The 112,450-nt window shown below is 60.5% G+C and carries 106 protein-coding genes, 4 tRNA genes and 2 pseudogenes (1 of these 112 cut by a window edge); 63 read left to right on the forward strand and 49 right to left on the reverse strand.

Annotation, left to right across the window (positions count from 1 at the left end; translation table 11 throughout):
* Positions 1-279 precede the first annotated feature (279 nt).
* A pseudogene (locus HMPREF2967_RS13185) lies at positions 280-697 on the forward strand (transposase family protein); the annotation flags it as partial.
* Positions 698-941: 244 nt separating this feature from the next.
* On the opposite strand, the gene HMPREF2967_RS00500 reads toward HMPREF2967_RS13185, so the two are convergent.
* A tRNA-Leu gene (locus tag HMPREF2967_RS00500) sits at positions 942-1,026 on the reverse strand.
* 190 nt (positions 1,027-1,216) lie between these two features.
* Between HMPREF2967_RS00500 and HMPREF2967_RS00505 the strand changes: the two genes are divergently transcribed.
* The 15 genes from HMPREF2967_RS00505 to HMPREF2967_RS00575 all read left to right on the forward strand — a co-directional run bounded on the left by HMPREF2967_RS00505 (position 1,217) and on the right by HMPREF2967_RS00575 (position 15,744).
* Complete coding sequence (locus tag HMPREF2967_RS00505) at positions 1,217-2,041, forward strand: DUF3662 and FHA domain-containing protein (protein WP_070444456.1); 825 nt, start codon at positions 1,217-1,219, stop codon at positions 2,039-2,041.
* A gap of 45 nt (positions 2,042-2,086) precedes the next feature.
* Positions 2,087-2,539, forward strand: coding sequence for an FHA domain-containing protein FhaB/FipA (locus HMPREF2967_RS00510; RefSeq protein WP_070444458.1), 453 nt, complete (start codon positions 2,087-2,089; stop codon positions 2,537-2,539).
* Positions 2,536-3,870, forward strand: coding sequence for a PP2C family protein-serine/threonine phosphatase (locus HMPREF2967_RS00515; protein ID WP_070684511.1), 1,335 nt, complete (start codon positions 2,536-2,538; stop codon positions 3,868-3,870). The genes HMPREF2967_RS00510 and HMPREF2967_RS00515 overlap by 4 nt, the downstream gene beginning before the upstream one ends.
* Complete coding sequence (locus tag HMPREF2967_RS00520; protein ID WP_070684512.1) at positions 3,871-5,223, forward strand: FtsW/RodA/SpoVE family cell cycle protein; 1,353 nt, start codon at positions 3,871-3,873, stop codon at positions 5,221-5,223.
* Positions 5,220-6,650 (forward strand): penicillin-binding transpeptidase domain-containing protein, encoded by a 1,431-nt coding sequence (locus HMPREF2967_RS00525; RefSeq protein WP_070523242.1) that lies wholly within the window; start codon positions 5,220-5,222, stop codon positions 6,648-6,650. Before HMPREF2967_RS00520 ends, HMPREF2967_RS00525 begins: the two co-directional genes overlap by 4 nt.
* On the forward strand, positions 6,650-8,062 hold the full coding sequence (locus tag HMPREF2967_RS00530) for a serine/threonine-protein kinase (protein ID WP_070523245.1): 1,413 nt from the start codon (positions 6,650-6,652) through the stop codon (positions 8,060-8,062). Before HMPREF2967_RS00525 ends, HMPREF2967_RS00530 begins: the two co-directional genes overlap by 1 nt.
* A gap of 6 nt (positions 8,063-8,068) precedes the next feature.
* Positions 8,069-10,009 (forward strand): Stk1 family PASTA domain-containing Ser/Thr kinase, encoded by a 1,941-nt coding sequence (gene pknB, locus HMPREF2967_RS00535; protein ID WP_070523248.1) that lies wholly within the window; start codon positions 8,069-8,071, stop codon positions 10,007-10,009.
* A gap of 68 nt (positions 10,010-10,077) precedes the next feature.
* Entirely contained in the window at positions 10,078-10,353 is a 276-nt protein-coding gene (gene crgA / locus HMPREF2967_RS00540) for a cell division protein CrgA (protein WP_070523252.1), read from the forward strand.
* Between the two features lie 15 nt (positions 10,354-10,368).
* Entirely contained in the window at positions 10,369-11,445 is a 1,077-nt protein-coding gene (locus HMPREF2967_RS00545) for a sensor histidine kinase (RefSeq protein ID WP_070684513.1), read from the forward strand.
* A gap of 48 nt (positions 11,446-11,493) precedes the next feature.
* Positions 11,494-11,703: a hypothetical protein gene (locus tag HMPREF2967_RS00550; protein ID WP_070683179.1), complete on the forward strand. Its 210-nt coding sequence runs from the start codon at positions 11,494-11,496 to the stop codon at positions 11,701-11,703.
* Between the two features lie 9 nt (positions 11,704-11,712).
* On the forward strand, positions 11,713-12,366 hold the full coding sequence (locus HMPREF2967_RS00555; protein ID WP_070533551.1) for a response regulator transcription factor: 654 nt from the start codon (positions 11,713-11,715) through the stop codon (positions 12,364-12,366).
* 109 nt (positions 12,367-12,475) lie between these two features.
* Positions 12,476-13,135 carry an ABC transporter ATP-binding protein gene (locus HMPREF2967_RS00560; RefSeq protein WP_070523305.1) on the forward strand — a complete coding sequence of 220 codons (660 nt, stop codon included), beginning with the start codon at positions 12,476-12,478 and terminating at the stop codon, positions 13,133-13,135.
* Positions 13,136-13,137: 2 nt separating this feature from the next.
* Positions 13,138-13,965, forward strand: coding sequence for a hypothetical protein (locus HMPREF2967_RS00565; protein ID WP_070684514.1), 828 nt, complete (start codon positions 13,138-13,140; stop codon positions 13,963-13,965).
* Between the two features lie 10 nt (positions 13,966-13,975).
* Positions 13,976-15,109: a sensor histidine kinase gene (locus HMPREF2967_RS00570; RefSeq protein ID WP_158014662.1), complete on the forward strand. Its 1,134-nt coding sequence runs from the start codon at positions 13,976-13,978 to the stop codon at positions 15,107-15,109.
* Positions 15,106-15,744 carry a response regulator transcription factor gene (locus tag HMPREF2967_RS00575; RefSeq protein WP_070523273.1) on the forward strand — a complete coding sequence of 213 codons (639 nt, stop codon included), beginning with the start codon at positions 15,106-15,108 and terminating at the stop codon, positions 15,742-15,744. Before HMPREF2967_RS00570 ends, HMPREF2967_RS00575 begins: the two co-directional genes overlap by 4 nt.
* 310 nt (positions 15,745-16,054) lie before the next feature.
* Here HMPREF2967_RS00575 and HMPREF2967_RS00580 read toward each other — a convergent pair whose 3' ends face one another.
* Together HMPREF2967_RS00580 and HMPREF2967_RS00585 are read right to left on the reverse strand one after the other, a co-directional pair.
* Complete coding sequence (locus HMPREF2967_RS00580; RefSeq protein WP_070684516.1) at positions 16,055-16,699, reverse strand: rhomboid family intramembrane serine protease; 645 nt, start codon at positions 16,697-16,699, stop codon at positions 16,055-16,057.
* 71 nt (positions 16,700-16,770) lie between these two features.
* Positions 16,771-17,301 carry a peptidylprolyl isomerase gene (locus HMPREF2967_RS00585; RefSeq protein WP_039672975.1) on the reverse strand — a complete coding sequence of 177 codons (531 nt, stop codon included), beginning with the start codon at positions 17,299-17,301 and terminating at the stop codon, positions 16,771-16,773.
* A gap of 69 nt (positions 17,302-17,370) precedes the next feature.
* Between HMPREF2967_RS00585 and HMPREF2967_RS00590 the strand changes: the two genes are divergently transcribed.
* The gene (locus HMPREF2967_RS00590; protein WP_070684517.1) at positions 17,371-18,021 is read left to right on the forward strand and encodes an HAD family hydrolase; all 651 of its coding nucleotides are present in this window, start codon (positions 17,371-17,373) and stop codon (positions 18,019-18,021) included.
* Positions 18,022-18,025: 4 nt separating this feature from the next.
* On the opposite strand, the gene metE is transcribed toward HMPREF2967_RS00590, so the two are convergent.
* Together metE and HMPREF2967_RS00600 are read right to left on the reverse strand one after the other, a co-directional pair.
* A complete protein-coding gene (metE, locus tag HMPREF2967_RS00595; protein ID WP_070684518.1) occupies positions 18,026-20,290 on the reverse strand; it encodes a 5-methyltetrahydropteroyltriglutamate--homocysteine S-methyltransferase in 2,265 nt (754 codons plus the stop codon).
* On the reverse strand, positions 20,287-21,210 hold the full coding sequence (locus HMPREF2967_RS00600) for a methylenetetrahydrofolate reductase (protein WP_070684519.1): 924 nt from the start codon (positions 21,208-21,210) through the stop codon (positions 20,287-20,289). The genes metE and HMPREF2967_RS00600 overlap by 4 nt, the downstream gene beginning before the upstream one ends.
* 374 nt (positions 21,211-21,584) lie before the next feature.
* On the opposite strand from HMPREF2967_RS00600, the gene HMPREF2967_RS00605 reads away from it, so the two are divergent.
* The 5 genes from HMPREF2967_RS00605 (at position 21,585) to HMPREF2967_RS00625 (ending at position 26,783) form a co-directional block, all read left to right on the forward strand.
* On the forward strand, positions 21,585-22,460 hold the full coding sequence (locus tag HMPREF2967_RS00605) for a hypothetical protein (protein ID WP_070562156.1): 876 nt from the start codon (positions 21,585-21,587) through the stop codon (positions 22,458-22,460).
* A 169-nt stretch (positions 22,461-22,629) separates the two neighbouring features.
* On the forward strand, positions 22,630-22,833 hold the full coding sequence (locus HMPREF2967_RS00610; protein WP_070523292.1) for a hypothetical protein: 204 nt from the start codon (positions 22,630-22,632) through the stop codon (positions 22,831-22,833).
* 71 nt (positions 22,834-22,904) lie between these two features.
* Positions 22,905-24,479 (forward strand): ABC transporter transmembrane domain-containing protein, encoded by a 1,575-nt coding sequence (locus HMPREF2967_RS00615; protein WP_070684520.1) that lies wholly within the window; start codon positions 22,905-22,907, stop codon positions 24,477-24,479.
* Complete coding sequence (locus HMPREF2967_RS00620) at positions 24,476-26,269, forward strand: ABC transporter ATP-binding protein (protein ID WP_070684521.1); 1,794 nt, start codon at positions 24,476-24,478, stop codon at positions 26,267-26,269. Before HMPREF2967_RS00615 ends, HMPREF2967_RS00620 begins: the two co-directional genes overlap by 4 nt.
* A 22-nt stretch (positions 26,270-26,291) precedes the next feature.
* Positions 26,292-26,783 (forward strand): GNAT family N-acetyltransferase, encoded by a 492-nt coding sequence (locus tag HMPREF2967_RS00625; protein ID WP_070684522.1) that lies wholly within the window; start codon positions 26,292-26,294, stop codon positions 26,781-26,783.
* 43 nt (positions 26,784-26,826) lie between these two features.
* Here the strand turns inward: HMPREF2967_RS00625 and HMPREF2967_RS00630 are convergent.
* Positions 26,827-26,899: transfer RNA gene (locus HMPREF2967_RS00630), tRNA-Ala, on the reverse strand.
* Between the two features lie 171 nt (positions 26,900-27,070).
* Here HMPREF2967_RS00630 and HMPREF2967_RS00635 point away from each other — a divergent pair.
* Positions 27,071-27,949: a polysaccharide deacetylase family protein gene (locus tag HMPREF2967_RS00635; RefSeq protein WP_070562169.1), complete on the forward strand. Its 879-nt coding sequence runs from the start codon at positions 27,071-27,073 to the stop codon at positions 27,947-27,949.
* A gap of 194 nt (positions 27,950-28,143) precedes the next feature.
* Here the strand turns inward: HMPREF2967_RS00635 and HMPREF2967_RS00640 are convergent.
* From HMPREF2967_RS00640 to gyrA, 4 genes are all read right to left on the reverse strand, one after another.
* Positions 28,144-28,216 (reverse strand) — tRNA-Ala (locus HMPREF2967_RS00640).
* Between the two features lie 9 nt (positions 28,217-28,225).
* Positions 28,226-28,302: transfer RNA gene (locus HMPREF2967_RS00645), tRNA-Ile, on the reverse strand.
* 87 nt (positions 28,303-28,389) lie between these two features.
* On the reverse strand, positions 28,390-28,737 hold the full coding sequence (locus tag HMPREF2967_RS00650; protein ID WP_070521969.1) for a DUF3566 domain-containing protein: 348 nt from the start codon (positions 28,735-28,737) through the stop codon (positions 28,390-28,392).
* Positions 28,738-28,740: 3 nt separating this feature from the next.
* On the reverse strand, positions 28,741-31,329 hold the full coding sequence (gene gyrA, locus HMPREF2967_RS00655) for a DNA gyrase subunit A (protein WP_070684524.1): 2,589 nt from the start codon (positions 31,327-31,329) through the stop codon (positions 28,741-28,743).
* 79 nt (positions 31,330-31,408) lie between these two features.
* On the opposite strand from gyrA, the gene HMPREF2967_RS00660 reads away from it, so the two are divergent.
* From HMPREF2967_RS00660 to HMPREF2967_RS00675, 4 genes are read left to right on the forward strand one after another with little or no spacing between them, the layout of a single operon-like run.
* Positions 31,409-31,630, forward strand: a complete 222-nt coding sequence (locus tag HMPREF2967_RS00660) for a CopG family transcriptional regulator (protein ID WP_070533755.1) — start codon at positions 31,409-31,411, stop codon at positions 31,628-31,630.
* Positions 31,627-31,887, forward strand: coding sequence for a cell filamentation protein Fic (locus HMPREF2967_RS00665; protein WP_070563712.1), 261 nt, complete (start codon positions 31,627-31,629; stop codon positions 31,885-31,887). The genes HMPREF2967_RS00660 and HMPREF2967_RS00665 overlap by 4 nt, the downstream gene beginning before the upstream one ends.
* Positions 31,888-31,937: 50 nt before the next feature.
* Entirely contained in the window at positions 31,938-32,384 is a 447-nt protein-coding gene (locus tag HMPREF2967_RS00670) for a hypothetical protein (protein ID WP_070524948.1), read from the forward strand.
* Positions 32,385-32,394: 10 nt separating this feature from the next.
* Complete coding sequence (locus HMPREF2967_RS00675; RefSeq protein WP_070533582.1) at positions 32,395-32,841, forward strand: DUF6918 family protein; 447 nt, start codon at positions 32,395-32,397, stop codon at positions 32,839-32,841.
* Between the two features lie 73 nt (positions 32,842-32,914).
* Here the strand turns inward: HMPREF2967_RS00675 and gyrB are convergent, their stop codons facing one another.
* From gyrB to dnaA, 5 genes are all read right to left on the reverse strand, one after another.
* Complete coding sequence (gene gyrB, locus HMPREF2967_RS00680) at positions 32,915-34,966, reverse strand: DNA topoisomerase (ATP-hydrolyzing) subunit B (protein ID WP_070521954.1); 2,052 nt, start codon at positions 34,964-34,966, stop codon at positions 32,915-32,917.
* Between the two features lie 130 nt (positions 34,967-35,096).
* The gene (locus HMPREF2967_RS00685; RefSeq protein WP_070563706.1) at positions 35,097-35,639 is read right to left on the reverse strand and encodes a DciA family protein; all 543 of its coding nucleotides are present in this window, start codon (positions 35,637-35,639) and stop codon (positions 35,097-35,099) included.
* The gene (gene recF / locus HMPREF2967_RS00690) at positions 35,632-36,810 is read right to left on the reverse strand and encodes a DNA replication/repair protein RecF (RefSeq protein WP_070533584.1); all 1,179 of its coding nucleotides are present in this window, start codon (positions 36,808-36,810) and stop codon (positions 35,632-35,634) included. Before recF ends, HMPREF2967_RS00685 begins: the two co-directional genes overlap by 8 nt.
* Before the next feature lie 5 nt (positions 36,811-36,815).
* Positions 36,816-37,997, reverse strand: coding sequence for a DNA polymerase III subunit beta (gene dnaN, locus HMPREF2967_RS00695; protein WP_070533586.1), 1,182 nt, complete (start codon positions 37,995-37,997; stop codon positions 36,816-36,818).
* Positions 37,998-38,572: 575 nt separating this feature from the next.
* Positions 38,573-40,204 carry a chromosomal replication initiator protein DnaA gene (dnaA, locus tag HMPREF2967_RS00700; protein WP_070533588.1) on the reverse strand — a complete coding sequence of 544 codons (1,632 nt, stop codon included), beginning with the start codon at positions 40,202-40,204 and terminating at the stop codon, positions 38,573-38,575.
* Between the two features lie 799 nt (positions 40,205-41,003).
* Here dnaA and rpmH point away from each other — a divergent pair.
* Genes rpmH through HMPREF2967_RS00735 form a run of 8 tightly spaced genes read left to right on the forward strand, consistent with a single transcriptional unit; the run spans position 41,004 to position 45,937 of the window.
* Positions 41,004-41,147: a 50S ribosomal protein L34 gene (gene rpmH / locus HMPREF2967_RS00705; RefSeq protein WP_003847033.1), complete on the forward strand. Its 144-nt coding sequence runs from the start codon at positions 41,004-41,006 to the stop codon at positions 41,145-41,147.
* A 3-nt stretch (positions 41,148-41,150) separates the two neighbouring features.
* Positions 41,151-41,519, forward strand: a complete 369-nt coding sequence (gene rnpA, locus HMPREF2967_RS00710) for a ribonuclease P protein component (protein ID WP_070533590.1) — start codon at positions 41,151-41,153, stop codon at positions 41,517-41,519.
* Entirely contained in the window at positions 41,507-41,785 is a 279-nt protein-coding gene (gene yidD, locus HMPREF2967_RS12645; RefSeq protein ID WP_070444526.1) for a membrane protein insertion efficiency factor YidD, read from the forward strand. The genes rnpA and yidD overlap by 13 nt, the downstream gene beginning before the upstream one ends.
* A gap of 9 nt (positions 41,786-41,794) precedes the next feature.
* Positions 41,795-42,781, forward strand: a complete 987-nt coding sequence (gene yidC / locus HMPREF2967_RS00715) for a membrane protein insertase YidC (protein WP_070533594.1) — start codon at positions 41,795-41,797, stop codon at positions 42,779-42,781.
* A gap of 23 nt (positions 42,782-42,804) precedes the next feature.
* Positions 42,805-43,434, forward strand: coding sequence for a 16S rRNA (guanine(527)-N(7))-methyltransferase RsmG (gene rsmG / locus HMPREF2967_RS00720; protein ID WP_070684526.1), 630 nt, complete (start codon positions 42,805-42,807; stop codon positions 43,432-43,434).
* 10 nt (positions 43,435-43,444) lie between these two features.
* Positions 43,445-44,293 carry a ParA family protein gene (locus HMPREF2967_RS00725; RefSeq protein WP_070684528.1) on the forward strand — a complete coding sequence of 283 codons (849 nt, stop codon included), beginning with the start codon at positions 43,445-43,447 and terminating at the stop codon, positions 44,291-44,293.
* A 6-nt stretch (positions 44,294-44,299) separates the two neighbouring features.
* Positions 44,300-45,355 (forward strand): ParB/RepB/Spo0J family partition protein, encoded by a 1,056-nt coding sequence (locus HMPREF2967_RS00730; RefSeq protein WP_070521924.1) that lies wholly within the window; start codon positions 44,300-44,302, stop codon positions 45,353-45,355.
* Between the two features lie 6 nt (positions 45,356-45,361).
* Entirely contained in the window at positions 45,362-45,937 is a 576-nt protein-coding gene (locus tag HMPREF2967_RS00735; RefSeq protein WP_070521920.1) for a hypothetical protein, read from the forward strand.
* Between the two features lie 5 nt (positions 45,938-45,942).
* Here the strand turns inward: HMPREF2967_RS00735 and HMPREF2967_RS00740 are convergent, their stop codons facing one another.
* The 5 genes from HMPREF2967_RS00740 to pepN form a co-directional block, all read right to left on the reverse strand.
* Positions 45,943-47,127: an N-acetylmuramoyl-L-alanine amidase gene (locus HMPREF2967_RS00740; protein ID WP_070684530.1), complete on the reverse strand. Its 1,185-nt coding sequence runs from the start codon at positions 47,125-47,127 to the stop codon at positions 45,943-45,945.
* Positions 47,128-47,192: 65 nt separating this feature from the next.
* The gene (trxA, locus tag HMPREF2967_RS00745; protein WP_070533604.1) at positions 47,193-47,516 is read right to left on the reverse strand and encodes a thioredoxin; all 324 of its coding nucleotides are present in this window, start codon (positions 47,514-47,516) and stop codon (positions 47,193-47,195) included.
* Positions 47,517-47,523: 7 nt separating this feature from the next.
* Positions 47,524-48,450, reverse strand: coding sequence for a thioredoxin-disulfide reductase (gene trxB, locus HMPREF2967_RS00750; RefSeq protein ID WP_070521911.1), 927 nt, complete (start codon positions 48,448-48,450; stop codon positions 47,524-47,526).
* A gap of 88 nt (positions 48,451-48,538) precedes the next feature.
* Positions 48,539-49,081: an RNA polymerase sigma factor gene (locus tag HMPREF2967_RS00755; RefSeq protein WP_070533756.1), complete on the reverse strand. Its 543-nt coding sequence runs from the start codon at positions 49,079-49,081 to the stop codon at positions 48,539-48,541.
* 138 nt (positions 49,082-49,219) lie between these two features.
* A complete protein-coding gene (gene pepN, locus HMPREF2967_RS00760; protein WP_070684532.1) occupies positions 49,220-51,730 on the reverse strand; it encodes an aminopeptidase N in 2,511 nt (836 codons plus the stop codon).
* On the opposite strand from pepN, the gene HMPREF2967_RS13330 reads away from it, so the two are divergent.
* Positions 51,729-51,938, forward strand: a complete 210-nt coding sequence (locus HMPREF2967_RS13330) for a hypothetical protein (RefSeq protein WP_232770541.1) — start codon at positions 51,729-51,731, stop codon at positions 51,936-51,938. The two genes, pepN and HMPREF2967_RS13330, sit on opposite strands and share 2 nt — an antisense overlap.
* Before the next feature lie 92 nt (positions 51,939-52,030).
* On the opposite strand, the gene HMPREF2967_RS00765 is transcribed toward HMPREF2967_RS13330, so the two are convergent.
* From HMPREF2967_RS00765 to HMPREF2967_RS00780, 4 genes are all read right to left on the reverse strand, one after another.
* Positions 52,031-52,564 (reverse strand): YceI family protein, encoded by a 534-nt coding sequence (locus HMPREF2967_RS00765; RefSeq protein WP_070684534.1) that lies wholly within the window; start codon positions 52,562-52,564, stop codon positions 52,031-52,033.
* A gap of 220 nt (positions 52,565-52,784) precedes the next feature.
* Positions 52,785-56,027, reverse strand: a complete 3,243-nt coding sequence (gene murJ, locus HMPREF2967_RS00770; RefSeq protein WP_070684536.1) for a murein biosynthesis integral membrane protein MurJ — start codon at positions 56,025-56,027, stop codon at positions 52,785-52,787.
* Between the two features lie 8 nt (positions 56,028-56,035).
* The gene (locus HMPREF2967_RS00775) at positions 56,036-58,189 is read right to left on the reverse strand and encodes a hypothetical protein (RefSeq protein WP_070684538.1); all 2,154 of its coding nucleotides are present in this window, start codon (positions 58,187-58,189) and stop codon (positions 56,036-56,038) included.
* A complete protein-coding gene (locus HMPREF2967_RS00780; protein ID WP_010188049.1) occupies positions 58,186-58,788 on the reverse strand; it encodes an NUDIX hydrolase in 603 nt (200 codons plus the stop codon). Before HMPREF2967_RS00780 ends, HMPREF2967_RS00775 begins: the two co-directional genes overlap by 4 nt.
* A gap of 28 nt (positions 58,789-58,816) precedes the next feature.
* Here HMPREF2967_RS00780 and HMPREF2967_RS00785 point away from each other — a divergent pair, with 28 nt between their 5' ends.
* From HMPREF2967_RS00785 to HMPREF2967_RS00800, 4 genes are read left to right on the forward strand one after another with little or no spacing between them, the layout of a single operon-like run.
* On the forward strand, positions 58,817-60,250 hold the full coding sequence (locus HMPREF2967_RS00785; RefSeq protein WP_070684540.1) for a CCA tRNA nucleotidyltransferase: 1,434 nt from the start codon (positions 58,817-58,819) through the stop codon (positions 60,248-60,250).
* A 2-nt stretch (positions 60,251-60,252) separates the two neighbouring features.
* Positions 60,253-60,852, forward strand: coding sequence for a YqgE/AlgH family protein (locus HMPREF2967_RS00790; RefSeq protein WP_070563666.1), 600 nt, complete (start codon positions 60,253-60,255; stop codon positions 60,850-60,852).
* A 35-nt stretch (positions 60,853-60,887) separates the two neighbouring features.
* Positions 60,888-61,589 carry an AzlC family ABC transporter permease gene (locus tag HMPREF2967_RS00795; RefSeq protein WP_070684541.1) on the forward strand — a complete coding sequence of 234 codons (702 nt, stop codon included), beginning with the start codon at positions 60,888-60,890 and terminating at the stop codon, positions 61,587-61,589.
* Entirely contained in the window at positions 61,589-61,921 is a 333-nt protein-coding gene (locus HMPREF2967_RS00800; protein WP_070563660.1) for a branched-chain amino acid transporter permease, read from the forward strand. Before HMPREF2967_RS00795 ends, HMPREF2967_RS00800 begins: the two co-directional genes overlap by 1 nt.
* Here HMPREF2967_RS00800 and HMPREF2967_RS00805 read toward each other — a convergent pair.
* From HMPREF2967_RS00805 to HMPREF2967_RS00825, 5 genes are all read right to left on the reverse strand, one after another.
* Positions 61,918-62,226, reverse strand: a complete 309-nt coding sequence (locus tag HMPREF2967_RS00805) for a hypothetical protein (RefSeq protein ID WP_070521880.1) — start codon at positions 62,224-62,226, stop codon at positions 61,918-61,920. The two genes, HMPREF2967_RS00800 and HMPREF2967_RS00805, sit on opposite strands and share 4 nt — an antisense overlap.
* Positions 62,227-62,232: 6 nt before the next feature.
* On the reverse strand, positions 62,233-63,192 hold the full coding sequence (locus HMPREF2967_RS00810; RefSeq protein WP_070684543.1) for a bile acid:sodium symporter family protein: 960 nt from the start codon (positions 63,190-63,192) through the stop codon (positions 62,233-62,235).
* Between the two features lie 78 nt (positions 63,193-63,270).
* On the reverse strand, positions 63,271-63,642 hold the full coding sequence (locus HMPREF2967_RS00815; RefSeq protein WP_070521874.1) for a Rieske (2Fe-2S) protein: 372 nt from the start codon (positions 63,640-63,642) through the stop codon (positions 63,271-63,273).
* A gap of 52 nt (positions 63,643-63,694) precedes the next feature.
* Positions 63,695-63,919: a hypothetical protein gene (locus HMPREF2967_RS00820; RefSeq protein WP_070563654.1), complete on the reverse strand. Its 225-nt coding sequence runs from the start codon at positions 63,917-63,919 to the stop codon at positions 63,695-63,697.
* A gap of 223 nt (positions 63,920-64,142) precedes the next feature.
* Positions 64,143-64,607: an SdpI family protein gene (locus tag HMPREF2967_RS00825; RefSeq protein WP_070563651.1), complete on the reverse strand. Its 465-nt coding sequence runs from the start codon at positions 64,605-64,607 to the stop codon at positions 64,143-64,145.
* Positions 64,608-64,764: 157 nt separating this feature from the next.
* Between HMPREF2967_RS00825 and HMPREF2967_RS00830 the strand changes: the two genes are divergently transcribed.
* Both HMPREF2967_RS00830 and HMPREF2967_RS00835 read left to right on the forward strand, forming a co-directional pair.
* On the forward strand, positions 64,765-66,000 hold the full coding sequence (locus HMPREF2967_RS00830) for a dicarboxylate/amino acid:cation symporter (protein WP_070563648.1): 1,236 nt from the start codon (positions 64,765-64,767) through the stop codon (positions 65,998-66,000).
* A 286-nt stretch (positions 66,001-66,286) separates the two neighbouring features.
* Complete coding sequence (locus tag HMPREF2967_RS00835) at positions 66,287-67,570, forward strand: HNH endonuclease signature motif containing protein (protein WP_118854820.1); 1,284 nt, start codon at positions 66,287-66,289, stop codon at positions 67,568-67,570.
* Positions 67,571-67,795: 225 nt separating this feature from the next.
* On the opposite strand, the gene trpA is transcribed toward HMPREF2967_RS00835, so the two are convergent.
* From trpA to HMPREF2967_RS00875, 8 genes are all read right to left on the reverse strand, one after another.
* Positions 67,796-68,626: a tryptophan synthase subunit alpha gene (trpA, locus tag HMPREF2967_RS00840; RefSeq protein WP_070563645.1), complete on the reverse strand. Its 831-nt coding sequence runs from the start codon at positions 68,624-68,626 to the stop codon at positions 67,796-67,798.
* On the reverse strand, positions 68,626-69,840 hold the full coding sequence (gene trpB / locus HMPREF2967_RS00845) for a tryptophan synthase subunit beta (RefSeq protein ID WP_070563641.1): 1,215 nt from the start codon (positions 69,838-69,840) through the stop codon (positions 68,626-68,628). Before trpB ends, trpA begins: the two co-directional genes overlap by 1 nt.
* Positions 69,841-69,872: 32 nt before the next feature.
* Positions 69,873-71,255: a bifunctional indole-3-glycerol-phosphate synthase TrpC/phosphoribosylanthranilate isomerase TrpF gene (gene trpCF, locus HMPREF2967_RS00850; protein ID WP_070563638.1), complete on the reverse strand. Its 1,383-nt coding sequence runs from the start codon at positions 71,253-71,255 to the stop codon at positions 69,873-69,875.
* Positions 71,233-72,270, reverse strand: a complete 1,038-nt coding sequence (gene trpD, locus HMPREF2967_RS00855) for an anthranilate phosphoribosyltransferase (protein ID WP_070563635.1) — start codon at positions 72,268-72,270, stop codon at positions 71,233-71,235. The genes trpCF and trpD overlap by 23 nt, the downstream gene beginning before the upstream one ends.
* A complete protein-coding gene (locus HMPREF2967_RS00860; protein WP_070563632.1) occupies positions 72,270-72,914 on the reverse strand; it encodes an anthranilate synthase component II in 645 nt (214 codons plus the stop codon). Before HMPREF2967_RS00860 ends, trpD begins: the two co-directional genes overlap by 1 nt.
* On the reverse strand, positions 72,911-74,410 hold the full coding sequence (locus tag HMPREF2967_RS00865) for an anthranilate synthase component 1 (RefSeq protein ID WP_070563629.1): 1,500 nt from the start codon (positions 74,408-74,410) through the stop codon (positions 72,911-72,913). The genes HMPREF2967_RS00860 and HMPREF2967_RS00865 overlap by 4 nt, the downstream gene beginning before the upstream one ends.
* A 397-nt stretch (positions 74,411-74,807) precedes the next feature.
* On the reverse strand, positions 74,808-76,658 hold the full coding sequence (locus tag HMPREF2967_RS00870) for an FAD-binding monooxygenase (RefSeq protein ID WP_070563626.1): 1,851 nt from the start codon (positions 76,656-76,658) through the stop codon (positions 74,808-74,810).
* Positions 76,659-76,880: 222 nt separating this feature from the next.
* Positions 76,881-78,245: an MFS transporter gene (locus tag HMPREF2967_RS00875; RefSeq protein ID WP_070563623.1), complete on the reverse strand. Its 1,365-nt coding sequence runs from the start codon at positions 78,243-78,245 to the stop codon at positions 76,881-76,883.
* A gap of 124 nt (positions 78,246-78,369) precedes the next feature.
* Between HMPREF2967_RS00875 and HMPREF2967_RS00880 the strand changes: the two genes are divergently transcribed.
* The 9 genes from HMPREF2967_RS00880 (at position 78,370) to HMPREF2967_RS00920 (ending at position 89,474) form a co-directional block, all read left to right on the forward strand.
* Positions 78,370-79,845, forward strand: coding sequence for a fumarylacetoacetate hydrolase family protein (locus HMPREF2967_RS00880; protein ID WP_070684544.1), 1,476 nt, complete (start codon positions 78,370-78,372; stop codon positions 79,843-79,845).
* Positions 79,842-80,504 carry a GntR family transcriptional regulator gene (locus HMPREF2967_RS00885; protein WP_070684546.1) on the forward strand — a complete coding sequence of 221 codons (663 nt, stop codon included), beginning with the start codon at positions 79,842-79,844 and terminating at the stop codon, positions 80,502-80,504. The genes HMPREF2967_RS00880 and HMPREF2967_RS00885 overlap by 4 nt, the downstream gene beginning before the upstream one ends.
* Before the next feature lie 16 nt (positions 80,505-80,520).
* Positions 80,521-82,035, forward strand: coding sequence for a 5-carboxymethyl-2-hydroxymuconate semialdehyde dehydrogenase (hpaE, locus tag HMPREF2967_RS00890; protein ID WP_070533651.1), 1,515 nt, complete (start codon positions 80,521-80,523; stop codon positions 82,033-82,035).
* Between the two features lie 47 nt (positions 82,036-82,082).
* On the forward strand, positions 82,083-83,159 hold the full coding sequence (gene hpaD / locus HMPREF2967_RS00895) for a 3,4-dihydroxyphenylacetate 2,3-dioxygenase (protein ID WP_070521828.1): 1,077 nt from the start codon (positions 82,083-82,085) through the stop codon (positions 83,157-83,159).
* A gap of 160 nt (positions 83,160-83,319) precedes the next feature.
* Positions 83,320-84,105: a 2-oxo-hept-4-ene-1,7-dioate hydratase gene (gene hpaH / locus HMPREF2967_RS00900; RefSeq protein ID WP_070684548.1), complete on the forward strand. Its 786-nt coding sequence runs from the start codon at positions 83,320-83,322 to the stop codon at positions 84,103-84,105.
* On the forward strand, positions 84,090-84,875 hold the full coding sequence (locus HMPREF2967_RS00905) for an HpcH/HpaI aldolase family protein (RefSeq protein ID WP_070684550.1): 786 nt from the start codon (positions 84,090-84,092) through the stop codon (positions 84,873-84,875). Before hpaH ends, HMPREF2967_RS00905 begins: the two co-directional genes overlap by 16 nt.
* A 9-nt stretch (positions 84,876-84,884) precedes the next feature.
* Positions 84,885-86,372 (forward strand): NAD-dependent succinate-semialdehyde dehydrogenase, encoded by a 1,488-nt coding sequence (locus HMPREF2967_RS00910; RefSeq protein ID WP_070684552.1) that lies wholly within the window; start codon positions 84,885-84,887, stop codon positions 86,370-86,372.
* 264 nt (positions 86,373-86,636) lie between these two features.
* The gene (locus HMPREF2967_RS00915; protein ID WP_232770563.1) at positions 86,637-88,124 is read left to right on the forward strand and encodes an APC family permease; all 1,488 of its coding nucleotides are present in this window, start codon (positions 86,637-86,639) and stop codon (positions 88,122-88,124) included.
* Between the two features lie 18 nt (positions 88,125-88,142).
* A complete protein-coding gene (locus tag HMPREF2967_RS00920) occupies positions 88,143-89,474 on the forward strand; it encodes an NAD(P)/FAD-dependent oxidoreductase (RefSeq protein WP_070684553.1) in 1,332 nt (443 codons plus the stop codon).
* On the opposite strand, the gene HMPREF2967_RS00925 is transcribed toward HMPREF2967_RS00920, so the two are convergent.
* Positions 89,471-90,391: an AraC-like ligand-binding domain-containing protein gene (locus tag HMPREF2967_RS00925; RefSeq protein ID WP_070684555.1), complete on the reverse strand. Its 921-nt coding sequence runs from the start codon at positions 90,389-90,391 to the stop codon at positions 89,471-89,473. The two genes, HMPREF2967_RS00920 and HMPREF2967_RS00925, sit on opposite strands and share 4 nt — an antisense overlap.
* A gap of 151 nt (positions 90,392-90,542) precedes the next feature.
* On the opposite strand from HMPREF2967_RS00925, the gene HMPREF2967_RS00930 reads away from it, so the two are divergent.
* Genes HMPREF2967_RS00930 through HMPREF2967_RS00940 form a run of 3 tightly spaced genes read left to right on the forward strand, consistent with a single transcriptional unit; the run spans position 90,543 to position 93,038 of the window.
* The gene (locus tag HMPREF2967_RS00930; RefSeq protein ID WP_070684557.1) at positions 90,543-91,952 is read left to right on the forward strand and encodes an aldehyde dehydrogenase family protein; all 1,410 of its coding nucleotides are present in this window, start codon (positions 90,543-90,545) and stop codon (positions 91,950-91,952) included.
* Between the two features lie 30 nt (positions 91,953-91,982).
* Entirely contained in the window at positions 91,983-92,246 is a 264-nt protein-coding gene (locus tag HMPREF2967_RS00935; RefSeq protein WP_070444618.1) for a hypothetical protein, read from the forward strand.
* 3 nt (positions 92,247-92,249) lie between these two features.
* Positions 92,250-93,038 (forward strand): zeta toxin family protein, encoded by a 789-nt coding sequence (locus HMPREF2967_RS00940; protein ID WP_070684559.1) that lies wholly within the window; start codon positions 92,250-92,252, stop codon positions 93,036-93,038.
* Between the two features lie 152 nt (positions 93,039-93,190).
* Here HMPREF2967_RS00940 and HMPREF2967_RS00945 read toward each other — a convergent pair whose 3' ends face one another.
* Together HMPREF2967_RS00945 and HMPREF2967_RS00950 are read right to left on the reverse strand one after the other, a co-directional pair.
* Positions 93,191-95,083, reverse strand: coding sequence for a heavy metal translocating P-type ATPase (locus tag HMPREF2967_RS00945; RefSeq protein ID WP_070684561.1), 1,893 nt, complete (start codon positions 95,081-95,083; stop codon positions 93,191-93,193).
* A complete protein-coding gene (locus HMPREF2967_RS00950; protein WP_005530797.1) occupies positions 95,080-95,439 on the reverse strand; it encodes a Cd(II)/Pb(II)-sensing metalloregulatory transcriptional regulator CmtR in 360 nt (119 codons plus the stop codon). Before HMPREF2967_RS00950 ends, HMPREF2967_RS00945 begins: the two co-directional genes overlap by 4 nt.
* A gap of 199 nt (positions 95,440-95,638) precedes the next feature.
* On the opposite strand from HMPREF2967_RS00950, the pseudogene HMPREF2967_RS00955 reads away from it, so the two are divergent.
* Together HMPREF2967_RS00955 and HMPREF2967_RS00960 are read left to right on the forward strand one after the other, a co-directional pair.
* A pseudogene (locus HMPREF2967_RS00955) lies at positions 95,639-95,833 on the forward strand (type II toxin-antitoxin system RelE/ParE family toxin).
* A 34-nt stretch (positions 95,834-95,867) separates the two neighbouring features.
* Entirely contained in the window at positions 95,868-96,128 is a 261-nt protein-coding gene (locus HMPREF2967_RS00960; RefSeq protein ID WP_070645240.1) for a HigA family addiction module antitoxin, read from the forward strand.
* 54 nt (positions 96,129-96,182) lie between these two features.
* Here the strand turns inward: HMPREF2967_RS00960 and arfB are convergent, their stop codons facing one another.
* From arfB to HMPREF2967_RS13340, 4 genes are read right to left on the reverse strand one after another with little or no spacing between them, the layout of a single operon-like run.
* Positions 96,183-96,626: an alternative ribosome rescue aminoacyl-tRNA hydrolase ArfB gene (gene arfB / locus HMPREF2967_RS00965; RefSeq protein WP_070684563.1), complete on the reverse strand. Its 444-nt coding sequence runs from the start codon at positions 96,624-96,626 to the stop codon at positions 96,183-96,185.
* 31 nt (positions 96,627-96,657) lie between these two features.
* Positions 96,658-97,248 carry a putative glycolipid-binding domain-containing protein gene (locus HMPREF2967_RS00970; protein WP_198530977.1) on the reverse strand — a complete coding sequence of 197 codons (591 nt, stop codon included), beginning with the start codon at positions 97,246-97,248 and terminating at the stop codon, positions 96,658-96,660.
* Positions 97,176-97,631 carry a Fic family protein gene (locus tag HMPREF2967_RS13335; RefSeq protein WP_083312556.1) on the reverse strand — a complete coding sequence of 152 codons (456 nt, stop codon included), beginning with the start codon at positions 97,629-97,631 and terminating at the stop codon, positions 97,176-97,178. The genes HMPREF2967_RS00970 and HMPREF2967_RS13335 overlap by 73 nt, the downstream gene beginning before the upstream one ends.
* The gene (locus tag HMPREF2967_RS13340) at positions 97,631-97,963 is read right to left on the reverse strand and encodes a Fic/DOC family N-terminal domain-containing protein (protein WP_005530810.1); all 333 of its coding nucleotides are present in this window, start codon (positions 97,961-97,963) and stop codon (positions 97,631-97,633) included. Before HMPREF2967_RS13340 ends, HMPREF2967_RS13335 begins: the two co-directional genes overlap by 1 nt.
* Positions 97,964-98,317: 354 nt before the next feature.
* On the opposite strand from HMPREF2967_RS13340, the gene HMPREF2967_RS00980 reads away from it, so the two are divergent.
* Positions 98,318-99,877, forward strand: coding sequence for an ATP-binding protein (locus tag HMPREF2967_RS00980; protein ID WP_070524147.1), 1,560 nt, complete (start codon positions 98,318-98,320; stop codon positions 99,875-99,877).
* Here the strand turns inward: HMPREF2967_RS00980 and HMPREF2967_RS00985 are convergent.
* A complete protein-coding gene (locus tag HMPREF2967_RS00985) occupies positions 99,852-100,502 on the reverse strand; it encodes an MOSC domain-containing protein (protein ID WP_070524149.1) in 651 nt (216 codons plus the stop codon). The genes HMPREF2967_RS00980 and HMPREF2967_RS00985 overlap by 26 nt on opposite strands.
* 29 nt (positions 100,503-100,531) lie before the next feature.
* Positions 100,532-103,063: a hypothetical protein gene (locus HMPREF2967_RS00990; RefSeq protein WP_232770553.1), complete on the reverse strand. Its 2,532-nt coding sequence runs from the start codon at positions 103,061-103,063 to the stop codon at positions 100,532-100,534.
* A 115-nt stretch (positions 103,064-103,178) separates the two neighbouring features.
* Between HMPREF2967_RS00990 and HMPREF2967_RS00995 the strand changes: the two genes are divergently transcribed.
* Positions 103,179-103,895 carry a helix-turn-helix domain-containing protein gene (locus tag HMPREF2967_RS00995; protein WP_070684568.1) on the forward strand — a complete coding sequence of 239 codons (717 nt, stop codon included), beginning with the start codon at positions 103,179-103,181 and terminating at the stop codon, positions 103,893-103,895.
* A gap of 3 nt (positions 103,896-103,898) precedes the next feature.
* Complete coding sequence (locus tag HMPREF2967_RS01000; RefSeq protein ID WP_070684569.1) at positions 103,899-104,633, forward strand: Fic family protein; 735 nt, start codon at positions 103,899-103,901, stop codon at positions 104,631-104,633.
* Between the two features lie 103 nt (positions 104,634-104,736).
* Here the strand turns inward: HMPREF2967_RS01000 and HMPREF2967_RS01005 are convergent, their stop codons facing one another.
* Complete coding sequence (locus HMPREF2967_RS01005; RefSeq protein ID WP_083312557.1) at positions 104,737-106,284, reverse strand: alkaline phosphatase; 1,548 nt, start codon at positions 106,282-106,284, stop codon at positions 104,737-104,739.
* 236 nt (positions 106,285-106,520) lie between these two features.
* Positions 106,521-107,129: a CueP family metal-binding protein gene (locus HMPREF2967_RS01010; RefSeq protein ID WP_070684571.1), complete on the reverse strand. Its 609-nt coding sequence runs from the start codon at positions 107,127-107,129 to the stop codon at positions 106,521-106,523.
* Positions 107,130-107,244: 115 nt separating this feature from the next.
* On the opposite strand from HMPREF2967_RS01010, the gene HMPREF2967_RS01015 reads away from it, so the two are divergent.
* From HMPREF2967_RS01015 to HMPREF2967_RS01025, 4 genes are all read left to right on the forward strand, one after another.
* Complete coding sequence (locus tag HMPREF2967_RS01015; protein WP_070684573.1) at positions 107,245-107,625, forward strand: zinc ribbon domain-containing protein YjdM; 381 nt, start codon at positions 107,245-107,247, stop codon at positions 107,623-107,625.
* 91 nt (positions 107,626-107,716) lie between these two features.
* On the forward strand, positions 107,717-109,288 hold the full coding sequence (locus HMPREF2967_RS01020) for a type I restriction-modification system subunit M (protein ID WP_070684575.1): 1,572 nt from the start codon (positions 107,717-107,719) through the stop codon (positions 109,286-109,288).
* A 1-nt stretch (position 109,289) separates the two neighbouring features.
* Positions 109,290-110,468 carry a restriction endonuclease subunit S gene (locus HMPREF2967_RS12655; protein WP_083312558.1) on the forward strand — a complete coding sequence of 393 codons (1,179 nt, stop codon included), beginning with the start codon at positions 109,290-109,292 and terminating at the stop codon, positions 110,466-110,468.
* Positions 110,468-111,409 carry a restriction endonuclease gene (locus HMPREF2967_RS01025; RefSeq protein WP_070684578.1) on the forward strand — a complete coding sequence of 314 codons (942 nt, stop codon included), beginning with the start codon at positions 110,468-110,470 and terminating at the stop codon, positions 111,407-111,409. Before HMPREF2967_RS12655 ends, HMPREF2967_RS01025 begins: the two co-directional genes overlap by 1 nt.
* Positions 111,410-111,587: 178 nt before the next feature.
* On the opposite strand, the gene HMPREF2967_RS01030 is transcribed toward HMPREF2967_RS01025, so the two are convergent.
* On the reverse strand, positions 111,588-112,450 hold the 3' portion of the coding sequence (locus HMPREF2967_RS01030) for a hypothetical protein (protein WP_070684579.1). It continues 316 nt past the right edge of the window; 863 of the gene's 1,179 nt are visible here — the last part of the coding sequence; its start codon lies off the right edge, out of view — the gene reads right to left on this strand; its stop codon occupies positions 111,588-111,590.

A 112,450-nucleotide genomic window follows, 5' to 3' on the forward strand; every position in this document is an offset into this window, starting at 1 on the left:
CTGGATCGATCTCTTCCAGGTGACTGGTTCCTCTCTACCTCACCATCGACCCATTTCACCATCGGGAAGTAGTCAACGACCTCCTCAACGGAAAAACCGAAGCCGGCGGCGTTAATCCCCACCAAAACCGAAATCCACCAGTAGTACTAAAAGGGCTCTTCCGGTTTTAGAGTGCATTGATTAGTTCGCCGGGGGTTCGGGCGTGGCACAAGATATTGGGGTCCTTGGCTTTGTAGGAAAAAGGTATCTAATCCATCCGTACAAAACTAAGGACCTACTGTGCAGCCTAACGGAAATGTCATCGTCGATACCATCTGCCGCACCGCAAAACTAGGAACTACTATCACCGGTGCCACAGAAAACGGTGACGTCACTGTTATTGAAGCCGAACCCGTCGAGCCGATCAATGAATGCCCTACCTGCGGGCAGCCTGGAGTATTCCGCGACCACGTCATCCGCAGCCTGGTCGATCTGCCCATCGTCGGCCACCCAACAACTTCATGTACGCCTTCCACGCTACCGGTGCACCAACAAGCGTTGCTTGCAGAAGATCTTCCGTGCTGGCCTTGCCTGCGCGCCCGACAATTCAAAGACCACGGACCAGGTGACCCACTGGATCCTGCAACGACTCTGCCTAAATCGGATGAGCGTTGCCGCTGCACCCAAGTCATTAGGCCTGGGGTGGGATATGAAGTGTCCCAGGTTTTGTTCCGTTTGATGAAACCCGTTTTTGAAACAACGTACGGAGCACAACGCACGCCGATGCCAAAGCTTCCGCAACATCGACTACCTCATCAAACCCACGACAGTGGGATTCACACCCTCAATCCCCACGCGTGCAATCTTCGCACCTCAAAGATTGAAAAATGAAAGAAACCGGAGGTCACGAACCCTTTCGAGTTTGTTACCTCCGGTGTCGCAGTTTGTTCAACTGCTCAGCGTGCCCGGGGCGGGACTTGAACCCGCACGTCCTATAAGGACACTGGCACCTGAAGCCAGCGCGTCTGCCAATTCCGCCACCCGGGCAGGGTATTGATGTCTTGGCGACTAGCTAACTTTAGCACGCAGCCCCAGCGAATCTACAAATCCGCTGGCAAACCTGAACTTTCCAGGGAACTTTGCCGCGCGCGTCTACGTTAAGTCAAGGAAAGCACCCTATACTGATCGCTGCTATATCTCTCCCTGAATACATCCCGAAAGGAGGACGGCCCTTCCAATGGCATTGCTAGATAAGCTCGCCAAGCTGGATTCTTCCCTGCAACGCGGACTGGACAACGGCATGGCCTTTGTCTTCGGCGGCAAGGTCGTCCCCGCTGAGATTGAGGAGCTTCTCAAGCAGGAGGCGCAGGACAATTTGTCCCGCGGTGATGATGGCAAGCTGTATAGCCCCAACGTCATGACCGTCGGCGTATCCTCCAAAGATATCGAGAACCTCTCCCAAGACCGGGGTGTTCCCAAGGATCTAGCTGATCAGCTCACCCGCTTCATCCGTAACAGTGGCTGGTCCCTCGCTGGGCCGGTCATCGTACGCATCGCGGAGGAGTCGGGGCTGCGGACTGGGCAGTTGCGCGTGTCCTCCTTTTTGGATCACGAGCCCACCGAAGAAACCGGATTTGATGCGATTTTCCACCACGACCATGGTCAGGAGGACTCTATGACCCAGCCGCACAACGCCGACGAGGCCGCAACCACAGCCTTTATGGCGCCCACCCCGAACCAGCCGGCGCCGCAGGGGCCCGCGGTGACGCTTATGCTGCAGGACGGCTCCTCCCGCGTCTACCACGTGCAAGAGGGCTCCAACATCCTGGGCCGCAGCAACGACGCGGACCTGCGCCTGCCCGATACCGGTGTATCCCGCCAGCACGCGGAGATCACCTGGAACGGCCAGGACGCCGTGCTGGTGGACTTGCAATCCACGAACGGCACCACCGTGAACGACACCCCGATTGAGAACTGGCTGCTTGCCGACGGTGACGTGATCACCCTCGGCCACTCCCACATCGAGGTGCGCATCACCGGCCTTGAAAACCAAGGCTACTAAGCCGCCTCAGCAACTTTCCCAGATTTTTTAGCGTAAGGACTTTCCATGGATTCGATCGTGCTGCTCTCGCTGCGCATCGGCCTGCTGGTGTTGCTGTGGCTGTTCATCTTGGCCGCACTCAACGCCATGCGTCGCGATGCCAATAAGGCCGCCGGCGTCTACCAGGCATCGTCCCCGGTGAAGGGGGCCCAGAGGCGTCGCGAAGCGCCGCGTGAAATCACCATCGTGGACGGGCCGCTGCGCGGTTCCCACATGGAGCTAGGCACTCTTGAGGACTGTACGATGGGCCGCGCACAGGACTGTGACTTTGTCACTGGTGATGATTTCTCCTCCGGTCACCACGCCCGTTTGTTCCGCCGGGGCAGCGAGTGGTTCGTGGAGGACCTCGAATCCCGCAACGGCACCTTCGTTGGTGGCGTTCGCATTGACCAGCCAGAACGAGTCGGAGTCGGCTCCGATATCAAACTTGGCCGAACGACCGTGAGGTTGATGGCATGACTTTAAGCCTGACTTTTACTGCAGTGACGGACCGCGGACTGGTCCGCGAAAATAACGAGGATTCCGCCCACGCGGGCCCGCACCTGCTGATGTTGGCCGACGGCATGGGAGGCCACGCAGCCGGCGAGGTTGCTTCCACCACCATGGTGGAGCACATGGCCTCCCTCGAGCGCGATCCAGGCGATAATGACATGCTGGCGCTCCTTGGGGCCGCAGCGGAGGACGCCAATGCGGCGATCCGCGAGCACGTGGACGAGCACCCGGAGACCGAGGGCATGGGCACCACGCTGACCGCCCTGCTCTTTAACGGCTCCGAATTCGGCGTGTGCCACGTGGGTGATTCCCGCGGCTACCGGCTGCGTGAGGGCAAGCTGACTCAGATCACCAAGGATGACACCTACGTGCAGTCCCTCGTCGATGAGGGAAAGCTCGATCCTGAGGATGTGTCCTCCCACCCGCAGAAGTCGTTGATCCTCAAGGCCTATACCGGCCGGCCCGTGGAGCCGACGCTCTTTACGCTCGATGCTGAACCGGGCGACCGCCTCCTGCTGTGTTCGGACGGCCTGTCGGATCCGGTGACGGCCTCTACCATCGAGCAGGCTCTGAAGCAGGGCACGGTCGAAGAGGCCGCCACCACCCTGCGGGATCTAGCGCTGCGCTCCGGCGGTCCGGACAACGTCACCATCGTGGTGGCGGAGGTCGTGGACGGTGAGGGCGATGACGTAGCCCCAATCACCGTCGGTGCCGTCCAAGGCGTCGTCCCGGAACCAACGCACCCCGATTCTTCCGCGAGCCGCGCCGCGAAGCTTATCTCGCCCCCAAAAGCGCAAGCCGCTGAGGAGAAGCCCCAGGACGAACCACAGCGGCGGCCACAGCGAAGCCGGATTGGGTGGAAGGTCATTGCGTGCCTTGCCATCATCATCGTGCTGGTCATCAGCGGCGGCCTCTGGATGAAAAGCTACCTGGGCAGCAACTACTACGTGACCGCCGATGAAGAAGGCGTCCTCACCATCCAAGAAGGCGCGGACTATGAGATCTTCGGCCGCCCGCTGCACCACACGTATCAGAATGCGTGCCTGAGCAAGGACAACGCGCTCAAGCTGGGGTACGGCGCCTGCGACGGTGATTTCGCACCGTTCGCACTGAAGGATTTGCCCGAATCCGAACGCGCTGCCGTGGGCAATCTGCCCTCCGGCTCCTATGACGAGGTGCAAACGCAGCTTTCGCAGCTTTCGGACAAGGCGCTCAAGCCCTGCCCGAAGGCGTCGAAGGACGAGAAAAACAAAGATGCCAAAAGCGAATCCAAAGGAAACTGCCGGGAGGTGAAGTAGATGAGTAAGTTCTTTTCCCGCGGCACCGAGTTCGGCCTGCTCGTGCTCGCCACCGTGGTCTTCGCCATCACCCTGGTCAGCCTCGAGTTATCGCAGGGCAACGTGCTGACCCTCGATGTCCTCTACCTCATCGGCGGTTTCATCGGCGTCTTCGCCGTCGCTCACTTGGTGCTCTGCTTCCTCGCGCCCTACGCGGATCAGCTCATGCTTCCCATCGTCGCGGTGCTTAACGGCACCGGGCTCATTCTGTTGAAGCGCCTCGACCTGGCGAATGGCGGCGGGCTGGCGGTGCGGCAGGTGATGTGGACCATCGTCGGCCTCATCCTCTTCGCGCTGGTGCTCATTCTCCTACGCGATCACCGCTCGCTGACCAGGTACTCCTATATCTTGGGCGCGCTCGGCCTGATCCTTCTCGCCTTGCCCCTCGTGTGGCCGCAACCGCCGGGCGTGGATGCCCGCATCTGGCTGTGGCTGGGGCCGTTTTCTATCCAGCCGGGCGAGTTCTCCAAGATCTTGCTGATCCTGTTCTTCGCCATGCTGCTTACCCAGAAGCGCTCGCTGTTCACGGTGGCCGGCTACAAGTTCCTCGGCATTTCTCTGCCACGCCTGCGAGATCTGGCTCCCATCCTGGTGATCTGGGGCATCGCGATTATCATCATGGGCATTTCCAATGACTTTGGTCCCGCCCTGCTGCTGTTTAGCACCGTGCTCGGCATGCTCTTTATGGCTACCAACCGCGTGAGCTGGTTGCTCATCGGCGTCATCCTCGTGGGTATCGGCGGCTTCAGCATCTACCAGGTGTCGGACAAGATCCAGCAGCGCTTCTCCAACTTCTTGGATCCGCTGGGCAATTACGACACCACCGGTTACCAGCTTTCCCAAGCGCTGTTCGGTATGTCCTCCGGCGGCATTACCGGATCCGGCTTGGGCCAGGGCCACCCGGACATGGTTCCGGTAGCGCACTCGGACTTCATCCTGGCCGGGATTGGTGAGGAATTCGGGCTCGTCGGCCTCGCCGCCGTGCTCATTCTCTTTGCCATGCTGGTCTCGCGCGGATTCCGTACCGCACTGACCTGCCGCGATACTTATGGCAAACTGGTTGCCTCTGGCCTCGCGCTCACCTTGGCCGTGCAAGTCTTCGTCGTCACCGGCGGCATCTCCGCGCTGCTGCCCATGACGGGCCTGACCACGCCGTTCATGTCTGCGGGTGGTTCTTCGCTCATGGCCAACTACATGCTGCTGGCCATCCTGCTGCGTATCTCGAACGCGGCCCGCCGCCCGGCGCGTGAGCTGAGCTCAAACGCACCCACTGACACGTCCATGTTCCCCGCCGTCCAGGAGGCCACCCGATGAATAGATCGATCCGCCTCGTTTCCCTCTTTGCCCTGATCCTTACCGCCGTCCTCCTGGTGAACCTCACGGTGGTGCAGGCGTTTTCGACGGATAAATACGCCCACAACCCCAAGAATGTTCGCGGCTACCTGGAGATGCGCACTACCCCGCGCGGCCAGATCTTCGCCGGCGATACGGTCTTGGCGCAGTCCACCGCGGATGAGAACGGCAATTACTCGCGTTCCTACCCCACCGATTCCCCGGCCTTCGCTGATATCACCGGCTACCTTTCGGAGCGCTTCGGCGCCTCCCAGCTGGAGGCATCCCAGAATGACATCCTCAACGGCAAGGATGATTCGCTGCTGGCGCGCAATTGGCTCGACACGCTCTCCGGAAAACCCCAGATGGGAGCGAACGTCGAGGTCACCATCGATCCCGCACTGCAGCAAGCCGCCTACGACCAGCTAGCCGGGCCCGGCTATAACGGCGCGGCCGTGGCCATCCAGCCCTCGACGGGCAAGATTCTGGCCATGGCCTCCACCCCTAGTTTCAACGTCTCCGACCTGCTCGGTGACAACGCCAGCGAACGGTGGGAGCAGTTGCAGAACCAAGAAGGCACGCCGCTGGTTAACCACGCCGCGCAGGACACCCTGCCCCCGGGCTCGATTTTTAAGATCATCACCACCGCCGCCGGCCTCAATAACGGTTTCAACCCGAACTCCACGTTGACCGGCGCCGCCTCCATCACGCTGCCCGATTCCGTCACGGAGCTGACCAACGACGGCAACCGAGCCTGCGGCGGCGCAGAGAGCGTCACCCTACATACGGCCTTCGCGCTGTCCTGCAACACGGCTTTTGCGCAGATGTCAGAGAGCATCGGCGCCGATGAGCTGCGCAAGTATGCGGAGGGCTTCGGCGTGGGTGAGAAGTACTCGCTCGGTGTGGAGACTTCCGCTGGTGCGCTGGGCGAGCTTGGCGACGGCGCCCAAGTCGCCCAATCCGCCATCGGTCAGCGCGACGTCACCATGTCCGCGCTCCAGGCGGCTATCATGGCCGGCACCATTGCCAACAAAGGCAAGCGCATGGAGCCCTACTTGGTCAACCGCATCACCGATGCCCAGATGAAGGAGCTGCGCTCCACCGAGCCACGCCAGGCTGCCGAGGCCGTCAGTGAAGAGACGGCCAATACCATCAAGGACCTCATGTTTGCCTCCGAGCACAGCACCTATGGCTATGACGGAAACGGTTTTGCCTCGAAGACCGGTACCGCCGAGCACGGCGAGGGCCTTGCTCCGCACGCGTGGTACGTGGCTTTCGACCCGGACAAGGACATCGCGGTGGGCGTCGTGGTCAAGGACGGCGGGCACCTTGGCCAGAATGCCTACGGCGGCCAGGTCTCCGCGCCCATCGGCCGCGCCATCCTGCGCGCATACGGAGGACAGCAATAGTGAGTAGTGCAGATAACAAGGAACACCTCCAAGCGCTGATCGGTGAGGACTATCAGCTGCAGTGGATCGTCGGCCACGGTGGCATGTCCACGGTGTGGCTGGCGGACGACGTCCGCAATGACCGCGAGGTCGCCCTCAAGGTCCTGCGCCCAGAGTTCTCCGATAACAACGAGTTCCTCTCGCGCTTCCGCAACGAGGCCAAGGCCGCAGAATCCATCGATTCCGAAAACGTCGTAGCTACGTACGACTACCGGGAGCTTGAGGACAACGGCCGCATCTTCTGCTACATGGCCTTGGAATACATTCGCGGAGAATCCCTGGCGGATCTCTTAGCCCGCGAAGGTGCACTGCCGGAAACGCTGGCCCTCGACGTCATGGAGCAGGCCTCCCACGGCCTCTCCGTGATCCACCACATGGGCCTCGTGCACCGCGATATCAAGCCCGGCAACCTCATGATTACCCAAAATGGGCAGGTCAAGATCACCGATTTTGGTATCGCCAAGGCCGCTGCCGCAGTGCCGCTGACCCGCACGGGAATGGTCGTCGGCACCGCCCAATACGTCTCCCCCGAGCAGGCCCAGGGATATGAGGTTGGCCCGTCCTCCGACGTCTATTCACTCGGCGTCGTGGGCTATGAAATGCTGGCTGGTAAGCGCCCCTTCAGCGGCGATTCCTCAGTATCGGTGGCGCTGGCGCACATCAGTCAGGCGCCGGAGCCCTTGTCGACGTCGATTAGCGCGCCCACCCGTGAGCTGATCGGCATGGCCCTGCGCAAGGACCCGGGCACCCGCTTCGCCGACGGCAACGAGTTCACCAACGCGATTGCTGCCGTGCGCCAAGGCCAGCGCCCGCCGCAGCCGAAGTCCGCGGCACTCGCGCCTATCGCAGCCGAACCCTCGCCTTCCGCCTCCACGGAGATGCTGGCCAACATGGCGCACCCCACCACGGTGCGTCCGGCCGTTTCCACACCGCAGTCTGAAGAGCGCCCTGCCAAGCAGGGGGGCTTCGGCACTGGGCTGCTCATCGCCGTGGCCATCGCCGCCCTCGTGGCTATTGGCTTCATGGCCTATAGGCTGTGGGGCAACACCTCTCCAACTCCGCCGCCTCCGCCCACCGAGGTCATCGTGACCGAAACGGTAGAGCCAGAGACGACGGTGGAAGAGGAACCGGAAAGCCCCGAGACCGTCGAGATCACCACCGTGGAAGAGGAACCTACTCAAGTCACCGTCACAACGACGCACTCTGTCATCCCCTCCCCTTCCATGACCACACACCACACGACCCATGAGGAACTGCCCACCCTCCCCGTGGAGGAGACGCAGCCACAGGTCAATGACAGCCCAACGCTCGAGCCCGAACTAGACTCACAGAACAACCCCACCGAAGAATCCGCACTACAGGGAGGCCAGTAACCCACCATGGTCAGTGATCGGTACCACCTCCGCCAGTCCATCGGCACCGGCGGTATGTCCGAGGTCTACGAGGCCGAGGACACCGTCTTGGGGCGCACCGTTGCCATCAAGATGCTGCGCCCCGACATGGCGCGCGATGTTAATTTCCGTGAGCGCTTCCGCCGCGAGGCCCAGAACTCCGGCAAGCTCAACCACCCGAACATCGTCGCTGTCTTCGACACGGGTGAAAAAGACATCGACGGTCTGATGGTGCCCTACATCGTCATGGAATACGTGCAGGGGCGCACCCTGCGCGACATTGTCCGTGAGGATGGCCCCATGCCGGTGGAAGAAGCCGCGCGCGTGCTGAAGCCGGTAGCGGATGCCCTTCAGTCTTCCCACGAGGCAGGCATCATCCACCGCGACATCAAGCCGGCCAACATCATGCTCACCAACACCGGCCAGGTGAAGGTCATGGACTTCGGCATCGCCCGCGCGCTGGATGATTCCACGTCCGCGATGACGCAGACCTCCGCCGTCATCGGCACCGCGCAATATCTTTCCCCGGAACAAGCGCGGGGCAAGCCTGCCGACGCCCGCTCCGACGTCTACGCCCTGGGCTGCGTCATGTATGAAACGGTCACCGGGCGCACTCCCTTTGAAGGTGAGACACCGTTTGCGGTGGCCTATCAGCACGTGCAAGAGGAACCAACACCGCCGTCGGATTTCATCACTGCGGACCTCACGGAACGGCAGCGGCTCGGCGTTGATGCCGTCGTGCTCACGGCGATGGCCAAGCACCCAGCGGACCGCTACCAGTCCGCGTGGGAGATGGGCGATGACCTCGAACGCTTATCCCAGGGCCAGCTGCCCGAAGCGGCGCGCTCTCACGTCAACGACGAGGATCACCCCACCACGATGGTGGCACCCGTGTCCGCGCAACACCGCGCGCCGGTGGCCTCCACCCGCCCGTCGGAGGATGAGGAATCTGGCTCCGGTCTCAAGTGGCTGGCGGCGTTGCTCGCCGCCTCCCTCGTGGCCATCATTGGCTATTTTGCCTGGGATTTCTGGGATAGCTCCCGCCAGGAGGCCCGCGAGCGCGAACAGGCGCAGCACGAGGCGGCCAAGCGCTCTGACATGGTCACGATCCCGAAGGTGGCCAACCGCCCACGCAATGAAGTGGTGGCGGAGCTGGAGAAGCTTGGCTTGTTAGTGACCGTCAACGAAGAGCCCAGCCCCGACGTGCCGCGTGGCAAGGTTATCCGGGTCAACCCGGCGGAAGGTTCGGAGCTGCAGAAGAATTCTTCAGTCACGTTGACTGTGTCTTCCGGCAAGGAAGTCACTGAGGTCCCGGATCTCACCGGCATGAAACTGGATGAAGCCACCACCGCGCTGGAGGAAGCCGGCCTGGAGCTGAATACCGACGTGGAGCAGGTCAATGACGAAGCCCCCACCGGCCAGATCATTTCCCAGAACCCGGCGGGCGGCACGCAGCTGTCCAAGGGCTCGAAGGTACATATCACGGTGTCTAAGGGCCAGAAGGAAGTCAGCGTGCCGGACGTCAGCGGCATGGATCGTGACCGCGCGGTTGAGATGCTGTCCTCCATGGACTTTGATGTCACCGTGAATTCGGTGGATTCTGAGCTGCCGGAAAACCAGGTGCTCAAGGTCGTCGAGAAGGGCCAAAAGCTTCCGAAGGGCAGCCCTGTTACGCTGGAGGTCTCTAACGCGATGCTCATCCAGGCACCGGAGCTTGTGCACTCCACGCAGCAGGAAGCTGAATCCGCGCTGCGCGCCAAGGGCTGGTCTGGTTCCATCGAGGTAGGCGAACGTATTCCGACCTCGAACCCGATCGACAGCAACAAGATTGGGTGGGCGTCGGCAAGCCGCGGCGATGTCATCCGCAAGGATCAGACCATCCAAGTCCGTTTCTGGGAGTTTGACCCGGCAGCACTGCTGCCGCAGTAGCTCTCAGTACCGCAGCTGCTAAGGTATCCCACAGATTAACCACCCCTATTCTTCGTGAAGGTGTAATAATGCCAAAGTCCAAGATCACGACGGAGGGCTCCGCACTCCCGCAGTCCTCCAGCTCTGCTACTAACCGCACCCCGGTCAAGATCAACTCTGAGGGCACCCCGAAGTGGTACATCGCCATCATGCTGGGCCTCATGCTCATCGGCCTGCTCTGGCTCGTGGTGAACTACCTGGCGGGCGAGTCCATTCCGTTCATGCAGGAACTGGGGCCGTGGAATTACGGCATCGGCTTCGGCCTGGCCATCATCGGTCTGTTAATGACGATGGGCTGGCGTTAGCTTTCAGCGCCGCCGATGAACTCCTCGAAGTTCTATAGCATCGCCGGCGTCGGCTGCATCATTTTGGTGATGCTCACCGTCACGGTGGATAAAAACTTCCTCACCCCCGGCGCACTCGTCCTCGCCGGCCTCGGCGTCACCCTAACACCGCTGGCCGTCCGCTACCCACGCGTGGCGGCCTGCGGGTACGGTGCGCTTTTTGCACTGGCGATGTGGTTTTCCGATTGGCGGTCTTTCCTGCTCTTGGCGTGGAGCCCCGTCATCGTGGGCATCGTGGCGTTTCGCACGCGCTGGCTGTGGGCGGTTCCCCCAGCGGTGGCGTACACATACCTGATCACGACGGATCCTTCGATTAATTATCTTCCTGATTTTGATCCGTTGAACCTGTCGACGCCGCTCATCTTATATGCGGTGGCCATCGTCATTGGGGCCGCGCTGCGCAAAACCCGGGACCAGCGTCTTGCCGCTGAGCAACGCGCCGCAGAAGAGCGCGAGGCGCTTATGACAGCTCTCCATGATTCGGTCGCCGCGACCTTAACCTCCGTGGTCATGCGTTCTGAGACCCTAGCGCTGACCCAAACGGATCCCTCAGCGGCCGACTCCGCAGAGGCAATTGCTGACGACGCCCGCCGCGCCATGGGCGAGGTGCGCGATCTATTGCGCGTGATGAAGAACGAAAGCGTGACGAAGGGGGTCAAATCACTGGAGGAAGACCTCGACACTATGGTCAGCTTCCTGAGCAGTCATGGTTTTCAGTGTGAGCCGCAGATAACAGTGGACAAGAATGGCCAGCTTGCACTGCCGGAAAAGCTCTCCCTCGTGTTCTCCGAACTCGCCGTGAACATCCTCAAGTACGCCCGCCCTGAATCCCGTGTAAGCATCGAGGCGACGAGCACCTCCAAGACCATCGACGTGGTGATCACTTCCGTGATTGCGGCTCAGCAATCACGCCAATACATGACGACGAATCTGGGCTTGGGTGAAATCGCCCGCCGCGTTCGCCGAATGCACGGCAGCTTCGGCAGCGGCAAAGAAGGCGAGCACTGGGTCACGCGCCTTTCCCTTCCCACCGCCAGCCTCAGAAAAATATAGTAAGCTTTCCCGGTAGTCCGCCATTTCTTAAATTTAAAAAGGTTTGACATGCGTACTTCCCTCGCCGTTGCCGCCGCAGCTCTCGCGCTGTTTTCCGCGCCAATCGCCAGCGCCGCTGAGGCTCCTGCTGAAACCACCGTTGACACCGCTACTGAGAACACTGAGTCCACCGGATTCACCTTCTACAAGTCTTTCGCGGGCGAATTCACCGACCACTTCCGTTGCTCCAACAACCCCCAGCTCTGGTGGTGCGGCTAAACTGTTGCCATGAGCATTCGGGTTTTCCTCGTTGATGATGATGAGCTCGTTCGCTCGACGCTCCGCGTCTACTTCCAGACCACCGAGGACATCACGGTGGTCGGTGAGGCAACCAACGGCGCCGATTGCTTAGACCAGCTTGAAGAAGCCAAGCCGGACCTCGTCCTCGCCGATATTCACATGCCGCACATGGACGGCATTACGCTGCTCAAGCACCTTAACTCCGCGCCGAATCCCCCGACGTTTTTGGCCGTCACCGCCTTCGACTCGGATGACACGATGCTGAAGATCCTGCGGGCGGGCGGCGCGGGCTATATCTTGAAGAACCAGCGCCCGCGCTCCATCATCGAGGCGGTCCGCGCCGCCGTGGAGGGCGGCACCGTCGTGGCACCCGCCGCCATGCACCGTTTGGTGGACTACATTGGGGAACCCGCCACCCCACGCGATCCCGTCGCCGCCGCTATTGAGAGCCACGAGCTTCACGACGCCGAAATTGCCGTCCTCAAACTCCTCCTCGCCGGCAACTCCAATTCTGAGATCGCCGCCGCCACCCACTATTCCGAGTCCGCCGTGAAGAAACATGTCTCACGCCTTATCACCATCTTCGGCGCCAGCACGCGCCTGAACCTGGTGGCCAAGATTCTGGGCGGCGCTGGCTCTTAAGCCCGACCCAACTCTGCTCGGTTAACGGGCTTCTCCCCCAAATGGCGGAGGCTAAAGATTGCCTGCTTAGGCGATGTTTCTCATGCCCCTGATCAATATCGTCAGAGGTATGAACACCGTATTCACTGCTCGAGACATCACCGTCTCCTTCGCCGGACATGAGGTTGTCCACGGCGCGAACCTCACGGCATCGCCCGGACGGATCACCGCTTTGCTTGGTCCAAACGGCGCCGGCAAATCCACCACGCTCCGGGCTGCCCTCGGCTTGGTGAAAGCCACCGGAACGAAGCACATCAATGGCACCATCGGGCTGCTCCTCGACGATGGCGGCCTCGTTACCAGTCTCACCGGGCGTCAGCATCTCCACGCAATGGCGAGGCTATATGGCGTCGATAAGTATCGGGTACAAGAGGTTTTAGAGCTTGTCGATATGTCGCACCGCTGCGACCGGCAGCTCAAAACTTACTCGTTAGGCATGAAACGGCGTATAGCGCTAGCGGGAGCTCTGTTACAAGATCCCGACATCATCATCTTGGACGAGCCGTCCTCTGGTCTTGATCCTGACGGCATTCGTTGGCTGGGCGAAGTCTTGTGTGCGGAAGCTTCCCGTGGGAAGGCAATTATCATGGCAACCCATCATCTGGCTGAAGCGGCCGCAGTCGCCCACGACGTAGTCATCATTTCTCGTGGTCACACCACATTCACAGGCGTTCTCAGTGAAATCCCTGACCTTGAAGCCGCCTACTTCGCCCACGCTACGAAAGGCTAGACATGAAATCCGAGCTTTATACCCTTCGTCACCTCCCGAACGTGCTGATCGTCGCGATACTCGCAGTTATGATGGCGGGCATCAGCGCTGTCCTGCAGTGGGCACTTCCGTTCCTTTTGAAAATTGACCCGCCACAAGTCGGTGACAGTCCAACAGGCCAACAGGTGCAGGCGCTTATCGACGGCTCCGACCCCACGACGTCCAGTTTCCAATTGGCCGCCCTCGATATCACAGGTTCTGGCCAGTCCACAGGCATTTCAATCTTCCTCATCGCCATTGTTGCACTCACAGTCACTGCAGCTAGCTACCCATTTTCCAGTGGTGCAGTGGTGTGGAAGGTGGTTGGCGCTGGTTCGCGTATGAAATGGGTGCGTTCTTTGATCGCGGCTGTACTTAGTACCGTCCTCCTAGTATGCGTGGCAGCGTGCGTTCTTAACTCACTGATCGCACTGGTTGCGGCTCCGATGAATGATGTTTCTCTGGTTGCTTCTGCTTCTAATGTCGCTGTCGTGTGGCTGCGAGGCAGCTTGGCCGTGCTACTACTGACCCTCGCGATCATCGGTGTCGTATTAGCCATACGGAGGATCGGTCCAGCCATCGGCGTTATTGTCGCAGTGTTGATGGCAGGAGTGATCTTAGGAACTATCGGCGTCATGGCCGGGTGGGAACCGTATCTTTACAGTTGGCTTCCTTCTTCTGCTGTGTCAATTGCTGGTGGACAGGGGGCAACGCAAACTATGAATCCATGGGTAGGTATTGCTGTACTTGCCGGCTGGTCGGTTGTGAGCATGGGACTTGGGCTCACCCGCTTTTACCGGGCAAATCTTTAACATGGACTTCATGAATCGCCTTTCAGCCAGAGACATCGCTCTCGCTGTCATCGTTCTATCCCTTGACCTCGTTGGGTTCCTAGTGGCTAGCTCGATGGAACCAACCCCCTTCAATACCGCATTGTCTCCAGCGCAGTTCTGGCTGATTCTTGTTGCCATCATTGCCAAAGGCATCCTCCTGCTTTGGCGCCGTAAATTTCCCTTAAGCGTCCTACTCGGGATTTCTGCTACTGAGCTTCTGTGGTCCCTCTACTGTCTCGTCACCGCAGACCACAGCCTCGGCTACAACGGTATCGCCGCCTCGGTGGCTGCGTTTTCGATAGCGCTGCACACGAAGTCAAAAACTCGCGACTCTATTTCCCTCATTATCTCGGGTCTCATTGTCGGCGTCCTCCGCGCCATTGCCATGCCACCGCTGGGAGGAATCGAGCCTCCACTTTTTACTCTGCTCACAGCCTTGGGCTGGCTGCTCCCCCTCATAGTGTTCTTTGCTATTGGACTCGCTGTCCGCAATAGCCGTGAGCTCACCGCATCCCTCGCCCGCCAAGCAGAACTCGCTGAGGAAAACGCCATTGTCGAGGAGCGCGCCCGCATTGCGCGGGAGCTTCACGACACCACCGCCCATCACCTCTCAGCCATCGCCATCCAAGCTCAAGCCGCACAGGCATGCATCGATGTCAACCCCACCGCTGCCAAAGAACATCTCCAACACGTGACCTCGTCGACGACGAAAGCACTCCAGGATGTCCGCGCGACCGTTGGCAAACTTTCGGTTTCCGATGCCGAAATACACCGCATCCCTCAGCCGACAAATTTGTCTGCGCTAATTTCGGAGGTTCGCGCTCTAGGGCAGGCAGTAACGTTTTCGGACACCTCCCACTTGTCGGAGGGCGAGTTGATCGCGGCTTATCGAATCACCCAAGAAGCTCTGACAAATGCCCGCAAGCATGCAACAGGCGCGCCTGTTGATGTCATGCTGAGCGATGATGAACTGCGGATAATCACCCGCGGCACTTTCACACATAGCCCCACGGGCCGTGGCACCATCAGCATCCAAGAGCGCGCCCGAGCTGTCGGTGCAACCGCTTTAAATGAACCTACCGAAGATGGTTGGCTGGTGCTCATTACCTGGAGGAAGCCATGATTCGAGTCTTGTTAGTTGATGACCAACCTCTGATCAGACAGGGATTAAAGGCAATCTTCGAGGCCACCGGTGAGATCAAAGTTGTGGCTGAGGCAGCTTCCGGGAATGAGGCGATAGCAGCTGCAAAGGCTCGCGACATTGATGTGGTGTGCCTCGATATCCGCATGCCTGACGGGGACGGGATCTACGCAACCACGGAGATTAACAAGCAAGACAATCCCCCAGCTGTCATCATTATCACCACCTTTGACCTGGACGAATACGTCTTTGGTGCCCTCGAAGCCGGTGCCTGTGGCGTCATGCTGAAAGACTCCCCAATGACCGACCTCATCCAAGGAGTCAAACACGCGGCCTCAGGTGAAGGCATGGTCGACGCTGCGGTTACTAAAAGGGTGATTGCGGAATTTGGTCGGCGGAAAGCGCGGGCCACGGTAGATTCAGCCCTACTCACGCCGCGCGAACTCGAGTGCGTACGGGCCCTGGGCAAAGGATTGACCAACATCGAAATCGGGCGCGAGCTGTATTTGGAGCCCTCTACGGTCAAGACTCATTTGTCATCTGCGATGGCCAAAGTGGGAGCTAGTTCGCGAGTACAGCTCGTGATCTGGGCCTTTCGCGCAGGAGTGGTGAGCTAACTAGGGGGCGCAGTTCCCAACACCACCTCGCAACCGGAGCACTGTTAACACCTTGGGTACAAAGTTATCCACAGGGTGGGGATAACTCTGTGGAGAACGAATTCCACAGTCTTTCTCCACACCCTGTGGATAAGTGTTTTCACGCTTCCCACAGCCCGCACAAAAACTTCGAACACAATCTAATACGCTGCTGATCTGCGGTTATCTTGGCCCACACGTTCGGTAAATTACAAAAATGTAGTTATCCACAATGTGGATAACTTATGTGGAATTCTTTCGCACAGAGGTTTTGGTGGATAACACGCCCAAGTTATCCCCAAAGCCCAGCTCGCAGCGCCGCTGCAACAGCAGCTATCACCCCGATAAGCCATATCCCCAGCCAACGCAGCCACGCACGTTGGCGAAAGAGGAATGGCGCCAACAACAGTCCTGTGAGCAAACCGCCCAAGTGCCCCCACACGGAGACGTTCTCCGCCACAAAACTGTAGGCAACGTTTGCTACGACCAAGACGATGGGCGCGCGCAGGTCTAAACCGCGGCTGCGGTACACGCCGATGAGTAGTCCCATGAGCGCAAAGAGGGCACCGGAGGCGCCCACCGTGGGTGTGCCGAAATCCATCCACAGCACTGCGGCGGAAGAGCCCACAATGGAGATGAGATAGGCCGCCGCGTACAGCGCGCTGCCCAGGGCGCGTTCTACTTCCCTACCCACAAAGAACAGCATCACCATGTTGACCAAGAGGTGCCCGGCGTCGAGGTGCATAAAGCCCGCGGTAATGACAGTTGTGGGGTGCTCAGACACTTCAGGGCCCCACAGCGTCCAGTCTTGGGCCAGCATGCTGCGATAGTAAGGCGTAGAGAGGGTCTTGGCCTGGATGGACGTGACCAACCATGCCCCAATGCACAACACCATGAGCACCACGGTGACTGGCGCCGAACGAAGATGATTTTTCACGCAGACTCCTAAAACAACGAGCCCGCCACCACATCACGTGGCAGCGGGCTCAGATGAAAAGCTAAGAACGCTTAGGCGATCTCGATGGACTCGATGACAACGTCCTCAGCCGGACGGTCCATGCGGTCGGTGGAGACCTTCGCAATCTTGGACACGACTTCCTGGGAAGCCGCATCGGTGACCTCACCGAAGATGGTGTGGTGGTTGTTCAGGTGCGGGGTCGGCGCCACGGTGATGAAGAACTGGGAGCCGTTGGTGCCCGGGCCGGCATTCGCCATGGCCAGCAGGAACGGGCGGTCAAACTGCAGCTCCGGGTGGAACTCATCCTGGAACTGGTAGCCGGGGCCGCCACGGCCGGTGCCGGTCGGGTCGCCGCCCTGGATCATGAACTGGTCGATGACGCGGTGGAAAATAGCGCCATCGTAGAACGGGCCGGACTGCTCGCCCTTGGCGTTCTGGGTGGTGTAGTCCTTCTCGCCCTTAGCCAGGCCGATGAAGTTCTCAACGGTTACCGGTGCGTGGTTACCGAACAGGTCGATAACAATGTCACCGTAGTTGGTGTGCATCGTTGCAGTTGCGGTCTTCTGAGTCATGCCAGCCATTGTATGGAAATTTCCACCATTTCGTTGTTCCGCCGCGACGCTGTCAGCGATCTGCGTAGGGTTGCAAGCATGATTCGCGCCGTTCTCTTCGATCTCGATGACACCCTCATGGACCACACCGCCGCGATGCATGCGGCCGTCGAGGAGTGGCTGCCGGGCGGGCACTACGAGCGCTTCGCGGAGATCGAGCGCAAGTGGTTCGCCGCTTACGAGCGCGGCGAGGTCACCCACCAGGGCCAGCGTGTGGAGCGCTGCCGCGAGTTCCTAGGCCGCCCAGAGATGACGGAGCAGGAGGCGCTGGCGGAATATGCCAAGTATCTGGCCGCGTATGAAAAGCATTGGCAGGCGCTTGGCGACGCCCTCCCCGCCCTCCAGCACGTCCTGTCCCGCGGCCTCAAAGTGGGCATTTTGACGAACGGAGCTCGCGAGATGCAAGAGGGCAAGCTAAAGGCGGGCGGGCTCGACCTGCCAGGCGTTGAGCTCTTTCCCACCGTGGAAATGGCTAAGCCAAAACCGCACCGAGAGGCCTACCTCGAGGCTTGTCGGCGCCTAGAGGTAGAGCCTGGCTCCACACTCATGATTGGTGATTCGGTGGCCAATGATGTCGAAGGCGCCCGGGCCGCAGGGCTCAAGGCGCTGCACTTCGATAGGGCCGGAAACGGAGACATCGCCGCGCTCAGTGAGCTGACGGCGATGAACGGTTTAAATCTTTGGATTTAAACCCCTAAAGGTTAGAGCGGACCTCGTCGCGAGCGAGGACCAGGTTGCGCAGGGAGGCCTCGGTCTCCTCGTAGCCGCGAGTCTTCAGGCCGCAGTCCGGGTTGACCCACAGGCGCTCGACCGGCACGTTCTTGAGCGCCGCGCGGATGAGCTCGGCCATCTCCGCCACGGACGGGATGCGCGGGGAGTGGATGTCGTAGATGCCCGGGCCGATTTCGGAGTGGAACTTCTCATCGATATCCTCGAGCAGCTCCATGCGGGAGCGGGCGGCCTCGATGGAGGTGACATCGGCATCCAAGCCAGCGACGGCGTCGATGATCTGGCCAAACTCCGAGTAGCAGAGGTGCGTGTGGATCTGGGTTTCAGGCTTCGCCTGCAAGGAAACCACTCGGAAGGAGCGCACGGCCCAGTCGAGGTAAGCCTTGCGGTCCTTCTCGCGCAGCGGCAACAGCTCACGCAGGGCGGGCTCATCGATCTGGATGATGTCGATGCCGGCCTCTTCGAGGTCACGGACTTCGTCGGCCAGCGCCACGCCGAGCTGGTCGGCGGAGACGGACTGGTGGACGTCATCGCGCACGAAGGACCAGGCCAGAATGGTCACCGGACCGGTGAGCATGCCCTTGACGTGCTTCTCGGACAGGGACTGCGCAAACTTCGCCCACTCGGTGGTCATGGCCTTCGGGCGGGAGATGTCACCAACCACGATTGGCGGACGGGTGCAGCGGGAGCCGTAGGACTGGACCCAACCGTTCTCGGTGACGACAAAGCCGTCGAGAAGCTCGGCGAAGTACTGCACCATGTCGTTGCGCTCCGGCTCGCCGTGGACCAGGACGTCGAGGCCCAAGCGCTCCTGCAGCTCGATGACGGACTTCACCTCGTTGCGCAGGGCCTCGGTGTAGTCGGCGTCGGAGAGCTCGCCCTTGCGGTGCGCGGCGCGGGCAGCGCGGATCTCAGAGGTCTGCGGGAAGGAACCGATGGTGGTGGTCGGCAGCTGCGGCAGGCCGAGGGCCTCCTGTGCCTTGTTGCGCTCCGCGAACTCCGGCTGGCGCTGGACCTGGCCCTCCGGCAGCTGCGCGGTGCGCTCCTGCACGGCCTGGTTGTGGATGCGGGAGGACTCGGCGCGGGTGCGCACGGCGCGGTCGGCCTGCGCGTATGCCTCCGGGGCGTCGAGCGGGCCGGCGGCGAGTGCTACGACCTCGCGGATCTTCTCGTCGGCGAAGGCGAACCAGGTGGCAACGTCGACCGGCAGGGAGGTTTCCGCCTCGACGGTGTGCGGGACGTGCTGCAGGGAGACGGAGGTGGTTACGGTAACACCCTCACCCAGGGTTTCGAGCTTCTCGCGCAGGTCGCGCAGGTTGGCGGCCCAGACGTTGCGGCCGTCGATGAGACCGGCGGAGAGGTGGGTGGCTTCGGCAAGCTTGGCGACGCGCTCGAGGTAGGAGTTGTCCAGCGCCAAGGTGCCCACTGAGAGATCCACCTGGACAGCTTCCGGCTTGAGCTCAGCGATGACGTCAAGGCCAGCATTGAGGGAACCATAGGGCGTGGTCAGGTAGACCTGCGGGCGCTTCTCCGCGCTAAGGATGCGGCCATAAGCGCTCTTGAGCGCGGCGGCGAGGGTGGCGTCGTCAGCCGCGGCGAGGTCAGCGACCAGGGCCGGCTCAACGAGCTGGAGCCACTCCACGTTGGCGTCGGCAAGCTGCTCCAGCACGGTGAGGTAGGAGTCCACGAGCTCATCGAGGCGGTCGAGCGGCTGTTTGGTAGCGCCCTCGGCCTGCTTGGACAGGGCCAGCAGGGTCACGGGGCCAACGAGGACCGGGCGCACGGTGTGGCCGGCGGCGCGAGCCTCCTCGACGATCTTGAGCACGCGCTGCGGGCGGGCACTAAAAGCCTGGTCATCGGTGATTTCAGGGACGATGTAGTGGTAGTTGGTGTCGAACCACTTGGTCATCTCCAGCGGCGCGGTGTCCTTGTTGCCGCGGGCCAAGGTGAACTCGTCATCGAGGCTCTCGCCCTGGGCAGCGCCCACGGTCAGCGCTGTCTCGAGGACATGGTCGTAGTAGGCGACGTCCGCCGGGATGGCGTAATCCTCAGTGAGACCCAGCTCCTTGAGGCGGGCGTAGGTATCAAGGCGCAGGGAATGCGCGGCGGACTCGAAGGTCTCGGCGTCGATCTTGCCGGACCAGTAGGACTCCAGCGCGCGCTTAAGCTCACGATGGGCGCCTACGCGGGGATAGCCCTCGATCGTTGCCTTGGGGAATGGTGCGGTCATGGGGTAACTCCAATTCGATGTAGCAGGTCAGTCGTAATGTCTGGATTGTTATGCGTGTAGATGTGCAGTCCGTCGGCGCCGGCGTTCATCACCGATTTCGCCAGGGAGGCCGTAAGCTGCATCCCGATTTCTTTCTCTTCCTCGGGGGAGGTCGCTGCCGCGAGCTGATCGAGCACGTGCGGTGGCCCGTCCAGCCCGGACAGCTGGCACATTCGCTCCACCCGAGCACGGCTAGTCATCGGCATGATCCCGGGGATGAGCGGAATGCGCACGCCCGCCAGCCGGGCGCGCTGGGCGAAGCGGACGTACTCCTCCGCGTCGAAGAAGAGCTGGGTGATGGCGAAGTCAGCGCCGAGGCGCTGCTTGGCCAGGAGAACGTCGATGTCCTCGTCCGCCGTGGCGGACTCGGCGTGACCGTTGGGGTAGCAAGCCACGCCCACGGCCAAGCGCCCAGCGGCCAAGCGCGCCACGCGGGCGGATTCCCAGCGGCGGATGAGCCGGACGAGGGAGTCGGCGTGCGGCAAGTGGCCTTCGGGCATCCCGCCCTCGGGCAGGTCGCCGCGAAGCGCGAGGAGGCCGCGCACGCCGGCGTCGACGAGCGTGTCGATCCAGCCAACGAGCTCTTCCTCCGTGCCGGCAGTACAAGCCAGGTGCGCCAGGGGACGCATCGCGGTATCGCGCGAAATCTTCTCAATGAAGGCCGCGGTTCCCTCCAGCCACCCGGAGCGCTGGGAGCTGGTGACGGCGATGTAATCGGGGTTATATGCGGCAAGCGTGTCGAGCAAGCGGTCAATCTTTTTGGCGTCCGCATCGTGGCGCGGTGGGATCACCTCGAAGGAGAGAGCGGTGCGCTGTGGGCGCTTAGGCGTATCTTCGCTGATTTGGTCTAGTGGCGCGGATGCGGAGAGTCGCGGGGACATGCTCACCTCCTCTGCAGGTTATCGTGGTCGGTCATCTGTGCTGTTGGTGGAAAACGTACCAAGCTGTCCATTTTGAGCGAAAGCATTTAGTCAATGGTCATACCTTTCCAACCCGGCCAGCTGCACCGTTACCCAAACCTGTACTGAATAAAAAGGCCACTGTTCCGTACAAAGCTGTCTATTTTCTTTGAACCGCTCCCTCCTTGCGGCCCGTGGTGGCAGGACGTGGCTGCCGCCACTACGCTGAAAGGGAGTATCCAGCGCTAACGCGGACACACATGTGCAGTGTCCCGTCCGGCGCAGACAACCACTCCATAAACAGTTACCCACCGAGCAATCGCCTCAAGCATTGACGTAAAGGAGCATCTCTCCCGATGAACCCCACCGCACTGTCCACAGCAATTAGCGCCACCTCCGCCCTGGTGGAGCGCCTCAAGGAACGCCGCGATGAAAAGGCCCGCGAGGCCTACTCCGTCCTGGAGACCGCCGCCGCCCGCATGGAAGAGCGCGATGACGAGTGGTTCCCGGAGGCACGCCGCGAAGCCGGTGCCGTGACCAAGGCCGCGCATGCCCGCCTCGAGCGCACCCTCGAACAGCTCAAGGAGCGCAGCGAGGAAGCAACCGAGAAGCTCTCCGCTGCCGCCGCAGACGCCCAGGACAAGGCCACCAAGAAGTGGGAGAAGACCCAGAGGCAGGCTGAAAAGAAGGCCACCAAGGCCCGCAAGCAGGCCAAGAAGAAGGCTTCCAAGGCTGAGAAGAAGGCACAGAAGCAAAGCGCCCAGCTGCAGAAGAAGGCCCGCGCCATCAGCGGCAAGGATAAGAAGAAGGGCTCGAAGATCTGGCTGATCTCCGCGCTGGTTGCCGCCATTGCTGCCATCGGCGGTGGCATCTACTACTTCTTCACCCAGAAGAAGGAGAAGGAATCCGCCGTCCCGCCGCGCGTTGAGGACTTCTCTTCCCCGTCCGCACCGCAGGGTTCCACCTTGGTCTACACCTCCACCACCGAGGATGACGCCAAGAAGGAGTCCGACTTGGCCGAGGAAGGCGTCGTCGAGCGCGATGAAGAGCTGCTGGGTTCCCTCGATGAGCAGCTGGCCAAGCACCGCGAGGAAGAAACCGCCATCCAGGACGCCGTCGAGACCGAGATCGAGGTCAGCAACGCCGACAAGAAGGATGCCGACACCTCCCGCATCACCGATGATCACGAGTCCGAGGGCAAGCACCGCCTCCAGACCGAGGACGAGAACTAACCCCCCCCAACCTTGGGGGTGCGCATTTCGTTGCCTTGATCTCACTGCGTTGCCCCCGCGCGCCCGACCTGCTTGAATTGAAGGCTAATCGGCATCGATCCTCAAAGATCGGTGCCCGCGCGCTGTTTTGCGCGGGAAGCCCTATCAACAGCAGGCAAGGAGATCAGGCATGAGCTTTGAGTCGCTCGTAGTCAAGCTCAAGAGCGGGGAGACCTTTTATTTCCCCGCAGGTGCCGTGAGCGGCGATCCGTCCACCCGCGTGGATAACCTGCGCTTTGCCATTGAAAACGGCACGCAGTTTAACTCCGTCGATGATTATGGAGTCGACCGCGAGTTCAACGGCTATGACGTGGAGAATTACCACCTGGCTTAATTCCCCACAGTGAGTCACCGATCGTAATCTGAATCACTCATCCATCCTTTTGCGCTATAGGATGAGTCTTTATGACTCACTATCCACGTATGCGGACGTGGTCGTGGTATCTCCCCGATGAGCCACCTACCGGCGAGGTTTCCCTCACCGAGACCACCAACTTCTCCCGCCCAGCTAAAGCCACGTGGCGTCTGCTCGGCGCCCAGCGCACCGGCGTTATCGGCATCTTCGTTGCCACCCTCATCAACGCGCCGCTGGGCGCGTTGGTCTCCGTCATCATCGGCCAGACCACGCAGTATGCCTTCTCCGAGCCTTCCTGGCGCACCGTAGCGCTGCCGCTTGCGGCCACGGCGATCCTCCTCTTCATCGCCTATATCTGCGAGGCCACGGCGGATGCTTTCACAGACTTATCCCAAGCCCGCACCACCCATACGCTGCGCCTTAACCTGCTGGATAAGTTGCTGAGCGCTTCCACTGCAGGCATTAGCCCCGGCCGGCTGCTCAACACGATGGATGAGGATTCGCACTACATCGGCCAACTCAAGCAGATCCTCAACTTCCCACTGGTCATGGTGGGCTACCTCTTGGGCGCGGTGGTCAGCCTGGCCCCGATTTCCTGGCAGGTCTCAGCTGTGCTACTGGTTGGCGCACTCGCCACCGCGCTGGCCTCCTGGGCCACCACGAAGCCGCTGACGAGGATCGCCGCGCGCCGCCGCCAGTTGGAGAACACCGCGCTTTCACTCGCCACGGACTTCGCTCAAGGCTCCCGGGTCATCAAAGGCCTCGGCGCCAAGGACATCGCGCGCCAACGTTTTTCCGACGCCGCCCAGAACTCCTTGGGTGCCATGCTCCGCGAGGCCAAGCTGTCCTCCCTCATGGCCTGGCTGCGCCAGATGGTTCCCGCGTCCTTTGCCGTGGGCATTCTTGCCTGGACCTCCTGGGAAACCTTCGAGGGCCGCATCGCCCCCGGCGGAATGATGGCGATCACCATGCTCGTCCCGCCCGCGCTCACAGCATTAGGTGTCTCCCTAGGCCTGCTCACGGAGAACTGGGCGCGGGCGCGTGCCTCCGTGGAGCGCGTCGGCGAGCTGCTCGGCCAGCTTTCTTCCAACACCACCGAGGCCGCCGGCACGCCGATTAACCTCTCCCCCGGCTTGCACGTGTGGATGCCTATCAGCACAAAGGGGCGCAGCACCGTGGACTCTTGGGTGCGCTACCTCCATGAGCACGGCGCCTTGTGCCCGCCACACCGCATCTCCGTGTTGGAGGGCACCCTGCAGGACAACGTCGATCCGCTGCGAAGTGCTAGCGCTACGCAGCTTCACGACGCCCTCCACGCCTCCGCCTGCGAGGATATTGTTATCCGCCTCGGTGGGCTTGGTCCCAACGGCGAGCTACCCACCGCGCCCATCGGTGAGGCCGGCCTCAACCTCTCCGGTGGCCAGCGCCAGCGCGTCGCGCTTGCCCGCGCGCTCGCCCTCGACCCCGATGTCCTCGTGCTGGACAACCCCACGACGGGACTGGATTCGTTGACCCTGGCGGACGTCGCCAAGCGCGTGCGTGAACTGCGCGCCGGCAAGACCACCGTGATCATTACATCCGCCTCCACGTGGGCCGCCAACGCCGATGAGGTGGTGGAGCTATGAGCCAGCAGAATCGCGCGGATGCCCTTGCACCTGCCTCCCCGCGGGAGTGCCTCCGTTTTCTGAAGACCCTGCCCAGTGCGCCCAGCCGGCTTGGCATCGCCCTTTTCTTCGGCCTGTTTACCATTACGGTCATCATGATGAACCTGGTCTCCCAGGTGCTTGGCCGCGTCGTGGACATCATCCGGGGCGTGGAGATCCCCATCCTTGGCACGGGGCGCGCAGCCATGGTGGGCGCGCTCGTTGTTATCGCGGTGGGCTTCCTCGTGGAGGTCACCGGCCGCACCGTGGGCCGCTTGTTGGTCACCTCCACCACCCGCCGGCTCTCGGTGGATCTGCGCACCTCAGCGCTGGATTCCACCCTCGGCGCCCCCGTGCCCGCCGTGATGGAATTGGGCACCGGTAACATCATCACGCGCCTATCCAAGGACATCGACACCGTGGTCATGACCATCTCCATGATGGGTGACCGCCTCGTGCTCACGCTCTTCATGCTGCCGCTGACCGCGCTCATGATGATCTTCATTCACCCCGCTTATGCGCTGCTCTTCATAGCGGTGAGTTGTCTGCTCTACCCCTTCATCCGCGGCACCATGCGGGATATCCCCGCCGTGGCCAACGAGGTGTCCTCGGTGGAGGCCTACCGCAACAACGTGCTGCTGGACACCATTCGCGCCCTGGAGACCCTCCGCCAGTTCTCCCTGAAAGACTGGGCGCATGCACGCATGGAGCGCTATTCCTGGGACACGGTACAGGCCTGGGGCGACAAGGTGCCGCTCATCAACCGCATCCTGGGCCAAGGCGCCCTGGCCTTCGCGGTGTTGCTCTTGGGATCGGTCCTCATGTCCGTGCCGATGGTGATGTGGGAATGGTTGACACCTGGCGAGGCCACCGCCGCCGTGCTGCTGGTCATGCGGTTGGAGATCCACGTGTTCAACATCCTCTTCTTCGCCGGCGAAATCCAGCATTCCGTGACGTCTCTCGGCCGCGCGGTGGCCCTTGCCACCCTGGAGAGCAGCGCTGGTACGAAGGAGCTCAAGGACACTCCCCGGCTACACGACGCCCCCACCATCACCATCGACCACCTTTCCTACGCCTACCCCGGCGGGGCACGCGTGCTTGACGACGTCTCCCTGACCCTCACCGCCGGCACCACCACCGCCCTGGTGGGTACCTCCGGTGCGGGTAAATCCACGCTCGCCGCCCTCGTGGCGGGCCTGCAGTACCCATCGGCGGGGAGCATCAGCCTCGATGGCATTGATACCGCCACCGTGCCAAACACGTGGATTACAGAGCACGTCGCGCTCATTACCCAAGAAGTCCATCTCTTCTCCGGAACCTTGCGCGAGGACCTGCTCCTGGCCAAACCTGACGCCAGCGATGAGGATCTATGGCAGGCGCTTAACACCGTGGGCTTGGATAAACATTCGCGGTGGCTGCCCCAGGGCCTCGATACGCTCATTGGTGCGGGCAACGAAGAGATCGGTGCGGAGGCCGAGCAACAGCTTTCCCTGGCTCGCATGATCCTGCGCCAGCCGCCGGTGCTCATTATGGATGAGGCCACCTCCGAAGCCGGCTCCGAGCACGCCAAGGTACTCGAAAGCGCCGCCAAGGCAGTCACCAAGGGGCGCACCGCGCTCGTCGTTGCCCACCGCCTGGACCAGGCCCGCGAGGCCGACCGCATCATCGTGATGGAACAGGGTCAGATCGTTGAGGATGGCACCCACGCCGAGCTGATGGACCTGGGCGGGCGCTATGCCTCGGCTTATTCCCAATGGGAGCACGGCTCATAGGTGGTGCACGCCGCGTCCTACCATGGAAGCTATGCATCTTCTTTCCCTCACCGAAGCTGACCGCACCTACCTCGCCCGTATTAACTTTCTTGCCGATACCTTCGGCGATGAGCACAAGGAACTCCCCGCGGGCTTCGAGGAAGGTTTTGATTATTACCTCGGCGGTTGGGAGCCTTCCCGCGGAGGTTTCATCGCCTGGGAGGGCCACGTCCCTGCCGGTGGCGTGTGGCTAAATTGGGGCACAGCTGAGCGCCATGGTTTCGGCCACGTTATTGAAGGCATCCCAGAGCTTGCTCTAGCTGTGGAACCTCGCTTCCGCAGCCAGGGAGTGGGCACCATGCTTATCGACGCCGCCACCGAACTCGCCCGCGAGATGGGCGCCCCAGGTATCTCGCTGTCAGTGGCTAAAGACAACGACCGCGCCCACCGCCTTTACCTGCACCTTGGCTTTGAGCCGGTGAGCGAGAGAAGCGGGCACATCGTCCTGGTCAAGCGCTTCAAGGATGTCGACTAAGTTAAGCGAAAAGCTAAAGGGCGCTCACTGTGTGAGCGCCCTGTGGAGCATAGGGGAATCGAACCCCTGACCTTTGCATTGCGAACGCAACGCTCTACCAACTGAGCTAATGCCCCAATACCTGTAGAGCGTACTCCTCTCGGTAAAAGCAACGAAATCACCCCTATTACGGGCCTAGCGAAACCTCAGGAGTTAACTTCTTTCACTCTAGTTGCGTGTCACTAGGGATAATCCACCTTCACCGGACAGACAATAAAGCGTCTTAAGAAAGTCTGTGGAAGGTTGTCATGCGCCGAAAAAGTGTTCTTGTCCGCTCCCTCATCGCCCTTGCAGCAGCCACGGCCCTGCCTGGCGCCGCTGCTGCCGTGGAGCTTCCCCAGCCGGTGATTCAACAGCCGACGTTGCCACAGCTCCCCGACGTCCAGAAGGACATCCAACAACTAGAGCACGACGCCTACGATGCTCTTCCCAAGGAGCTTCAAAATAGTCCTGTCTTTGCCGGCTCCTCGCGGCCGGCTGCGAAGCCCGCGCCGACCGGCAAACAGCAGTCGCAGTCGGTTGCTGATGCCACCTGCTCCAACTGCGTGGCCATCACCTATGACGATGGCCCCGGCGAGTTGACCGCTCAGCTCCTCGACACCCTGAAGGCCAAGGACGCCCACGCCAGCTTCATGGTCTTGGCTCCCAGTGCCACCGCGCACCCGGATCTGCTGCGCCGTATGAAGGCTGAGGGCCACACCGTGGGAAACCACACCGCATCCCACCGCGAGCTCAACAAGCTCTCCCCCAGCGACGTGGACGGCGAGATCAAGGCCGGGGCCGCGGCAATCAAGGCAGCAACGGGTGAGAACCCGCGGTGGATGCGTCCCCCGTACGGTGCCACCAACGGCACCGTGGACGCCGCTGCGAAGGCTAATGGCCAGGCACAGGCCCTGTGGTCCGTCGACACCGTGGATTGGAAGGACCGCAATTCCGAGCACGTCTGTGAGGCCGCAGTCAGCGGGGCGCAGCCCGGCTCCATCGTCCTCATGCACGACATTCACGCCACAACCGTAGGGGCCGCAGACTGCGTCATCGACGGCCTGCGCGCGAAGGGCCTGGAACCGGTGAGCCTCGACCGCCTCATCCCCAATCCGCAGGCGGGAAAGCAATACCTCACCCGCTAGCGCACAGCAGCCTGTTCTGGGACCAAACTAAAGGCACCTTATGCAGATTTCCATATCCATCTACCTGGTGTTTTCGGGTCGGAGGTCTCCATATGGTGCCTTTAGTTTGGTCCTTTAACCCGCCCCTGTGTGACCAGTTTGGCCGAACGCGAAAAGCGCCCAGCGTTTCCGCCGGGCGCCTTCCACTTATGCTGTGGAGCATAGGAGAATCGAACTCCTGACCTTCTGCTTGCAAAGCAGATGCTCTACCAATTGAGCTAATGCCCCATTGTTCCGTGGTGGGCCTAGCTGGAATCGAACCAGCGACCTCATCGTTATCAGCGATGCGCTCTAACCGACTGAGCTATAGGCCCTTGACCGGAACGAGTAGTTACTCTACATAGGACCGGCGATCTATTACAAATCGCCTGGTCATATGTAGTTTTTCTCGGTGATATTCGCTAGTTATGCGGTTCGTCTTGGAGGCGAATCTTGAATCCACCGAAGACGTCCACGATGGCGTTGTAGATCACCGCCAGAAGCGGCGCCAGGATGGTCATCAGCACAGCGATGATGGCACCAAACAGTGCGGCCGCGGAGACGACCAACCCGAAGGAGACCTCAAAGCCGCCGCCAACACCGCCGACGAGGCTATTGAAGGAATCCCAGATGCCCGCCTGGTCAAGGCCGAGATACAACAGGCACACGGCGATGATCCAGGCGACGAGGCCGACGAGGGACATGGCCAAGCCAACGCGGAACGCCGACATGGGCGAAATCCGGGCTAGGTGAAGCTCTCGTCCAATCATGGGTTACTCCTCGTCCTTATCGGCATCCTTGCTTTCAGCTTCGTCCTGCTTGGAGTCTTCCCCAAGCTTGAGGTGCTCAGGCTTGACGTCCTCCACGGACTTCTCACCCTTGGCCACTGCCTGGGCATTCTCCTCGCCGTCGTCCTCCACGTTGCGGTCGATGGCCAGCAGTTCGACGTCGTCAGCCAGGTTAACCAAACGCACGCCCATGGTGGCGCGGGAGCTCGGGCGAATCTGGTTGACCTCAGTGCGCACCACGCCGCCGGCGGAGGTGATGGCGAAGATCTCGTCATCCTCGTCCACGGCGATAGCCGCAATGAGCTTGCCGCGCTTCGGGGTGTACTTGAAGGTCATCACGCCCAGGCCGCCGCGGCCCTGCGGGGTGTACTCTTCGATGGCCGTGCGCTTGCCGTAGCCGCCGGAGGTGGCAACCAGGAGGAACTGACCGTCGTTGACCACAGACATGGACAGCAGCTGGTCATCGCCGCGGAAGCGCATACCCTTCACACCAGCGGTAGCGCGGCCCATTGGGCGGAGCTGGTCGTCGTCGGCAGTAAAGCGGATGGCCTGGCCCTGCTCAGAGGTGAGCAGGATGTCATCGCCCTCGTTGACCAGCTGGGCACCGATCAGCGCATCGCCCTCGTTGAGGTTGATGGCGATGAGCCCAGCGGAGCGTGCGGATTCGTAGTCGGTGAGGCGGGACTTCTTCACGCGGCCCTGCTGGGTAGCAAGGACGAGGTAAGGAGCGTCCTCATAGGACTGAATCTGGATGACCTGGGCGATCTTCTCCTCCGGCTGGAACTCCAGCAGGTTGGCCACGTGCTGGCCGCGGGCGGTGCGGCCTGCCTCCGGAAGCTCGTAGGCCTTGAGGCGGTAGACGCGGCCGAAGTTGGTGAAGAACAGGATCCAGTCGTGCGTGGAGCAGACGAAGAAGTTCTTGACAATATCGTCCTGCTTGAGCTCCGCGCCGCGCACGCCCTTACCACCGCGCTTCTGTGCCTTGTAGGCATCCACCTTGGTGCGCTTGGCGTAACCGGTAGCGGTGATGGTGACAACGACATTCTCGCGGGCAATGAGGTCTTCATCGGACACGTCACCGGAAGCGGCGACGATCTGGGTACGGCGCTCATCGCCGTACTTTTCGACGATCTCCTCCAGCTCATCGTGGACGATCTGACGCTGGCGCTCCTCGCGGGCCAGGATGTCCTTGAGGTCCGCGATGATCTCCTCGATCTCCGCCAACTCATCAATGATCTTTTGACGTTCCAGGGCAGCCAGGCGGCGCAAACGCATGGCCAGGATGGCATCGGCCTGGATCTCGTCGACGCCGAGAAGCTGCATCAGGCCGTCACGTGCCTCCTCCACCGTCGGGGAACGGCGGATCAGCGCGATGACCTCATCGAGCATGTCGAGCGCCTTAACCAAGCCGCGCAAGATGTGGGCGCGCTTCTCCGCCTCATCCAGGCGGAACTGGGTACGGCGGACGATGACCTCGATCTGGTGAGCAACGTAGTAGCCCAGCATCTGATCGAGGCGCAGGGTGCGCGGCACGCCATCGACGATGGAGAGCATGTTCGCGCCGAAGGAGGTCTGCAGCTGAGAGTGCTTGTACAGGTTATTGAGCACCACGCGAGCCACGGCGTCACGCTTGAGGGTGACCACGATGCGCATACCCACGCGGTCAGAGGACTCGTCCTCGATCTTGGCGATTCCGGCGATCTTGCCGTTGACCACGGACTCCGCGATGTTGGAGATCATGTTATCCGGGTTGACCTGGTAGGGCAGCTCAGTGATCACGATGGTCTGACGGTTGCCCACCTCCTCAATGGAGGTCACACCACGCATACGGATGGAGCCGCGGCCGGTGGTGTAGGCATCCTTGATGCCTTGGTCGCCCACAATGAGGCCCGCAGTCGGGAAATCTGGACCCTTGACGCGCTCCATGCACGCAGCCAAGGCTTCTTCCTCAGAAGCATTCGGGTTATCCAGCAGCCAATAAATAGCCTCCGCCAACTCGTTGAGGTTGTGCGGCGGGATATTGGTGGCCATACCGACGGCGATACCGCCGGAGCCGTTCATCAGCAGGTTCGGAACGCGGGAGGGCAGGATAGTCGGCTCCTGCGTCTTGCCGTCATAGTTCGGCGCAAAGTCGACGGTGTTTTCGCGGATATCACGCACCATCTCCATGGCCAGCGGCGTCATACGGCACTCGGTATAACGCATAGCTGCCGGGCCGTCATTACCGCGGGAGCCGAAGTTACCCTGGCCGTCGACCAGCGGGTAGCGCATGTTCCACGGCTGGGCTAGGCGCACGAGGGTGTCGTAGATAGCGGAGTCACCGTGCGGGTGGAACTGGCCCATCGTGTCCGAGACCGGGCGGGCGGACTTTACGTAGCCGCGATCCGGGCGGTAGCCGGAGTCATACATGGCGTAGAGGATGCGGCGGTGGACAGGCTTAAGACCGTCACGCACCTCTGGCAGGGCGCGGCCGACAATGACGGACATGGCGTAGTCGATGTAGCTCGACTCCATCTCCTCATTGATGTCAATTGGTTGGATGCGATCGAAAAGATCACCGTTATTGTCGCTCATAACGCCCTATCCTACCTTCTAGGGCCGTATAAGGCCGTTTGTGGCACAGCTGTGGTATCACCGTGATACCATGTCCTCTATGGCTATGACGCTGCGCCTGACCCCGGACCAAGACCATGCGCTGACCTTGTTGGCTTCCGCGCAAGGAACCTCCAAGCACGAGGCGGTGGTCCGCGCCGTTGTTGCGGCGGCTGCGCGAACCCTCACCGATGCCGCCGTACAGGACACCGCGCGCCGGCTGCTGCCTGGGCGTTCAGAATTAGAAGCGGAGATCCGCCAGGCCCGAGGCGCACGCCAGTGAACGTGGAACAACTGCTCCTCATCGCCCGTGAGTTTTGTCGAGCCCATCGGGTACGGATTAGTAATTTCGCCGCACTAGCCGCCGCGGCCGCCGCGAGCACGGCCACCATTGAGGGAATTGCCGTTCATGGCAACCGCGATGCGGCGGCGGAATCACTGGAGACAGTCTTGCGTTCTGTCCCCGCGCTCAGCGGAAAGAATGAAGAATTCGCGCGATTTTGCGCCGAGGTCTATCTTTCTGTTGCAGAAGTTATGTAAGTTAAACATGATATAGAAGTCTCTATTCCCTTGCAGGAAGGAATCCCCCTATGCCCTCGAAGTCTTTGAAGAAGTTCCTCGCCGCCGGTGTCGTGGCTACCACCCTCGCCACCGCCGCAACGCCGGCTGCGAGCGCTAAGACCGCCGACAATGACTGGCAGAACAACCTCAACCCCGACTTCGAGCAGGGCGAAGCCGGCTCCTCCCTCACCGGCTCCACCCCGATCGACATGACGCTCATCATCGGCGGTAGCATCGCCGCCGCAGCGGCACTGCTCAAGCTAGTAGTGGATAACGTCCCGGCACTGCGCGCCCAGGTAGACGAGTTTGCCGCCCAGATCGGGATGGCCGGCTCCTCCGGTTCTTCTGAGAACAGCCGCCTCTACGAAGGTGGCCTCGACTTCGACCTCGAGCGCCTGGCCCGCACCAATGGCTTCCCGGAGATTGCTGACCAGCTCGCCGCGCTCAAGGCGGGATCCACCGCACCGGCACAGTAAGCTCGCCTGTATGACAAACCTCACCCAGCTTCTCCAATCCCCTACCCGCAACGCCGTAGTGGCGGACTTGGCCACGGCCGCCGATGACACCGTCTCTTCGCTCTCCGGCATTTCCGGAATGGCCTTCAAAGGCGCTTTAGGCGCTGCCAAGAAGGCAGATTCTAAGGTCTTGTCCAAGGGAATCAACCACATGCTTCCGGAACTACTCAATAGCCTGGATTCCTACTGGAAGGAATTCGAAGGCTCTGAGCAGTCCGACTTCGGCACCTACCTGGAAGGGCGCAGCGCTGAGATTACCGCCGCCATCATGGCAACCGCGGACAAGGCCGCGGAGAATGTGAACGCGCCTGGCATCGCCCGCACCTACAAGTCCCTGCGTGGCAAGGCCTCCTCGATTCTGGAGCCCAACGTCGCGACCATCGGCAGCGTTCTGCAGCGCCATATGACTACTGTTTAAGCGCCTGCTTAACGACGAAATAAGACCAGCACCTCATATGAGGTGCTGGTCTTTGCGGGTTTTGACCTAGCGTTTAGACGTCGAGGAAGCGTACGTCCTTCGCGCGGCGGGTAATGAAGGAGCGGCGAGCAGACACGTCATCACCCATGAGGATGGAGAAGAGCTCGTCGGCGCGCTGGGCGTCCTCCAAATCCACACGGCGAAGCACGCGGGTGGTCGGATCCAGGGTGGTCTCCCACAACTCGGAGGCGTTCATCTCACCCAGACCCTTGTAGCGCTGGATGCCGTCATCCTTGTTGATCTTGCGTCCCTGCTCCAGGCCCTCAGCAAGCAGCTTGTCACGCTCGGCGTCGGAGAAGGCGTAGCCCGGCTGGCCCTTGCCCCACTTCAGCTTGTACAGCGGCGGGTTAGCCAGGAAGACGTGGCCATCCTCAACCAGCTGCGGCATGAAACGGAAGAGCAGGGTCAGCAGCAGCGTAGCGATGTGTTGGCCGTCCACGTCAGCATCGGCCATGAGCACGATCTTGTCATAGCGCAGCTTGGAAATGTCGAATTCTTCGTGGATGCCGGTGCCCAGGGCCGTGATGATGGCCTGAACCTCAGCGTTCTTGAGCACCTTGTCCATGCGGGCCTTTTCCACGTTGAGGATCTTGCCGCGCAGCGGCAGGATGGCCTGGAACATGGAATCGCGGCCGCCCTTGGCGGAACCACCTGCGGAGTCACCCTCCACGATGTAGAGCTCAGAAAGCTTCGAGTCCTTGGAACGGCAATCCGCCAACTTACCCGGAAGGCCACCGAGGTCACCGGCGGACTTACGGCGTACCAATTCGCGCGCCTTTCGCGCCGCCACGCGGGCGTGCGCAGAGGACACGGCCTTGTTGATGATGACCTTGGCCTCAGCCGGGTTGGCATCGAACCAATCGTTGAGGTGCTCGTTAACGGAACGCTGGACAAATCCTCGAATCTCCGAGTTACCCAGCTTCGTCTTGGTCTGGCCTTCGAACTGCGGATCCCCAACCTTGACGGAAATGACGGCGGCAAGGCCTTCGCGGCAATCTTCGCCGGAAAGGTTGCCATCCTTTTCCTTGAGGAGCTTGTGCTCCTTGGCATAGCGGTTCATCAGGGAGGTCAGCGCCGCGCGGAAGCCTTCCTCGTGCGTTCCGCCTTCGTGAGTATTAATGGTGTTGGCGAAGGTGTGGACGGACTGCTTGTAGCCCTGGTTCCACTGCAGCGCGATTTCCACCTCATGGTCCTCACCCTTAACGTCGAAGGCAACGATGGTGGGGTGGATGGCGGTCTTGTTCTTGTTGAGGTGCTCAACATAGTCCTGCAGACCGTTTGGGTAGTGGTAGGTGACTTCCTTCTTCTTTTTCTTGGACGCCTGGTCTTCGTCACCGTCGGCAGCCTCAGTGGACTCCCCCTTCTCATCCAAGCTGCTCAGGCTCACTGGGGCATCGCCAGCCTCGGCGATCTCCTCCAGTTCGGCCTGTTCCTTAGAGATGGCGCGCTCATCGCGCAGCACGATGGTCAGGCCCTTGTTCAGGAAGGCCATCTCCTGCAGGCGGCGAGCGATCGTGTCGTAATTAAACTCGACGGTCTCAAAGATCTCCGGATCCGGCCAGAAACGGATGGTGGTACCAGTACCGCGAGCATTATCGCCTTCCACGAGTTCATCCGGGATGGCGTTGTTGAAGTTCTGGTACCAGTGCTTGCCGTCGCGCTTGATGTCTGCCTCGACGCGAGTGGACAAAGCGTTGACCACAGAGATACCCACGCCGTGGAGGCCGCCGGAAACGGCATAGGATTCGGAGTCGAACTTACCGCCGGCATGCAGCTGGGTCATGACCACCTGGACGGTGGGAACGCCAGAGGCGTGCATCTCCACCGGGATACCACGGCCGTTATCGATAACTTCGATGCCGCCGTCTTCGCGGAGGGTGACGATGACCTTGTCGGCAAAGCCCGCCATCGCCTCATCGACGGAGTTGTCAACGATCTCCCAGATCAGGTGGTGCAGGCCACGGGCACCGGTAGAACCGATGTACATGCCGGGGCGCTTACGGACGGCTTCGAGGCCCTCCAGAATTGTGATTGACCCCGCATCATATGCGTGTTGTTCAGCCACGGATTCGTGTTCTCCTTTTGGCTAGAGCTAAATCTAAGACTCTAGCCATTCTACACTGTGTCCCCCCACGCAAGGGCACTGCACGCCCGTGAGAGCCCCAAATTTGCGTGAATTTCGCGGTCACCCAAAATCAGCCATACGTATCTTGCGAACCTTGCGGCTTGACCCATTGGCGGCCCTCATAGTTGCGGTGCTGCTTGGGGCCCTGAATGTGCAGCTTAACCACCACGTCCGGGCCGAGGCGATCAGCAATCTTCTGCAAAATGGGGCGCTGCAAGTAACGCAGCTCGGTGGCCCAGCTGGAGGAATCACACGCCACGTAGACAACCTGGTCCTTGATGGTGAGCGGCTGCGTATGCGCGGCGATGCGCTCGCCGACAAGGTTTTCCCAATTGCCCATGACCCAACCATGAGCCAATTCGTGTTCCCAGCCGCGTTTGCCAATCTCTCGTTGAATCTGTGCGCCGAGGCTAGGGATCTCGAGGCTGCGGCGCCGGCGGCGGCCATCGGGTCCGCTCGGCCGGCCACGCCGATACGGCGTTGGCTGTTGCTCCGAAGGAGTCGGCGTCAGGTTCATCTTGGGAGCCGGCTTGTTGAGCTTCGGCGGGTTCTTGGAATTACTTCGCGTGCGCTCGAAGAGCGCCTTGACCGGATCGAAGTCCTGCTCAGTCATCCTCGTCACCGCCCGCCGTATACGGAGTGATCTCGGAGATTCGGCCCTCGTCGGTGTCGCGCACTGTGACCGTAAAGCGTTCAATGGGCTGCAAATTTCCAGGCAAATCCTCATCCACCGCCGCAGTAATGAGCACCTGCTCCGCACCCGCGGCGAGGTGAACGAGCTTTTCGCGCCTTTTCGCATCGAGCTCGGCGAAGACATCATCAAGGATGAGAATCGGATCAGTGCCGTCTTGGCGCAGCAGGTTGAACTCCGCCAGCCGCAAGGAGATGGCATAGGACCAGGTCTCGCCGTGGCTGGCAAAGCCCTTGGCGGGGCTCGTGCCAAGGTTGAGCACCAGATCGTCGCGGTGCGGGCCAACGAGCGAGATGCCGCGTTCGATCTCTCGTTGACGCTTCGTGGCAAGCTCGGTGAGCATCATGGCCTCGATAACCTCGCGGTCTGAGATGTCCACGGTGGATTTGTAGTCAATGGCGGCCGGTCGCGACTCCGGGGCGAGCCCGGCATAAGCGGCGGGAATGTGCTCGCGGAGTTCGTCGACAAGCGCTAGGCGTGCCTGAATCACCTGCGCGCCGAGGGAAGACAGCTGCGTATCCCACACGTCGAGAGTGGCCAGCGCCGAGGCACCGTCACTGTCGCTGTAGCCCCGGCGCAAGCTTGGCGACGCCGACTTCAACAAGGCATTGCGCTGCTTCAGGACCTTGTCATAATCAGCTTTCACTCCCGCCAGGCGTGGCGTGCGGGAGGCAATGATGTCATCCAAATACTGGCGGCGTGCTGCAGGTTCGCCGCGCACGAGGGACAAATCCTCCGGGGAAAACAACACGGTTTTCACCACGCCAAGTAACTCGCGCGGGGACTTCAGGCGCGTGCGGTTGATCTGCGCCTGGTTGGCCGCGTGGGGTTTGATGAGCAAGTGCGCGGTGAGCTCTCTGCCCTGGTTCACCGCGGTGGCGGAGATGCGGGCATTGTGCGCGCCGTGGCGCACGAGGGGGGCATCGTGGGCCACACGGTGCGAAGAAAGATGCGCGGTATACCCGATGGCCTCGACGATATTGGTCTTGCCGAAACCGTTGCGGCCGACAAACAGGGTGATCCCCGGTTTCAGCCTGAGGGTGAGCTCGGGCCAGGAGCGGAAGTCCCTGACATCGAGATCGCGAATGTACATACGGCCTAGCCTGGCAAGCGCACTGGCATCAGCAGGTAGGTGAAATGAGTCTCCGGAGTCGGGAACGAGCCGTCCTCGTTGGCCGCTGGTAGCTCCTCCGGCTCCGGAATCATGATCGCAGGCCGCGAAGGCTCGGTAAAGCCAAAGACCACGCGGTCCGTGTGGACCACGGCCAATCCATCCTTGAGGTAGGACGGGTTGAAGGCGATGACGAAGTCCTCACGGCCGTTGAAAGCACAAGGCAAGGACTCGCTGGCGCGGCCGGAATCAGCACCGGCTGCCAAGGTCACCTCGCCCTCGCGGAATTCCATGCGGATCTGCGCATTGCGATCCGTCAACAACGAGACGCGGCGAATGGCTTCCTGGAGCGGAGCAACCTCAATGCTGGCCATAGCGCTGTGGGTCTTGGGCAGCAAGGGTGCAACGTTGGGGAAATCCGCGTCCAGCATGCGGGTGGTGGTCTCGCGGTTATCCGCATGCAGGCCGAACAGGCCTTCCGCAGCGATGTTCTCACCAGTGCCCACGGCGATTTCAACCGGGATGTTGAGGTGCGTGTCCAAGGAACGGCCGGTCTCCTGCAACGTCTTGGCCGGGACGAGGAGCTTGGCCTGGACGTCAGGAGATACCGGCTCCCACTCGAAGGTGCGCATGGCCAGGCGGAAGCGGTCCGTTGCCGTCATTTCCACGTGAGAACCATTGATGTCAATGTGCACGCCGGTGAGCATCGGCAGCGTGTCATCCTTGCCGGCCGCGGCAACGACCTGGCTGATGGCTTCGACGAAGAGCTGCGGGTTAATGGTGCCGGTGACCTCCGGCAGGACAGGGAGTTGGGGGTAATCATCCAGCGGGATGAGCGGCAGCTCGAAGCGCGAAGAACCACAGGTCAACAGAACCTTGTTATCCTCCTGCGTCATCTCGATTTCCTTGTTGGGCAAGGAAGCAACGATGTCAGAGAGCAACTTACCGGCCACTGCGATGCGTCCCGGCTCATCCACCATGCCGGCGATGCGCACGCGGGTGGAAACCTCGTAGTCGAAGCCGGTGAATTCCAAACCATTGTCATCCGCGGTGATCAGCATGGCGCGCAGTACTGGTTGGGTGACCTTCGAAGGAAGGCTGCGCGCGACCCACGCTACGGCGTTAGCGAGATCATCTTTGGCAACGCGAAATGACACGGACTGCTCCATGATGGTGAGACGCTCCTCTAGTTGCGGATGGAAGATTCTTGCAAGCTCACTCCAACTTACAGGATCGGTGCCGAAGCACAGGATTTTGTCATTCACCTTCCGTGCTTTGCGATTCAAGCGCGCGACCGTGCAGGGCGCCGACGAATCACACACATCCTTTTTCTTCTTGGTTAGGGAGAAAACAAAATAGGAGTAGTAATAAGCGCTGTGGGATCTGTGGACAACCCGCTAAAAGCCAAGCTCTTCACGGTGAAACGATCTGTGAGTCAGGGTGTGGGATCACTGTGATCAAATGACAAGAAATGTGAGTAACTGGGTCGGGTCAAAGTTATCCACAATTCATCCCCAGATCTGTCTGCGCTGATCACAGAGTTAATCACAAGGGCGATGACCCTTCTGATCTGCTGTGGAAGAAGAAAACGTGATAAGGATCTACAAATTACAACAATGAAATTACACAGCTGTGAATAACGGTGTGGATAACTTTTGGGTGGATAGCAAAGACGCCCCTACCCACGCCCGCGGGGAGGAAATTGCGGGAGGTGGGCAGGGGCGTCGCCAAGCGCTGCGTGGTGCTAGCGCTGGTTGTGGTTCTTCACGCGTTGGGTTAGGGCCTGGATCTCGTCGTACGTGTTGCGGTTCTCAGTCATCTCCTTACGGATCTTGCGGTCCGCATAGATGACGGTGGTGTGGTCCTTGCCGCCGAATTGATCACCAATCTTCGGCAGGGAAAGCTCTGTGAGCTCGCGGCACAGATACATGGCCAGCTGGCGGGCGTGGGCGACGGCGCGCTTCTTACCAGAACCGCGCAGGGTATCCACGTCGATGTCGAAGTAATCCGCTGTGACCTCGATGATGGCCGCCGCGGTGATCTGGCGATCCGCAGAGTCCGGGGCTAGATCATGCAGGGCAATCTCCGCCATCTCCAAACTGATCGGTTCATTGACCAGGGAAGAATACGCAGAAACACGGATGAGCGCGCCCTCCAGCTCGCGGATCGAGGATTCGAAGCGAGAGGCGATGAGCTCGAGGACCGAGCGATCGACGTCGGTGCCGTCCGCGGAGGCCTTCTTCATGAGGATGGCGATGCGCGTTTCCAGGTCTGGCGGCTGAATATCCGTAATCAGTCCTCCCTCGAAGCGTGTGCGCAGGCGATCCTCCAGCGTGGTCAGCTGTTTCGGAGGGCGATCGGAGGACAAAATGATCTGTTTATTGGCCTGGTGCAGCGCATTGAAGGTGTGGAAGAACTCCTCCTGCGTGGACTCCTTACCTTCGAGGAACTGGATGTCATCGACCATGAGGATGTCCAGGTTGCGGTAGCGGCGCTTGAAGGATTCCTGGCGGTCATCACGCAGGGAATTGATGTAGTCGTTGGTGAATTCCTCCGAGGAAACGTACTTCACGCGCAGACCCGGATGCAGGACCTGGGCGTAATTACCGGCCGCGTGCAAAAGGTGGGTTTTGCCCAAGCCGGAGCCGCCCCAAATGAAGAGAGGGTTATAGGCGCGGGCGGGGTTTTCGGCCACGGCCACGGCGGCGCCGTTGGCAAAACGGTTGGAGGACCCGATGACGAAGTTTTCAAAAGTGTGCTTCGGGTTGAGGGACTTTTCGCGGTTCGGGTTGTGCGCCGGTTCCTCGCGCGGGATGCGCGGCCCGGTTGCCTCGGGGTAGCCACTCGGAACGCTGCTTTGCTGATCGCTGTAGTGCTGTGCCAACTCATCCAAGCTGGCCGGAGAATGCGCAGTGTCCCAGGAGCGCGGTTGATGGTGGCTTGGCGTCTCTGGCTGAGTAGGTGGCGTGGGCGGCATGGGCTGCTGGAAACCCTGTGCCTGGTGCCCCATGCCGTGCTCGGGCGCCTCGGTTTGGATGGGGCGCTGGGGTGCGGGCGCTTCAGGCGTTTCCTCGTGAGCCGGCTGTGGCGGAGCCGCAATAGTCACGGCCAAAGAACAAGGGCGCCCCATATGCTGCGACAAGGTGCGGGTGATGTACTCCCCCAGCTCGGCCTCGATGACATTCTTGGCGTTCTCGTGCGGGGCGGCGATCAGCGCGTAGCCATCACCGATCATGATGGGTTCTACAAGTTGAAGATTGAGGCGCTGGCTATGGGAGAAATTGGGTACGTCCGAACTTGGTTGTTCGGACTGAGCCAGTAAATCACTGACCACAGCTTTCCAGCTGGCCCGGAGGGCTGCTTGCGGATCAGACAAAACGCCTACCTTCTGTGTAGTTACAGTTCACGCGGTGTCATCGGCCGGGGCCGGCCACACCTACTCGGTTCCCTGAAGAAGAGGCTTTGGGAGCTGAGTATTTACTGCGTGACTGTGGGTTGGGGATCGGGGATGGACGGATGGATGAGGAGAGATACAGGATGAGAAATCACATGAAGTTGTAATTTCCACCGAAGATTCCACACGATGTTTTGGTGTGTAACCTCGGAATCCACAAAGTTATCCACAAGTGTGGATAGGTGGTTTATCCACAGCCTATCTCATAGCTGTGGATAACTGTACATCGGCTCCTCAATGCAGTTAACCTGCATAAACAGCAAAAGTCTCAAGTCTTCATTGAGAGTTATCCACACCCTGTGGGTGACTGTGGAATTCGATTCCTCAGTTGTACCGCGTTATGGGGGCGCTGTCTAACGCACTTTTATGCGCGCTCGGCACGGTGGCGCCAAGCGCGGCGCAAGAACGGCGAGAGGGGGCGCTTGCCGCGCAGCATGTGGGCAAAAAGTGGCGTTCTAGCTGCGGATAAAAACATCTTTGTAATTTCGGGGACACCCAGTGTGTCGATTTGTTTCGCGCACTATCTGTCACGTAACCTGTGATGGTCTATCGCAACAGTGCATGGTGCACATGTTGCATGTGGGAATGCCTCGCCACGCCTCACGGCGCTTCACGTGCGAAGCCACATCCCCACGTACACCATTCATCAGTGGATGTTTATGCCCACCGCCCTCACCGGCGTGTGGCTGTGCCATCCACCAACAACTTCAAGGAGTTAATCGTGGCAAAGGGTAAGCGTACCTTCCAGCCGAACAACCGTCGTCGCGCTCGTAAGCACGGCTTCCGTACCCGCATGAGCACCCGCGCCGGCCGCGCCATCGTCGCCGCTCGTCGCAAGAAGGGTCGCGCTAAGCTCACCGCTTAATTCATGCTTCCAGCCCAGCACAAGCTCACGTCCCCGAGGCAATTTCGGAGGACCATCAAGGGCGGGCGCCGGGCGGGCACGCGCACTGTCGTCGTGCATTTGCGCTTTAACGACGGTGAAGACGACATCGCGGCCACTGGGCCGCGGTTCGGCCTCATCGTGTCGAAGGCCGTCGGGAATGCCGTGGTTCGCCACCGCACCTCCCGGCGGCTTCGTCATGTGTGCATGTCCCTCATGCGCGAAGGCGTCAACGGGACAGTATTGCCTGCCAATGTTGACATTGTTATCCGCGCCTTGCCCGCTAGCGGTAGTGCCACCAGTGAGCGCCTTGAGCGTGATATCCGCAAAGCGCTAAGCACATGGGATATCTGAACTCTCAAGGAGAGGAAATTCCTGAAGCCCGCGGGTTCGGGAGAGTCCTAGTTCACGGGGTGCGCTTCTACCAAAAGCACTTGTCAGGCCTTAAGATGGTCTCCACCTGTCGTTTTGAACCGACGTGCAGTGCCTATGCCCTCGAAGCCATCTCCATCCATGGAGCCTTTAAGGGGACGGGCATGGCCCTCGCCAGGTTATGCAAGTGCGGTCCCTGGCACCCGGGCGGGTTTGATCCGGTACCGACCAAACAACAACTGAGGTAAACAACTCTCGTGCTTAATTTCATTTATTGGCCAATTTCAGCCGTCTTGTGGTTCTGGCATTGGCTCTTGAGCTTCGTCCTTGATTCCGCATGGGGCGGAACCTGGATCATCGCCATCGTTCTTCTGACGTGGACGCTCAAGGCCATCATGGTCAAGCCGACCATCACGCAGCTGCGCTCTTCACGCAAGATGCAGGAGATCCAGCCGCAAATTCAGGAACTGCGCACCAAGTACGCCAATGACCAGACCAAGGCTGCCCAAGAGATGCAGCGCATCTACAAGGAAGCCGGCGTTCGTCCGGTGGCGGGCTGCCTGCCGATGTTCGCGCAGATCCCCATGTTCATTGGTCTGTTCCACGTGCTGCGCTCCTTTGACCGCACTGTTGCCGTCGCCGGTGGCATCGGGCACCCGGCGGGTGAAGCAATGTCGGAGGAGATGAACGCCTCCATTGCGAACTACATCTTCAAACCTGAGCTGGTGAAGCAGTTCGTAGACGCCAAGATCTTCGGTGTCCCGCTTGTGGCGAACCTGCGCCTCAACTCCGGTCTGGAGATTGTTAAGGAAACCACCACCGCACAGGCGGCCTTCATCATCGTGCCGCTCATCGCCATCATTGCGACGTTGACGCACTTCAACGCCCGCATGACGCTGAACCGCCAGGAGGCGCGCCGCGCGGCCGGCAAGACCGCTACCCCGCAGGGTCAGAACGCGGAGATGATGCAGCAGCAGATGGCCATGATGAACAAGATGATGCTGTGGTTTATGCCGGCAATGCTGGTGTTCTCTGGCTTCATCTGGCCCATCGGCCTGCTCTTCTACATGCTGGCCAACACCGTGTGGACCTTCTTCCAAACCCGCATTGTCTACGCCAAGATGGACCGGGAGGAAGAAGAAGAGGCAGCCGCCAAGGCTGAGCTCAAGCGCACTTCTGCCCCGAAGCCGGGCGCACGCAAGAAGGATCACCGCTCTAAGAAGCAGCGCCGCAAGAACAACTAGAACGTATCCCAGGAGTTTTCACAGTGACTGAATCTGTGTCCGACACTGTGCCACTGGACCCGTCTGACGTCTTCGGATCGCGTCTGCCGCTCGCGCAGAAATACCACGATTCGCTGGCTACGGACGGGTCCACCCGTGGTTTTATAGGCCCCCGCGAGGTCCCGCGCCTGTGGGAGCGCCACCTCATTAACTGCGCCGTGGTCGCGGAGGTAATGCCGCAGGGCGCCACGCTTATCGACGTCGGTAGTGGCGCCGGCCTGCCCGGCATCCCGCTCGTCATCGCACGCCCTGATCTGACAATCACCCTCATCGAGCCGCTGCTGAAGCGCTCGACCTACCTCAACGAGGTCGTCGATCTGCTGGGGCTGGATAACGTCACCGTCATCCGCGGCCGCGCCGAGGAAGGCCCGGTGAAGAAGGCCGTCAAGGGCGCGGACATCGTGACCTCCCGCGCGGTGGCCCCGTTGGGCAAGCTGGCCAAGTGGTCCCTGCCGCTGGTTCGCAAGGGCGGAGAGATGATCGCTCTCAAGGGTTCCTCGGTGCACGAGGAGCTGGAGCGCGACGCAGCCGACATCAAGCGCGCCGGTGGCGGAAAAGCCGAGGTCATGACCATCCACGGCACCACCATTATCCGTGTCCCGCGCGTGAACTAAAGTAGACGGCATGACTCATCCTCGTCTTATCACCATCGCGAACCAGAAGGGTGGCGTGGGTAAAACCACCTCCGCCGTCAACCTTGCCGCCGCGCTCGCTGAGGCCGGCAAGAAGGTCCTGGTGATCGACTTGGACCCGCAGGGCAATGCCTCCACCGCGGTGGGCGCGGAGCACACCTCCGGCACCAAATCTAGCTATGAGGTTTTGTTGGGTGACTGCAGCGCGGAGGATGCGATGCAGCACTCTCCCGACGATGAAAACCTCTACTGCATTCCAGCCACCATCGACCTCGCCGGCGCGGAGATTGAAATGGTCTCCCTGGTTCGTCGCGAGTTTCGCCTCTATGACGCCCTACACAACGGCTTCCTCGAAGAGCTTGGCTTTGAGTACGTTTTTATCGACTGCCCGCCTTCCCTGGGCCTGCTCACCATCAATGCGATGACGTGCGCAGAAGAAGTCATTATCCCCATCCAGTGCGAGTACTACGCCCTGGAGGGCGTGGGCCAGCTGCTGGGAAATATCTCCATGATCCGTGAGCACCTCAACGAGGATCTGCACATCTCCGGCGTGCTGCTCACCATGTTCGACGCCCGCACCAAGCTGGCAGAGCAGGTGGCCAATGAAGTGCGCGAGCAGTTCGGCGCCGTCGTCTTAGGCAACGTCATCCCGCGCTCCGTTCGCGTTTCGGAGGCGCCGGGTTATGGTAAGACGGTTATCGCTTATGACCCGTCGTCGACAGGCGCCCGCGCCTACGCCGCCGCCGCACGCGAGTTGGATAAGCGCGGGGACTACACGCCGCACCCCACCACGGGTGCCATTGGCGTGAGCCCAGAGATTTTCGCGGAATTGGAAGGATAGGACACCGTGGCAGATAAGAAGGCAGACCACAAGCCGGAGCAGCGCCAGGGCGGTTTGGGCAAGGGCTTGGCCGCGCTCATCCCGTCCGGCCCGGGTGCGCCCTCCCGCAAGCCACGCTTGGGAGATTCCGCCGCAGATATCATTCTCGGTGCGTCCACCGGCGCTCCTAAGGATGCCGGCACGAAAAGGGTGCAGGGTGCGCCCACTATCCAGCAATCCTCGGGTTCGAAGAAGCGTCAGGCCAAGCCTTCGGTGATTGGTGCGACTTACCGCGAGATTTCCGTCGGTGACATCATGCCCAACCCGAAGCAGCCGCGTACTGTCTTCGACGAGGATGACCTGGCCGAGCTGGTCCACTCCATCAAGGAATTCGGTCTGTTGCAGCCGGTCGTGGTCCGGCCTTCCGAGGAGGGCGGCTTCGAGCTCATCATGGGTGAGCGCCGCTGGCGCGCCTCTTCCAAGGCGGGCCTGGCCACCATCCCGGCTATCGTCCGCGATACCAAGGATGATGACCTCCTGCGGGACGCTCTGCTGGAGAATATCCACCGCGTGCAGCTCAACCCGTTGGAAGAAGCACACGCCTATCAGCAGCTTCTTGAAGAATTTGGGGTTACCCAAAATGAGTTGGCTGACCGCATTGGTCGCTCGCGCCCGCAGGTGACCAACATGATCCGCCTGCTCAAGCTGCCGGTGGACGTGCAGAAGCGCGTTGCCGCGGGTACGTTATCGGGCGGTCACGCCCGCGCGTTGCTGGGTTTGCCGGATGCAGAGGCCATGGAGCTCATTGCCAATCGCGTCGTGGCCGAGGGCCTTTCTGTGCGAGCCACCGAGGAAGCCGTCACCCTGTACAAGCGCGATGGCAAGCCAGCCGAGCCAACCAAGAAGCCCGCTGCCCCGCAGCCGCAGTTCTTTACGGACTCCGCCGAGCGCTTGGCTGATCGCTTCGACACCAAGGTCACCGTCACCATGGGCAAGCGCAAGGGCAAGATGGTCGTCGAATTCGGTGACCAGGAGGATTTCGAGCGCATCCTAGCGCTCATTGAGGGCAAAGAAGGCAGCTAGCTCGCCATGCTCGTTCAGGCCGTCAAGGAAGGTGTTGCTATCAACCCCTTGGCGGCCCGATCCATTTTTTGGGAGCTGAAAACCACGGTCGCTGACCCTGCATTTGAAAAGGAGGCATGGATCAGCGCCACCCTGCTGCGCTGCGGCGAGTGCGGTTTTACCGTGGGCGATGAGGCCACGCTCCTCTTCTGTCCGCCTGAGCTTGCCCCCGGTGTGGCCAAGCTGCCCACTTCCCCCGTCTCGGAGGATGCGGTCCTGGTGACTTCGCTATTTGTAAAGCCGCACCGCGCGGCGAAGGGCTTGGAAGCAGTGCTTCTCGACGCCACCATCATGCACCTCACCTCACGCGAGGCTAGCGCCGTTGAGGCCTTTGGCTTTCGTGATGCCCGCCAGGCCGAAGAGCTCCTCCGCGAGAAACCCGCTCGCATAGGCCTATTACCTGTGGAGACGCTGGAGTCCGCCGGTTTCATGGTGGTGCGCGATCACCCTATTACCCCACGCCTGCGCCTCGAGCTTCCACCAGCTTTCGACCTGCTGACCGCAGCCGCGGTGGAGGACCTCCTCGCCCGCGCTTTGGCCTAAGCCCTTTAGGAAGAGCGCTCGGCGCGCAGCAGCTCGTCGAAGCGATAGGTGCCAGTCACGGCGGTATCCTCGTCCAAGAGGTAGAGGCGCTTGACGGAGACGACGATGGCCTCGGCGATGTCATCGCGGCGGTCCGGGTTGGTCAGGATTGCCACGTCCTTGGGGCTGGTCAGGTAACCCAGCACGACCTGCACCACCGGCATTTGCGTCAGGCGCAACAACGCCCACGTGCGGCCGTGGTTGCGGCAGTTACCCAGCTCGGTCCGGGCAACGATCTCACGCTGGATGAAGCCGGAGAGCGTCTCACCGATGAGGGAAGAGTTGCCGGATTCCGACCCAAAGTAGAAGGTGGCTACGCCGTTGGCTTTCTCCGTGGGGTATTCATCGCACGCCAGTGAAATAACCAGGTCGGCGTCGAATGCATTGGCCATGTCCGCGCGGTCACGAATCGATGGGTCATCGTTGCGCGGGCGGGAGATGATGGTCTCCATGCCGGCGGCGATCATGCGCCCGGCAACACGCTCGGCCAAGTCCCAGAGGATCTCCTCTTCCGTGATGTTGCCAAAGCGTCCCCTGACCGTGCGGCCCTTGTTGAGGCCACCCAGGCTGGGGTCGATCACAACGCGCTTGCCGGCCAGCTTCGGCCCGGCATTGCGCACGCGCTCGCGTTCCTGGATATTGTGCGCCGAGCCGCCAGTGATACGCCGACCCAGCAGGTTGAGGGCGTTAATGGTGGCAGGGCCACAGATCCCGTCACTGCGCAGGCCAGAGTTGAGTTGGTATTCCGCCAGCGCCGCGTAGGTGCGGGCACCGAAATGGCCATCGATGCGTTCTTGGTAGAAGCCAAGCTCCTGCAGTTGTTCTTGGAGCTGTGCTACGTCATCGCCCACCTGCACGTTGCCCGGTTCATAGGCCAGAACGCGGGCGCCCAGCGTGTAGGAAGCCTGGCGTAGCTCGCGCAGAGTGAGGTCATCAATATCGCCGCTAGGCACGATGCCGCGGGATTGCTGGAAGGCCTTGAGGACCTCAGCTAAATCGCTATCAAAGTGCTTATCGGCTTCGGAGTACTTTTGCTTCTTCCAGTCGGACAACGTCCCCTGGTAGTCAGTCATCAGGCCGAGGCGGGCAAGGGTTGCGCGTGCTTCGGCGACCCGAACGCTCTGGTCACCTACACGTAAAACGCGGTTCACACCTACCCCTTTCGTGATCAAGGAGGCGCACCGCAGTGCGCCATCAACGAGTTAAAGAATACCAGTTAGAGCTGTTTCTTTATCTGCGCCACGATGTCGGCCTTGGAACGCAGGCCGACGAACTCATCGACCTTCTCACCATTCTTGAAAATCAGCACGGATGGGATGGACATGATCTGGAACATGGCACCCAGGGTGCGCTCCTCGTCCACGTTGACCTTGACTACGGAGACGTCGTCACCGAGTTCTTCGGCCACCTCTTCGAGGATCGGGGACAACTTCTTGCACGGCCCACACCATTCAGCCCAGAAGTCCACGACGACGGGCTTGCCTGCCTCCACGACGTCCGCGCGGAAGGAATCAGTAGTGACGTTCTTAATGTTGCTCATGTGACTATTAACGGTTATCGGCGAGGAAATGTTCCGCATCAATGGCCGCGCGGCAGCCGGAGCCAGCCGCGGTGATGGCCTGCTGGTAGTGGTCATCCACCAAGTCGCCGCAGGCGAAGACACCGGGCAGCGAGGTCTTAGTCGAAGGCTGCTCCACGACAACGTAGCCAGCCTCATTGGTGGCCACCTGGCCCTCGAGGAAGCCGGAGCGCGGGTCATGGCCAATCGCCACAAACATGGCGGTGACATCGAGTTCGCTGGTTTCGCCGGTTAGGGCGTTCTTGACCTCCAGGCCGCCAACCTTGCCGTCCTTATCCAGGACGCGCTCAACGGTGGTATTGGTCAGCCACTTGATCTGTGGGTTCTCCTTGGCGCGCTCCAGCATGATCTTGGAGGCGCGGAAGTTCTCGGAGCGGTGGATGATCGTTACGGTTTCGGCGAACTTGGTGAGGAAGGTGGCCTCCTCCATGGCGGAATCGCCGCCGCCGACGACGGCAATGTTGTGGCCCTTGAAGAAGAAGCCATCGCAGGTGGCGCAGGCGGATACGCCGCGTCCAGCGAGCTCGGATTCACCCGGAATGCCCAGGTAGCGCGGCGCTGCACCGGTGGCGAGGATGACGGTGCGGGCCTCAAAGACCTCGTCACCGACGTGCAGCTTCTTCACCTCGCCCTCGAGTTCGACGGAATCGACAACCTCCATGCGCAGGTCCGCACCGAAGCGGATGGCCTGGGCGCGCATTTCTTCCATGAGCTCTGGGCCCATGATGCCCTTCTGGAAGCCCGGGTAGTTCTCTACCTCGGTGGTGTTCATGAGTTCGCCGCCGTATTCAAAGCCCTCGAAGACGATGGGATTGAGCTCGGCACGTGCTGCGTAGAGTGCTGCGGTGTAGCCGGCGGGGCCGGAGCCGACGATGGCGACATCGTGGATGGTCACAAAAACTCCCTTGAGACGACAATTCTTGGACAGAATCTGATTCATGTTCGCGCACATCGCGCGAAAGATAGTGTGATTCTACTCGGCCTCAGTCTATCGCCGCACGCAGCACTTGCCGAGCCCGGGCTCGCCGCGACTTCACCGTGCCTGGCGCAACGCCCTGCACTTTGGCCACCGCATCGATGGGATAGCCTGCAACATCGGTCAGGTACAGCGCTTCTCGCTGGTCCTCGCGCAACGTCTCCATCGCTTGGGCCACCGTGATGCGTTCCGCCAAGTTCTCACTGGGATTGTGCGCGAGTGCGTAGTTGCGGTCATCCTCAATGATCTCCGCATCCAGGGAGGCGTTCTCTCGGTTGGAGCGATGGTTGAGGAAGTCATAGCCGGAGTTCATCACCAGGCGGTGCAGCCATGTGCTCAGCGTGGCATCGTGCCGGTAGGAGGCCATGTTGCAGCTGGCCTTGAGCAGTGCCTCCTGCACGATGTCCTGCGCATCATCATCGTTGCGCGTGTAGCGCCGTGCCATGGCCGTCAGGCGCGCACGGTGCTTCTCGACGATTGCCGAAAAGGCCTTAGTATCTCCGCCAATGAAGGCGTCGACGAGTTCACGATCGGTCGGCTGAGCTGACAAGAAGAATCCCCCCGGAAACTTGAGCAATGACACATGGGTCAACACAGTCCCTTGGCCGAAGCCGATGGTGTGTGATTGTCCCCCGTTAATGTGTTTGCGAGTTTACGGGAAGATTCTGCAGTCCGCTATGCGCCGCGTCTACAGCGCGGCGCGCACGTGTTGCGCGCGGCGCAGCGCATCCTGGCATTCCAGCAGCACGCGGCGTAGCGCACGTGGGCGCTCGGTGCTCAGGAACTCGCTGGTGGCGGCGTCGGCCATCGCGACGTCTGGGTAGAGCCCGCGCACGAGGCGGTTGGCAATCTCGATGGGGTGCTCTTCCCAGAGCTTCGCCAGCGAATCGAAGTACTCCTGGGCAAAGGCCTCGGTGAGGTGGGCCGAGCGCGGCGCGTTGAACGCCGCGAGGAGGGAATCCACCTCCGCGTTGGAGTACTTGCCCGGCGTGCGCACGAGGTCGAAGACTTCGCGCTTGAGCTCGGCAGATGGGAAAGCGTGGGAGGCGCCCAGGTAGGCGGCGGCACCGGTGAGCGTGTTGTCGCGCTCCTTCTCAGCCTTCAGCTCCTCGGCGCTGACGGCATCGCGGGCGGCCAAGGCGCGGAGGATGGCCCAGCGGATATCGGGGTCGAGGGCGAGGCCGTCGAGGGAGCCGTCGTAAAGCGCGCGCAGGCGTTGCGTGCCGGATTCCTCCGGCGTGGCCGCGAGTGCCTGAATGGTGGCGCGTGCGAAGGTGAGCTGCGCATCGGAGCCTGCCGGTGCCTGCTGCAGTACCTCCCAGAGGCGCTCGGCATAATCAGCGCGGATCTCTTCGCGTTCTTCCTCGCCAACGAAGTGGTCGATGGCATATCCTGCATTGGCAAAGGCCGTGGTCAGAAGCGTGGGGTTGGACTCCGCCGGGGCGTGGTTGAGCACCGTGTCCAGGTAGGAGCGCACGGGCCACTCGCCATCGCGGGTGAGGTTCCACAGGGAGGTCCAGATGACCGCGCGGGAAAGCTCATCCGGAACTTCAGACAGGCGCGTGCGGATGGTCTCCAGGGAGGTCTCGTCGAAGCGGACCTTGGCGTAGGTGTGGTCGCCGTCGTTAAGCAGCAGCAACGCAGGTGCCTGAAGTCCCGATGCCTCATCGAGGATGGTGCGCTCGCCCTCCAGATCGACGTCGAGGGTGGCGTACTTGTTCAGGGAGTCATCGAAGAGTGCCACGTTGAGGCGGTGCGGGCGCGTGGTGTCCTCGGCCTCGACAGCGATGGCGAGCTCGTGGATCTTATCGCCGTCCGTGTGCAGCTCCGGGGTGAGCGTATCCGGGCCCCATGTGCGCAGCCAGGCTGTGGACCAAGCGTCGAGGTCGCGGTCGGTGTGCTTCTTCAGGGCCTTGAGCAGGTCCTCGAAGGTGGCGGCAGCAAAGGCGTGCTCCTGGAAGTAGTCGCGCGCGCCGGCGTAGAAGTTCTCCCGGCCCACGTAGTGCACCAGCTGCTTGAGCACCGCCGCACCCTTGGCATACGTAATGCCGTCGAAGTTCTGGCGCGCGGCATCCACGTCCGGGATCTCGGCCTTGATCGGGTGCGTGGTGGGCAGCTGATCCTGCAGGTAGGCCCAGTTCTTGCGCTGGCCGGCGAAGTTGACCCACGCCTCGGTGTATTCGGTGGCGTGCACCGAGGAATCCGCGCCCATGAACTCCGCGAAGGACTCCTTGAGCCACAGGTCATCCCACCACTGCGGGGTGACCAGGTCACCGAACCACATGTGAGACATCTCGTGCAGGATGGTATTCGTGCGCCCGGCATGCTGCGCGCGGGTGGCGGCGGAACGGAAGAGGTAGTGCTCCGTAAAGGTCACGAGGCCGGGGTTCTCCATGGCGCCCAGGTTGTATTCCGGAACGAAGATGGAATCATACTTGCCCCACGGATACGGGTAGCCAAAGTTGCTGTGGAAGAAGTCCATGCCTTGTGCTGTGACCTGCAGGATTTCATCATCCAGATACTCCGCCATGGAGGCGCGGGCAAAGGCGCGCAGCTCCACTTCCAAGGAGCCATCGGGTGCGGTCCAGGTGCTGTGCTTCTCGACGTACGGCCCAGCCGCAAACGCCGTCAGATACGTTGACAGCAGCGGGGTCGGCGCGAAGTGCGCTACTTCCCCGCTATCCGTCTTCTCGCGGCCGACCTCCGGCTGGTTGCTGAGCAGCTGCCAGCCTTCCGGGCCGGTGAGGTGCACCTCGTAGCTGGACTTGAGATCCGGCTGGTCAAAGCAGGGGAAGATGCGGCGGGCATCGGATGGCTCGAGGTGCGAGTAGAGGTACGTAGTGTCATCGGCCTGGTCGTGCATGCGGTGCAGGCCCTGGCCGGTGCGGGAGTAATAGGAGGAGCCGGTGATCTCCACGGTGAGTTCCTCCCCCACTGGAAGGTTGCTCAGGTAGACCCGTCCACCGTCGAAGGTGTTCTCCACCTCCTTGCCGTTGACGCGCACTGCGTGCACGGCCTTGCCCAAGTAATCCACGAAGGTCTCAGGCTCGGCGGTGGTGAAGCTAATGCGCGAGGTGACCTCGTAGGAGTCGGCGTCGGTTGGCGCGCTCGTGACGTCGAGGTGCAGCTCGTAGGTGCTCAAACGCAGCGCGGCGCTGCGGGCGGTGGCTTCTGCATGAGTGAGGTTTGCGGTAGTCATGCGCTACATCTTAAACGTCGCTGCGGTGCGTATCACAGGTAAGCTGCTCAAAGTTGTTTCAAACAACTCCGCAACAACTAATAAACAACTATTGACTAATATGACAGCTTCTGACGCAGATTTATTCTTAAAAGTGCAGGCCACAGTGTTGCGCGAGTTGTTGAGGAGTTGTTTTAGAGTTGTTTATTACTCGGTTGTGGCGCCTTAGTTGTCAAAAAGTTGTTGCCCGCAGTACCGAAATGGGCACTACGGGCAACAACTAAAAACTACTTCTCAAGGCGAGGTATCGCGCTTGAGGGCTTACTGCTTGATGGCAGAGACCTCGAGCTCGATCTTGATCTCCTCGGAGACGAGCACGCCGCCGGTCTTCAGCGGAGCGTTGAAGTCGATGCCGAAGTCGGTGCGGTTAATGGAGGTCTTAGCCTCGAAGCCAAGGCGGGTGTTGCCGAAGGGATCCTCGGCCACGCCGGTCTCTTCTACCTTGAAATCGACGGACTTGGTGGTGCCCTTGATGGTGAGATCACCGGTGACGGTGCCCTCGCCCTCGTCGTTAACGTCGAACTTGGTCGCGGTGAAGGTCATCTCCGGGAACTTCTCAACATCGAAGAAGTCCTCATTCTTCACGTGTGCATCGCGGTCAGCGTTCTTGGTATCGATGGACGCCGTCTTTACCGTGGCGGTGGCGGCGGAGTCAGTAATGTTCTCCCCTACGGTCAGGGTGCCTTCGAACTCGTTGAAGTTGCCGCGCACCTTGGTGACCATGGCGTGGCGAGCTACAAAGCTGATAGTGGTGTGTGCCGGATCCAGTGCGTAGGTTCCTGCGGTGATAGTCATGGGTTCCTCGTTTCTTCTAGGTTTCTCTAGATTGTTGACGTGACAACAAGAATTATACGCTCCTTCACTTATCTGTCAAGGGAAGAAATTGCAAGAACACTAAAGCCCCAGACCTGCTACCCGAAACCTGCAGGTGGGCGTCGTCAAGCGCGTGGCGCGTCTGAGTCAGCGAGCAGGGAGTTTCGGGATCGAGGTCTGGGGAAATGCGTGAGGTGGTGGGTTAGTTGGTTGGGATGCCCACCAGGGTGGCCTCCTTCAGTGTCACGGAGCCGGATTTGGGCATGTCGGTGAAGACGATGAGGGCGCCGTCGAAGGCCACGGGCTTCTCCTTGAGCTCGATGTCTTGGCGCGCGTTGGTTAGCGTGCCGTGTGCGAGCTCGGTGAGCTTGCCGGAGTCAGGATCCGTGGGGTCAAAATCCTTGGTATTAACGCCATAGACTTCGTACTTGGCGCCGGTGGACTTGCTCTGCTGCAGCGGAAGCGCGCGGAGTTGCGTGGGCTTGTCAATGCTGAGCAGGAGTCCAGTGTCTGCCTTCTTCGTGGACCATGAACCAGATACTTCCTTGCCCTCCGGAACGGAGGTGGTTTTGACGTCCTTCAGGAGCACCGGCGGCACGTTGGGGAATGAGGTTTCAGTCGTCGATTCGCTCTTCGTCACCACTGGGGAAGTCTTCTCATTACCCACATGAGACAGGATCCACACGCTGAGCGCGGCCATCGCCACGACGAAGAGGGTGGCCAGCGCGCCTAGGACGATGATGCCGGAGCCAGAGTAGCCGCGGCCGCCGAAGCCCGGTGCGGGGCTTGGGTCCTCTTTGCGCGGGGTCTCCTCCACTGGAATCTGGAGGGTCTCCTCGCCCTCGTCGCCATCGCCGGCGAAGGCTGCCAAGCGGTTGGCGATGTCCTCGAGATCGGAGTCTTGGCCCTCCTCGGCGTCGGCAGCAATCTCCTGTAGCACCTCCGGTGTCGGACTGGTGGACTCCACGAGGAGCGAGATGGCGGAGGCCAGCGCCGAGCGGTCAGTCTCCTCATCGTTGCTGTGCAGCACCGCGGGGAAGGCCAGGGTGGCAATGCCCTCGGTGGAAATGCGGATTCGGTTGCGGTTCTCAATTCCCAGCACGAGGCCCGCCGCATGGGCGGCAGCCGTGGTGCGCACCAGAGGGACCAAGGCGTGGGCGACGGCGCGCGGATCGAGGTCCTCATCCTCCGAGACCGTCTTCAGGGAGGTGCCCTCCACCCAGTCCGCCACGACGAGGCAGCCCTGGCGGTAAGACAGGATGTCGATGTTCTCCGCCATGGCATCCAGTTCCATCTCAGCCAGGCGGCGCGTGGCGCGGGAGACCTCCGCGGAGCGGCGGGCGGCTACCGCCGGGGTGGCGGGAGCCATCGGAGCCTCGCCCGTGGTGTCCACGAATGTCAGCGATACAAGGCGGCCGGTGGCCTGCTCGCGGGCCTTCCAGAAGCGGGTACCTGCGGCAGAGCCGTAGTCCTTGAGGAGGCGGAAGCGGCCATCGGATACCGGTGCGCCCGGCACCAAGCGCGGCCCGCGGACAATACCGGCGGACATCGGCGGCGGTACCGGCGAGGAGTTGAAGGCATCCACGCTGAAGATCGGTTGGATCTCCAGCTGCTCTGGGGCCTCGACCTCGATGGCCTCGGCATGCTCGATCTTGATGATGCGGGACATGCCGGGGATGCGCTGCAGCTGGCGGCCAAGGTTGATGACTTCCGGCAAGCCCGAGCGCGAAAGCACGATGCCGGTGACAGCCACGAAGATGAGGCCCGCCACGGCAAGCTTCAGCAGGTACAAGAACGGCGGCACTTGCTCCGGGAGCACGAGGTTGATGACGTAATTGATGACGAAGGCCACCACGAGGCCCACGAGGGAGGCCAGCACTGACCAGATAGTCGTCGCGATAACCGCGCGACCGCCCAGGCTGCCCAGCTTTCGCTTGAGCAGGAAGCCGCCGATCACCGCGCCGGCCACGAAGCCGAAGCCATTGGCAGTGCCCAGAAGGACGACCACGCGGTCGGGGGAATCCGCCACGTGTGGGGCAAGCAGGGAGAGCACCGACTTGGTCAGCGTGATGCCGGCGATGATAAACGTCGGCGTCCACGCTTCTTCGCGGGCGTAGAAGACGCGCAGGTGCAGCAGCACGAGGGCGTAGGGGATGAGGGTAAAGGCAGAGAAGCTCAGCGTGAGGCCGAGTACCTCGGCCGCCTTGGCGTTGAAGGCGCCGTACTGGAAAAGGCCGCGGGCGATCGGGATGCCGAATCCCGTCATGAAGATGACGATGGGAATCAGGGCGATAAACGTCAGCTTCGTGCCCAGCGTGAGATCCCGGACCACGGCCTTGACGTCACCGTCCGCGGCGTTGCGGGACAGGCGCGGCATAATTGCGGTGAGCAGCGTGACGCCAATGACGCCATAGGGCACCTGCAGGAGAAGCCATGCCTGCTGGTAGATAAACGGCGCTTCTTTGTCCGCATGGGCCGCCACGCGGGAAGTGATGACGTAACCCAGCTGGGAAACCGCTACGTAGGCCACGATGGCCATGGCCATCCCGCCGAACTGCTTGAGGCGGTCATCCAGTCCCCATAGCGGCTTGAGGTTAATGCCCGCCTTCTTGAGATAAGGGAAGAGGATGAGGCATTGCACCACCACACCCGCCGTGGTGCCTAGGGCTAGGAGCAGCACGTGCCGGTCCGTGATCGGCGAAGGCGCATCGGGATGCAAGCTGCCCGGGAGCAGCTGGTAGGCCACGAGCACCGCAATCGAGATGATGTTATTGACCACCGGTGCCCATGCGCCCGGCCCGAAGATATTCTTCGTGTTGAGCACCGCTTGGAAGAGCGCGAAAAGCCCGTAGAAGAAGATCTGCGGCAGCAGCAAGTAGGCAAAGGAGGTGGCCTGCACGGCATTGACCTCGCCGTCCTCCGGCAACATCATGCGCGTTAACTGCGGGGCAAAGATACAGGAAAGCACCGTGATCGTGGCCAACAGGGAGAAGGCCAGCGTGAAGAGGCGCCGGACAAAGTCCTCGCCACGGTCAGCGTCTTCCTTTTCCGCGCGCACCAACACGGGCACGACGAGCGAAGTCAGCACCGCGCCCAGCACGATCTCCGTGATGAGGTTGGGCAGCTGGTTCGCCGTGGTGAAGGCAGAGGAAATAGCCGGGCCGAGCGACGAGCCGATGAGCACGTTGCGGATGAACCCCGTGATGCGGGAAATCATCGTTGCAATGGCCATGGAGCCGGTCGCGCGGACGACGGCGCCGTCGGAGTTCTTTTCGCCGGAGGGCTCACTCGAGGCAGTGGCGGCCTTGCCCTTCAGTCCCGAGCGGTCCTCGAGTTCGTCGTCGACAGCAACGACGCCACTCGGCGCGCGCTTTTCCGGTACTGGCGCCGGTGGCGAAGGCGTGACAATGCGTCGGCGGGCACCAGACTTAGGTTCATGTGTCATTGAGAAAACTATCCGTGAGACTTCTTTTTCTTCCACTTACCCAGCCGGAACAATGCGGCAAGGACGAGGGCGAGCGCGGCGATCGCGCCGACTCCATAGACGCTAACGATACCGGCACGCGTCTGCACCGTGATATCGATTGGATCCGAAATGAGGTGCTCAGATGGTGTTGCAAGCCATAGGCGCAGCGACATCTGGTCAACGTTGCTGGGCAGGTCAGCGGTCATGGACACGGTAATAGATCCCTTGGCCGGGATGTGAATCAAGTCCTGCGTGTTCAATGTGGCGCCGTCGGGGGCGTCGTAGGCTAGGTGGGCGTCGACAGGCAGCGGCAGGCCGTTCTCCGCCACGATGAGCAGCGGTGATGACTCTGAAACGCGGGTAAAGACGTTGCCCGGCGGGATGAGCGCCACGGAGGCGCGAAGCTCGCGGAGCATATCCGCGTTTTTCTCCAGCCGAGAGCGGCTCTGCTCTACCGAGGATGGAAAACCGTGGAGGCTGGAGCGGTCGGTAGCGCTGAGCGCCGTGAGGAGATCGCGGCGCAGGGGTGCCGTGAAGTTATAGCGCGTCATGGCGATACCGGGATCGTTGACCATGATGGACATCAGCTCATCGGTATAGCGCGCCTGCTGCGTCACCTGTGTGATCTCGGCGTCGTGGAAAGCTGCGGGATCTGGGTAGGGACTTCCGGGGCTGCCGCTGCCGGGCTCGATGGGCAGGGCGGCAACGGGACGGGGCTCGAGGCGCCCGGAATTGAGCAGGCGCTGCGCTGCTTCCATCACCGCGCGCGCGGCGGCAGGGTCCTGGAAGTTCGGCAGCTTGGCCACGGTCTCCTCTTGCGCGGACGCCACGCTTATCGACGCCCCCGCCGTCAGCGCCCTCGCCTGCTCCGAATCAATCGAAAAGTCGTAGCGCAGCTCCGGGTTGGAGTACCCAGTGGTCTGCGGTTTAGAACCGGTCTGAGCCAACAGTGCTCCGAGGGAGGCATCAAAGGTGGCGGCCTTACCGGCCCACTCGGAATTATCCGCCACCAGCAGCGGGACGGGCATCGCGTGCTCGCTTGTCCCTGAGGCCGGTGCGGTCAGTGGCGTGCTGAGCGGGGCGCCGAGGACGCGCTCGATGGTGTCTGCGCCCTGTTCGACGGCCTCGTGGGTGAGCCACTCGTTTCCTACCTGGGCCACGGCATCGGTGTCTGCGTTAGCCCACGGCATGAGCATGCGGCAGTCCACCTTCTTCAGTTTCTCCAGCCATGCGGCGGCGTCTTGGGCACCCGCTCCCGGCTTGCCGCGATCGGAATCGGCGCTGCTAAACCAGGAATCGCGCAGGCGCGTGGGGTGTTTGGCAGTAGAGGGGCGGGTCTCGTTGACGGTGTAGCCGGCGGACATGCGGTCGGCGGCGTCGACAAGCGCGGGGTCCAGGGCCACGCAGCCTGAACCGTGCAGATCATGCTGCAGGTAGGCGTCGAGCAGCTGATCGAGGCGCCCGCCCGGTGAGAGCTGTTCAGCGAGCTGCTCGCTTTCTAAGATGAGCTCCTCGCCGCCGGTATCTCCCGGCACGACGTCGACCTGGGCGGTCACGGGATAGATCAGTGAGAACTCGTGTTTGCTGTCGTCTTCTGCGTCGGGCGTCGGATCCTGATTTTCGCCTCTGAAATCCAGGATTGTCCGCTCTTCCGCAAAGCTCGCGGCCTGGCCGTCGCGGGTGCCGGTGAGCGTAAACAGCAGTGGGTAGGCGCCGGGATCGGTGATGGCCAGCGTGGAGTCATCTCCCAACGCGGTGGGGACCTCCACGGTTACGTCGCGGCTCTCCCCCGGCTCCAGTGCTCCTGCGCCGAGCGAAGTCCCATAATAAGGAAAGGATCCCGCAGCGAGCTCTTGGCGGGCCTCCGTCGTGGAGTTCACAGCATTGCTGCGCCGGGAGGTTATCTGCAAATCATCAACGGCGCTGTCCGTCGGGTTGTGGATGCGCAGCTGGACTTTAAGTGTCTCACCTACTCGCGCCTCCGTCGCGCTGAGCAAGCTGAGTTCGAGCTCATCGGGGCCGCGGGAGCCGAGCCAATAGTGGGAGTCGTTGCTCTCGGCGTGGGGAGTTTGTGCCTGGGCCACGGGGACGGCGCAGCCCACCGCCAGCGCCGTGATGGCAACCGCTGCGCGCCAACTCACCGCGGAGTCGCCTTTCCTGCGGCAGCTTCCTTTCGCGCGAGATCAGGGAGGAGGTCGTGGGCGATGCGGGCCAGCTTGCGCTCGTCCGCATAGGCAAGGTGCTCGATGAGCTCGGAGACCGGGATCCAGGAGACCTCGGTGACCTCCGGGTCCTCGTCATTCATGATGCCGTCCACGAAACGCAGCAGGTGGTGGTGCACGGTCTTGTGAATGCGCACGCCATCGGAGACGAACCAATAATCAATCATGCCCAGGTCCGCGAAGACCTTGCCGTGGATTCCGGTCTCCTCCCATACTTCGCGCTCGGCGGTGAGTTCCTTGGCCTCGCCGTTTTCCACATGGCCCTTGGGCATGGACCACAGCAGGCGCCCGCGGCGGTCCAACCTGCCGATGAGTGCCACATAAATCTGGGACAGGTCCACGTTGCCGTCTTCATCGACGGCCTCCGCCAATCCGGACACGACGAGTCCACCTGCGGACGTCTCATCCCGCGTGGTCATGCGGTTGGTGGACGTGCGCTGGGGGCGTCCCGTGCGGTGGTTCCGGTGGCCCGCGCCCCGCCGGCGGCGGCGCTTGGACCCTGGCGTGTTCTTAGTCATCCCTGCTAATCGTAGTAGACTTCGATCCGTGAATTTTCAGGACACTCAGCTAATCGGCGTTCTTGCTCGCGCGGACGCCACCGTCGCCCAGCTCAGTGGCCTCCTCAGTGGCCTGGTGGAACGCTTCGCGCTTCACGACGCCCCCCTCTACCTCGTCGGCGGCTCCGTCCGCGATGCCCTGCTCGGCCGCCTGGGCAATGACCTCGACTTCACCACCCCGGCCCGGCCCGACGTGGTGTATTCGATTCTGGAGGAGTGGGCCGAAACCGTGTGGGATACCGGCATTGACTTCGGTACGGTCTCGGCGGCCTATAAAGGCCAGCAGATTGAGATCACCACCTTCCGCTCTGATAGCTACGACGGCGATTCCCGCAACCCCGAAGTGGTCTACGGCGATACCCTCGAGGGCGATCTCGTGCGCCGCGATTTCAAGGTCAATGCCATGGCCATCGAGCTGCGCCCGGACGGTACCCGCGAATTCCACGATCCGATGGGCGGGCTCGATGACCTGGCGAATCGCATCCTTGATACCCCGGATGCGCCGGAGATTTCCTTCCACGATGATCCTCTTCGCATGCTCCGCGCTGCGCGATTCGCGGCGCAGTTGGAGTTTGACGTCGCCCAGCGCGTGCGCGATGCCATGAAGGACATGGCCGCTGAAATCCAGCGCATCACCGTGGAGCGCGTGCAGGTGGAGCTCAACAAGCTCATCTGCGGCACCGCGCCCTGGAAGGGTATTGACCTGCTCGTTGACTCAGGTATTGCGGACTATGTGTTTCCGGAGATCCCGGCATTGCGCATGGCTCCCGACGAGCACGCGCAGCACAAGGACGTGTACGCGCACTCGCTCACCGTGTTGCGCCAGGCCATGGAGCAGGAGGAAGACGGTCCCGATCTCATTCTTCGGTGGGCTGCCCTGCTCCATGACATTGGCAAGCCGGATACCCGCGACACCACCGACGGCAAGGTCAGCTTCCACCACCACGAGGTTGTTGGTGCGAAGCTCACCCGCAAGCGCCTGCGCAAGCTGAAATTCCCCAAGGCCACGACCGAAGATATCGGCCAGCTGGTCTACCTGCACATGCGTTTCCACGGTTTCGGCGATGGCCAGTGGACCGATTCCGCCGTGCGCCGCTATGTCACCGATGCCGGCGATCTTCTCCCGCGCCTGCACAAACTTGTGCGCGCCGATTGCACCACCCGCAATGAGCGCAAGGCCCGCCGCCTCCAGCGCACCTACGATCAGCTGGAGGAACGCATCGCGGATATCGCGGCCAAGGAAGACCTCGCTCGCGTACGCCCTGATCTCGACGGCAACGAGATCATGGAGATCCTCGGCCTTGAACCCGGCCCGGAGGTAGGCAAGGCCTGGTCTTACCTCAAGGAGCTGCGCCTCGAAGAAGGCCCCTTGGAGCGCGAAGTTGCTATTGCGAAGCTGCGCGAGTGGTGGAATTCTAGATAGGGATGTACGCAGACAGACTTTTCAACGCCCTCGAGCGCAATGATCCCGCCCCTGGCCAGCTCCTCGTGGCGGCTCCCGACACTCTCGCGCCCCAGTACAATCGCTCGGTCATCCTCATCACCGAGCAGCATGCGGGGCGCACGTATGGAGTGGATCTGACCAAGCGCTCCGAGGTCGCGGTCTTCAACGTCATGCCGGAGTGGCTTCCTGTGGTGGCTAAGCCGCAGGCCCTCTACATCGGCGGCCCGCACGACCAGCAGGCTGCCATCGGCGTGGCGCTGACCAAGCAGGGCGTCGACATCGAGAAACAGCCTTCGTTGAGCCGTCTCGCCCCACGGGTGGCACTCGTCGATCTGCGCGTGGGTCCCGATGCCGTCACCGAACTGGTGGAAGGTATGCGCTTTTTCGCCGGTCATTTCGAGTGGGGACCGGGCGAACTCGATGAGGAAATCGATCGCGGTGAGTGGTACGTGGCCCCTGCGCTGCCCCAGGACGTGGTCTCCTCCGGATCAACAGATACGTGGTCAGACGTCATGCGCCGCCAAGCTATGCCCCTGCCGTTGTTTGCCACCTTCCCGCGCTATATCGATGAAGATAATTAGAGTTCCTCTCCACCCTCTGCGCTAACATCTCTGCCATGCGTGCGGAGATCATCAAGGCAATACGGACCTGCATGCCCATCGCCGTGGGGGTGGTGCCGCTGGGCCTCGCCTTCGGCGTGCTCATGGTCCAGACCGGTTTCGACTGGTGGTGGACCCCCATCTTTTCTATCGTTATTTACGCTGGTTCGATGGAATTCCTCGGCATTTCCATGGTGACCGGCGGCGTGACGCCCGCCGTTGCCGCGGTGACGGGTTTCATGGTGAACTTCCGCCACATCTTTTATGGGTTAACCTTTCCGCGCGATGAGATTCGGAATCGTTTCGGCCGCGCCTATTCTACGTACGCGCTGACCGACGAATCCTATGCCGTCCTCTCCGCCTTTCCCCGCGGCTCGCGCCCGAGTGGTGCATTTGTCTTCACCGTGCAGCTTTTCTGCCAGGTGTTGTGGGTTGTCTCGGGCATCATTGGTGCGCTGGCAGGCCAGGCTATTCCGCCCTCGGTGAAGGGTCTGGATTTCACCCTCGTCGCCTTGTTCATTGTCCTAGCGATTGATTCCTTCCAGAACAACAAGGATTACTCGCTTCCGCTGTCTGCTGCGGTCCTGGGTGTCCTCGCGGGCTTTCTGTTTCCAGGGCAGCTACTCATGGTGGCGCTGAGCGCCTACTTCCTGCTCTTGGTGGTGCGCTACCTTTCCCCTCGTGTCGACAGCGCGATGATTCTACGCAGGGAGTCCTAATGCCAGCTGGAGTAACCCTGCTCAGCATCCTCGCCGTGCTTATCCCCGTCGGGGTGGTGACGGTTGTTTTGCGCTGGCTTCCCTTCGTCTTTGTGAAGGCCCTAAAGGATAGCCAATTCATTAGCATGCTGGGCTTCACTATGCCCGTGGGTGTGATGACGGTCCTGGTGGTTTACACCTTGTTTAGCCAGACCCAAGACACGGGAAGCTTTGTGGCTCCTCTTGTAGGCGCCGCGGCTACTGCCCTGCTGCATCTGTGGCGCCGCAACTCCGGCTTGTCCATCTTCGGAGGCACCGCCGTGTACATGCTGTTGGTGAACGTGGTGCTTTAAAAGTCCCCGTAGAGGGCGATGGCCTCTGTCCACAAGGAGTGGAATTGGAAGGCGTCGATAAGCTCGGCGTTGATGTCGGGGAATGCGTCGTAGGTGTCGGGGTGTGGAACCACGCGCTGTGGGACCTCGGCATTGCCCACTGAGGTCTCCGGTGTTGCAGCGCCGACGATGGAGTCATTCGGAGCGAGGGCGATCATGCGCAGCATGGAGCAGGCCTCAGCGTTGATTTCCTCAAGCTCCGCGATGTGTGTGGCGGTGCCGACCTCCGGGATGGTCATGGTGGTGCGAACATAAAGCTTTTTCATGTGCTCTCACTCTACCCGGGCGTAGCGTGCCGCCATAGACGCGCAGATCATCAATTGGACCTGATGGTAAATCATGAGGGGAAGGATGAGCAGCCCCAACGAGGTGCCGCCGGAGGCAAAAATCACCGAGGCCATGGGTAATCCGGTGGCCAGGGATTTCTTTGACCCGCAGAACTGAATAGCAATGGTGTCTTCTCTGTTGAACCCCAGCTTCTGGCTGACCGCCTTGGTGAGCCAGAGCATAAAGAAGACAAGCGCGGCGGAAAAGGCAATCTGGAATAGGATTTGCCATACGCTAATCGACGCCCAAATCCCGTCCACCATTCCCTTAGAAAAGGCCGCATAGACGACCATCGCGATGGAGCCTCGGTCCACCACTTTCGTGGCTTTGCTTGCTGCGAGTTTGCCCACCCATTTTCTGGTGAGCTGGCCGAGCACGAAAGGTAGGAGCAGAAGAACAGAAATCTCAAAGAAAACAGAGCTATCGATGTGAATCCCATCGCCGGCCCCCATGAGTGCCATGACGAGCAATGGCGTAAGCAGAACTCCAGCGAGGTTTGAGGCAGACGCAGAGACGATTGCTCCGGGAACATTTCCGCGGGCGATCGAGGTAAAGGCTACCGACGATTGCACTGTTGACGGTACAAGCGTGAGGTAGAGAATTCCCAAGTAAAGATCGTTTGGGATGAACGCGGTGAGCGGGCGCAGTGCGAGGCCGATGATTGGGTAGACCACAAAGGTAAACGCCAGAATAGTGAGATGGAGCTTCCAGTGTTTGATCCCGTTGATGGCTTCGCGCGTTGAGAGTCGGGCGCCGTAGAGGAAGAAGAGAAGGGCGATCGCTATATTCGTGAGGACATCGAAGCTGTCTGCAAAGCTTCCCCGCGCGGGAAAAGCAATAGCGATTGCGACGGCGCACAGGATGAGGACGATGAGGGGGTCGAGTCTTTTTAGGCGCTCAATCATAGAAGAGAGTCTAGACGCCCCTCACGGTTTCACGTGAAACATCTTTTCAAACCCCCCCTGAGTCTCCGGGGATATCCATTAGGCGGAGACGTTTTTGACTGTTCCCCCGTTGTTTTCCACTCCGTACTCAGTGAGCGGTTTAGGGCTGGGGCCGCCGGTGACTTCGCCGCTGCTGAGGTCAAAGCTTGAGTAGTGGCTCGTGCACGTGGCGGTCAAGCCTTCAATCTTCGTGATGAGGGAACCCTGGTGCGGGCAGGTCTGCGAATATGCTTTGAACTCTCCCTCGGTGGGTTGAGCGAAGATCACCTTGTCCACAATGATGGCGGAGCCAACGGGGATTTCCGTCGCTGCGACTTCCGCGGAAGGTTCCTTACCGCAGGCGGCGAGGTAGGCCCCAGCAAAGGTGGTCGCAGTACCGAGCAGGAAAAGGCGGCGTGAACACGTAGTCATGTGGATTACTCTATCTGATTCGTTGGCTGTGTAGGGAGAGGACAATGTGCTGTTAGCTAAGTTTGCCGTCCCACACGGGAAGCTCCTCTTCCCTGCTGCCGCTGAAATCGTAGGCACCGTATGATGTGCCGACATCGCTATAGATCGTCCCAGCTTCGTTGTGTGCTCCGCGACGTTCTCCGGCGAGTGCATACGTGGCCCCCGCGCCGAGGATGCTGAGGCTGAGCGCTGTTGCAGCGACGAGCCGTAGCGCTTTAGTTTTGGTGCTCTTGGTCATGAACACGATCGTGCGCCGCCCGACTCCTGTTGTCACGTCACACTGCCGTGTTCCCACGCAATTGATGTTTAGCTCTCAGTGCTCGCACAGGACAAAGAAAGGTGGCCACACCAATCATCGGGTCTACCCGGTGTTGAGCTGGCCACCTAAAATATAGTTTGTGATGAAATCATATGGGGACTTCTGTTTGCCCAGAATACGTCACTGTGCTGAAAAAGCCGCTCTAGTCTCGGCCCGTTTTATCGGCGTGTTGTGCTGCGGCACGGATCGCGGAGACGTCGACAGCCGGCGCCTCTCCCCCGCAGCCGCCGTCGCCACAGTTGCAGGAATCGCCGCAACCATCGTCGTCTTTATGGGCTTGGTCCCACAGGTAGGCCGCGCGGGCACCCATGTTGGAGCCGATGGAGAGCGCGAGGACAGCTACGACGGCTGTGAGTGCGGGGATTAGCCACATCCAACCTTCAGCGCGAAGCGCGATAACGCCACCGAAAACGAGAGCGATCCCTCCCAGGAACCAGAACGGGCCCGCAAGAGCGTGGGCGTTGTCCCATGCCTCCCGGGTTTTGCGGATCTCTGCGAGGCGCAATCCAACAACACTGTTGCCGGGGAGTTTACGGAGTGTGGCAAGGCCGCCGACGATGATGAGGACCGCGGCAAGGACGAGGAAGATGATTCCGACTACGAGCATGCGTCTAAGTCTATCCCGCCTCCTAGCTAGCGAGAAAGCTGGTTCAATTTATTCGTTTCGTGCTGTAATATACATTTCGTGTCGCTTGGTAGATAAATAAGCGTTTATCGCCGGGCGAGAAACTCGTAGTGGTATCAACCATAGAAAAGACTCAATCATGACATTCAAGAGTGTTCTCAACTCTCTGCTGTTCAAGATCCTCGTAGCGATAGTCTTGGGCATCATAGTTAGCCAATTTGCGCCGGAATGGTTCGGCAGGGCCTTCGCAACATACAACGGACTGTTCTCGAACTTCCTTGGCTTCTTCATCCCCATTCTCATTCTTGCTCTCGTGGCACCGGCAATCGCGGGCCTCGGTCGCGGTGCCGGCAAGTGGCTGGGTATTACTGCCGGAATTGCGTATGGTTCCACTATCGTGGCAGGCCTCGTTGCCTACGGTTTGACCCAGGTCCTGTACCCCACGTTGCTTGGTGGGCAGACGCTCAACACTGATGTGGCTGACATCGATGCCGGAGCGCTCGAGCCCTACTTCACCGTTGAGATGCCGGCTCCATTCGAAGTTATGACGGCGCTGCTGTTGTCCTTCTGCGTTGGCGTGGCGATGACTACTGTGAAGTCCGATAATCTTTACGCGATTACCAAGGAATTTGAGAACGTCGTCATCAAGGTGATCTGGGGCTTTGTGATCCCCCTCCTGCCGTTCTATATCTTTGGCATGTTCCTCTCCTTGGGTATGAATGGCAATATCGGGACGGTCCTCGTTGCCTTCGCCAAGGTTCTTTTGCTTGCGGTCCTCATGACGCTGGTTTACCTCGTGCTTCAATACATCATCGCCGGCGCAATTGCGGGTAAGAATCCATTCCGCGCATTGAAGAACATGGCACCGGCCTACTTTACCGCGTTGGGTACTTCTTCTTCGGCGGCGACGATTCCGGTGACGCTGGACGCCACGTTGAAGAACGGCATTTCCAAGCCCGTTGCTGGCTTCGTTATTCCCCTCTGTGCGACCATCCACCTTTCTGGTTCGATGATCAAGCTGACGTTGTACGCCTTCGCGATTGTGTACATGGCTGATGGTATGGAAGCAGATTTGGGTAAGGCCTTGGGCTTCATTCTTCTCCTTGGAATCATGATGATCGCGGCCCCCGGTGTTCCGGGCGGTGCCGTGATGGTTGCCGTTGGTCTGTTGCAATCCAATATGGGCTTTGATGATTCGATGGTGGCACTGATGATTGCCGCTTACATCGCTATCGATTCCGTGGGTACGGCCGCGAACGTTACTGGCGACGGCGCTATCGCCATGATTGTTGACCGTTTCGCTCGTAATAAAATTGATGGGTTGGAGGCCGAGGCCGACGCCTCTGCTGCCGACGAGGAGCTCAGCAAAGCTTAGGTTTCAAGCTTAGGTTTCACGTGAAACCCTGAGAGCTTCCCCCCTCCCCTAGCTTGCGTTCCATTTCTGGTCTATACGTCTAGACCAATCAATTGGAAGGTTGGCTGCGGGAGGGGGATTTTTGTATGCCTTGTTGCCGACGTCGCGGGCCGCTCGGTCGTGCAAGGTGTTGCCAAATTACTTCCCTAAAACCGAAGTGGCTCTTGTGGGACGAACTTAGAACATGTATTCTAAAGGTGGGAGTGGGGGAAGCAATTATCCGGTTAGTTTAGGGATGCAGCTCCCCATGGGAATCACAACAAATTCTTCAACCTCGGTACCTACTGCGTATTTTTCTCACTCAAACCCGCATGATCCAGAATGTATGGCGGGGCAACTCATGCGAAGAATAGAGTATGAGTTTTGGTCACGTGTCCAGCCGCCGCTCGACGCAGATTCAGACACTGCATTTATGGCCCTTGGCAAAAAGACGGGAAAGTCTCCGGCACATGTGGCGCGGAATGTCATGGGGCTTATTCGTCTCAGTGAATTGCCGAAGGTGAAGGCGATGCAAGACTCTGAATACCTACTCGATATGCAAGCCTTGGTTGCTATTGATCAAGTAATGGCAAAGCTGGGCAACCCTATTCAGTCAGTTATCTCAGAGATCGATAGTCAATTGGCGGCGTGGCTAACACCGACTAAACCCAACCAGGTCTTTCCCAGCGCAGAAAAGATTCGGCGCAAGGTACGCGACATCGCTAAGGTCTTGGATGATTCGATCGCGTTCCGGGATAAGCGGAAGAAGAACCGGTATTCACTCCTCACCCGGGGAGAACGTGCCTCGATCGAGTTAGAGGTCGATAGCAACGTCGGCGTCGTAATCCACGAGACAATCAAGCTGGCCGCAAAGGAGCATGACGTCTCAATGGCGGATGCCTTAGTTCTCCTCATTACGGGCAAGATTCAGCCGGAGGCTGGAAAAGTCGTTGTGCATGAATTCAAAGCCACTGACGTGGAGGGAGCGCCGGTCTATGTTCAGGGACACGGCTGGACCGGTGAAGGAGTCCCAGCGTCGAGGACTATGACGAGAGACTTTAGTGAAGCACCAGAACCTTGTGAAGGCTACCAGCCATCAGATGTGACGCGAAAGTATGTCGAAGGGCGCGACGGGACCTGTCGGGCGCCTGGCTGTAATCGACCGGCGTGGACATGCCAACTGGACCACAGGATTAACTACGCCGACGGTGGCCCTACGCACCCATCTAACCTGGTTGCCCTTTGCCAGCACCACCACAACATGAAAACTGACGGACGGGCTTTCTATATCCTGGACCCAGTTACTGGTGATGTCGTCTGGTTGTTCGAGGACGGCACCTGGGCGGTGACTGAAGCAACCGGTCCTCTGGCCCCGGCGTCTAAGGTGTGGGCACGAACCGTCGCGGAAGATGTCATTGCTCACCGGCGGAAGATGCACGAAGAGGCCAAAGCCTTGAAGGTTGAGCTTGATGGCGGAGAGTTGGTCGAAGTCTTCGACAGGACGGACCCGGCGGATCGCTACTCGAACGCATCCGATGATATCCCCTTCTGAGGGCCAAGAGACTATCGCTGCTGGGGATTAGGGAATTAAGGAGGCTTTGGAAGGCATAGAAGGCGGCATTATTAGTGACTGCTGGCTACAACGACGGTAGCCGATGGGCTTGTGCATATGGAACACGCGCTGTTTCACGTGAAACGACCCCTTCCATCGTGATGCGTGGTGGCGCACGACGTGATGGAAGAGGCCGTGGCGGGTCAGGATTGTTCGGGAAAGCGCTTAGCCAACGGCACGCTTGGTAGCAGCCTTCATCTTGGATACGAAGTCGGTGACTGCAGAGGCGAGTCCGTCGGTGGGCTTGTTGTTCTCGTCGAGGTGAGCGTCGACAATCTTCGTTAAAGCAGATCCGGTGATGGCCCCAGCTGCGCCAGCGGAGATGGCATCGGCGACATGCTGAGGGGTTGAGATTCCGAAGCCAAGGAGAATCGGTGCCCCGCCGAAGCGTTTCACGTTGTTCACTACATCAACGAGCCCGCGGGTTTCCGATTCCTTCTCGGTGCCGGTGACGCCATCGCGCGAGATTGCGTAAATGTAGCCCCTCGAGTATTGAGCCACGCCCTGGAGGGTCTGCTCCGAGGCTTGTGCCGGGGCGATGAAGATCGGGTCAATGCCGGCCTTGTCGGCGGCGGCGACGAAAGGTGCGCCTTCGCGGACGGGGACATCGGGAAGCAAGATGCTATCAGCACCCGCTTCTTGAAACTCGGAGTAGAAGGTCTCCAACCCACGAGTGAAGGGAACATTGCCATAGATGAGCATGCCAATCGGAAGGTCTGGGAATTCGGCTCGAATCTGGCGGATTTGGGCGATGGCGGAATCAACCGTTGCCCCTCCTTCAAGCGCGCGGATGTGTGAGGCCTGAATGGTGGGACCATCGGCAACAGGGTCCGAAAAGGGGACGCCGAGCTCGAGTGCGTCGGCCCCGCCGGCGACGGCCGCGCGAACGATGTCGAGGGCAGTGTCCGGGTCGGGGTCGCTCAACATGATGAAGGGAACGAAGGCCCCTTCATTGCGGGCGGCAAGGTTGGAGAAGAGTTTCTCGTATCGGCTCATTACTTGTCCTCCGTGATCTTGAATTCGGGGTGCGCGTCGAGGGTGCGGCGGACGTGGTCGATGTCTTTGTCGCCGCGCCCGGAAAGGGAAACGATAATGGTGATGTCCTCATCTTTGCGCTTAAGCGCATAGGCCAGGGCGTGTGAGGATTCAAGGGCGGGAATGATGCCCTCGCGGCGGCTAAGGATTTGGAACGCTTCAAGTGCCTCCGCGTCGGTGATGCCGACATAGGTGGCGCGGCCCGTCTGCGCCAGGTGAGCATGCTGTGGACCGACGCCGGGGTAATCGAGGCCAGCGGAGATGGAATAGGACTCCTCAACTTGACCGTCGGCATTGCGCATGAGGTAGGAGCGGGCGCCGTGGAGAATTCCGATGGTGCCATTGTTGATCGTGGCACCGTGGTGTCCGGAATCGAGGCCCTCTCCCCCAGGCTCGGCGCCGACGAGCTCGACCGACTCCTCGTCGATGAAATCCGCGAACATGCCGATGGCATTGGAGCCGCCGCCGACGCAGGCGACGACCACGTCGGGAAGCCCGCCCGTGCGCTGAAGCATTTGGGCCTTGGCTTCCTCGGAAATCACCCTGTGGAACTCGCGGACAATCGTGGGGAAAGGATGGGGGCCGGCAGCGGTGCCGAGCAGGTAGTGGGATTCGTGGAACGTTGCGGTCCAATCGCGCAGCGCCTCATTAACGGCATCTTTGAGGGTGCCAGATCCGGAGTCCACGGGAATGACCTTCGCGCCCATGAGCTCCATGCGGTAGACATTGGGCTGTTGCCTCTCGACGTCTTTAGCGCCCATGTAGATGACGCACTCAAGATCGAGCAGCGCGCAGGCGAGCGCAGTCGCGGTCCCGTGCTGGCCCGCGCCGGTCTCAGCGATAATGCGGGTCTTTCCCATGCGCTTGGCCAAGAGCGCTTGGCCAATCACCTGGTTGGTCTTGTGGGCGCCGCCGTGGACGAGGTCCTCCCTCTTGAGGAAAATACGTGCCTTTCCACCGAGCTTGGTCGCCTCGGTGAGAGGGGTGGGACGGCCAAGGTAGTCACGAAGATAGCCTGATAGTTCTTTACGGAAGGTGGGATCGTTTTGCGCTTCGACGAAGGCCTTTTCGAGTTGGTCGAGTGCGGGAATGAGAGACTCGGGAACAAATTGTCCGCCGAACTCGCCGAAATACGCGGGAAGGATGGTCTCCCTGGCGTCCTTTGGGTTAGTCATGGTGTTCCTTTTGGGTAGGTTTGGGTTAAGGGTTAATACGTAAAGTGACGAATGGTGTTGAAGGCCGTAGCGATGAGGGCGGTGTCCTTCCTGCCGCTAATTTCGACGCCGGAGTTGATGTCCAGTCCGGCTGTGCCGACGCGAAGCGCATCGCGAAGGTTCTCGGGTTTAAGGCCACCCGCGAGAAGTGCCTTATCTTTGACGTTGTCGGGAATTGTTGACCAATCGAAGGAGTTACCCGTACCGCCGGTGCCAGAATCGAGGATGAGCATATCGGAGGCGTCGGCAAGCGCAGTGGCGAGCTCCGGGCCGTGCGGCGCTGTCATATCGATGGCGCGCCATACCTGCCGCTCCCCCGCTATTGCGCGGACGGACTCAATGAGTTGGAGCTCGGCCTCCGTGCTCCCCTGGTAGGGGGCATGGATCTGGAGGGCGGCAATGCCGTCGAAAGCGAGCTCTTCCCAGCCAGTGGTGCGGCGAGAGACCGCGACGTAGCTGAGATCGGCTTCGTGGGCGATGATGTCGAGCGCGGTTTCACGTGAAACATTGCGCGGCGATGCCTCTTCGAAGATGAGCCCGCCGTAGACTGCACCGGCGGCGCGGGCGGCCTGAGCTGCAGGCCACGCCGTGAGTCCGCAGACTTTATTGTGACCATAGACAAGCTCGCGTGCAGCACGATCGATATCAGGCGTACCCGTGAGTTGGGAGCCGACAAGGAATGCGTTGGCATGAGACCCAAGGCGGCGCACGGTCTGGTTGTTGCGGATACCGGATTCCGAAACCACAACTTTGCCGGAGGGCACAAAGCGAGACAGGCGCTCGGACCGGGTGAGATCGATGCTGAGGTCGTGAAGGTTGCGGTTGTTAATGCCAATGACGTCCACGCCAAAGGCAGTGGCGCGCTCGACCTCGTCCACAGTGATCGCCTCAGTGAGTACGTCGAGCCCAAGGGAATCTGCTAGATGTTTGAGCTCTGCATAAGTCTCATCATCGACGATGGACATCATGAGCAAAATGGCGTCGGCGCCAAAGTAACGCGCGGCATACACCTGGATTGGATCGATAATGAAGTCCTTGCACAAGACCGGCAGGTGCGTGGACAGGGCCACCGTCTGCAGGTGGTCGTAGTCGCCGCCGAAACGGTCCGGCTCGCACAGCACCGAAATGGCTGAGGCATAGCGCGAATACACGCGGGCGATGGCTCCCGGTTCATAATGCTCACGGATGAGGCCGAGCGACGGGGACGCGGACTTGCATTCCATGATGAAACGGTTGGTCCCGTTGAGCGCGTCGTAGAAGGAACGCTCAGAACGCGGGAGAGTCGTGAGGTCCACGTGGGCGAGGCGTTCACGGATAGCTGGTAGGTGCGTGCGGCGCTTGGCGACGATCCCCTCAAGCACGGTCGGCAGAGCCATAATTCGCCTCCTCGTGCTTCTTCAGCCATGCGGCCACGGTGCCGTCCTGGATGAGTTGGTTGGCGTGCGCGACGCCGTCTTGGATGGTGCCGGTTGTGCCGTTGAGATAGAACATGGCGCCGGCGGTGGCGACGATCGCGTCGTGATGGGCCGGCTTGCCCGCACCGGCGAAGACCCCCCGGAGGGCCTTCGCGTTTTCTTCCCCGTTGCCGCCGGCAAGGTCGGACAAGTCATGGCGGGAAATGCCGAGGTCTTCGGGGGTGAGCTCGTAGTGGCTAATGGTGCCGTCGCGAAGCTCCCAGACCTGGGTGGTGCCGTGAACGGCAATCTCATCGGTGCCAGCACCGTGGACCACGAGCGCGCGGGTGCGGCCGAGGTCCTTGAAGACCTCAGCGATGAGCTGGCCTTGCTCGGGGTTGGCTATGCCCATGATTTGGAACTCCGGGCGGCCGGGGCTGAGGAGCGGGCCCATGGTGTTGAAGAGAGTGGAGACGCCGAGGCCCTTGCGCACCGGTTGCACGTGGGCGACGGCCGGGTTGTAGGCCGGCGCAAAGAGGAAGGTGAAATTGGATGCCTCGAGCTGGCGGACTGCGCGCTCGGGATCGAGGTCGAGTGGGATGCCGAGGGCCTCCAGGACGTCGGCTGAGCCAGACTTGGAGGAGACAGAGCGGTTGCCGTGCTTGACCATCTTGACTCCGCCCGCGGAGGCGACGAGGGAAGCGCCGGTGGTGACGTTGATGGTGTTAGCGCCATCGCCGCCGGTTCCCGCGGTGTCCATAAGCCCCTTGCCGGTGACAGGGAATGGCCGGCCGGCCTTGATGAAAGCGCGTGCCGCGCCGGCGACATCAGCGAAGGTCTCTCCGCGGGTGCGGATGTGGGTCAGGAGAGCGGCGATATGGATATCGTCATACTCCCCTACCGTCAGTGGGGTGAAGACCTCGATGGCTTGCTCCAGGGTCGGCTCCTGGATGTCGAGGAAGGCTTGCAATGTCGTCAATGCCTTATTATCAGTCATTACTTGGATCCTTCAATGGTGGGGTAAACAGAAAGTTGATTAATACACCGCTCGATCATGATCGGTCCCGTCGGCGTGAGAAGTGATTCTGGGTGGAACTGGAGGCCGAGAGCCGTGCCGTCGAGTGTTTCTGCGGCCATGGTGACGGAACCAATGGCGGTCTTGGTCTCGGCGAGACTGCGCATTTGGGCGGGAACGTTCGCGCAGCCTAAGGAGTGGTAACGCGCAACGGGGACGAGGCGGCCAACATAGTTCGGGTTATCGGGCTCGGAATCGGTGGTGAGACCCTGAAAGAGAGGGTGGCTGGCGCCGGCGTCGGTCAGCGTCATGGGTACGGAAGAACCGTGGACTGGGCCGCAGGGCTCGACGGTGCCGCCGAAGTGATCAAGGAGCGCCTGGAAGCCCAGGCAGATACCGAGCATGGGGATGCGGCCGAGGGAGGCGTCGATAAGCTGCATCATCGACCCGGCGTCGCGGGGATGACCCGGGCCGGGCGAAAGGATGATGATATCGGGCTGGGCGGCGAGGACCTCCTCCACGGGCACGGTGTTGCGGAAGACGGTGGTGTTATAGCCGGCGAGGGCGTCGACGAGGTTGTAGACGAAGGAATCGTGGTTATCGATGAGGACGACGTGTGGATTCATCGGATGACCTCCAGAGATGCGTTGTGTGCCTGGGCAATGGCGCTGAGCACCGCGTAGGCTTTATGTACCGTTTCATCGGCCTCGGATTGTGGGACGGAATCGCGCACGACTCCCGCGCCGGCCTGGACGACGGCCGTGCCATCCTTGACGTAGGCGGAACGGATGACGATGCAGTTATCCATCGAGCCATCGCCGCGCAGGTAGCCGATTGCGCCGCCGAAGGAGCCGCGGCGAGTACCTTCGGTTTCGCGGATGAGCTCCATGGCGCGCAGCTTCGGAGCGCCGGTGAGCGTGCCCATATTCATGCAGGCTCGGTAGGCGTCGAGGGCGTCGAAATCCTCGTGCAGCGTGGCGACGACCCGGGAAACCAGGTGCATGACGCGAGAGTAGCGGTCCACCTGGAGCAGGTCGGCGACCTTTCGGGTGCCGGGGACGGCGACGCGAGCGAGGTCGTTGCGGGCTAAGTCCACGAGCATGATGTGCTCCGAGACTTCTTTGGAGTCGGTGCGCATCTCCAGTTCATTGCGGATATCCAGCTCGTGAGTGGCACCGCGCGGCCGAGTGCCGGCAACCGGGTAGAGCTGAACCTTTCGGTCAGAGGCCGTGTACTTCAGGTTGGACTCAGGGGATGCACCAAAAAGCTCGTGTTCCTCCCCGCGCAGGTAGAACATGTACGGCGAGGGGTTGGTCTCGCGCAGCGTGCGGTAGGCAGCGAAGGCATCGGGGCAGTCGAGGCTGAAGGCGCGGGAAGGAACGACCTGATAGATATCGCCGGCATGGACGTTGCCCTGGAGGCGCTCGACGTGGCGGCGGAAAGCAGCGTCATCGATGCTGGCGCGTGCGCTGATGGTCTCGCGCGGTGCCGGGGATTCTGGGGTGACGGGCTCGGTGGCAGCGGCACGGTCGAGCTCCCCTTCGAGCGCGCGCTTGTCGACGCCCCACCCCTCAATCTTTGCTCTCTTGGTGAGGTGGTCCACCGTGAGGACATGCTCGCCGACGAGAAACTCATAATCCGGATACGCGTTTGGGCCGTCCGGTACCGGTGGCAGTTCTTCGAACGTCGCGACGTAGTCGAAGGCGAATCCGCCACCAAGGAACGGGAGGGAATCGCCGGAGTAGAGCTGGCTGAACTGCAACGTGCGCAGAATATCGGCGGTGGAGGTGGCGCGGAGGCGGGCGCGCTCGTCGTGCTCGGTGGGGAGAGCGAAGCGGAAGGTGACGCTGCCTTCTGAGCTGTGGATGATCCGTGATTGGAAGTCCGCGCGGAGTTCGTCGATAAGAAGGTGACCCGATGGTGTCAACGCGGTGGCGGTGGCCTCCTGGCCCCGGCACACCACCTTGAGTGCGGCCTTGGTGATGGCGATGCACGTGAGGTTTTTCTTGGACTCGATGTCCGCGGACTCTAAGAGCAGGGAGTTCTGTGGGGTGGCGAGGGCATAAAAGAGTGCGCTGGCGTCGGATGTGTACCTGACCTCGCGTGTGGCTGTGTACGGCATATTCTGTCTTTCTTTAACGGTTTTGTGTGCTGCCGCGAGCTTCGCAAGAGAGCAAAACGCCGAAAAGCCCGCAGCTGCGGGCCTTAAATATGGGAGAACAACGAGGCCCGCGGGTTACGCGCGCCACCACCAAAGGTTAACTGTGTTCTTCATATCACTGACTCTAACACCGATACCTTCCGCCGTACAGATAATGTACCGGCGGGTACCCCCGTGGTGAGTGGAGGGACGGGCCGAAGGGGTCGATGCGTGAGTGTTTCACGTGAAACCTAGGTGCTGTACTTGGCGGTCCCGACCTCCCTGTGTCCATGAGGGTGGTTTCGGCAAGGCGGCAAAAAGGGCCCGGCACGATGCCGGGCCCTGACACGTGTGAAGCTACATGAGCTTGAGAGCGGAACTACTTGAGCTTGATAAGCGCGGAGGAGAAGTAGTCCTCGACTGCTGATGGATCATCGAGTGGGAGGACGGCACCGACGTACTGGTCCGGGCGAACGATGACGACGGCTCCGTCACGGGAAATGCCGCGGCCTTCAAAGATGTCCTTGTCCCCGGGGAGTGCGTTGAAGACGTTCTCCCAATTCGGAACATTGAACTTGCCGTTGCGAGGGCGGAAGAGAAGAGGGGCGTCGAGAATCTCGTAGTCGTGGTGGTTCGTCTGCTGGTAGATGGCCTTCACATCGAAGTAGGTATTCTCTTCAGCCCCTTCGGGGGTGAACTTGGCCAGGATGGGCCCGACCTTCTCGGCCCACTGGCTCAGCGTGGAGTCCTCGCCGGCCTTGGGGGCATCGGCAAAGGCGTAGATGCGGTAGCGGCCATCTGCGGTGTGCTGGTGGCCCAGGTGCTGAGGGTAGGCGTCGCAGCGGCGCAGGACCTCAAAGGACTTGAAGCGCTTGCCCACCGGGAAGCCGGTAGCAAGGTCTTGGTGCTGGGTAGTGCCGACGATAAGGTTTTCCTCGTACTGCGTCATCATGCCAGCGGCGAACTCCTCCGCGGCAACGTAGTACTTCTCCACTGCCTCCGGATCATCGAGCTCCTCCGTCGGGGTGGCCATGAGGGTCGACCACTCGCGGTCGAAGTTGATGAGGTTCTGGGCGGCCGGCTGGCGCTCACCGTGGTACGTGCTGAGAAGCTCCTTCGGCGCGCGGCCGTCGAGGACGTGGCCGAGCTTCCATCCAATGTTGAAGCCATCCTGCATGGAGACGTTCATGCCCTGTCCCGCCTTTGCCGAGTGGGTGTGGCAGGCGTCGCCGGTGAGGAAGACGCGTGGGTCGTCGTCGTTATCGTCGAAGGCGTCGACAAGGCGGTGGCCCACCTCGTAGACGGAATGCCACGCCACCATCTTGACGTCGACGAAATAGGGGGCGTAAATCTCGTTCGCCTTCTCGATGATCTTCTCAATCGGCGTGTTGCGGACCTTGTGGTTGTCATCCTCTGGCACCACGCCGAGATCGACGTACACGCGGCAGAGGTAGCCGCCCTCGCGTGGGATGTGGAGGATAGAACCGGCCTGGGAGTGGATGGCGCACTTGGTGCGCCAGTCCGGGAAATCGGTGTCAACGACAACGTCCATGACACCCCACGCGTGGTTAGCCTGGTCGCCCTTGAGCGAGCGACCGATGGACTTGCGGACGCGTGACTTAGCGCCATCGCAACCGACGACGTACTTAGCGCGAACGTCGCGCGGGTTGCCGTCGACGTCCTCGAGGTGCACCGTCACCGGGTACTCGCCCTCCCCTACCTCTAGGGAGACAAAATTCCAGCCATAGTCCGGGGTGATGCGGCCGGGCGCGCGGTGTGCATAGCGGGCGAAGTAATCCAACACACGGGCCTGGTTGACAATGAGGTGTGGGAATTCGGAGATTCCTTGTTCGTCATCAACAGGGCAGGCACCGCGGACAATCTTGGAGCGATCATTCGGATCCGGGTTCCAAAAGGCCATCTCTGTGATTTCATAGGCCTCTTCCGTGATTTCCTTGGCAAAGCCAAAGGCCTGGAAGGTCTCTACGGAGCGGGACTGGATGCCGTCGGCCTGTCCGAGCTCGAGGCGATGCGGGCGACGCTCAATGATGCGCGTATTGACGTTGGGAAACATCGCGAGCTGTGCCGCGGCGATCATGCCTGCGGGCCCGGAGCCCACAATGAGAACGTCCATTTCATCTGGAAGTTCAGAAGCGCGATCGACGCCGTACCCGGCGGGCTCGTGCACGCGGGGGTCTTCCGAAACGTAGCCATTGTGGTGGAACTGCACTGTGGACTCCTTAGTCAGCGGTTGTAATGAACGAGAACGAAGGGGTGGTGGGGGTAGCTGCCACTCCCCTACTGCCATGTGAGCTTTGCTCTTGAGGGTGGTGACTCAGTTCAAGGCGTCTCTGAGATGTGAGCTGGGTCTAAGAAGGGAATCATATATGATATGCCCGCCTCGCACAATGGCCCTTGCGAAACTGTGAGGGCTCATGTGGAGGGGCGTCGATTAGCGCGGGCTGAAAATGAAGTGTCCTCGGGATTGCTCGGCCTCGTGTTCCGCGCCGAGCGCGATTCCCTTGCGCTCACGCAGGATGAAGGTGCAGATGAAGCCGACGATCGAAGCGGAAACGAGGTAGCCCGACACCGCAAAAGTGGTACCAGTTGCCTCGACGAGTGCGGCGGCGATCATAGGGGCGAAGGCGCCGCCCAGGACCGAGCCGAGGGCATAGGTGATGGACACACCCGTGGCGCGAATCGAGGCGGGGAATAGTTCTGCGTACATCGCGGATTGCGCGCCGTAGGTCAGGCCCAGGCCCACGGTGAGGAAGAGGAGTGCGCCGTAGAGAAGCCCGAGGCTTCCGGTATTGACCAGCGGGAAGAGGGCGGCAGCGCCGATGCCCTGCAAGATGAATCCCAGGAGGTAGGTATTTCGGCGGCCGATGTAATCCGAGATAAAACCGGCGAACAAGGTGGTCAAGGCCCACGAGAAGGCAGACACGGTCACGGCGTTGAGGACATCACCGCGGCCGAGTGCGACGGGGCCCTCGGGGTCGGTGGCGTAGCGCTGGATGTAGCCGCCCGTAGTCATGTATCCGACGGTGCCGTTGCCTGCGAAGACGAGCGCGGCGACCAGGACGAGCGGGGTGAACTTCTTAAACAGCGTGCCGATGGGGTTGGTGGCTTCTTCCTCTTCGCGCTCCGCAATCTCCGCGAACACCGGGGATTCGTCGACGCCCATGCGGATGAGGTAGCCCACCAAGACGAGCACGAAGGAGAGGAGGAAGGGAACGCGCCAGCCCCAGTCCATGAAGGCGTCGCCAGGCGCGATGGTGTTCATGATGGACAGCACGCCGGAGGAAAGCAGCAGGCCGGCGGGCACGCCGATCTGGGGGCCTGCGCCGTAGAGGCCGCGCTTGTCAGTCGGGGCGTGTTCCACCGCCATGAGCACCGCGGAGCCCCATTCGCCACCAGCAGAGATGCCCTGGATGATGCGCAGGGTGATGAGGAGAATCGGCGCCCAGATTCCAGCGGTTTCATAGGTTGGCAGAACACCAATCAGGGTGGTTGCGCCGCCCATGGCGATGAGCGTGACCATGAGGACCACGCGGCGTCCGAAGCGGTCGGCAAAGTGCCCGGCCAGGAAGGCGCCGACCGGGCGGAACAGGAAGGACAAGCCAACGGTCAGGAAGGAGATGATGGTGGCCAGGCCGCCTTCGAGCGGACCGAACATGAGGTGGTTGAACACGAGTCCGGCCACTGCTGCATAGAGGAAGTAGTCGTACCACTCGATGGCGGTACCGATGGTCGTCGCGGCGACGACGCGGCGGCGTTCGGCCGTCGAAATTGTCGGCGTGACAGTTGCGTGCGACATAGTGAGATTCCTTTCGGCATGGGGTGTGCCATATACGGAAAAGCGTGTGAGTTGAACCACTTGCGGTGGTGCTAGGGATAATATACGATCTGGGCAAGGATTTGTTCACAATTAAGGATTCTTCATGGCTGTACCTGAGTTCTTGCCGGTTAAACCGGGCAAAATGATCGCTGTCCATGTGGCCTTTGAGTCCCGCGCGGCACAGCGCGGTCGCTGGCCCAAGACCCCGAGTTACTTCCTCAAGGCGACGAGCACGCTGGCTGAGTCGGACGGGGTAGTCGAGCGCCCCGAAGGAACCGAACTGTTGGCCTTCGAAGGCGAAATCGCACTTATCATCGGCACTCCGGCCCGCAACGTATCCCTCGAGGATGCGTGGAAGCACGTTGCCTACGTGACCGCCTCGAACGACATTGGCCTGTATGACTACAAGGTTCAGGACAAGGGCTCCAACACCCGTTCCAAGTCGCGCGATGGGTACACCCCCATTGGGCCGGAGCTTATCGACGCCCAGGGGATCGACCCCAAGGGCCTTCGCCTCCGTACGTGGGTCAACGGAGAGGTTGTCCAAGAGGGAACGTCCTCCGACGAAGACCTCATCTTCCCTCTCGCCCAGTTTGTTGCCGACCTTTCCCAGCACATGACACTGGAGACTGGTGACATCATCCTCACCGGCACCCCTGCTGGATCTTCCGTCATCGAGCCTGGTGACGTCGTGGAGGTTGAGGTCGACGTTCCAGGAGGCGTGAGCTCCGGCAAGCTGAAGACCACCGTGAAGGAAGTCCCCGCCTCCTTCGATCCGCAGCTGGGCAATCTGCCCTACGTTGACGATAAGCAGCGCGAGGATGCCTACGGTGACCGCGAATCCGCCGGGCTTCCCCCCAAGGATGAGGGCGAACTCGACCCGGAGCTTAAGGCGGCTCTGGAGAAGGCCCCGACCGCCGGTTTGTCTGCTCAGCTGCGCAAGCGCGGCATCAACCAATCCGTGATCGAAGGCGTGTACCCGCAAGCCAAGGGAACCAAGATGGTGGGCGTCGCCCGCACCTTGCGCTTCGTGGCCGGCCGTGAGGATCTGTTCAAGTCCCATGGCGGTGGCCTCAACGAGCAGAAGAAGGTCTTCGACACAGTCAAGGAGGGCGAGGTCATCGTCATCGAGGCCCGTCAGGAATCCGGCTCCGGAACGCTCGGTGACATTCTGGCGCTGCGCGCTAAGGTGCGCGGTGCTGCTGGTGTTGTGACCGATGGCGGCGTGCGTGACTACGAGGCCGTCAAGGAGATTGGCCTTCCCGTCTTCACCCAGGGCGCGCACCCCTGCGTTCTCGGACGCAAACACGTTCCGTGGGATAGCGACATCGCCGTCTCCTGCGGTAACGCTACCGTCCTTCCCGGGGACATCATCGTCGGCGACGATGACGGCGTCGTAGTGATTCCCCGCGACATCGCAGCCGAAGTCGCCGAGGCCGCCCTGGCCAAGGAGCACGAAGACGAATGGGTTGCTTCTCAGGTGGAGACGGGAGCCAGCTTGGATGGCCTCTTCCCGCCGACCGGAGCGAACAAGGAAGCCTACATCGCGTTCCGTGATGGAAAGGCGGGTGGTCAATGACGGAACCCGCAGCACCAGCTGGGGAGAGCAAGTCCCAACAGGCCTATAACTGGATAAGTGAAAAGATTCGTACTCGCGAGTATGAACCCGGCTACCGCCTCGTGCTGGCAGCAATCGCGGAAGACTTGGGAATCAGCGTGGTCCCTGTCCGCGAAGCCATTCGCCAGCTTGAAGCGGAAGGAATGGTCACATATGAACGCAACGTCGGTGCCAGCGTGACCACGTATAACCGCGAGGCCTATTACGAATCCATGGACATCGTTGCCACCGTGGAGGCCAACGCCACGGCGCAATCCGCCCCGCATCTTGGCTCAGCGGATATTGCCAAGGCGCGGGAGATTAACCAGCGCATGCGGGAGCTTGATATCCACCACGATCCAGAGGTATTTACCCAGCTCAACAAAGAATTCCATAGCGTTCTCTTTTCCAAGTGCCCGAACGAGAGGCTGAAGAACTTGGTGGTGGACCAATGGAAGCAATTGGAATACCACCGGGTCTCTACCTTTCGGTACGTGCCCGAGAGAGCCCAAGAGTCCACACGAGAACACGAGCAATTGCTCAGCCTCATCGAGGCTGGCGCGGAACCCACCTACATAGAAAAGGTGGCCAGGCAACACAGACTGACCACCCTCAGCACCTATCGCAAGAAAAACGATTAAGGAGTGTAAACCACCCATGGCTACGAACAACGATGCAGCTAAGCCCACCGATCTCCCCGAGAAGATCCTTCACTACATCAACGGCGAGTTCGTCCCGTCGGTAGATGGTGATGAATTCGAGGTCCTGGATCCGGTCACGAACAAGCCCTACATCAAGGCTGCTTCCGGCAAGCCGGAAGACATTGAGAAGGCGGTGGCCGCCGCTAAGGATGCTTTCGAGAACGGCCCGTGGTCCAAGGCCCTGCCGCGCGAGCGCGCCCGCGTCTTGAACAAGATTGCGGACATTGTCGAAACCCGCGCAGACAAGCTTGCCGCGTGGGAGTCCTTCGACTCCGGCCTGCCCATCACCCAGGCCAACGGCCAGGCTAAGCGCGCAGCGGAGAACTTCCGCTTCTTCGCTGACCTGATCGTGGCGCAGGCAGACGACGCCTACAAGGTCCCGGGCCGCCAGATCAACTACGTCAACCGCAAGCCGATTGGTGTCGCGGGCCTGATCACCCCGTGGAACACCCCGTTCATGCTGGAGTCTTGGAAGCTGGCACCGGCTATCGCCACCGGTAACTCCGTCGTCCTCAAGCCGGCCGAGTTCACTCCGCTTTCCGCACAGCTGTGGGCAGGAATCTTTGAGGAGGCCGGTCTACCGAAGGGCGTCTTTAACCTGGTCAACGGCTTCGGTGAGGAAGGCTATGCAGGTGACCCGCTGGTCAAACACCCGGACGTCCCGCTGATTTCCTTCACCGGCGAGTCCCGCACTGGCCAGATCATCTTTGGTAATGCGGCCCCGCACCTCAAGGGTCTGTCGATGGAGCTGGGCGGCAAGTCCCCCGCCATCGTCTTCAGCGATGCCGACCTGGAGACCGCGATTGATGCCTGCATCTTCGGTGTCTTCTCCCTCAACGGTGAGCGTTGCACCGCCGGCTCCCGCATCCTGGTTCAGCGCGATATCTACGACGAGTTCGTGGAGCGCTACACCGCACAGGCCAAGCGCGTGAAGGTGGGCCTGCCTTCCGACCCCACCACCGAGGTCGGCGCTCTGGTCCACCCGGAGCACTACGAGAAGGTCACCTCCTACATCGAGATTGGCAAGCAGGAGGCCACCCTGGCCGCCGGCGGCGAGCGCCCGGAGGGCTTCGAGGAAGGCAACTTTGTTCAGCCGACCGTCTTCGTTGACGTCAAGCCGGACGCCCGCATCTTCCAGGAAGAGATCTTCGGCCCCGTCGTGGCCATCACCCCGTTTGATACCGATGAGGAAGCACTCGAGCTGGCCAACAACACGAAGTACGGCCTTGCGGCCTATGTGTGGACCTCGGATCTGAAGCGCGCCCACAACTTCGCTCAGAACGTTGAGGCCGGCATGGTGTGGCTCAACTCCAATAACGTCCGTGACCTGCGCACCCCATTCGGCGGCGTCAAGGCCTCCGGCCTGGGCCACGAGGGCGGCTACCGCTCGATCGACTTCTACACCGACCAGCAGGCCGTTCACATCAACCTGGACAAGGTACACAACCCGGTCTTTGGCAAGCAGGACTAAGCCGTCCACTCTCTACTCCCCCACCACTAACTAACTAAGGAGCCATCATGGCTGACATTCAGGCCCCCGATATTCTGCGTTGTGCCTACATGGAGATCATCGTTACCGATCTCGCTGCTTCCCGAAAGTTCTACGTTGACACCCTCGGTCTTGTCGTCACCGAGGAGAACGAGAACGAAATCTACCTCCGCACTTACGAGGAGTTCATCCACCACAACCTCGTGCTGCGTCAGGGCCCTGTCGCTGCCGTCGCTGCGTTCTCCTTCCGCGTCCGTTCCCCGGAAGACCTGGACCTCGCGGAGGAATTCTACAAGGCGCGCGGCTGTGAGGTGCGCCGCAACAAGGATGGCTTTGTCAAGGGCATCGGTGATTCCGTCCGCGTCCAGGACCCGCTGGGCTTCCCGTACGAGTTCTTCTACGAGGTAGAGCACGTCGAGCGTCTTGCCTGGGCATACGACGCCCACATCCCTGGTGCGCTGGTACGCCTCGACCACTTCAACCAGATCACCCCGGACGTTCCTTCCGCTGTGAAGTACATGGAGGAGCTCGGCTTCCGCACCACCGAGGACATCCGCGATGAGGAGGGAACTGTTTACGCCGCATGGATGCGCCGTAAGCCGACGGTGCACGACACCGCCATGACCGGTGGCGATGGCCCGCGTATGCACCACATCGCGTTTGCTACCCACGAGAAGCACAACATCATCGCGATTTGTGACAAGTTGGGTGCGCTGCGCGAGTCCGACCGTATTGAGCGCGGCCCGGGCCGCCACGGTGTTTCCAACGCGTACTACCTGTACCTGCGTGACCCGGATGGGCACCGCGTAGAAATCTACACCCAGGACTACTACACCGGCGACCCGGATAACCCGGTCGTGACCTGGGATGTCCACGATAACCAGCGCCGCGACTGGTGGGGAACCCCGGTTGTTCCTTCTTGGTACCGCGATGGCTCCACGGTCCTCGACTTGGATGGAAACCCGGTGCCGCTGGTTGCCCGTGAGGATGAGTCCGAGCTGGAGGCCACCATTGGCGCGGATGGCTTCTCCTACACCCGCAAGGAAGATGCGGAGGAGATGCCGGAGTGGAAGCAAGGCGAGTACAAGCTGGGACACCAGCTCTAAAACGACCTAAGTACTCAGGTTGATGAACGTGGCCCCGTGGCGTCGAGAAGCAAGCGCACATATCGCGGGGCCGCGTTGTCGTTTCACGTGAAACCTTCAGGTTCAACAAACCTGTTAAACAGAACAAACACGTTCTACAACACCTTAAGGAGCGAAGTACATGCTGGATGAGAAACAGCACATCGCTATCGCAGATGAACTGGCGCAAGCCGAAAAGGACCGCACGATGGTCCCACTGCTGACTGCCCGTTTCCCGGAGATGAGCATCGAGGATTCCTATGCGGTGCAGCGCGAATGGGTACGCCGCGGTGAGGAAAGTGGGCGCCGCCTCGTGGGCCGCAAAATTGGCCTGACCTCAAAGGTCATGCAGGAGGCCACGGGAATCACCGAACCCGATTACGGTGCGATTTTTGAGGACCAAGTTTACGAGAACGGCTCCACCATCGAGCACGCACAGTTCTCTAACGTCCGCATCGAGGTCGAGCTGGCCTTCGTGCTCAAGGAAGAGCTGAAGGGGCCAAATTGCAGCATTTTCGACGTGCTGCGCGCGACGGAGTACGTCGTCCCGGCGCTGGAGATCCTCTCCTCCCGCATCGAGATGGAGGGCCGCACGATCGTCGACACGATTTCGGATAATGCGGCGCTCGGCGCCATGGTTTATGGCGGCAATCCGGTAGACCCTGCGGAAGTCGATCTGCGCTGGGTGTCCGCACTGCTCTACCGCAACGAGTCCATCGAAGATACGGGTGTGGCGGCGGCCGTGCTCAACCACCCGGCAATGGGCGTGGCATGGCTTGCCAACAAACTCCACGCCCACGGCGACAGCCTGGCCGCCGATGACATCATCCTCGCCGGTTCCTTCACCAAGCCCATGTGGGTCGAACCGGGCGATACCGTCCACGCTGACTATGGAAAGTTGGGGTCCATCACATGCCGATTCCAGTAAAGTTGCCGCCCACGTTCACGGACGTCCTTGAGAAGGCCGAGGAGCCACTCGTCGGCGCATGGATTTGTTCTGGCTCGGAGGCCGCGGCGGAGATCATCGCCTCAGCTGGCTTTAGCTGGACGCTGATCGACGGTGAGCATTCTCCTTATGGCCTGGAGACCGTCCTCTCCTTGCTGCGCGCCACCGATGCCTATGGCCTGACGCGTGTGGTTCGCGTACCCGTGAACAACACGGCGCTGATTAAGCAGTACCTGGACCTGGGCGCACAAAACCTCATGGTGCCCATGATTGATACGGCCGAGGAAGCCGAAGCAGCAGTCGCGGCTATGCACTACCCGCCCCGCGGTGTACGCGGCGTCGGCTCGGCTCTGGCCCGCTCCTCGCGGTGGAACGGCGTGGAGAACTACCTCGCCAACGCTTCGGACACGGTAAGCCTCACAGTGCAGATTGAGTCTGCGACCGCAGTGGAGAACGTGGAGGACATCGTGGCCGTCGAAGGCGTGGACAACATCTTCGTCGGGCCCTCGGACCTAGCGGCCTCGATGGGGCTCCTGGGCCAGCAGACCCATCCGGATGTACTCGAGGCGGTCAATCACACATTTGAAGCAGTCCGCGCTTCCGGAAAGAAGGTAGGCGTCAACGCTTTCAACCTTGAACAGGCCCAGAAATATTTAGATTCTGGCGCATCATTTGCCCTGGTTGGGGCTGATGTTCAGCTTCTTTCAGGAGCGGCACGCCAACTGGCAGACAAATTCCACTTGGGAGGGTAAAAAAGAACCATGAGTGAAAACAACAAGGTCAATATTGACGAGCTGCTGGCCAAGGTTCCGACCGGCTTGCTGATTAACGGTGAGTGGGTAGACGCCTCCGATGGCGCCACCTTCGATGTAGAAAACCCGGCAACCGGTGAGGTTATTGCCACCCTTGCGTCCGCTACTTCTGAGGACGCGAAGAAGGCTATGGATGCCGCTTGCGCCGTGCAGGATGAGTGGGCACGCACGTCGACGCGTGAGCGCTCCGACCTGCTGCGCCGCGCCTTTGACCTGGTGCAGGAGCGCAAGGATGAGTTCGCTGCGCTGATGACCCTTGAGATGGGCAAGCCGCTGGCGGAGTCCTATGGTGAGGTCACCTACGGCGCTGAGTACCTGCGCTGGTTTAGTGAGGAAGCCGTACGCAACTACGGCCGCACCTTGCCGGCGCCGGAAGGCACCCTGCGCATGATTACCCGCCGCAAGCCCGTGGGCCCGTGCCTGCTTATTACCCCGTGGAACTTCCCGCTGGCTATGGCTACTCGCAAGATTGCCCCGGCCATCGCCGCTGGCTGCACCATGGTGGTCAAGCCCGCTAAGCTGACGCCGCTGACCACCCAGTACTTCGCACAGACCATGATTGATGCCGGCGTTCCGGCAGGCGTGGTTAACGTGGTCTCCGGTAAGTCGGCCTCTGCCATTTCCGAGCCGATCATGGCGGATTCCCGCCTGCGTAAGATTTCCTTCACCGGCTCTACCCCGGTGGGCAAGACCCTGCTCAAGGCAGCCGCCGACAACGTCCTGCGCACCTCGATGGAGCTGGGTGGCAACGCTCCGTTCATCGTCTTTGAGGACGCCGACATCGACCAGGCCGTCGAGGGTGCAATGGGCGCCAAGATGCGTAACATCGGTGAGGCCTGCACCGCGGCTAACCGTTTCATCGTTCACGAGTCCGTCGCTGACGAGTTCGCGGAGAAGTTCGCCAAGCGCATCGGTGAGCTCAAGGTGGGCAACGGCCTCGATGAGGGCGTTACCTGCGGCCCGCTCGTGGAGAAGAAGGCACTGGATAACATCACCGCGCTTGTCGACGACGCCGTGGCCAAGGGCGCCAAGGTCCTCATCGGTGGCAAGCCGGGTGAGGGCAAGGGCTACTTCTACTCCCCTACCGTTCTCACGAACGTCTCCCGTGATGCCCGCGTGGCCCAGGAGGAGATCTTCGGACCGATCGCTCCGATCCTGACCTTCTCCGATGAGAAGGAAGCCATCGCGCTTGCGAATGACACGGAGTACGGCTTGGCCTCCTACGTGTTCACCGAGGATTCCAACCGTATGTGGCGCGTTGGCGACGGCCTCGAGTTCGGCCTCATGGGCTTCAACGCTGGCGTCATCTCCAACGCCGCCGCCCCGTTCGGCGGCGTCAAGCAGTCCGGCATGGGCCGCGAGGGCGGTGCCGAGGGCATCGAAGAGTACACGTCGCTGCAGTACATTGCCATGCCTAACCCTTATGCGAATGCATAAATAGTGCATTAAATTCGCTGCTAATAATGCTGGCATCTCCTTTACAGGAGGTGCCAGCATTATCTTTTTATGCATAGTATTCGCGAGGGTGTGATGTGACAGCACTCATAGTCAAATCGTGAGCGCACACAAACAACTATTTGCATGTGTGGTGCGACACAATTACTAGCTATACACCGAAAGCCACCGGACACGTCCGGTGGATTATCGGGCCGACATAGCTAGTAAGGAGGAGTTGGCGTGGACACATCGACGCAGTCACCAGTGCTACCCGCTCGAAATGTACAGCCCGGGCACCGGGCTCCCACCAAACCAAAGGGCGGCCTGGGCGCCGGGCGCCTAGGAACAACGTCGCTGGTCTTCATGATTATCGCGGCGTCGGCACCTCTTACTGTGCTCGCGGGAGGAGTACCGACCAACTTCGCGGTATCCGGATTGTTAGGGGTCCCTTGGAGCTACTTAGCGCTTGGGATCATCCTCGTGTTCTTTGCAGTTGGGTACGGAATTATGAGTTCGAAGATTCAGAACTCAGGAGCCTTCTACGCCTATGTGTCTGAGGGGCTGGGCAACCGGCAAGGAATCGCAGCCGCAATTCTGGCCCTGGTTTCCTACAACATGATGCAGGTTGGTCTGTATGGAATCTTCGGTTTCTCCCTCGCCAATCTGATCAATAGTTGGTTTGGCACGAGCATTTCGTGGTGGATCGCGGCTTTGGCTGGCTGGCTCTTGGTAGCTGTCATGGGCGTCAGCAACGTTGACTTCTCGGCCAAGATCCTAGGAGTTCTGGTAGCCCTTGAATTCATCGTCGTAGCTGGAGTTTCGCTCTTGTCCCTTGGTGTTGCTCCTGAAGGGATCTCTGTGGAGACGATGCGGCCGAATCAGTTTTTCACCGATGGTATTGGCGTTCTCCTCGCCTTCGGAATTGCTGCCTTTATGGGTTTTGAGTCTGGTGCAATCTATTCGGAAGAAGCTCGTGACCCAGAGCGGACCGTTCCGAAGGCTACTTATATTGCCGTGGGAACCATCGCCCTCTTCTACGCTTTTTCGGCGTGGGCATTTGCTCAGGGGGTAGGGCCGTCCGTCGTCATCGATAAGGCGACTGAGCTTGGTCCCGATCTGGTCTTCGTGTGGTTGGGCGACTATTCAGTGATTGCTGCCAACATAGCGAACTGCTTGTTTGTAACTTCTCTTATTGCTGCCCTTGTCGCGTTCCATAACGCCGCAGCGCGATACTTCTTCTCCCTCGGGCGCTCACGTGTCCTTCCCGAGAAGTTTGCGATGTCATCGTCCAAAGGGGCTCCTATAGCCGGGTCCCTCACTCAGACTTCCATTGCTTTCGTCGTAGTGGGAGGCTTTGCACTGGCCGGAAATGGCAGCGAGATGGGCGAACTGTTCCCAGTCCTCACGCTCTTTACGTGGTTGACCAACGCCGCGGCGTTTGGCCTAGTCTTCCTGCTCGCAGTGGTGAGCGTGTCCATCATGGCATGGCTCAACAAGCAAGAGAAGAGCTACAACCTCTTCACTCGGGTCATCGCACCGTTTGTTGCAGCGTGCGGCCTCGTGGCTGTCTTCGTACTGGTGCTGATGAATTTCCCGCTCATGATCGGTGGAACCGGCCCAGATGCTCTCGTGTGGGTGATGCCCGGGATCATTATCGCTTCCGGAATTCTTGGGTTGTTTTGGGGTGAGTATTTAAAGCACAAAAAGCCCTACATCTACGCAAGTCTTCACGACAATCTTGACCAAATCTAAATCATAGGAAAGGCAATCATGGAAAAGAAGCAGGTAATCGTCGTTGGTGCGGGATTCGCAGGACTGACGGCAGCGCGTGAGCTGCAAACCGCTGGAATTGACTATCACATCGTAGAAGCGCGTGACCGTATTGGCGGCCGTGCCTGGACAGACGATAGGCTCGGACGTCCGTTGGAAATTGGTGCTACCTGGGTGCACTGGCATCAGCCTCATGTCTGGTCCGAAATCACCCGTTACGGCCAAGACATTATCGCTTCGCCGGTAGTGGATACTGCGTATTGGTATGCCGGTGGTGAGCTGAAGTCCGGCACAGAAGCTGAAATGGATGCCAAACTGGCGCGGCCAATGGAGAAGATCTTTGAGAACTCTCGTGAGTTTTTCCCAGAACCACACAAGCCACTTCTTGTTTTGGATGAGAAATTCGGCGCCTCCCAGGAGCTCAAGGATGCCTTCTTGGCTGCTGATGAAGCAGGCGTCCTTGATGCTTTGGAAGACGGTGACTTTACGCAGGAAGAAAAGGACCTGTGCAATGCATACTGGTCGGCCGGATACATCGGGTACCCAGAGCAGGGCTCCTCTTTGATGGCTAAGCAGTGGGCAGCCTTATGTGATCACCGTCTTTCTTTGGTGGACGAGCAAACGCTGCGGTACAAACTCGTCAATGGTATGCGGGGTATCTATGGCAACATTGCGAAGGACCTGACCGGCGAGATTCGTTTGAACACTGCTGTGACCGCAATCGAGCACGGTGATGACTCCGCAACGGTTACCTATGCGGACGGAACCTCCGAGACGGCGGACGCGGTGATTGTCACGGTCCCGGTCGGTGCCTTGGGAAACATTAAGTTCACGCCAGGCCTGCCCGAGGGCGCGCAGAAAACTGTCGAGCAGAAATGGAATTCGACTGGTTTCAAGGCTTGGATCAAGATTAAGGGTCACCACAATATCTTTGGCTACGCGCCCCAACCGGCCGTTGTGTCTGTGCTGCGCTCTGAGTACTTCGAAGATGACGACACGACCATTTGTGTGGCCTTCGGCTCCGACCATGAGAAGATCGATTTAGAGAGTATTGAGGATGCTCAAAAGGTCGTTGACCAGTGGCGTCCAGACCTCGAAGTTGTTGGTGTTACCGGACATGACTGGGTAGCCGACGAGTACTCCGGCCAGGCCTGGGCCACACTGCGGCGAGGCCAGTTCACGGAGGGGTGGCACCACTTCCGCACTTCCACTTCCTCGTTGCACTTCGCAGGAGCCGATTGGGCTTCCGGTTGGCGTGGAGTGGTTGTTGATGGAGCCATCGAAACCGGAATCTCCACCGCACGCGAGGTCATCAATAAGCTGCGTGGTTAGTCGCTGGCCTCCGCTCGGTACGCACTTGGCGACTTGTGGAACTCCGCCTTGAAGATGCGTGAGAGGTGCGAGGGATCGTGCAGGCCATAGCGGGCGCTGATGTGGCTGATTGATTCCTCGGAGTGCCGCGGGTCCACGAGTTCTCTGCGGATATGTTCTAGGCGTCGCGTTCTGATGTAGCTGCCGACGGAAAGGCCTTGTTCGGAGAACTTGGCGTGGAGGTGGCGCACCGACACGAAGAGTGCTTGGGCGATGGTGCTGGGACCTAGGTCCGGGTCGCCCAGGTGCTTCTCGATGTAGGCGGTTGCCTGGTTGAACAACAGTGTGCCCGCTGAGGGTTCATCGGCTACGTCGGAGGCGAGGACCGATACCAGCATGGTGAGCGCGGAGCGGACTAGCGCCGTGGCGTGCGGTCCCTTGAGCAGATCGAGGTTCTTGGCCAGTTGCTCAAAGAGGGGAACTGCGACCGTACCCAGGCCGTGTGAGCGGGAGATGGGGTTCGCGGTCAGGCGCTGGATCTGCACTGGTGAAATATCGAGGAAGCTCTGCGGGAAGTGCACGATGAGTGTGTTCTGCTCCTCCGGATAGCGCAGCGTGTAGGGCCGTTGGGTCACGTACAGAGCTAGGTCCCCTGGGTGCAATTCACATGTTCGCCCGTCCTGGCTCATGGTTGAGGAGCCGGTGATTTGCAGGCTGAGCTTGCAAAAGGGAGCCTCGTCGGTAGAAACCTTGTATCGGTTCACCGTATGGGGCGAGGTGCACATATCGAAGAGGGAGATATCCCCCACCTTCGTGGAACGCAGCGTGGCGTGAAAGGAAGCAGGGTCTTCGGTGTCCACGTCGAGTTGGCCAAAAGACTCGGATGACGCGGTGCGCCATGACGCGATATCGAAATGCTCAACGGCTGAAGCAGACATAGCTGGAATCATATCGTGAGAGCTGGCACATTTTTGGACAAATTGTGTGCACTCAGAGTCAAGCCTGTAGATGTGGTGCAGGTAACATCCTAGGCAAAGGTTTCTTTGGGCTTTGTTCGCGGGGCCCACGACTTCTTCACAAGGAGATCTCATGACTCAGTTCGCCACTTACGCTGATCTGCTCACCGCTATCACGGACGAGAACGGACGCGAAATCCTCAACCCCGCCACCGGAGAGGTTGTTGGCCGCGCGCCAGAGAACACCGTTGAGGACCTCAACGCCGCAGTTGAGACCGCACGTACAGCGCAGAAGGACTTTGCCAAGCTTAGCGACGAAGAACGGTGCGCGCTTCTCACCAAGGCCGCCGCCGCCATCGACGCTAATGCAGAGGCACTCGTTGAGCTTCTCTCCCGTGAGCAGGGCAAGCCGCTCAACGGCCCGAACGCACGCTTCGAGGTCGGTGCCTGCTCCGGCTGGCTGAATGCCACCGCCTCCTTCGAGCACCCCAACTACACCGCCGTCGATGATGACATCACCGCCACCGTCAACTACCGCCCACTCGGCGTCGTCGGTGCTATTGGCCCGTGGAACTGGCCGATGATGATCACCATCTGGCAGATTGCGCCGGCACTGCGTATGGGCAACGCGGTCGTCGTCAAGCCTTCTGAGTACACCCCGCTGTCCGTACTGGGCCTGCTCAAGGTCGTGAACTCCGTGCTGCCGGAGGGTGTTCTCCAGGTCGTCAGCGGTGCCGGTGAGGTTGGCGCGGCGCTGACGACCCACGAGGGAATCGACAAGATCATGTTCACCGGTTCTACCGCCACCGGCAAGAAGATCGTGGAGGCCAGCGCGGACAACCTCACCCGCCTCACGCTGGAGCTCGGCGGCAATGACGCGGGCATCGTGCTGGATGATGCCGACCCGAAGGAGATCGCCGGCGATCTCTTCTGGGGCGCGTTCATCAACACCGGCCAGACCTGCGCGGCGATGAAGCGCGTGTACGTGCCGGAGTCGCTATACGACGCCGTCTGCGAAGCCCTCGTCGAGGTGGCCAAGGCCTCCCCGATGGGCGTGGGCCTGGAGGAGGAGAACGTGCTCGGCCCACTGCAGAATAAGCAGCAGTTCGACATCGTGGACAAGCTCGTCAATGCCGCCAAGGATTCCGGCGCCCGCGTTCTGCTGGGCGGCGACCCGGACTATGACGCGCCGGGCTACTTCTACCCCACCACCCTGGTGGCGGACATCGACCCGGATAACGCGCTGGTCGTGGAGGAGCAGTTCGGTCCTGCGCTGCCGATCGTGAAGTACACGGACCTCGATTGGGCCATCGAGCAGGCCAACAAGCTTGACGTGGGCTTGGGCTCCTCCGTATGGTCCTCCAACCGCGAGCGCGCTCTGGACGTCGCCGCGCAGCTGGAGGCGGGTACTACCTGGATCAACGCCCACGGTGCTGTGGATCCGCGCGTGCCTTTCGGTGGTATCAAGTCCTCCGGCTACGGCGTGGAGTTTGGCACCGAGGGCCTTAAGGGCCTGGCGTACCCGCAGATCATCAACGGCTAAAACCGCCGTGGCGCTGCTATTCTTAGCGCCATGAGCACCGCCAAAGTCCCGGAGATCGAGTACGCAGCCTTCGACGCCATGAAGGAGGTTGCGTCCTCGCTGAAAGCTGCCTACCTCACTAGGGCCGCTGAAGCAGGCAACGACGTTGAATCGCAATGGTGGATTCGCCAGAACTGGCTGGTAGAGGACATGGTTGGCGAGGTTGATGCAACTGACATCGAAGCCATCCGATCCGCTGCGGCTCTCTTTGCGCAGCGGCTTGAAGCCCTCTCCTCCGAGCACAAAGCGGCATAGCCTATGCTTTCTGCCGCTGACTTCCCCGTTGATCCGCAGGTTATGGAGCAACGGCTAAAGACTCTGCAAGCCAGCTATTTCGGCCGATCGAATGCTCATGGTCCGGCTGTTCCAGAGGTCATTTATGTGGCGGGGCAGCCAGCGTCAGGCAAATCAACGGCCATTGAATCCGTGAAAAATGGCCACGCGGTCCTTGACTCCGATGAGATACGCAAATTGCATCCTGCCCTCGACGAGATCATGGAGCGAGACCCCCTGCGCATGGACGTGCTCACCAATGGACCGGTCCCCTTTTGGATGTCTTCGCTGATTGAGTATGGCCGGCAGCACGGGCACTCCCTCATCATTGAGAACACGCTGTCTAACCCGGAATTCATCGCGGGTGAGATAGCCAAGTTTCGCTCCGCGGGTTTCCGCGTGAAGGTCGTGGGCCTGGCGGTGGCGCAGGAGGTCTCCAGGCTGGGCGTCGTCCAGCGCTTTTTGGAGGCGCAGCGCGTGAGCCGCTATCCGCGCTGGACCAATGAGGTTTCCCACACGTCGGGTTTTAAGGCCATCGTCCCAGGACTTCAAGCGATTGCACCGCTTGTCGACGACCTCGAGATCCGCACCCGCGACGGCCGCACCCTAAACGGCATCGAGGATATTGAAGCCGAGCGCGCAACCTGGTTCGACTCCCCCGCCATTCGTGCTGACTGGCTGGCCCGCTTCGACAACTGTGACTTGAGTGGTCTTGAATCCGAGAAGCTCACGCAGAACCTCGTGGCTGATGCAGAGCGTATCCGGAAACTTTAAGGCTGTGCCCGTGGAACTATTAGGTTCACCCACAGTTCCCGTGCCTGCACGCACCGAGAAGGACCAGGTGGTGAACTCGAATGACTCGCCTGGTCCAACGTGTGTGCGCTCGGCGCGTGGTTTAACCCTTATAAGACTTGCCGGTTACAGCCTCAGCGTTTCGCTCGTGCAGCCCGCAGGCCGTTCAAGATCACGATGACTTCGGCGACTTCGTGTACCAACACGACGGCGGCCAGGCCCAGTACACCGCTGATCGCCAGTGGCATCAACACGATGATGATGGCCAGAGACAGCACGATGTTTTGGTTGATGATCCTGCTGCCTCGGCGGGCGTGCTGCAGCGCCTGCGGGATCAGCCGGAGGTCGTGGCCAGTGAAGGCGACGTCAGCGGACTCGATCGCGGCGTCAGAGCCGGTTGCTCCCATCGCAATGCCCACCGTTGCGCCCGCCAGTGCCGGCGCGTCGTTGATGCCGTCGCCGATCATCGCCGTCGGCGTCTTGGAGGAGAGTTCGGCGACGATGCTTGCCTTGTCCTCCGGTCGCAGCTCGGCGCGCACGTCGTCGATTCCGGCGATTTCAGCCAGCGCCCGGGCGGTGCGAGTGTTATCACCGGTGAGCATGCTCACTTCCACGTCGTTGTCGTGCAGGGACTGCACGGCATCGGGCACCTCGGGCCGCAACTCGTCGCGCACCCCGATCGCCCCGGCGAGAGCGTCATCGACGGTGACTAGGACGCAGGTCTGGCCTTCGGACTCCATACGCTCAACGTCCGCCTTCAGTGGCCCGGCGTCGATCCATCGGGGGCTGCCGACCAGCACCCGTCGGCCTTCGACGGTGCCGCCGATGCCATGACCGGCTTCCTCGCTGATATCCAAGGCGGTGGCCGCTTCGGGCTCCGCTGCCACGATCGCCGCGGCGAGGGGGTGCGTCGATTGCTGCTCAACCGCCGCCGCGAAGGAAAGCACCTGCGCCCGATCGAATCCGTCTGCCGGGACTACTCCGGTAACCTTGGGCTGGTTGCGGGTAAGGGTTCCGGTCTTGTCTACTGCTAGGTGACGGATGCCGCCGAGTCGCTCGAACGCCGCGCCGGACTTGATGACTACTCCGAACTGGCTGGCCGCGCCGATCGCGGCCACGACCGTCAGCGGCACGGAGATTGCCAGCGCGCACGGCGACGCTGCGACCAGGACCACCAGCGCACGGGTGATCCAAGTCTCGGGGTCGCCCAACAGCGAGCCGATCACGCCGATCAGCACCGCTAGGATCATCACCCCGGGCACTAGGGGTTGGGCAATTCGGTCGGCGATCCGGGCGCGGTCACCCTTCTCCGCCTGCGCCTGCTCGACGAGATCGACGAGTGTGGTCAGCGAGTTGTCCGTTCCAGCTGCGGTCGTCTCGACCTCCAGCACACCGGCGGAGTTGATCGCTCCCGCTGGTACCTCGTCGCCGGCCGAAACCTCCTCCGGAATGGATTCTCCGGTGATCGCTGAGGTGTCAAGGCTGGAGCGTCCGGACCGAATGATGCCGTCCGTGGCGATCCGCTCCCCGGGGCGTACGACCATTAGCTCGCCAACCTCAAGGTCCTTCGCAGCGACCTCGGCCGTCGTACCGTCGCGCAGGACGGTCGCGGTTTGCGGTACCAGCTTCAACAGTGCCCGCAGTCCGCCTTGGGCCCGGTCCATCGCCTTGTCTTCAAGCGCCTCGGCGATCGAGTACAGGAACGCCAGCGCCGCGGCCTCTCCGACGAAACCAAGGATCACCGCGCCGACAGCGCTGATCGTCATAAGCAAGCCAATGCCGAGCTTGCGCTTCGTGACAAGGTTCCGGATCGCCCCAGGTGCGAACGTGTAAGCGCCCAACAGCAGGCCAAGCCAATACAGTACCGTTGCGGGCGTCTCCAAGTCGGACCAGTCCAGCGCCAGTCCTGTAATGAGGGCTACGCCGGAGAAGATCGGTAGCAGTAGCTCGGGGTCCTTCCACCATGGCCGATCGAGCTCTTCGATCTCCGTGGCGGGTTCGTGTTCGCATCCACATGCTGAACTCATGCGTCCGTTCCTTTCTCGCCGCAGCCGGGCACCGAGCACTCAGTGTCGATGCAGGGGGCATTCTCGTCGACGGCCAGCGTCGCGTTGACCAGCGCTTCGAGCGCCGCCGCGAGGTGCGGATCGGCAATTTCGTAGCGGGTCTTACGGCCCTCCGGCTCAGCGACGACGATGCCGCAATCGCGTAGGCAGGACAGGTGGTTCGAGACGTTCGAGCGGGTCAGATCCAAGCTTTGCGAAATCTCGGCCGGGTAGCCCGGACCGTCGAGTAGGGTCATCAGGATTCGGGAACGCGTCGGATCAGCCATGGCCCGGCCGAGCCGGTTCATGACGTCGAGGCGTGAAGCAATAGTCAGCATGTGCTGAACAATACAACGTGTGCTGAACTATTCAAAATGCACTGAACTGACGGTTACGCGAAGGCCCTGCGACCTGCAGGAATTAGTGGATGGGATAGCAGATGACTGATCCTTTGTGGTTCGGCTGCCACCCAACGCGGGAGCGACGTGGGCGGCGAGGTTCTCCAGAATCTTCGCGTTATGGGGGGAAGGGTGAAGCATGATCCAGTCGTTCGCTGACAAGGACACTGAGCGTCTGTGGAATCGAGAGCGGATTCCCCCGGGAAACCGGCTCGAGGCGTTGAAAGGTGATCGGCGGGGTCAGTTCAGCATTTGAATCAACGACCAGTGGCGGATCTGTTTTCGGTGGTCCGCCGCGGGGCTAGAGGAGGTTGAGATCGTTGACTACCACTGACAAGCTCCCTCCGGTTCACCCCGGTGAGATCCTCATGGAGGACTTCCTCAAAGGAATGGGGATCACCCAGCACAAGCTCGCCGTCTCCATCGGCGTTCCGCCCCACCGGATCAACGAAATTGTTCACGGTAAGCGCGCTGTAACCGCTGACACGGCCCTTCGTCTAGCGAAGTTTTTCGAGATGAGCCCCCAGTTCTGGCTCGGGTTACAGGCTCAATATGACTTGGACGTGGCGGAAGACAAGATCCTCTCGGAAATCGAGCGGATTCAACCGGTCCAAGCTGTCTCAGCGTAGCGGTTACCCGAACCAGGTCCGTCAGCGTGAGGATATGCACGCGGATGGTTCGAACTAGGAAATTTGGGGCCGCCGTCGCGTGGACTTGAGTTCCGAGCGCCGCTTTTTCGCTTCGAGACGGCGTCGCACCGAGCTCTGCGTCGGCTTGGTCCTGCGCCGCGGAGGAGGAAGCGGAGCGAGCGCCTCACGCAAGAGGGCGGCCATGCGCTCTCGCGCCTCGGTGCGGTTACGGACCTGCGAGCGCTGCGTCGACGCGCTCACGGTGAGCACTGTGCCGTCCAGGCGGTGCGCGAGGTTGTGAAGGACGCGGCGACGCTGGGCGTCGGAAAGCGATGAGCACGTAGCGATATCGACGGAAAGCTGCACTTTGCTGTCCGTAGTATTGACGCCTTGGCCGCCTGGTCCCGACGACTTCGCGAACCGCTCCGTCAGGTCGGCGGCGACGATGACCAGACCCCCGGGGATCCCTGGGCCAGGCGCGATGGTCAGGTCGTTCATACCGCCCAGCTTAGTTAGAGTTGTTTCCGGATCAGACCCGCCGTGCGAGATCAGGGTAGTGTACAACCACGCCGTCACCGTCGACCTCCAACTCGACGTCGACTCCCCGTGTTCCGCTTTTGTATCGGACAGTTTCAGCATCGACGGAGCTGTAGTACTGGTCTGATGCGATCACCTGGAGGGACGGTATATCAATCCAAGCCATGATCAGCTGCGTTTTCGGGACCTGAGTCTCAAGCAGCGTCAAGCGACGAATAGGCATTGTGTTGGTGAGAGGGCACAGACCGAGATCGCAATCGAGTGCGGCTTTCAGGTCGGCTGACTGGACGATACCGGGGGAGGGCAGATCTTCAGGCTGGGCGCCCTCTTCATTGGTTTCCGCCGACCACACGCCTTGCTCGGACCTAAACAGCTCGAGGCTTCGCCCCCATCCGTCGCCTTCAACGTTCACCGACACACGTTCGGTCACCCAGTTCTCCGCGGCGCGCAGCTCCCACGTGGCCTTGTATCCATCGCCGTATTGCACTCCGGAAGCGGTCAAACCGGCTCCTAAAAAATGAACTGCGGCCTCGTTCCGGATGAGGGGAGTCTCGACATGCTCCCACTTATACGTGCGCTCCATGGTGAGGATTTTACCACGCTTGATGGTGCGAAAAGGCAGGTAGCTTTCGATTTGGACCACGTATCGAGGACGAGGCTTACCGGCAGAATGGTGTATTCAGTAGGTCCGCGACGCAGAAGAATCCCATGAATGAGAGCACGGCCCACACGGCCGTTGCCATCTGCAAATGGGTGAATCGTTTTGAATTGAGCGTGAGCAATCGCGGCTTGGATAAGAGCACCGTGCGAAGCGCCATCGAGGTAAAGACATAAGTCGTCTACGAGGTCATGGACTAGACGTGGGGGCGCTGGGATGAACTCGGCCCCAAAGAGTGTGTGGTTACTTCCACCAATCCAGTTTTGAATAGTGCGGAGACCAGTGGGGATAGAGCCCTTCTCCCCCATCAACTCTCTTTGGAGCTTTTCAAGAAGGCCGATGGAGATGTTGGTTCGGTGGCAAAGCTCTTCTCAATGGAACACAGAACGGTGAGGTTACGCGCAACCTCTTCCGCGCTTTCCTTAAAGCCGCGGACTTCCTCCTTTTGGGCGAGTTCCGCGAGGACAACCTTGTCGACGTTGGGCGCAATACCTTCAATGCGTGAGGAAGAAATCGCCTCAGAACGCATGAGTAAGCGGGCCACAGACTCCAACTGGCCAGAAGCAGCATGACGGTTGAGATCCAAGATCTCTCGCTCGATACGTGCTGCCCGGCTGGTGAGCTCTGGGGAAAACTCCATGCCTTACTTACAAAATGGTCAGGGACATAGACCTAAAAAGGGCCTCCGGCCTTATCGCGCCGGGGAGTGCCGGAGCCTGATTCGGGGATCCAGCTCTCGGTAACGTAGTGAGGCTTGTAGAGGCTATCCATTCGTCAGACAGCAAATGAGTGGTTGGATAACTCTTATCCAACCACTCATTGCGGTTTATGCGCTAGATAAAGCTTAAACATACGGGGTTTCAGGGCCATAATTTGGCCTCAATGAGAATGTCAATGACACCTCAATGGGAAGATCAATGAGAACTCTTGTCATTGAAGAGGAATGAAGTTAGCATTGAGCCGTCATTGTTAACATTGAGGGCGGGTATTCATCGTGAACAATTGGTCCGAGAATCAGCTGAGAGAGCTATTGGCTGAGCTTGAGTTGCGCGGCGGTGATTCAACAACAGTCGAGGTCAAAACCGCTCAAGGGGGCATCCCGGACTCTCTACCGCAGACATTGTGCGCGTTCGCAAACATGCCGAGTGGCGGTCTTATCATTCTCGGTGTCAATGAGAAAGAAGGCTTCATTGTCACTGGCATTGAGAATCCTTCGGAGATGGAGGCTGCTCTGGCCTCGCAAGCTCGTCATGCCATCACTCCCCCAGTCACAGTGCATACCGACAGTGTGGCAATAGATGGCACGCATGTCGTGATTGCGGAGGTTACGGGTCTTCCGATCATTGATAAGCCTGCTATCTACAGGGGAGAAGCGTATCTTCGAATGGCTGATGGGGATTATCGTATGAGTGCCTCCGAGCTACGCATGATGGACGTAGCGAAGCTGCATGCCGAGGAGGCAGTGTCCTATGACACGACGATTGTGGAAGGCACGAGTATCGCAGACTTGGACCGCGCCGTGGTGGAAGATTTCTTGGTTCAGGCGCGGAGAAAGAATCGGCGACTATCGGGACTTACTCAAGATGAGGACGTCTTACGGGCACTAGCGGTGACGACCGCGACTGGAGAGCTGACGCTTGCTGGCCTGTATGCGCTGGGTTTCTATCCCCAAGGGCATTTTCCCTCCTTAGCAGTAACGGTGGCGCAAAGGCTACCAAATGGTTCGAAGCACGGGCGAGTGTTGGGGTTGGAGACCTTTGAGGGGCCCGTTCCGGTGCTGTTGAACTCGGTAATGGGATGGGTAAGGCAACGTTTAGCCGCCGTACGGCGATATCGAGAGGACGGATCAATGGTGGAAGTTCCTGAACTTCCCCTTCCGGCCATTCGAGAGGCCGTGGCTAATGCATTGGTGCACCGTGATCTTGGGCCAAATACGTTGGGTGCGGGTAAATCGATTGATGTCCGCCTATTACCGGACAAGATGGTTATCTCCAGTCCAGGAGGCCTACGGGATCTGACGGTTGAACAGCTCAAGTCGAGAGATCTGGCGCGCCAGGAGATTAACCAGCGGCTCTATAGACTGTGCCGATATCTCAAAGCAGACGATGGCTCTTTTGTTATTGAGGGCGAAGGCGGCGGCGTGCAGCTCATGCTGGATGCCGCGCGAGAGCAAGGACTACCGGAGCCTGACCTGATAGATTCTGGCGTGCAATTTACGGTGAAAATGTGGCGGCCGGACACTCGTGGAGAGGCCCGTATCTGGGAGCCACTACGCAAGGAGGAATCAGGCACCGGCCCGGAACGACGAGTGGATGCACCAGTGACCTTGGAACGCCTGGGTGTTAACGCCCCGCGCGTAGCGGAGGCGCTGCGTACGGCGGCACAACCGCTGTCTATCGGCGAAATAGAAACAGCCACAAACCTTACTCGAGCGCAGGTCCGATATGCGCTGAAGTCACTGGTGAAGGCACGATTCGTGCGTATGGATGGCACGCGCGGTTCACAAGCGACAACCTATGAATGGCTAGCTAACCGCGGGGCTGCAGGCGCTTAACCAGCTGATCGTGGTGGACTGGGGCCAGGCAGCCGGCGTCGACGACGCGCCGGGCTAGCTCCTTGTCCCCCATCTTGGCGGCGAAGGCCATGCCCATGGTGATGTCATGGTCGGGGCGGCCGATAAGCGTAATCTCATCGCCGGGATTGATGCGGCCCGGCTCGATGATGCGAAGGTAGGAGCCGCAATCGCCGCGCTCAGTGAAGGACTTGAGCCAGCCGGGCTCGTCCATCCAGCCGGAGAAGGTGGCACAGGGCGTGCGCGGGATGGAGACCTCGAGCACGCACTCCCCTACCTGAATGCGCTGGTTGATGAGTATATTCGGCCAGGAAATACCCTCGGTGGTGAGGTTCTCCCCAAAGTAGCCGTCACGCAGCACGCGGTTGAGCGTGCCCTCCCAGTAGTCAAGCTCCTCGCGGGCATAGGCGTAGACGGCTTTCTCGGCTCCGCCGTGGTGGGCGTGGTCACCGATGGAATCCCCCACCACGCCGGAGCCGTCACCGTAGTTGGGCCCGGGGACCTCTAGGTCGAGGAAGGGGCGCGGCTGCTTATCGATGCCCGTGTACTCGTGCCGCCCGTGCGGCTCGGGGCGGCGGACAGCGACGTTCGTGGAGATAACCTTCATGCTCACTCATTGTGGCACACCTCACGCGCTTACACGTCGCGATCGCGGAAGAGAGCTTCGGCGGTCACGAGGTCGTAGAAAAAGAGGCGGGGGGCGAGAGGGAGGACGTCGGCAAGCATGGGCATGTCCTCCTTGAGCAGGGGGCTTTCCATGATGATGTCGTTCGCCGCGGCGCGAGACGCCAGTGCGAAGGCATAAGAGATGTAGGGCATCCACGCAGCGGCATTGAGCTCATCAGCCGTGTTTCCGCTGGCAAAGGCGCCCAGCGCGATAAGGGTATGGCTGACGGACATGTCAACGCCCGCGTTTTGCACCAGGGATGCGAGTGCGGTGGCGTCCTTGCGCAGGTGCTCGATGGTGCCCAGCGCATCGAGTGCGCCGTTGTTGGCAAAGCACTCGCGCAGAGCGGCGACGCGGGCGGCCTCCCCCATCAGATCATCGACGGGCGGCGTGGGGCTGTGAATGGTCGCAGCATTCAGCAGCATCGGGCGGGTCAGGCCATCGGCGCCGGATTCGCGCACGGCGTTCAGCTCCGCGTTCTCGCTGGCGGAAGGATCGAGCAGGAGATCCAGGTAGCTATCGGCGCTGGACTCGGCGGTGGGCTCCAGCGGCGAGTGGAACAAGCGCGTGCGAGCGAGCGAGCGGGCCTGCTGGTTCACGCTAACGCCAGTGCGCGCCAGGGCGTGGAGCGCGTCCTCCGGTTGGGCGCGCAGGCGATCAATCGTGCTGTCGAACATCGCCTGCAGCTTCGGGTTCGGGCTGCGCTGCGAGAGCACGTGAAGCGCGCGGAAGGTGCCCCACAGCTGTTCCGGAGTCCAGTCCTTTGAGGCCAGAGCTGCGGGCGAGCCTTCCGGCGTGATCACGATGGAGGCGCTGGAGGGGCGAGCGGGGGCGGCGAGGTTGGAGGAGGCGCGGAGCTCGCGGACGTCGACAAGCAATGAGCCCTGCTCGGCAAGGTCTGCGGGCAGTTCGAAGCCGTCCTCGGTTGCGGTGAGCTGGGTCGGTGCAACTGTTGGTTCAGCCAATGGCCAGGCCCAACCCACTACTTCTGCCGGTGGCTCAGCGTTCTGTTCGATGACAATGTTGGCATCGGCATCGAGAAGGCCGCGGCTGACGAAGGGGGACTTGCGGACGGTGGCCAGCGCCGCATAGATCAAGCTGGTGGATGCGGAAGCCTCGTACTCGACGATGCGCCGCTCCAAGCTGCGGGCCTGGTGGGCCGCGCGCTCCTCCGCTGGAAGGGAATCCAGGTAGTCCTCATAGGACAGTGTGGACCACATGAGGAAAAGCTCTGCCGTTGGCTGCTTGCGCACGGCGTTGGCCAGCGCGGCGTTGGGGACGGCGAGGCTGGTGACCGCCTGCGTCGTCTTTGAGGTGCGCGCCAGTTCCTTGATTTTCTGCCGGCCGTCGATGGTGACGAACTTCGCCAGCGGCAGTGGGCGCGGCGAGTGGACGGTGAACATGTCATCCTGATCGAGCTGGCCGGCGAAAATAACCGGTTTATCGGAATGCTCAGTGGGTTCCAAGCCGATGCGCTTGACGCGGCTAAACAAGGCCTCGGGCCAAACATCGAATTCCAGCTCATAGCCGGCCTCACTGGCTACGACCTCGCGGCGAGAGACCTCGGTGTCCTCGAGGGTGCGTAGTCCCTTCTCCAGCGCGATGGGCTTCTTTGGCGGAGAGGCCAGCGTGTAGCTGAAGGTTGAGTGCGCACCGAGGGCGTCGATGATGCGGAAGTCCATGCCGCGCGGACCGTCGTTGGTGGCGCGCATGTGGAGACCCTCGGCGAGGGAGATGAAGCGGACGTCGACAAGCTCCTCGTCGTGCCACAGCGACACCTTGTACCGGCCCACCCACGGGTCTTCGTAGAGATCGCCCGGGAAAGGCTCGGCGATGCCCGCGTCGAAGGTCTGCTCCGAAATCTCCTCCTGCTCGCCGCCGAGGGGAGCGTAGGTGAGATCGATGCGCCACTCCCCTTCCGCGATAAGGTGCACGCGCGGGGACTTGGTGAATACCGGCTCGTTGTCGAGGCCCCGGGCATTGGGCAGCGTGGCAACGTTAAAGTCCCACTCGAAATCGCTGTGCTTGGCGACGTCCACCGGTTCCCTCTGTGGCACCTCCACCCGCTCCGGCAGCGGGCCTACTTCCCAGCCGGCCCAGATGCCGAGCGGCTTAGCGTCCTTGAGGGTGCCCTGCGGCGCGATAAGCGTGGTGCGGTCATAGACGATGAAAGGCGCGTCCTCGGTGATGCCGGTGAAGGTGATGGTTTCGATGAGGACCTCATCGCCATCGTGCAGGGTGACCTCGATGCGGGTGAACGGCCCAGGGATGCCGACTTCCAGCGGCTCTTCGGTGGCGAATTCGCGCACCGAGTGGGGGCGATCGATGAAATGGGACTTGACCACCCACCGCGGATCCGTCAGTTCCGCTTCGGGGTACGTGGCGGGCAGTTGAAGCATGAGGATGTTGCTTCCCCGGCGCAGTGAAATCCGGGGGCCCTGTTCGATGAAATCAGTGGTGACCAACGGCGTTGTGGGAAGTGAATAGATCTCCGCGCTCATTTTTTTCATCATAGGACACCGTGGGGTGCTGTTGCCATGTCGCTGGTAGAAGTATCACCTGTCCTATGCGTAGGACAGCTGTCCTATCTATAGGACAGCTAGCTATAGTAGGGCCATGGACCCAGTACAACTCCTCAAGAAGAGCCCACTAAGCCTTAGTGAAGTGTCGCGGCGTTCGGGGGTCTCACGAAATACGCTCAATCTGTGGTTGCGTGGGACAGCTCAACCAAGCCTGGCCGGGCTGGAGAAGGTAATGCGCGTGCTCGGATACGAGGTTTCCGTATCTGTACACCGCACCAGTGATGCCGCGGCCGCGACAGCCGCCCGAGTGCTTTGTGGGGACCTTAAGAGTGAGGAACCGGACGTTAAAGCCTGGATTGACCGCTTCGTGCAGTGGGGTGACGCCCCGGCCGGCGGCGGTAGCTACCAGGCTCTCATAGAACGGGCCGCGTGGGCCTCCAATCCTTATGGCCGCCACGGGGCTGTTCACTTCTTGCCGTCGAATCCCATAACGATTGCCTCAGCGGTTGATGCGAGCGGGCAACCATGGGCGATGTCGGGTGCTTTTGCAGCTCAACGAGTCGCGGGGCAGATCGCTGGTGCAGGAGAACCTCAATCAACGTTGATCTGGTGCACAAATCCAGCAGAGATCGTGGCTTCGTTGCCCACGCGGATTCGTGCCAGTGCTGAGCCCGTATCCGGAGGGATCACGCTCGTGCCAGTGGCTGGTGAAGAGCTAACGGGCGCAACAAAAGAATCAGGAATACACTACGTGTCACCGCACCAGCTTGCTATCGATGCGTGCGCAGAAAACTATGTGGGAGGGGCATAGGTAATGAGAAGAGCGACGAGCCGAGTGAGCTGGGAGCGCCATGAGCGACCTCTCATTGCGGAGTTGGGGACCGAGCGCGCGTTATTTCGGCTAAGCAAGCAACTTCCTGACTTGGTGTGGAATGCCGCTGCGCTGGAAGGAAACACGTTTACCCTCTCGGAAGTCCGTACGTTGCTCGATGGCGTCACCGTGGGCGGAAAGGCACTTGCTGAGCAGCAACAGATCTTGGACTTGTCGGAGGCTTTCAACCTGCTCCATGACCTGGTCATCCAACAAGAATTTGCGGTGGATAAAGCCACCAGTAACGCACTCCATGCTGTCCTAGCAAGGAACGAGGCGCTCGATGCCGGCCTTTTCCGTGGTGAAGGCCACGTGGAGGGAGATGGCGGTGGCGTGCGGCTCATGGATGGCGGGTTCATCCCCTTTGACCCTGCTGAAGAGTTGGGTGAAGCCCATGCTGATTTGCTGGCCTCCCTTCAAGGATGTGGAGACCCCGTCGAGCAGGCGTTGGCCTATTTCTGCTCTGCAACGCGAAGCCAGTTCTACTTCGATGGAAACAAGCGGACCGCCAGGCTAGTGGCGTCCGGCCTTTTGCTGAGTCATGGATACAGCGCATTGAATATCCCCCACGCGCGGCGGTTGGAGTTCAACCTTGCCCTCGATGAGCTCTTCCGCACGGACGACGCCACAACACTGATGGATTTCCTGTACGACTGCCTAGCGGAGTCCTCCCAGTAGAGGGAGAAGACTCGAAGTGCGTGAACGGCAAAGGCTCTCCGCTTCGAAAGCGGAGAGCCTGCTTGGGCGCTGATTATTCAGCGCGTCGCTGAGCGCCTAGTGCCTAGCGGAACATCCTCTGCAGGGCGGCGAAGTCAACCTTCACGATGCCCATGGACTGCAGGTATGCAGCGATAGCGCCGAGGATGGCGGCAGCAACGCCAGCGCCCAGGAAGCCAGCGCCAATGGAGGAGCCAACCTTGCTGCTGGTGTCATCGTTACCCTCATCCTCAGGAGCGGAGCCCTCAGCGAACCACCAGTCCTGGATGATCAGGTTGGCAACGTCGGTGTTGTCGATGTACTTGCCGCGGACCGGGTCGGTGCCGGTGGCCTTGGCCATGATGTCCTCGGAGCCAGCGCCCTTGAAGAAGAACGGAACCACCTGGTTGGTGTGTTCGCCGGAGTACCACTGGTGCTCCGGAGCCTTGCCCTTCTCACCGGTCTGCGGGTTCCAGGAGGCGGTCTCTTCCTTGCCGGAGAGGTAGCCGGTCTCGTGGTCAGCGGTGACGATGAGCAGGGTCTCGTCCCAGCTGGAGTTCTCCTCAACCCAGGCGATGGCGGCGTCGACAGCCTTGTTGAAGTCCTGGGTTTCCTCGATGTCGCGGCCGGTCTGGTTGGAGTGGCCGGACCAGTCGATGGCGCCGCCCTCAATCATGACGGAGAAGCCCTTGTCATTCTGGCCCAGGGCGTTGAGGGCGCCCTTGGTCATGGTCGGAAGATCAACGACGTCATTCTTCGGGTCGGTGCCCGGCTCAGCGGCATCCGGGTTGCCGTCGCGGCCCTGCTGCAGGGTGGAGGCAACCGGTGCGAGGCCGAAGTACTTCTTGTCGGCCTCAACGTTGCCCTCAGCCCACTTCTCAAAGTCAGCGGTGTTCTCGGCGAACTCCCAGCCAGCGGAGCCATCGCGCAGGGACTTGAAGGAGTCCTCGGAGATGTACTTGTAGTTCGGCGCGTCTACCTTCTGCGCGTTGTCATCGAACTCTGGGTGGCCAGCGCCCATGACAACGGAGAGGTCAGAGCCGACCATCTCTTCAGCGATCTCGGTGTAGTTGTTGCGGTTCTTGTTGTGCGCCGCGAAGGCAGCCGGGGTGGCGTGGCTGAACGGAACGGAGCTGACAACACCAGCGGACTTGCCGTGGGAAATAGCCTGCTCGGAGATGTTCTTCAGGGAGTGGCCGTACGGGGACTTACCCAGAACACCGTTGTCCACCTTCTGGCCGGTGGCCATGGCGGTGCCGGCAGCGGCGGAGTCGGTGACCTTGTTCTTCTTGACGTAGTCGTGGTCGGTCCAGGCCTTCTCCGGGTCGTAGGAGCCGCCGTCTGGGAAGGTGGTCATGGAGAGGCGGTTGAAGTCCTCGAAGGCCTGGACAGACTCACCGTCGAGCTCCTTGGCCTGGCCGTCGAAAGCGCCCTCAACCAGGTACTTGGACTGGCCGGACTCGTAGAGGTTGGTGGAGGCGATGTGGTTGTAACCCATGCCATCACCAATCATGTAGATGACATTCTTCGGGCCCGTGGTCGCGGCCTGCGCGGGGGCGACGACACCAGCGGTGGCAAGGGAAGCGGCGGTCACAGCCGCGCAGGTGCGCAGCGCACGAGAAGAAATACGCATTATTGAGCTTTCTAAAGTGAAAAGAGCGAGCAAGAAAAGAGACGGACTGGGGGCCATTGTTCGCATGGCCGGAATCCACTCTGAGACCGTAATAAGCGCAAGTGTCGGTTCGGGGAAGGGGAAATTCAATCGAAGGAAACTTTATGGGGCGGTGAACGATCCTGAGGACAGTGGATCGTCGACAAGCGGTGCGTCCCTCTCATGGAGCGCACCGCTCAGCGTGGGGGCACGGTTGGCTAGGCCATCTGCAGTGTGGCCACGCAGGTAGCGCCTTCCTCGGTGGTGTCCAGGGGAACCTCGCCGGTCTTGCCGTCGTGGGTGATGGTGATGGTGCCGTGCCTATCGGCGGGCAGCCAGTACCCAATGAAGCCGTTGTCAAAGGTCGTAGTGTCTTCGTTGACCAGCTCTTCTCCGGAGTCATCGGTGATGGTGACGTGGATGTCTTCCTTGCTGAGCTCACCAGTGCAGGTGGTCAGGGAGTGGTTGAAGCAATCATGCGTCTGGGTCATGTACGGCGCGATGGAGACGTAGAACTTGTCCTCCGGCAGGGGCAGGGATGCTTGGCCCTGCTCGGCGGTGAGGACCAGCTCGTTTGGCAATACGGAGGCGTGAAGATTGCTAGTGCGCTCCCCCTTGGGCATGTGGTCCAGCTTGTCGATGATCCCCGGGCCATCCAATCCTTCGAGGTCGAACTCGGCGAGGATCTCCTCGGCAGGAACCTGTTGGATGTCGGTGCTGGAAGCGGCGCTCTTCGAGGCTTCGCTCGGGACGGGGCTCTCCGTGGAGCAGGCGGACAGGGTGATGGCTGCGGCGCACACAGCCGCAAGAGAAATGAGGCGTTTCATAAGTCTTCCGAATGGGTCCGATTATGTTCACTCAAGCCTATACCCCACCCGGGTATCCATCAATGGAATGAGAGAAGGATCATCTTTTCCTCCTACGCAGGCTAAACTCTCCCCTATGTCTGATACTTCGGCCGCAACTCTGCCGCCCTGCCCCGAATGCTCCTCTGAGTACACCTACGAAATGCCGCCGCTCATCGTCTGCCCTGAGTGCGCGCATGAGTTCTCCGCCGACGCTGCCGAAGCCTCGTCCGCGGAAGGAAGCGAACCGACCATCGTCGACTCCGTGGGCAATGCGCTTGCCGACGGCGACACGGTCACCATCACCAAAACCCTTAAGGTCAAGGGCGTTCAGCAGCCACTCAAGGCTGGCACGAAGGTGCGTGGTATCCGCCTCAACGTCGATGCCGGCACCGGCCAGGAAGACCACAACATCGATTGCCGGATTGATGGTTTTGGCGCGATGAAGCTCAAGCCTGCTGTGGTGAAGAAGGTTTAGTATTAAAACCTGCGTGGGGCAGACTCGGAGGCAGTCCCCTACCGCGAGCTAATAGCCGGCATGGCTCCGCATGACAGCTACCCTGAGTTACATGATTACCGGCGCCCTTAAGAACAACGTCGACCGCATCTGGGACACCTTCTGGTCCGGCGGCATTTCTAACCCCGTTTCCGTCATCGAGCAGTTCACCTACCTGCTCTTCATCAAGGATTTGGACGAGCGTCAGGTCCAGATTGATAAGCGCCGGGCGTTGGGGGATCCCACCGCGACGGAAGACATCTTTGATGCGAGCCAGCAGGATCTGCGGTGGCGCAACCTCATCGAAGACCGTGACATCGCCCGCCGCAAGGCCACCATCATCACCAAGGTCTTCCCCTTCCTCAAGGAGATGGGCGGCACCGGCTTCCAGGAGCACATGGCTAACGCCTCCTTCGAGATTGAATCTGAGGCCACGCTCTCGCGAGTCATGGAGCTCATTGACCAGTTGCGCTTTCCGAACAAAGACATGAAGGGCGACTTGTATGAGTACATGCTGGACAAGCTGTCCACCTCGGGCACGAATGGTCAGTTCCGTACACCCAGCCACATCATTGAGCTCCTCGTCGCACTCATGGAGCCGACGCCAACGCAGCGGATCATCGACCCGGCTTGTGGCACCGCGGGCTTCCTGGTGGCCGCCAACGATTGGGTTGCTCAGCATCACCGCGAAGACCTCTACAACAAGGACACGCGCTCTAAGTTCATCAAGAAGGGCCTGACGGGTTTTGACTTTGACAAAACCATGGTCCGCATTGCTGCGATGAACATGTTTATGCACGGTTTTGAAGAGCCCAACATCTCGCACCACGATTCCTTGCAGAAGCTACCCACAAAGTTTGGGGATTTCGACCTTGTCCTGGCCAACCCGCCTTTCGCGGGCAGCCTGGATAAGGACTCCATCGATCCCAAGCTCAAGTCCGTGACCACGGCCAAGAAAACTGAGCTCCTCTTTGTCCACCGCTTCCTGCAGCTGCTCAAGCCGGGCGGCCGCGCTGCGGTGATTGTCCCTGAAGGCGTTCTCTTCGGCTCCACCAAGGCGCATAAGGCCCTTCGTAAAATTTTGGTTGAGGATCAGCGCCTGGACGCTGTCATCAAACTTCCCTCCGGCGTGTTCAAGCCTTACTCGGGCGTGTCCACCGCCGTGCTGTGCTTTACCCGCACCGATTCCGGTGGTACCGACGAGGTGTGGTTCTATGACGTCACCGCGGATGGCTACTCCCTGGATGACAAACGCACTCCGCTTCTCGAGCGCCCCTTGCTCGGCCCCTCCCCTGCCTCCCACATCCAGGACTTAAGTGATCCCGCGCTTGCCGACGTCCCCACTCCCGTCACCCTCACCGACGAGCAGTTGAAGCTCAACAACCTTCCGGACGTGGTTGCCCGCTGGCACTCCCGCACCACCGATGAGCGTGAGCGCGCCCGCACGGACTACTCCTTCACCGTGCCCAAGGAGGAGATCGCCCAAGCCGACTACGACCTCTCCATGAACCGCTACAAGGAGATCGTCCTCGAAGCACAAGAAACCCGCGACCCCATGGACATCATCGCCGAAATCGAAGAACTCGACCGCGACATCACCCAGGGCCTTGCCAACCTCAAGGCCATGCTCAGCGAGGGGAAATAGGATGGCGAGCACTGCAAAGCATGATTGGCCGATGGTGCGGTTGGGGGATGTCTGTGAAATTTCAATTGGCAAGACTCCAGCGCGGAAGAACCCCGAATACTGGGGCCAAGGTCATCCCTGGCTATCGATCCGAGATATGAATCAGGGACGCTCTCTTTCCAATACAGCTGAACAGATCACCGATCTCGCTATTCGAGAAACCTCTCCGCGGTTGTGCAAACCAGGAACGGTGCTTTTCTCGTTTAAGTTGTCCATCGGCAAGGTTGGTATTGCGCAGATTCCTCTCTATACGAATGAGGCTATTGCAGCTTTTGTTCCGTTAGAAACGCAAACTCTTTTGAACGAGTATCTTTTTCACGCACTTCAATACTTTGGATCGAATATTGAAGGTCAACGCGCAGTTATGGGCCAAACCCTTAACAAAGCATCGCTTTCACAAATTACAATCCCTCTCCCTCCCCTCGAAGAGCAGCGTCGTATCGCGGCTATTTTGGATGAGGTGGAGAAACTTAGCTCTTCTCAGGCGGCGAAATTGGCGTGCCTGCGTGAGTTGCTAGATGCAAGAAGCGCAAAAATTGCAGAGGAAGCCAATGCCACGAAGCGGCTGGATGAGCTTTGTGACGTACAAGGAGGGATTTCGTTAGGAGGCGCGCGAAAAAGCTATCCAGAGTCTGCTCCGTATCTCCGAGTGGCAAATGTTTTTCGGAATGCAATCGATTTAAGTGAAGTTAAAAATGTTCCGGTTCGTGTGGGTGAATTGGAAAAATACTCTTTGCTATCTGGGGATATTTTAGTGGTGGAAGCTCATGGCAATCGTTATGAAGTAGGCCGTGGAGCCATGCTTACGAAGTCCCTTGAAGGCCATGTTTATCAGAATCATCTATTTCGAGTGAGACCTAATAAGGGGATAGATTCTGAAATTTTGGTTCAGCTTTGGAACTCGCCTCGCGTGCGTAAACAAATCTTGAGGATCGTATCGACAACTTCGGGTTTAAATACGACTTCGATTTCAAAGATTCGGTCAATCCAAGTGCCCATACTAACTTCTGAAGTTCAAGCTGAGTTTTCAGAATTGCTGCATTATCTAACTGAGTTAATAGCCCGAGAAGAACAAAAGCTCAATAAAGTTTTGGAATTGAGCAATTCCCTATCCACCCGCGCATTCCAAGGAGAACTCTAATGGCTGTCGAAAGATGGGAAGCCTACATGGGCCCGGTGCTGGAAGCTCTTAGTGCGAATGGAGCTGAGCTCCGACGTCGGGAGCTCATTGAGATAACTGCGTCGTATGCGGGTATTACTGATGAAGAACGGCTTGAGACCATTGCGTCGGGGCAGTCGCGCTTTGAAAACCGTGTTGGGTGGGCGTTGACATTCCTTAAGAAGGCGAATGCCATTACTTCACCGGCGAGGGCGCGTTTTCAAATTACAGATTTTGGCCGTGACCTACTGGCACGCTACCCGGAAGGAATGACGGAGAAGCAGCTGTTGGGAGAGATTGCGGGCACGGAAGCGGCGCTAACGTGGCGGGGCCGGAATCCTGGGAATAAGGCTGGGGACGAGGTAAGCGCTGATAAGCAAAGCGTCCTTCCAGAGGCCGAGAGCGAGCTCGATCCGGTAGAGCAGGTGGAAACCGGTGTGTCTCGCAACAACGAATTCGTGGCTGGTGAGCTGCTGACTCGGTTGCACGACAATGACCCGGCGTTCTTTGAACAGGCAGTGCTGGACTTGCTCATGGCCATGGGATATGGCGGTACGCAGGGCAAGGCTACACGCACGCAGTTATCCAACGATGGTGGAATTGACGGGATTATTGATCAGGATGCGCTGGGGCTGTCCCGCATTTACGTGCAGGCTAAGCGGTATGCGTTGGATAAGAGCATCGGCCGACCGGCTATTCAGGGATTCGTGGGTGCGCTGCAGGGGGCACAGGCGGATCGAGGGGTGTTTCTGACTACAGCGACGTTTTCAGATAAGGCGCAGGAGTATGCGGATGCGGTGTCGTCACGCGTCGTTTTAATCGACGGGGACAGGTTGGCGAAACTGATGATTCGTTACGGCGTAGGTGTGCAGGTCAAGAGGACCGTGGCCCTGGTCGAGGTGGATGAGGATTACTTCGAGTAGGTAGGGGCGGATTCTTGCGTTTGCGGGAGCGAGTACAGCCTTTCGCTGCGTTTAAAAAAAGGACAGGCGCCCAGTTCAACGAAATGGAGCTGGGCGCCTGTCATTGGTCACGTCGGGGAAACTATTTCCGCTCTTTCGCCTTAAAAGAGTTAATGGCGATAGCCTAAGAAGCCAATCTCTAGAAAGGGAGCTTGAACCCTAGTTGCGGCAGGAAGGCCACAACACCAATACCTGCGGCGGCAAGAATTGCCAAGATGATGGCGATGATTCCGCCAGTGGAGGAACCGCTGTCATTGGTCTTATTGGGTTTCGGCGCTGGAGTGGTTGTGGTCGGCTTTGCGGGCGCGGTGGACGTAGGCGCAGAGGTGGACTTGGTCGTGGTCGGCTTGGGCTTGGTTGTAGTTGGCTTTGCCGTGGTCGGCTTTGCGGGTGCAGTAGAAGTAGCCGCCGGGGTGGTCTTAGCCGGACGGGTTGTGGTTGGTTCCGTCGTAGAAGGAGGCACAACGGAAGTGGTCGGTGTCGTGGTTGTTCTAGTGGACGGAACTGGTTCAGAGGTCGGCGGCGTAGTAGAGGCCTCAGCTTCGGATTGTTCCTTCGCGAGGTAGGCGTTTTCGCAAGCACCAGCAAGGGTGACAGTGGAGCTGAAGGGCAAGGTAAAGCCCATGACTTCGAGGCCTGCTACGGCTTCGAATTCATCCTCGAGAGGTTGCAGACGAAGCTCCCCCGGCTTCATGAGATTGGTCAGCTTTTGAGAAGTAGTGGGGAAACCAGCATGTAGACCTGCGGAGTACGAGGGTACCTGCGTCCGAAGATCCATGGCAGAATCCTCGACTTCACCGTTCTGTGAGTTCACTACGGGGAGATCGCCGTAGGGATACTCAGCGAGTTCGCTGGGAGTCCAATTGCGCGCCACTTCCCAATTGAAGGGATATCCGTTGGCCGCCCAATCCTTGTACTTGGCCTCAGTGTCAGAATTGGTGAATACGAGGTAGGAAGCGTCCAAGCGGTCGTAGCCCTGAGCTGCAAGCTCAGCCTCAGTGG

It is taken from the genome of Corynebacterium sp. HMSC059E07, assembly GCF_001814395.1.
Taxonomy (GTDB): Bacteria; Actinomycetota; Actinomycetes; order Mycobacteriales; family Mycobacteriaceae; genus Corynebacterium; species Corynebacterium hesseae.

Bases quoted from the DNA above. Each gene is read 5' to 3' on its own strand.
- HMPREF2967_RS00905 (WP_070684550.1), top strand. From the start codon at position 84,090: ATGCCGATTCCAGTAAAGTTGCCGCCCACGTTCACGGACGTCCTTGAG.
- HMPREF2967_RS00505 (WP_070444456.1), top strand. From the start codon at position 1,217: ATGGCATTGCTAGATAAGCTCGCCAAGCTGGATTCTTCCCTGCAACGC.
- HMPREF2967_RS00545 (WP_070684513.1), top strand. From the start codon at position 10,369: ATGAACTCCTCGAAGTTCTATAGCATCGCCGGCGTCGGCTGCATCATT.
- pepN (WP_070684532.1), bottom strand. From the start codon at position 51,730: ATGACTACCGCAAACCTCACTCATGCAGAAGCCACCGCCCGCAGCGCC.
- hpaE (WP_070533651.1), top strand. From the start codon at position 80,521: ATGGCTACGAACAACGATGCAGCTAAGCCCACCGATCTCCCCGAGAAG.
- metE (WP_070684518.1), bottom strand. From the start codon at position 20,290: ATGACCGCACCATTCCCCAAGGCAACGATCGAGGGCTATCCCCGCGTA.
- HMPREF2967_RS00570 (WP_158014662.1), top strand. From the start codon at position 13,976: ATGAATCGCCTTTCAGCCAGAGACATCGCTCTCGCTGTCATCGTTCTA.
- HMPREF2967_RS00560 (WP_070523305.1), top strand. From the start codon at position 12,476: ATGAACACCGTATTCACTGCTCGAGACATCACCGTCTCCTTCGCCGGA.
- HMPREF2967_RS00550 (WP_070683179.1), top strand. From the start codon at position 11,494: ATGCGTACTTCCCTCGCCGTTGCCGCCGCAGCTCTCGCGCTGTTTTCC.
- HMPREF2967_RS00735 (WP_070521920.1), top strand. From the start codon at position 45,362: ATGCTCGTTCAGGCCGTCAAGGAAGGTGTTGCTATCAACCCCTTGGCG.
- HMPREF2967_RS00985 (WP_070524149.1), bottom strand. From the start codon at position 100,502: ATGAAGGTTATCTCCACGAACGTCGCTGTCCGCCGCCCCGAGCCGCAC.
- trpB (WP_070563641.1), bottom strand. From the start codon at position 69,840: ATGACTAACCCAAAGGACGCCAGGGAGACCATCCTTCCCGCGTATTTC.
- HMPREF2967_RS00610 (WP_070523292.1), top strand. From the start codon at position 22,630: ATGAGCTTTGAGTCGCTCGTAGTCAAGCTCAAGAGCGGGGAGACCTTT.
- murJ (WP_070684536.1), bottom strand. From the start codon at position 56,027: ATGACACATGAACCTAAGTCTGGTGCCCGCCGACGCATTGTCACGCCT.
- HMPREF2967_RS00670 (WP_070524948.1), top strand. From the start codon at position 31,938: ATGCCCTCGAAGTCTTTGAAGAAGTTCCTCGCCGCCGGTGTCGTGGCT.
- yidD (WP_070444526.1), top strand. From the start codon at position 41,507: ATGGGATATCTGAACTCTCAAGGAGAGGAAATTCCTGAAGCCCGCGGG.
- HMPREF2967_RS00555 (WP_070533551.1), top strand. From the start codon at position 11,713: ATGAGCATTCGGGTTTTCCTCGTTGATGATGATGAGCTCGTTCGCTCG.
- HMPREF2967_RS00675 (WP_070533582.1), top strand. From the start codon at position 32,395: ATGACAAACCTCACCCAGCTTCTCCAATCCCCTACCCGCAACGCCGTA.
- HMPREF2967_RS00790 (WP_070563666.1), top strand. From the start codon at position 60,253: ATGTACGCAGACAGACTTTTCAACGCCCTCGAGCGCAATGATCCCGCC.
- HMPREF2967_RS00935 (WP_070444618.1), top strand. From the start codon at position 91,983: ATGAGCACCGCCAAAGTCCCGGAGATCGAGTACGCAGCCTTCGACGCC.
- HMPREF2967_RS00765 (WP_070684534.1), bottom strand. From the start codon at position 52,564: ATGACTATCACCGCAGGAACCTACGCACTGGATCCGGCACACACCACT.
- hpaD (WP_070521828.1), top strand. From the start codon at position 82,083: ATGGCTGACATTCAGGCCCCCGATATTCTGCGTTGTGCCTACATGGAG.
- HMPREF2967_RS00525 (WP_070523242.1), top strand. From the start codon at position 5,220: ATGAATAGATCGATCCGCCTCGTTTCCCTCTTTGCCCTGATCCTTACC.
- HMPREF2967_RS00945 (WP_070684561.1), bottom strand. From the start codon at position 95,083: ATGAGTTCAGCATGTGGATGCGAACACGAACCCGCCACGGAGATCGAA.
- HMPREF2967_RS00910 (WP_070684552.1), top strand. From the start codon at position 84,885: ATGAGTGAAAACAACAAGGTCAATATTGACGAGCTGCTGGCCAAGGTT.
- HMPREF2967_RS00520 (WP_070684512.1), top strand. From the start codon at position 3,871: ATGAGTAAGTTCTTTTCCCGCGGCACCGAGTTCGGCCTGCTCGTGCTC.
- HMPREF2967_RS01000 (WP_070684569.1), top strand. From the start codon at position 103,899: ATGAGAAGAGCGACGAGCCGAGTGAGCTGGGAGCGCCATGAGCGACCT.
- HMPREF2967_RS00880 (WP_070684544.1), top strand. From the start codon at position 78,370: ATGGCTGTACCTGAGTTCTTGCCGGTTAAACCGGGCAAAATGATCGCT.
- HMPREF2967_RS00930 (WP_070684557.1), top strand. From the start codon at position 90,543: ATGACTCAGTTCGCCACTTACGCTGATCTGCTCACCGCTATCACGGAC.
- HMPREF2967_RS00795 (WP_070684541.1), top strand. From the start codon at position 60,888: ATGCGTGCGGAGATCATCAAGGCAATACGGACCTGCATGCCCATCGCC.
- HMPREF2967_RS01015 (WP_070684573.1), top strand. From the start codon at position 107,245: ATGTCTGATACTTCGGCCGCAACTCTGCCGCCCTGCCCCGAATGCTCC.
- HMPREF2967_RS00660 (WP_070533755.1), top strand. From the start codon at position 31,409: ATGGCTATGACGCTGCGCCTGACCCCGGACCAAGACCATGCGCTGACC.
- gyrA (WP_070684524.1), bottom strand. From the start codon at position 31,329: ATGAGCGACAATAACGGTGATCTTTTCGATCGCATCCAACCAATTGAC.
- HMPREF2967_RS00605 (WP_070562156.1), top strand. From the start codon at position 21,585: ATGAACCCCACCGCACTGTCCACAGCAATTAGCGCCACCTCCGCCCTG.
- HMPREF2967_RS00925 (WP_070684555.1), bottom strand. From the start codon at position 90,391: ATGTCTGCTTCAGCCGTTGAGCATTTCGATATCGCGTCATGGCGCACC.
- HMPREF2967_RS00590 (WP_070684517.1), top strand. From the start codon at position 17,371: ATGATTCGCGCCGTTCTCTTCGATCTCGATGACACCCTCATGGACCAC.
- HMPREF2967_RS00565 (WP_070684514.1), top strand. From the start codon at position 13,138: ATGAAATCCGAGCTTTATACCCTTCGTCACCTCCCGAACGTGCTGATC.
- HMPREF2967_RS00920 (WP_070684553.1), top strand. From the start codon at position 88,143: ATGGAAAAGAAGCAGGTAATCGTCGTTGGTGCGGGATTCGCAGGACTG.
- rnpA (WP_070533590.1), top strand. From the start codon at position 41,151: ATGCTTCCAGCCCAGCACAAGCTCACGTCCCCGAGGCAATTTCGGAGG.
- HMPREF2967_RS13340 (WP_005530810.1), bottom strand. From the start codon at position 97,963: ATGGAGTTTTCCCCAGAGCTCACCAGCCGGGCAGCACGTATCGAGCGA.
- HMPREF2967_RS13335 (WP_083312556.1), bottom strand. From the start codon at position 97,631: ATGGGGGAGAAGGGCTCTATCCCCACTGGTCTCCGCACTATTCAAAAC.
- HMPREF2967_RS00585 (WP_039672975.1), bottom strand. From the start codon at position 17,301: ATGGCTGGCATGACTCAGAAGACCGCAACTGCAACGATGCACACCAAC.
- HMPREF2967_RS01020 (WP_070684575.1), top strand. From the start codon at position 107,717: ATGATTACCGGCGCCCTTAAGAACAACGTCGACCGCATCTGGGACACC.
- HMPREF2967_RS00625 (WP_070684522.1), top strand. From the start codon at position 26,292: ATGGAAGCTATGCATCTTCTTTCCCTCACCGAAGCTGACCGCACCTAC.
- HMPREF2967_RS00830 (WP_070563648.1), top strand. From the start codon at position 64,765: ATGACATTCAAGAGTGTTCTCAACTCTCTGCTGTTCAAGATCCTCGTA.
- HMPREF2967_RS00885 (WP_070684546.1), top strand. From the start codon at position 79,842: ATGACGGAACCCGCAGCACCAGCTGGGGAGAGCAAGTCCCAACAGGCC.
- hpaH (WP_070684548.1), top strand. From the start codon at position 83,320: ATGCTGGATGAGAAACAGCACATCGCTATCGCAGATGAACTGGCGCAA.
- HMPREF2967_RS00685 (WP_070563706.1), bottom strand. From the start codon at position 35,639: ATGACTGAGCAGGACTTCGATCCGGTCAAGGCGCTCTTCGAGCGCACG.
- trpD (WP_070563635.1), bottom strand. From the start codon at position 72,270: ATGACTGATAATAAGGCATTGACGACATTGCAAGCCTTCCTCGACATC.
- crgA (WP_070523252.1), top strand. From the start codon at position 10,078: ATGCCAAAGTCCAAGATCACGACGGAGGGCTCCGCACTCCCGCAGTCC.
- HMPREF2967_RS00995 (WP_070684568.1), top strand. From the start codon at position 103,179: ATGGACCCAGTACAACTCCTCAAGAAGAGCCCACTAAGCCTTAGTGAA.
- HMPREF2967_RS00865 (WP_070563629.1), bottom strand. From the start codon at position 74,410: ATGCCGTACACAGCCACACGCGAGGTCAGGTACACATCCGACGCCAGC.
- HMPREF2967_RS00725 (WP_070684528.1), top strand. From the start codon at position 43,445: ATGACTCATCCTCGTCTTATCACCATCGCGAACCAGAAGGGTGGCGTG.
- HMPREF2967_RS00990 (WP_232770553.1), bottom strand. From the start codon at position 103,063: ATGAGCGCGGAGATCTATTCACTTCCCACAACGCCGTTGGTCACCACT.
- HMPREF2967_RS00825 (WP_070563651.1), bottom strand. From the start codon at position 64,607: ATGCTCGTAGTCGGAATCATCTTCCTCGTCCTTGCCGCGGTCCTCATC.
- HMPREF2967_RS00620 (WP_070684521.1), top strand. From the start codon at position 24,476: ATGAGCCAGCAGAATCGCGCGGATGCCCTTGCACCTGCCTCCCCGCGG.
- HMPREF2967_RS01025 (WP_070684578.1), top strand. From the start codon at position 110,468: ATGGCTGTCGAAAGATGGGAAGCCTACATGGGCCCGGTGCTGGAAGCT.
- HMPREF2967_RS00820 (WP_070563654.1), bottom strand. From the start codon at position 63,919: ATGACCAAGAGCACCAAAACTAAAGCGCTACGGCTCGTCGCTGCAACA.
- HMPREF2967_RS01010 (WP_070684571.1), bottom strand. From the start codon at position 107,129: ATGAAACGCCTCATTTCTCTTGCGGCTGTGTGCGCCGCAGCCATCACC.
- HMPREF2967_RS00515 (WP_070684511.1), top strand. From the start codon at position 2,536: ATGACTTTAAGCCTGACTTTTACTGCAGTGACGGACCGCGGACTGGTC.
- trpCF (WP_070563638.1), bottom strand. From the start codon at position 71,255: ATGGCTCTGCCGACCGTGCTTGAGGGGATCGTCGCCAAGCGCCGCACG.
- pknB (WP_070523248.1), top strand. From the start codon at position 8,069: ATGGTCAGTGATCGGTACCACCTCCGCCAGTCCATCGGCACCGGCGGT.
- HMPREF2967_RS00650 (WP_070521969.1), bottom strand. From the start codon at position 28,737: ATGATTGGACGAGAGCTTCACCTAGCCCGGATTTCGCCCATGTCGGCG.
- trxA (WP_070533604.1), bottom strand. From the start codon at position 47,516: ATGAGCAACATTAAGAACGTCACTACTGATTCCTTCCGCGCGGACGTC.
- dnaN (WP_070533586.1), bottom strand. From the start codon at position 37,997: ATGGAGCAGTCCGTGTCATTTCGCGTTGCCAAAGATGATCTCGCTAAC.
- HMPREF2967_RS13330 (WP_232770541.1), top strand. From the start codon at position 51,729: ATGCGCTACATCTTAAACGTCGCTGCGGTGCGTATCACAGGTAAGCTG.
- HMPREF2967_RS00800 (WP_070563660.1), top strand. From the start codon at position 61,589: ATGCCAGCTGGAGTAACCCTGCTCAGCATCCTCGCCGTGCTTATCCCC.
- HMPREF2967_RS00615 (WP_070684520.1), top strand. From the start codon at position 22,905: ATGACTCACTATCCACGTATGCGGACGTGGTCGTGGTATCTCCCCGAT.
- HMPREF2967_RS00815 (WP_070521874.1), bottom strand. From the start codon at position 63,642: ATGACTACGTGTTCACGCCGCCTTTTCCTGCTCGGTACTGCGACCACC.
- HMPREF2967_RS00970 (WP_198530977.1), bottom strand. From the start codon at position 97,248: ATGGAGCGCACGTATAAGTGGGAGCATGTCGAGACTCCCCTCATCCGG.
- HMPREF2967_RS12655 (WP_083312558.1), top strand. From the start codon at position 109,290: ATGGCGAGCACTGCAAAGCATGATTGGCCGATGGTGCGGTTGGGGGAT.
- HMPREF2967_RS00805 (WP_070521880.1), bottom strand. From the start codon at position 62,226: ATGAAAAAGCTTTATGTTCGCACCACCATGACCATCCCGGAGGTCGGC.
- HMPREF2967_RS00960 (WP_070645240.1), top strand. From the start codon at position 95,868: ATGGAGGACTTCCTCAAAGGAATGGGGATCACCCAGCACAAGCTCGCC.
- HMPREF2967_RS00780 (WP_010188049.1), bottom strand. From the start codon at position 58,788: ATGACTAAGAACACGCCAGGGTCCAAGCGCCGCCGCCGGCGGGGCGCG.
- HMPREF2967_RS01005 (WP_083312557.1), bottom strand. From the start codon at position 106,284: ATGCGTATTTCTTCTCGTGCGCTGCGCACCTGCGCGGCTGTGACCGCC.
- HMPREF2967_RS00835 (WP_118854820.1), top strand. From the start codon at position 66,287: ATGGGAATCACAACAAATTCTTCAACCTCGGTACCTACTGCGTATTTT.
- HMPREF2967_RS00575 (WP_070523273.1), top strand. From the start codon at position 15,106: ATGATTCGAGTCTTGTTAGTTGATGACCAACCTCTGATCAGACAGGGA.
- HMPREF2967_RS00510 (WP_070444458.1), top strand. From the start codon at position 2,087: ATGGATTCGATCGTGCTGCTCTCGCTGCGCATCGGCCTGCTGGTGTTG.
- HMPREF2967_RS00860 (WP_070563632.1), bottom strand. From the start codon at position 72,914: ATGAATCCACACGTCGTCCTCATCGATAACCACGATTCCTTCGTCTAC.
- HMPREF2967_RS00940 (WP_070684559.1), top strand. From the start codon at position 92,250: ATGCTTTCTGCCGCTGACTTCCCCGTTGATCCGCAGGTTATGGAGCAA.
- HMPREF2967_RS00950 (WP_005530797.1), bottom strand. From the start codon at position 95,439: ATGCTGACTATTGCTTCACGCCTCGACGTCATGAACCGGCTCGGCCGG.
- HMPREF2967_RS00875 (WP_070563623.1), bottom strand. From the start codon at position 78,245: ATGTCGCACGCAACTGTCACGCCGACAATTTCGACGGCCGAACGCCGC.
- HMPREF2967_RS00600 (WP_070684519.1), bottom strand. From the start codon at position 21,210: ATGTCCCCGCGACTCTCCGCATCCGCGCCACTAGACCAAATCAGCGAA.
- recF (WP_070533584.1), bottom strand. From the start codon at position 36,810: ATGTACATTCGCGATCTCGATGTCAGGGACTTCCGCTCCTGGCCCGAG.
- arfB (WP_070684563.1), bottom strand. From the start codon at position 96,626: ATGAACGACCTGACCATCGCGCCTGGCCCAGGGATCCCCGGGGGTCTG.
- HMPREF2967_RS00635 (WP_070562169.1), top strand. From the start codon at position 27,071: ATGCGCCGAAAAAGTGTTCTTGTCCGCTCCCTCATCGCCCTTGCAGCA.
- trpA (WP_070563645.1), bottom strand. From the start codon at position 68,626: ATGAGCCGATACGAGAAACTCTTCTCCAACCTTGCCGCCCGCAATGAA.
- HMPREF2967_RS00810 (WP_070684543.1), bottom strand. From the start codon at position 63,192: ATGATTGAGCGCCTAAAAAGACTCGACCCCCTCATCGTCCTCATCCTG.